This window comes from Halosimplex yunnanense (genome assembly GCF_054504345.1).
This window is the reverse complement of the sequence record NZ_JBTJEL010000035.1, coordinates 1-112,028: the sequence shown is the minus strand read 5'-3', so window position 1 is coordinate 112,028 and position 112,028 is coordinate 1. Positions and strand designations below refer to the sequence as shown.

Below are 112,028 nucleotides of genomic sequence, written 5' to 3'. Positions count from 1 at the left end.
CGTGGTGACGGAAGACGTAGTAGGCGCCGATCCCCGCCATCACGAGCGCCACCGAGAGCACGGCTGCGTTCTGCATGTGGACGAACATGTAGGGAAAGCGCGGGTTGAGATAGGCGGCGAGCGGGTCGGTGAGCCGGACGACCTCGCGGCCGCCGGACTCGACGAGTTCGAACCCGCGAGGGGTCTGCATCCAGGAGTTGGCGATCAGGATCCAGACGGCCGAGAGCCACGTCCCGAGACCGACGGCGACCGCGGAGACGAAGTACAGGGGGTCGCCGACGCGCTCGCGGCCGAAGACGAACACGCCGAGGAAGGTCGCCTCGAGCATGAACGCCATCATCCCCTCCAGCGCGAGCGGGCCGCCGAACAGTTCGCCGGCGATCGTCGAGAACGCGGCGAAGTTCGTCCCGAACTCGAACTCCAGGACGATCCCGGTCACCGTCCCCACGACGAACGAGAGGGCGAAGATCTTCGTCCAGAACCGCCGCAGCTGCTCGTAGATGGGATCGCCGTCGCGGATCTCCTTCCACGTGAAATAGACGAGAAACGGAGCGAGGCCCATACTCATCACGGGGAAGATGATGTGGACGATCGTCGTCAGTGCGAACTGGAACCGGCTGGCGATGACTGGGTCGATCATGACTGGGTAGGGCGGTCGTCGGAGCGGCCCAGCGCGGCCCGGAAGCCCACTCCGACCGGTCGCGGCGAGCTACGAACCCGGGGGTGGTATGCCGTGTCAGCATTCCCACCGACATGAAATCGCCGAACATGTTTTGTTCCTGGAGGTCGTAGATGCAGGGTTACCGACGGAAATTCGACGATGGGAGACAGCGGATCGCGGGTGCTCATCGAGTGCCGCAGCGAACGAGCCGCGGGCTATCCGGGGTCGGAACGGCGTGAAATCATTTTGAGAGTAGAGTGAACGGTCCTCGGGTGTCTCCGAGGCGCGAGCGCCGGCCTCGTCAGTCGGCGGCTTCGCCCTCTCGACGGGGGGAGCGGCGGCCGCCGAGGGTGTAGACCCACAGGAGCGCGAGGCCGACCATGTACGCGAGCGCCGTGGGGATGGAGAACACGAGCATGGTGAGCAGGCTGGAGGGGGTGAGGAACGCGGCCGTCACGATGATGGCCATGACGACCGTCCGCCAGCGGTCGAACATGGTCTGGAAGGTGATCAGGCGGCCGCGGTGGAACAGGAACATGGTCACGGGCACCTCGACGAGCAGGCCGACGCCGACGGTAGTGGCGACGACCAGCCAGCCGAAGTTGTTGATCCGGTAGTAGATGACCATGCTCGACTGGATGGCGTCGGCCGCGAGCCACGAGATGATCGCCGGTGCGATGTACAGGAACCCGAGCAGGCTCCCGCCGACGATGCCGACGAGCAGGGAGACGGCCCACGCGCCGAGGACGCGCCGGTCGCCGCCGACGAGCCCGCGCTCTTTGAGCCGCGGCCAGATGTAGTAGAGGATGAGCGGAAGCGTCGCCACGAGCCCGAGCAACGTCGCGAACTTGATCTCGAAGATGAGCGCCTCGGCGGGGTGGAGCGTCACGATGTTGGCCTGCACTTCCTGGCTCTCGGGCATCCGGCTGAAGAAGATCCGCTGGAGCCGCCCGATCCCGCCCTGGTAGAGGAAGACGAACGTCGCGGCCATCACGATGCCGAACAGGCCGACGATACGGAACGCCCGCGAGGTGAGGCTCTCGAGGATGAACGCGATGTCGTAGTAGTAGCCGCCGATGTCGTCCTCGGTCGTCTCCTCCTCGGTGAACGAGTCGACCACGCCCGCGGTCGTCGAGGTGAAGATGCCGCCCTCGTCTTCGTCGTCGGTGTCCGTGCCAGTCGCCCCGTCGCCGCCTTCGGCTTCGGCGCGCTGTTCCTGGGCCTCCTGGATCTCGTCGAAGCGGTCGAGGATGGCCTGTGCCTTGTCGGGGTCTTCCTGCTCCTGCAGCGCCTCGCGAGCGAGTTCGGTCGCTTCGCCCTCGTCCATCTCCTCGAAGCGCTCCGGGGGCGTCGCGGGGATCGCCGCCGCGTCGAGGGCGAGCAGGTCGATATCGGCGGGCGACCCCGTCGGCTCCGTGGGGTCGCGGGCCGCGTCGAGTTCGCGGATCGCGAAGACGAACAGCGCGGCGACGAGCGCGACGGCCATCACGCCGAGGCCGACGAGCGCGGCGACCAGCTGGGGGTCCAGCCCGGTTAGCTCTGCGAGGCTGGGGTAAGGGCCGCGCTGGTACTTCTCGGGGAGGCTGGCGAGCAGGTCGTTGATCGCGGCGACGCCGTAGCGGGTGACGAAGAGGTAGCCCGCGGCGAAGGTCAGGAGGGCAATGCCGGCCAGCTGGTTCCAGTAGCTGCGGATGACCTGCCCGGTCGAGACCTCGTCGGCCGACCGGCGGAGGAGTTCGGCGAAGCGTGCGAGCGCGAGGCTGAAGGCGTAGAGGCCGACCAGCGGGAGCGCCCACATGATCTGGGTGAGCGGGTCGGGCGGCGAGAAGAACGCGCCGAAGACGAAAATCGCCATGACCGCGTACCGCCAGCGGTCGCGCATCGCCTGGTAGCTGAGGATGCGCAGGTACGACAGCGAACTCATCGCCAGCGGCAGTTGCGCCGCGAGGCCGAACGACAGGCCGAGGAAGGCGATGAACTGGGTCCACTTGACGATGGACCAGGAGGGCTGGAAGCCGGCGGTCGCGGCGTTGCCGGCGAGGAATCCGAGCATGAGCGGGAAGAACAGGTAGTAGGCGTACGCGAGGCCCGCGAGGAAGAGGACGACGGACAGTATCACCGGGAAGGCGAGTTTCCACTTCGGGACGTCCTCGGCCGGCCACCAGCCCCGGGCGCGCAGGGCGTCGCGGCCGTAGTAAATGACGACGGGGATCGCCATCAGGACGCCGACTGCCATCCCGATCTTCGCCTGCAACAGGATCACGTCGAACGGCGTCGTGGCGACGATCTTGACCACTTTATCCGAATTCGCGAGCTCCTGGGGGTTCAGGTCGGCCTTGAGCTGGTCCCAGACGTAGAGCCGCAGGGCGTAGAACGTCCCCATGAACCCGATGACGAAGACCATGAACGCCTTCTGGAGGTCTTCGCGGGCGCTGCCGATCATGGACCCGAGGGTCGCGCGACCCTGTGCGACGGTCCGTTTGGTGTCCTCGTCGATCGCGGCAGCCATCTCGGGGAGTGGTAACCGAGTGACTGTTATCAATCTATTCATCACGAGACCGCGATCGCGGCTCGAACGGCCCTTCGATAGCCCGAGCGGCGCGCTCGAGGGTGGGCTAGCGTGTCCGCGAAAAGAAGGCTTACAATAGGGGAGCGCAAACCCGGCGACGAATGACTGACGAGCGGCCCGGCGACGCGGACGACGACGAGGAAGCCGCCGGTCCGCACGACGAGCGCGGTGACGACTCGTCGGACCGCTCCGATCCGCTGACCGACCGACGAACCGGCGGGCTCCCGGACGACAGTTCCGCGGACGACGACTCCGACGATACGGACGATTCGTCCGACGACGCGGACGACACGACCGATGACCCCTCCGCGTCCGACGGCGACGACGATTCTCACGACGAGTCGCCCGACCCCGTCTGGACGGACGACCACCCGGACAATCGCCCGGACGACGCCGGCCCCGGCTCCGCCGCCGCCGAGACCGGCAGTCCGCCGGACTCGGGTGGCGACGCGGGCGCCGGCGAGCATAGTGCGGCCACAGTCGACGACGAGGAGAGCGACGCGGCGGCCGACGGCGGGTCCGGTGCGTCCACGGAGTTCGGCGGCGACATCAACCCCCACGCGAACCCCTCGACGGGCGGGCCGGCCGAGGGCGCACCGCCCGCGCCCGAGGACGTCGGTGCGCCGGACGACCAGGAGATGCCCCTGGCCCAGCACATCGAGGAGATGGTCCGCCGGCTGGGCGTCGTCGTCGTCGTGATGGCGCTGGTGTCCGGACTGGCGTTCCCCTTCGCCGACCGCATGATCAACTTCCTGTGGTACTCGTTTTTGCCCGGCTCGGCGTCGGCGTGTCCGACGACGGCCACCTCGGCCGACGCCGCCTGCCCGTACCTCTTCCACCCGCTCGCGCTGATGTTCGCCCGCCTGAAGGTCGCCTCGCTGGTCGGCTTCATCGTCGCGCTCCCGGTGACCGTCTACGAATCGTACCTGTTCATGCGCCCCGGTCTCTACCCCCGCGAACGACGCTATTACCTCGCCTCCGTCCCGACCAGCCTCGTCCTCGCGTTCGTCGGCGTGTTCTTCGCGTACCTGCTCGTGCTCCCGACGCTGTTCGCGTACTTCACCGGCTACACGGGCCAGGCCGCCGAGATCACCTTCAGCCTGACCGAGACGTTCAACCTCATCGTGATGATGCTCGGCTTCTTCGCGTTGGTCTTCCAGATCCCGCTGCTCATCATGCTCGCGGTGATGATGGGCGTCACCTCGCGGCGCTGGCTCGCGGCGCGGCGCATCTACTTCTGGGGCGGGTTCGCCACCGTCGCCTTCCTCTTCAGCCCGGACCCGACCGGCATGGCCCCCATCCTCGTCGCCGCGACGATGATCCTGCTGTTCGAGGGCACGCTCCTGCTGCTGTACTGGACGGGCGAGGCGACCGCGGTCGAGGCCGCAGACCTCGCGGCCCGCCGGCCGTTCGTCTGGCTGGCCGCCGTCGTCGCCGGCTACGCAGTCAGCACTGCCCCGCTCCCATCGGGCTACTACGACCAGCTCCCGGCGGAAGTCACGTCGGCGCTCGCGGAGTTCGGCGTGACCCAGATGACGCCGCTTTTGATCGGCCTCTCCCTCATCGCGCTCTACGAGGCCGCGCTGTATCTCGCCCGCCGCGCCCGCCGCACCGGCCGCGCCTACCGGACGTTCGCCCGGGCGCGAGTGGCCGTCTGGCCCCTCTCGCTGGCCATCGGCTACCTCGGGAGCCCCGACCCCGTGCTGCTCCAGCGCATCGACGCCGTCGACCTCTCGACGGCCGAGTCGGCTGGTGTGGTGGTCGGCCTGATCCTCGCCTTCGAGGCTACTGTGGCTGCGCTCGACTGGTACCAGCGTCGAGAGTGAGCAGTTGCTGGTTTTCCCGTAGTCCGGAGTGAGCGCTGATCACTCGCATGGCGTCCGCTAGGAGTTGTAGTGACCGCAACCGCATCGTGGGCTGAGAGATGAAAGCCCTCGGCGCGCTCGCGGTCGCTGCGGCGGGATATCCGCGCTCTCCGCACTGCCCGCGCGGATAGTGGCCCGCGCAGGCGACTACATGAACGCGAGCCCGCCTCGCCCTTTCAATCCACCAGGAAACAGCACCGCGACCGCACTGCACCGCAGACGGCCACACGCCTCCCCAACCGATTCGCTCAGTCGCTTCGCTCCATCGCTCATCCCTCGCACGATGTCGTCGCGAGACGAGACTCGCGACAGCGCGCGCCATCCCTCGAATTCCTCAGTCGAACTTTTCCAGGAGTTCCACGTAGAAGCCGTCGCGTTCGTCGGCCAGTTTCTCGACGATGAGTTCGGGGGTCGAGCGCGCGAGGACGTCCTTGACCGGCGAGCGGTCGACTTTGAGTTCGCCGTCGACCAACCCCTCGGCTTCGATGCCGTCGACGTCGAGGTCGGTGCGGGCGGACTCCTGGATCTCGCGGGCGAGGTGGGTGACGAAGACGGCGGTGGCCTCCCGTTCGTCGAACGCCTCGAGGATGCCGGCCATGATCTTCGCGCTCGCGCCGGGCTCGGTGATGCTCTCCAGTTCGTCGACGAGGACGAGTACGTCGCCCCCGTCGCCCGAGCGGATCTCGTCGACGAGCGCCCCGAACTCCCGGAGGGTGGACTCGAAGGCGCCGGCGTCGAGGGTCCCCTGGGTCTTGGCGTGGTAGTGCAGTTCCTCGACCTGCTCGACGCGGGCGGCGTCTGCGGGGACGGGCAGGCCCATGTGCGCGAGCGTGACCGTCAGCGCGACGAGATCGAGGACGGAGGTCTTCCCACCGCTGTTGACGCCGGTGAGGAGGGCGACGCCTTCGACCTCGTAGTCGACGGGGTCGACCTCGTCGAAGGGGACGTCGAGCAGGGGCGAGCGGCCGCCCTCGATGGCGATGCCGCTACCGCCGAACTCCGGCATGGTGCAGTCGTACTCGCGGGCGAAGCGGGCGATGGCGAGTTCGACGTCGAGTTCGAGCGCGGCCTCGGCGAGGGCGTCGGCGTCCTCGCGGGCGTCGGCGAGGTCGGTAGCGACCTCCCGTTTGAGGCGGGTCGCGCGGCGGTCGCGGGCGGTGGTGAGTTCCTCGCGCAGGCGGGAGACGACCTCCTCGTCGCGCTGGACGGGGAAGGTCGGCTGGTCGGGGAACGCCCGCCGGGCGACGTCGGCGTAGTCGTCGAGGCCGAGGGCGTCGATCAGGTGCTCGCGAGCGTCGGTCACGGCCGCGGCGTACTCGTCGGCGAGTTCGCGCTGGAGCAGCGAGTCGACGCCGGCGCCCTGCTCGACCAACGAGAGGAGGTCCGCGCCCTCGATGGTGACGTCGCGCTCCTCGATGGCCTCCCGCAGGCGGTCGTTGGCGACGCTCTCGGCGGTCGAGACGGCGGCGTCGAGGTCGTCGACGGCGTTCTGGAGGCGCTTCAGTTCCTCGTCGTCGGCGACGTTGCCCTCGGTGTCGATGCGGGAGAGAGCGTCTTCGAGCTTGTCGAGGTCGCAGGGCGGCTCCAGGTCGGCGGCGCGGTGGACCTCGACGGCGGCCCGCAGGCGGTTGCGGTTGTGCGCGAAGAAAGCGAGCGTGCGCTCGGGGACGACGGTCGCGGGGTCGTCGAGGGCGTCGGGTTCGACGCGGACGTCGCCGTCGACCTCGACGCCGGTGAAGGCATCGTCGAGCGCGACGACGGTGGCGTAGCCCCGTGCGAGGTCCGCGAGGCCGCGGGCGTCGTCGACGATCTCGACGCTTACCTCGGGGAGGGCCTCTTGGGCGCGAGCGTAGGTCTCGGCGTCGGTGGTGGCGAGACAGCGGTCGCGGACGCGGACGTTCGGCGGCGATTCGAGGGGCTCGACGCCGGCGAGGGCGCCGCGGACCTCCGGATCGGGGTCGCGCTCGACGGCGCGGGCGGCGAACTCCCGGGCCTCTTCGACGCGGGATGGGGAGGGCGAGGGGTAGAACGTCTCCAGTCGGCGTTCGGCGTAGCGGGTGACGGCGTGGTCGGCGACCAGATCGAGGGCGTCACGGTAGATCTCCTGGGCGCGCGAGGTCGCGGCGAACCCGCCGGGGTCGCCGTGGCGCTTCCGGATGGCCGCGCGAGCGATGCGGGCCGCCCGACCGTCGCTGATGCCCGGTGCGCGCGACAGCGTGGCCACGTCCCCGTCGCTGAGCGCACGCTCGGGATCGTCGAGCGCCGAGAGCGCTTCGGCCGTCTTCTCGCCGACCCCGGGGATCGTCTCGATGTCCATCTACCGCCTGTATTCGCACCGGTGGAGAAAAATCCCCCGCCGCGTCGCCGGCGTGTCGATCCGCGCCCGTCCGTCGATCAGCGCGCATCGATCCGTCCGCTCGCTGCCCCTCACTCGTTCCACGGCCAGTCGTCCGGGGGCGCGAACGGCGCGACCGACACCGTGTAACGCATCACCGTCGACACCCGCAGCAGTCGCACCACCAGCAGGACGAGCGGTACGAGCACGACCGCGACTGCGCCGCTGAGGAGCCACGGGAGCAGCGACCGGGGGACGGTCACGGCGTTCGAGCGATAGAGCATGGGAACGTACAGGGCGACCAGCAGGCAGGGGACGCTGACGTACATGATCTGTCGGGAGAGCTTCGCGAGCTCCTGATGGAGCGCGAACGTCTTGTACAACTGACGGAACACCGAGAGGTGTCCGATCAGCTCGACGATCGCATCGAGGTCGTCGTCGACCTGGTTCGGCAGTTCGTTCGCCGTCGCGACGGCGCGGACCTCGCTGCGGAGTCGCGCGTAGTCCGACCCGGCGGTCGCCGAGACGACGTCGATCGGTTCCATGTCCGCGGACACGCCGCTGATACCGTCGGCGAAGGTGGACACGCCGCGAGCGAGCGAGGCGAGGTCGTCGTCGCTCACGTCCGTCCGGTTCCGGGCGGACTCTCGGAGCGATTCCGCCCGGTCGTCGAGCGCGGAACCGATCGCGGCGGCGAAATCGGCGCTCTCGACGGGCACGGTGGTTCGACCGGCGAGGTCCGCGACGGAGTCGCGTAACTCCTCGCCTTTCTCGTAGCGGCTCTGCAACGAGGCGGGACCGCCGAACACCTGCGAGGAGATGAGTTGGTTGACCGTCAGTATGAGCGTGATGAGCGTGAACACGCCGGCGGTGACCCCGCTGCCGAACGTCGTTGGGACGCTGCTTTTGGGCCCGATCGCGAGCAGATCCACCGCGACGAGCGCCCGCGTCAGCGCGAAGATGCCGACGCTCACCAGGCCGGTGATCAGCAGGCGGTTCCCGTCCAGAAACACCCAGTGCCGTACTCGGCTCGCGCCGTCCGACGCGTCGGTCGCGCTCGCGCTATCGGCCATCGGTCGGTCGGTTCCTGTGTTCCGTCTCTCTCGCCACCGACGCTGCGACACCGGGGCAACGGGCGCGCTCGCCGCTGCGGGTCCGCCGCGCCCGGATTCGGCCGCGAGAACGGTCGATCATACCGACGGGTTAGCGTCCGGCGGGAAAGACTCGTGGCAGGCACCTGCCGGGGAACCGGACGACGGCGTATCCGGTCGTTTCCCGAACGGGTTCGCCCCGCCGTGAGCAGTCGAACAACGGGCTTTTGCCGACTCGCGCCGAATCGCCGTCGATGAGCACTTCGGTCGCCGACAAACTCGACGCCGCGCGCGCCGACCTGGCCGACCGCGACGGCGTTCTCGTCGCCTTCTCCGGCGGGGTGGACTCCAGCGCCGTCGCCGCGATCGCCCACGAGGCGCTCGGCGACGACGCCGTCGCCTGCACGGCGAAAAGCGAGACGCTCCCCGACGCGGAACTCGAAGACGCCCGCCGCGTGGCCGACGAGATCGGTATCCGCCACGAGATCGCCGAGTTCTCCGAACTCGACAGCCAGGCGTTCGTCGAGAACGACGAGGACCGCTGTTATCACTGTCGCACCATGCGCCTCGGTGCGATGTTCGACCGCGCCAAGGAGCTGGACATCGACGTCGTCTGCGACGGCACCAACGCCTCGGACCCCAGCGAGGGTCACCGCCCCGGCCTGCGCGCCGTCGACGAACTCGACGCCTACTCCCCGCTGCTGGAGCACGGCATCGTCAAGTCGGAAGTCCGGGAGATCGCCGACGAGTACGGCCTCTCGGTCGCGGACAAGCCGTCGATGGCGTGTCTCTCCTCGCGCATCCCCACGGGGCTAGAGGTCACCGAGGAGCGCCTCTCGCGCATCGAACAGGCCGAGACCGTCCTGCGGACGTGGGGTTTCGAGCAGTTCCGCGTGCGCGACCACGACGGCATCGCCCGCATCGAGGTCGGCGAGGAGGAACTCGAAGCCGCGCTCGACCCCGAGTTCGTCCGCACCGCCCGACAGTACATCGGCGACCTCGGCTTCGACCACGTCACCCTCGATCTGGACGGCTACCGCACCGGCAGCGTCAGCCCCGAGGACGAGACGGACGCGGCTGCGGAGTCCGAACCGGCCGACGCCGAGGACGACGAACCCCTCGTCGAGGACGTGTTCGCGGCCGATTACCCGACCGCCGACGAGATCTGAGGCTGAATTCTCGGCGTAGCGGCGCGGCACTGCTCGAACTCGTTCTATCGACGGTCGTTTTCGTTCGCTGTTTTGACACCGTCGGCTGCTGACCGACGAGATGCGTCGCTGGTCGCGGGGCACATCGCGGACGACCGACTGGTCGACCGCACGCATCGGTCGGGCTCCGACCCTCCCCAGGGCCAAAGGGACGAGTTCGCGCGCCCGTTAGTCCGCGGTTCCGTCCGGCGATCCCAGACGGGTGTACTGTAACACGAGTTGCCCGTTCTCGTCGGTCGCGGCGTCGATAGCGAACTCGTCGCCGATCTCGATATCGTGCTCCCGAGCGATTCCAGCAGGGATCGAGATGTCCATCGTCGACGTCCCGTCGCGGCCTCGCACGGCGACCTTCTTCTTCGGCATTAAACCTTCTTCCTAATTATCTTAAGATAACCTCTTTGGTCCGGCGCTCGGCCATGTACATATTTAGTCAGATTTATGAACAGTGCCGGAGACTGGTCACGTCGAACCCACCCGGAGGATACGACACCGTGACAGCAAAGGACAGCGACACCCCGCCAACGCCCCCAGACGAACCGTACACTCGCCAGATACGCCCGGACGAATCCCCCAGCATCGGTCTCATCCGCACGATCGCCGCGCTGAAGAACACCCCCAGTCACGAGATCGAACCGCTCAAGAACGCGATCGACCCCGACGCGCTGGACCGCCTCGTCAGCCACGGCGACGGCGCGTCCGTCGAATTCGAATACGAAGGGATGCGCGTCACCGTCGACGGCCGGACGGTGACCGTTCGCGACCCCGGCGAGGAGTAGCACCGGCGACGGCAACACGGAAGCGGCGACTTGCTCGCGACCTGCCGAACTTTTCCGAGCGACAGCGTGGTCTCTCGACACTGCCGCCGCGAACCGCCGTCGGCGGAGTCCCTCGAGACGAACTGGCAGTGCAGCGCCGTCAGTGTCGGGCCTGCTGTGCCCTCTAACGACCCGGCTTTTAAGCCGGGCCGTAGCCGCGCTCGCGCGCCACCGAGTAGCCGACGAGGGCGACCGCCCAGACCGCCACGCCCGCCATGAAGAGGTCGAAAGGGACGTCGTGTCCGAGGTTCCAGGCCAGCACCAGCCCCTGTACGGCCGCCAGCAGCCCAGCGGTGGCGACTTTCACCACCTCTATAACCTGTGGGTCCTCCGGTGGATCGAGGCGCGCGGCTCCGTCGAGAACGAGCGGCAGCGCGATCATCAGCGCCGGGAGCGCGGCGACTGCGATCGCCTTCGGCACGAAGTTGTCGGGCGTTCCCGACGCGGAGAAGTGGATCGCCATCTCCGCGGGCAGTCGCCCCCAGAGCACCAGCCCGGCGCCCAGCGTCGCGACGGCGACCGCTATCGACAGCCAGTCCGCGCGGGTGAATCCCAGCGGCATGCCTATCGATGTGCGTCGCTCCCTCAAGTAAGTACGCAGCCAGCGCCTGCGGCGCCGGACAGAGTCAGTCGCCGGCCGCAGACTGCCCGCCGTCGCTCGTACTGCTACTCCCGCTCGACAGCGGTGTCTACGCCCATCTTTTTCCCGACGGGGTTTCCTCGCGCTCTTCGAGCGCTGCGGGAACCCCGACGGCAAAACCATGGGTGAAAAAGGCGCATCTCGCTCCGCTCGATGCGATGAACCGGCGCCTGCGGCGCCGGACAGAGTCAGTCGCCGGCCGCAGACTGCCCGCCGTCGCTCGCACCGCTACTCCCGCTCGACAGCGGCGTCCGCTCGACGACGGTCCCGTCGTAGGTCGGGTACTGCTCGACGATTTCGCCCTCTTCGAGGTCGCCCTCCTCGACCATCTCTTCGAGGAGCCACCACGCGATCTCGACGTGCTCGGACTTGACCGTGTAGTATTCCTCGGGGACGCCCAGCGCGTCGAGGCGCTCGGGCTCGGCCCACGCCTTCCCGTAGACGAGGGTGCCGTCGTCGGTGATCTCGTCGAACGGCCGCCGGAGCGTGCGGGCCATCCGCTTGAGGCGCCGGCGGTGCTGGGCGGCGTCCTTGAAGACGCTCGTGCAGAAGTACACCTTCTCGTGGTCGCCCATCTGGTCGAGGATCTCCTCGCGCGGGCTGTCGACGGCGCTCATGTGCTCGTCACGGAGTTCGAACCCTTCCTCCTGCATCCGACGGTAGTTCCCGTCGGACATCTCGAACTCGTTGATGTTACAGAAGTCGGCGGCGCCCTCATCGAGGAAGTCGATGAACTCCTGTTCCGGGCGGATGCCGGGGATCTCGAAGGCGGGCGTGAGGCCTTCTTCGCGAGCAATGTACAGGATGTCCTCCCACTCGGTGCCGTGCAGGTCGCCCCACTGCTCGTAGGGCGGGTGGAAACGGATCTCGTCGAGACCGGCCTCGCTCAGGCGCCGCATGTTCTCGCGCCCGCCCGTGATGCCGGTGTAGAGGTGTGTGTGGAAGTCTTCGCCGTACTCGTCTTTCAGCAGGGAGAGATAGCGCGTCGTGCGGCCCATCGCCTCCTGCGGTTCGCCGCCGGTGATCGAGGCGCCCAGCGCGTCCATGCGCTCGGCCTCTTCGAGGACGTCCTCGTCGGACTCGACCGGCCGCTCGTTGGCGTAGACCTGATTGACGTTCTTCCGGTTCTCGCCGAGGGGGCAGTAGAAGCAGTCGCGCTGGTCGCAGTAGCCGTAGACAAAGAGTACCATCTTGCCGCCTTTGGCGCACTGCTCGCAGCCCTCGGATATCATCGATACCTGCTATCCGTCCGAGCGGGAAAAGTCGTGCGCTCCGGATCGGGAATGCGAGCCGATGACACCCGTGCCGCTCTCAGTGCGGGGTCGCGGCCCGCCGCGCCCCGCTGCGAAGGAGTAGATTCAGGCACCCGCCGGGCTAACCACGGGGCATGAGCGACCTCCTCGTGACAGGCGGTCAGGTACTGCGACCCGATCTCTCCGTCGAGCGGGCGGACGTGCTCGTCGACCGGGAGGCCGGCGACGTCGTCGAAGTGGCCGACCCCGGAACGGTCTCCGGCGATTCGGAACTCGACGCGAGCGGCGGGCTCGTCGTCCCGGGGCTGGTCAACGCCCACACCCACGTCGCGATGACGCTCCTGCGGGGCTACGCCGACGACAAGGAACTCGACGCGTGGCTGCAGGAGGACGTCTGGCCGGTCGAGGCCGAACTCACCGGCGACGACATCGAAGTCGGCGCCGAACTCGGCCTGGTCGAGATGATCAAGTCCGGGACCACGGCGCTCTCGGACATGTACTTCCACGTCGACCGGATCGCCGACGCGGTCGACCGGGCGGGCGTCCGCGCCGTCCTCGGCCACACGGCCGTCACCGTCGGCAAGGACGACGAGGACGCGCGCGCGGACCTCCAGCAGAGCCTCGACGTGGCAAAGGAACTCGACGGCGCGGCCGACGGCCGGATCACGACGACGTTCCAGCCGCACTCGCTGACTACCGTCGGCGAGGAGTACCTTCGGGAGTTCGTCCGGAAGGCCCGCGACGCCGACCTGGCGATCCACTTCCACGCCAACGAGACCGAGAACGAGGTCGGCCCGATCGTCGAGGAACACGGCGTGCGCCCGCTGGAATACGCCGACGACCTCGGCCTCCTCGGGGAGGACACCTACGTCGCCCACGGGGTCCACGTCGACGAGACAGAGATCGAACTGCTCGCCGAGACCGAGACGGGCGTCGCCCACTGCCCGGCCTCGAACATGAAACTCGCGAGCGGGATGGCGCCGGTCCAGCGCATGCGCGACGCCGGCGTCACGGTCGGTATCGGCACCGACGGCGCCGCGTCGAACAACGACCTCGACGCCTTCGACGAGGTGCGCGACGCGGCCATGATCGGCAAGCTCGCGGCCGCGGACGCCAGCGCCGTCCCCGCCGAGGCGGTCGTCGAGATGGTCACGCGGGGGAGCGCGGACCTGCTGGGCTTCGACAGCGGCCGGATCGAGGCCGGTTCGAACGCCGATCTGGCCGTGATCGACCTGAAAGCGTCGCACCTCACGCCCGCCCACGACCTCGTCAGCCACCTCGCCTACGCCGTCCGCGGCAGCGACGTGCGCCACACCGTCTGTGACGGCGAGGTGCTCATGCGCGACCGCGAGGTCCTGACGCTCGACGAGGCAGCGGTGCGAAAGCGCGCGGCCCAGCACGCCGAGGCGCTGATCGACCGGGTCGAGAGCGACGACTAAAGACGAACGCGGGGGATTCTGCTCGGGCCCCGCTCAGGGCGTCAGCACGACCTTGACGCAGCCGTCGTCCTTGTCGTTGAACGTCCGGTACATCTCCGGGCCTTTCTCCAGGGGCTCCTGGTGAGTGACGACGAACGAGGGGTCGATCTCGCCGTCCTCGATCTTCCCCAGCAGGGGGTCGAGGTAGCGCTGGACGTGCGTCTGGCCGGACTTGACGGTCAGCGCCTTGTTCATCAGCGATCCGAACGGGATGCCGTCGACATCGCCGGTGTAGACGCCGGGGACCGACAGCGTCCCGCCCTTCCGGCAGCAGGTGATCGCCTCGCGGAGGACGTGCGGGCGGTCGCTCTCCAGCCCCACCCCCTGTTTCGCGCGGTCTGTCACGCCCGCGAGGCCGGTGCCGTGGGCTTCCGTCCCGACGGCGTCGATGCAGGCGTCCGGCCCCCGGTCCCCGGTCATCGCCATCAGCGTGTCGTAGACGTCCTCTTCCTCGAAGTGGATGGTCTCGGCGTCGCCGTGTTCGCGCGCCATCTCCAGTCGCTCGGGGACGCGGTCGATGGCGATCACCTCCTCGGCGCCGAGCATCTTCGCGCTCTGGATCGTGAACTGGCCGACCGGGCCGCAGCCCCAGACGGCGACGGTGTCGCCGTCCTCGATGTCGGCGTTCTCCGCGGCCATGTACCCCGTCGGGAAGATGTCCGAGAGGAACAGCACCTGCTCGTCAGAGAGGTCAGATTCGATCTTGATCGGGCCGACGTCGGCGTAGGGCACCCGCAGGTACTCGGCTTGTCCGCCCGCGTACCCGCCGAGGAGGTGCGAGTACCCGTACAGCCCGGCGGGCGACTGGCCCATCACCTTCCGGGCCATCTCGGCGTTGGGGTTGGAGTTGTCGCAGAGCGAGTACAGCTCGCGCTGGCAGAACCAGCACTCCCCGCAGCTGATCGTGAACGGGACGACCACCCGGTCGCCGGCTTCGAGCGTCTCGACGTCCTCGCCGACCTCGACCACTTCGCCCATCGGCTCGTGGCCCAGAATGTCGCCTTCCTGCATCCCGGGGATGTTGTCGTTGTAGGGGTGCAGATCCGAACCGCAGATGGCGGTCGCGGTGATCTCGATTATCGCGTCGTTCGGGTTGACGAGCTTCGGTCGGGGGACGTCCTCGACGCGGACGTCCTGCTCCCCGTGCCACGTGAGCGCTCTCATCGCTCGCCCCCGGCGCTGTCGGTTCGACTCGGTCCGTGAGAATCGGCCACTCGAGCGTCGGTCATCGTGTGGGGTCTGTTATCGCGGTACTCCCACGAACCGGCTAAAAGTGGCCCCTGCGCCTGCAAGAGGCATCTGAACGGCTCCGGTCCGCCTTCGCAAGCGAGGGTCAGCCCTGCACCGAGTGGACCGAGAGCGACGGCACCCTCCGTTCACCGACTCACGGCCCACAGGACTGCCGTGTCGCCGTACGGAGTGGCTGTTCTCACGGGAGATAATATCGGGGTAGATAGTTTACGGACGGAAAATCCGGCTTAATTCGGTGCAAATGGACCGAATAGTAGCCGGCAATTAAGTGGGATCCAGCTGTGAAGATGTGGTGTATGGGTCAACACACACGGGCGATGGTACTGGCGGCACTGATGGTCGTCTCCGTGGCGGCACCAGCGATGGGTGCGACGCCGATCGACTCGCTGGACGTCGGCGTAACGCAGAGTGACGACGTCACGGTGACCGTCACAGGCGGCAACGGCACGGCAGTCGAGAACGCGTCGGTGAACGTGACGACGCTGACCGAGGACGTCACGTACGCGGACGCGGGGCACTACACGACCGGTCCGAACGGGACGGTCGCCCTCTCGGCGCCGAACGAGACGGTGACCGTGTCGGTCACGGCGTCGTTCGACAACCTCACAGCGTCCACCGAGGCGGAGCTGACCGCCGGCGGGAACGAGACCGGCAACGAGACGGCGACGCCGTTCGGGACGCAAGTCACGAGCTTCATCTCCGGGATGAACGAGACCGAGGGGCCGCGGGGCCTCTCGATCGCGACCTGGGTCACCGCCAACAACCCCGGCAACGGCAGCGGCCCGCCGGCCCACGCCGGCCCGGGGAACAAGACGCGCGGTCCGCCGGACCACGCCGGAAACGAGAGCGGCAACGAGACGCGTGGCCCGCCGGAGGACGCCGGACCGGGTAACGAGACGCGCGGCCCGCCGGACCACGCCGACGGCGACGACGGCAACGAGACGAGCGACGACGAGAACGGCACGCAGGGCCCGCCGGGCCATGCGGGCGGTCCCGATAAGAACGACAACGACGCTGACACCGACGACGCCGACAGCGACGACGAAGGGGGCAACAACGGGAACGGTAACGGAAACGGCGCCGGCAAGGCAAAAAAGCGGTAGTCACACCGTCACGCGGCTCGGACCGGCACACCTTCTTCCGGTAGAGCGGTCTCGGACGAGCCGTTTTTGACGATTGCTACGGGCCGAGTCAGTGACATCGCAATCGAACGTGGCCGGGCTTACCGGCCGCGTCGCCGGCGAGACGGCACCGATGCCATCAGAACTCGTCGATGACGGGGATGCCGACCGTCTCGAAGTCGGTCATGTCGTCGAGGACCGCGGAGACGTCGTCCAGCGCGATGCGGTCGGTGATGATCGCGGCGGGGTCGAGCTTCCCGGTCGCGACCATCCGGAAGATCTCGTCGTAGCGCTCGGGGGGCATCCCCAGCGCGCCGTAGAAGTCGATCTCTGAAGTGATCATCTCGTCGGTCGGCAGCGGGAGCGTCCCGCCCGCTTCCTTCGTCGTGAGCCCGACCTGGACGTGCTGGCCGGTCTTGCCGAGGCTCTCGATGGCGTTGCGGCAGGTCGTCTCGATGCCCAGCGCGTCCATCGAGACGTGCGCGCCGCCGTCGGTGATCGCCCGCACCTCCGCGGCGGGGTCCTCGACCTCGCTGGCGTTGACGGTCGCGACGGCGCCCTGCTCCTCGGCGAACTCGAGTTTCTCGTCCATCAGGTCGACGCCGACGACGTTGGCGCCGAGCGCGTCGGCGATCTGGACCGCCGAGAGGCCGACGCCGCCGCACCCGTGGACGACGAACCAGTCGCCCGCGCCCACGTCGGCACGGTGGGCCAGCCCGTGGAAGGCGGTCATGAACCGACAGCCCAGCCCCGCCATGTCGACCGAGGAGACGCCCTCGGGGAGTCCGACGAGGTTGTGGTCGGCGTGGGGGACCGGCACCTGCTCGGCGAACGCGCCGGGCGCTTCGGGCTGGAGCCCCAGCGCCTGACGGTTCTCGCAGATGTTCGAGTGACCGGTCTGGCAGAGGTGACAGGACCCGTCGCCGAGGTTGAACGGGACGGCGACGTGGTCGCCCTCCGAGACGCTCTCGACTTCCTCGCCGACGGCGACGACGTGGCCGGCGGGTTCGTGCCCGAGGACGTGTCCCGGGACCGGGTCGAGGCCGCGCCACTCCCAGTCGCCCTGCCAGGCGTGCCAGTCGCTGCGGCAGACCCCGCAGGCTTCCACCTCGACGACCGCACCGTGGGGCTCGGGCTCCGGGTCCTCGACCTCCCGCACGTCCAGCGGCTCCCCGTAGTCCGTGAAGACTGCTGCGCGCATACCTCGGGTATCGGTAGCGCCCGTGATATACCCTCGCCTCGGAGTTGGCTGGTGTATGGGTGGTGTTTCGGGTGAGTTGGTCTTGGGACTAGCCGCGGTCGCGGGGACGAACTGGACCGCGAACAGCGTGAAAGCCCCGACGCGTTAAACTCGGGGGCCTCGCTGCGCGCTTCCCTCGCTTCGCTCGGTCCAGTGCTTACTTCGTCCGCCTTCGTTTAACGCGTCGCCCCTTTCAGTCCCACCCGCACAGACTGATCGGCCAAGCTACGCGGGTGGGACTGAAAGGGGCCGTCCGCTCCGGGAAGACGAGCGCCGCAAGCACTACAGCGAGTGAAACGAGCGAAGCGCACAGCAAGCTCCTCGACCGGAGCGGACGGGGGCTTTCACGCTGTTTGCGGTAGTGCTCGCGAGCCCAGCCGCTACCGAAGTAGCACCGAAACCGAGAGAGGCAGGAAAAGAACCGAAGACTCCTAGCCGGTGAACTTGTGGTAGTCCAGGCCCTTCTGTTTCATCTCGTTGTGCCTCTCTTCGAGGAACGAGTAGACGGTGCCGTGGGGGGCGCCCTCGATGATCATCTCCGCGGCTTCGCGGACCACGTCGACCTGTTCGGGGCCGCCGATGATGCCCAGCGTGGAGCCGTAGATGACGACCGAGGCGCCGCTGAGTTCCTCCATGAGTTCGCGGGTGCGACCGCCCTCGCCGATGAGTCGGCCCTTGTGTCGCTGGAGGTCGTTCTGGTTGCGCGCGGCGGCGTCGATGTCGATGATGTCGAACATCATCATCTCGTCGTCGAGGAGTCGCATGGCCTCGTCCGGGGCGAACCCGCGGCCGATGGCCTTGACGATGTCGGGGCCTTTGAGCGCGGTGATGGGGTCGCCGGTCTGCTCGACCTTGACCTGCCCCGTCTCGCTGTCGACGTCGAGCCGGACCTCCGCGCGGTCCTCGATGGTCCGCAGCGTCTCACCCCCCTCGCCGATGAGAGCGCCGATCCGGTCCTGCGGAATCTTCACGTGTTGCATGCCTGACCGTACGTGTCTCCGCCGTTTTAAGGCTTTGTTGACCGGGCCACTCCGTGACAGGGACCCACGCGGCGCCGTCGCTGGGACAGCGTGGCAGACCAGCATCGTCTTGTTGGACCGCCGAAACGATCCGCTGTGACCCAGTCGCTCACGGCGAGACAGCAGGGAGCGCTCTACGTCGTCGTCGGGTTCGCCCTCCTGTTGAACCCGTTGGTCGTCGGGGCCCTCGACCTCGGTGACCCGGACAGTTACACCTACGAGCCGAAGGAGATCACCTTCTACGACAACGGGACGTACGACGCGGCCGACGGCGCGGACGCGGCTGACCCGAGGGTCGCGTGTCTGGACGACTCCCTCCCGACTCGGTCGTGTACGCTCGAACGAGCGGTTCACGCGAACGGCGGAGTCATGTACGACGGGCTCCCCCAGCGGATCCTCAGCACTGACTACTGGTACGTCTACGTCTGGGACGAGGGCTTTTTCGAACCGACCAGCGCGGACTGGGGGAACGACACCTACGAGTACGGGCTCGAACCGGTCGCCCGGTCGCAAGCGCTCGACTACGTCGCGGTGTCGAGCGACGAGGCGTCGACCGGCGTCCGTCGAGCGCTGGAGACCGGCCAGTACCGGACGAGCGACCCGCTGGACGGCGCCGACGAACTCGTGGCCCACGACGGGGACTACTACGTCGTCACGGCGACGAGCTACAGCACCACCGACGAAGAGCGGCGCAACGTCGTGATCTTCCTCCAGTGGATCGCGGGCATCGCCGGCGCGTGGCTCGTCCTCCGCGGCCAGCGGTTGCGTGTCGTCGGGACGGGATAGGACAGCGATGCCGATCGCCGCCCCTCACTCGTACCGGAGCGCGTCGATCGGGTCGACGCGAGCGGCCCGCCACGCGGGGTAGAGGCCGGCGACGACGCCGGTGAGGACGCCGACGGCGACCGCGGCGGCGAACCATCCGGGCGCGAGGGTCAGGGGAATCTCCGCGTACCGTGTCGCCGCCCATCCGCCGGCGATCCCGAGAGGCACGCCGATAATCGCGCCGAGCGCGCCAAGCAGGACCGCCTCGGCGAGAAACAGGCCCATCACGTCGCGGCGGCGCGCGCCGACGGCCTTCATGATCCCGATCTCGCGGGTCCGCTCGGTGACGCTGACGAGCATGATGTTGGCGATGCCGACGGCGCCGACGATCAGCGCGATGACGGCGATGCCGGTGACGAAGCGGGTGAGTCGCGTGACGATGCGCTCGATGCTGTCGACCAGGTCGGCGTTGGTCCGCGCGGTCACCTCGTACCCGTCGGGGACCAACTGCGCGGCGTCGGAGTCGCCGCCCTGGAAGTACTCGCGGACGCGCTCTTTCGTCGCCGAGGTCTGGGACGGATCGGTGACGACGGTCACCTGCGGGTAGACGCGCTGGCTGGCCACCGCGTTGGGGCTCTCGACGACCGACTGGTAGAACGGGTCGGCCGGCAGGAACACGCGGGGCTGTTCGCTGAACGAACTGAAGGGGAGCTGGCCGCCGGTGCCGTTGACGACGCCGACGACGGTGACGTTCTCGCGGCCGCCGGAGGCGAGCGAGACGGTCAGCCGGTCGCCGGGCGAGAGCGGGTCGTCGAACAGCGCGGCGGCCTGCCGGTTGACCACCGCTTCGTCCGCGCCGCTGCGGAACGCCCGGCCCGACTCGAACGTCGCCGTCGCGAACGCCGAGGCGTTCGTCGCGGTCACCTGCCGTCGGGCGACGGTCTGGTTCCCGTCGCCGATGGCGTTCACCGGCACGATCCCGCGGGGGACCACCCGCTGGACGCCCTCGACGGCGCGCAGCTGTTCGAGGTCGTACTCGGTGAACACCGGCTGTCCCGCGCCGCCGAAGCCGCCCTCGTCGCCCTCGCTGGCGAGGAGATACACCTCGTTGGCGCCAGACCCTTCGACCTCGGAGACCACGTCGGCCTTCAGGCTCGCGCCGAAGGTGGCGAAGGTGACGACCGCGGCGATGCCGATGACGATGCCGACGACGGTCAGCGCCGCCCGGAGCCGGTGGGCGCGCAGCGACCGGACGCTGATCCGGAGCGTCTCGACGAGGTCCATCTATTCGGACTCCGCGACGGTCTCGATACCCTCTATCTCGCCGTCGCGGACGTGGACGATCCGATCGGCGTGCTCGGCGATGTGGCGTTCGTGCGTGACGAGGAGGATCGTGTTCCCCGCCTCGTGCAACTCCGCGAAGAGGTCCATGATCCGCTCGCCGGTCTCCGTGTCCACGTTGCCCGTCGGCTCGTCGGCCAGCAGGAGGGCGGGGTCGGCCGCCAGCGCGCGGGCGATGGCGACCCGCTGGCGCTGGCCGCCGGAGAGTTCGGTCGGCCGGTGGTCCAGCCGGTCGCCCAGCCCCACGTCGGCGAGCAGTTCCTCGGCGCGCTCGCGTCGGTCCGTGCGGCTCCATCCCTGGAAGACCAGCGGGAGCGCCACGTTCTCGACGGCGGTGAGCCGCGGCATCAGGTTGAACGTCTGGAAGACGAATCCGACCGTCCGGCCACGCACCTGCGCCCGCTCGTCGTCCGACAGCGCGGCGAGGTCCCGCCCGTCGAGCCGGACCGTCCCCGATGTCGGGGTGTCCAGCCCGCCGACGAGGTTGAGCAGCGTGCTCTTGCCCGAGCCGCTCGGTCCCATGACCGCGGTGTAGGAACCCTCGGCCAGCGAGAGCGAGACGCCCGATAGGGCCTCGACGGTGGCGCCGGCCTCGTACGCTCGCGTCACGTCCACGAGTTCGACCACCGGCTCGGCGTCGGGGGACGCGGCCGCGGCGCCCGGTGGCGCGTCGTTCCCGGCGTCGGCCGTCTCGGTGGTGTCGGTCACACCTGATCCAGGTGCCCCGCTCAAATCAATCGTCGGTCGAACGGAGGGTCGCGGCGACCGCGCCGGCGACGAGACAGAGAGCGATCCCACCGTAGAGGCCCAGATGGACGGGGCTCTCGGGTGCGATCACGACCGCGATGGCAGCCATCCCGAGGACGTACGCGAGCGCCGCGCCGGCGGCGAACTCGCGGGGTCGAACGTCGGATACGATCGCGAACGCGCCGCCGAGAGCGATCGCCGCAGCGATCACGACTGCTAACGTCGGTACGTCGCCGATCCGCTCGGCCACGGCGGTCCAGTAGACCGCCCGCGGCGGCCACAGCGCGATACCTGCCGCGGCGGTGAAGGCGGCGCTGGCTGCAACTCCGCGTGCGTCGTTCATGGAAGGGGGTTCGATACCCGTTGGAAAATCAGTTGCCACGTTCGCCGAGACGGCGCCTTCGACCCGATGCAGATGGCGTCCTTCGCTACTCGGCCGTGGACACCCAGGCGTCCGGCCCGAGCGCCTTGATGGTCGAGAGGTCTTCCTGTGCCTCGACGCGGCTCGGGAAGGTCTCGATGCTCTCGGCGAGTTCCTCGCCGTGGTCGTCGACGAGCCGCCACGTCCACCCCTCGTCGGTCCGGTGGAACTCGAAGGCGGCCGAATCGATCTCGAGGACGCTCGCGTCCCCGAACGCGTCGCGGGCGTCCTCGATGTCCCGCTCGGCGGCCTCCCGGGTCTCGTGGTAGCCGGCCGCGGCGCCGACGACCCGCTGTTCCTCGTCGACGAGCCGCCACGTCCAGCCCTCCTCCTCTTCCTGCAGTTCGAAGGCAACGTCGTCGTAATCGAGGAGCTCGGCGTCCTCGGCGAGCGTGCTCACGCGGCCGATCGCGGACTCGACGGCCTCGCGGTCGTCGTACGTCGTCGCCGCGCGGGCGATCGGTTCGTGGTCGGCGTCGAGAAGCTGCCACGTCCAGCCCTCCTCGGCGTGGTAGCAGTCGAAGACGGTGTCGCGGATCTCGTAGACGGTCGCGTCCGCGGCGGACGCCTGCAGGTCCGAGACCGCCGCCGAGACCGACTCCCGGTCGTCGTAGGACACGCGGCCGGTCGCCACGGCTTCGCGGTCGGCGTCGACGAGTTCCCAGCGCCAGTCGTCGGGGTCGAGGCGGACGGCGAGGTCGCCGAGGGTCGCCACCTCCGCGCCGGTCGCGTCGTCGGTCAGCGACTCGACGGCCGCCTCGGCCTCGTGGCGCGTGCCGAACGGCGCCGGCGACTCGGCGACGATCCCCCCGTCGGGACGGACGAACCGCCACCACCAGTCGTCGCCGTCGGCGTAGACCTGGAAGATGCCGTCGCGCATCCGGCGCTCGTCGACCTCGCTGACCGAGCCGACGAGGCTGTCCATCGCCTGCCGGGCGGCCTCCTCGGAGTCGTAGCGCGTCGCGCTGTCGGCGATGGTGTCGCCGATGTCGGTGACGAGCCGCCAGCCCCAGCCGCCGTCGTCCTGGAACAGCTCGAAGGCCGCGTTCTCGATCTCCAGGTGTTCGGCGTCGGGCGCGTTCTCCTGCAGGGTCATCATCGCGCTCATCGCGTCGTCCTTCGACTCGTACTCGCCCTGGCCGGAGTCGGCCAGGACCGTTCCGTCCTCGTCGATGAGCCGCCAGCGCCACGCGCCGCCCTCGGCCTCGTACACCTGGAAGGCGGCCGTGTCGAACTCGATGAGGTCCGCCTCGGGCGCCTCGCTGCGGACGCGCTCGACGACCGCGGCGGCCTCGTCTTCGGACTCGTAGTCGTCCGTGCTCCGCGCGTGGACCGCGCGGTTCGAGTCGACGAGCCGCCAGTGCCACGACCCGTCGCGCCGGTACGTCTCGAACTCCAGGTCCTCGATCTCGACGACGTCGGCCGCTCCGGCGTGGGACTTCAGTTCCCGGGCGCCGGCGGCGGCCGTCTCCGCGTCGCCGACGGATTTGACGCCGCGGGCCACCGCCGATCCGGTCTCGTCGACGAGCCGCCACGCCCAGTCACTGCCGGTCCGGTAGACGTCGTAGGTCGGTTCGCCGGCGACGACGGTTGTCGCGCCCCCGACCGTTTCGAGGAGGTCGTAGACGGCCTCCTCGGCGACGCCCTTCGACTCGTAGGCGGCCGTGCTCGACGCGAGGTGGCGGTGGCCCTCGTCGCGGAGGTGCCAGCGCCAGCCGTCGTCGACCGACCGCAGTTCGACGCCGTAGGAGTCGACGACGAGTTCGGTCGCCTCGCCGACCCGCTCGCGGAACGACTCGACGTCGGCCTGCGCCCCCGCGCTGTCGGCCCACGTATCGACGCTCTCGGCGAGCGGCCCCCGGTCGTCGTCGACGAGTCGCCAGCTAAACGCCGACCCGCGCTGCTGGAGGTCGAAGGCCGCCTCGTCGCGGACGAAGACCTCGGCGTCCGGGCCGTGGTCCTTGATGACGTTGATGGCCGACTCAGCGGTGTCCCGCGACTCGAAGTCGTGTCCGCCCTCGGCGACGGCGCCCCCGTCGCCGCGCAGGAGGTGCCACTGCCAGTTCCCGTCGCCGCTCTCGTACAGCCGGAAGGCGGCGTGTTTGATCTCCAGCAGGCTCGCGTCGGCGACCTGCTCTTTGACCGCGTCGACGCGGTCTTCGGCTTCGAGTCGCGAGAGGAACGAGCTCGTGCTCCCCGCGACGGCGCTCTGGTCGATGAACCGCCAGCTCCACTCCGTGCCCTGCTTGAACACCGCGAACAGCCCGCCGCGGTCGGTCTTCCCGAGCGTGATGTCCGGGTGTTCGTACTCCGGACCGATCGTCGTCTCCGAGAAGTAACTCCGCTCGCCGGTGAGGACCGGGATCATGATCACCACGCCGGCCACGACGGCGACCCCCGCCGTGTAGGTCGCGATGATCTCCTCGCTGTAGCTCGGCGTCCCGAAGTGCCAGTTCTGTGGGTAATGCACCCCGAACATCGCGACCGCCGCGAGCCCGACGACCGTTCCGGTGACGGCCGCGTAGAGGCTCCAGTTCGTCACCGGCAACAGCGAGACGATCCCCAGCAGCGAGAGCAACAGCCCCGGTGCGGCCAGCAGCACCGCGATCTTCCGCACCAGGTACACGGTGTCGGTTGACGCCCCCGACCCGCTCGGTCCGAGCAGGTAGACGCCCATCCCCCCGATCGCCAGCAGGTATCCCATCACCAGCAGGGTGTACCCGTAGACGTCGATCTTCGAATCCGGTTCCCGTACGTACTTCGTGTACAGTTCGAACAGCTGCCCGTCGTAGGGCGCCCCCCGACTGTTCGTTTCTGTCGACATGGCCCACCGCACAGAGGTGGTACTAATAAGTCTTCAGACGGTTCATCGGGTTCTGGCGCCGATTGTAACTGGTATCTATCACGCACCTAACCTATCAAGGCTTGCAATACTCGTGACTACCCTCGAATCTTGCCGGTACAGTGGTGAGCGCGCGAAGTTTGCCGGCCCGCTTCACGTGCGGGAGCGACCGATCTCGGCCGCCTACCCCCGCGATGTCGGGGTATCGACGACGGGCAACTGGTCCGGCCGTGTGGTTAAGCCGCTCCGGCCCGAACTCGCACGCATGACAGACGAACGGGGGTCACTCGGCTCACGCGTCGCGCCGCTGGCGGTCGGCGCGGTCGCCGTCGCCCTCCTCGCGGTTGTCGCCGCCGGGGCGCTCCCGACCGGCGACACCGCGCCCGACGCCGAGGAGGTTCTCGACCGGGCGGAACAGCGCTACGACAGCGCGGAATCGGTGGCCGGCGACGCGACCGTCACGGCCGAGAACGCGACCGTCGAGCGCTCGCTGAACCTCTCGTTCGTCGTCCAGCAGCCCGACAGCAGCCGCGTCTCGGTCACGCGCGACGGCAGCGAACGCGTCTTCGGGACGAACGGGACGGTCGCGTGGGTCTACGACCCCGCGAACGACACGGTCCGCGTCCGCGAACTCCCCGACAACGAGAGCGCGTGGAACCGATCTGACGCAGCCGGCGACGGATCGTGGGACGGGAACCACACGTGGAACGGGTCCCAGGTCTGGACGGGCGATGACGAGCCTGAGAAACTGGCGAACGGCTCCGTCGACCGGTTCCTCGACGGAAACGTGAGTGCCGAGGTGCGCCGGACGGCGACGCTCGACGGGGCGGAGACGTACGTCGTCGGCCTCGAACCGACGAACCGGTCCCACCGCGGGAACGCGACGCTGTGGGTCGACACCGACGACTACCGCGTCCACAGAGTCCGTGCGAGCGACGGCGAGAACCGAACGACTGTCGACTTCGCGGGCGTCAAGTTCAACGTCAGCGCCCACGAGAGCACGTTCCAGCCGCCGAACGCTTCCTCCGTGAACACCGTCTCGCAGGAGCGCTACGGGAGTTTCGCGGCCGCACAGGACGCCACCAGTATCGCGCTCCAGCGGCTCGACGCCGAGGGGTACGACTTCGAGGAGGCGACCGTCGTCACCCGGAACGGACAGACGGTCGTCGCCCAGCAGTACACCGGCGAGGCGAACGTGACCGTCGTCGCGACCGGCGACGACCCCCCCTACGAGGTGAACGCGAGCGACGGCGAACCAGTCGAGGTGAACGGAGTCGACGCCACCTACGTCGAGCGCGACGACCGGTCGGCGGTCGTCTGGGAGGACGGCGCGGTGACGAGGACGGTCGTCGGTGACCTGCCGCGGGACGAACTGGTCGCGCTCGCCGGGCGGATGGCGGGTTAACTGTCCCGCCGTCGCGGAGTCTGGACACGGCGAGTGCCGAAGACTTATTCTCTCCCCGACAGTTTCGGCGCACGTGTCACCACCGAACAGGCGTGCGGTACTCGCCGCCCTCGGCGCCGGCGCCGCCGGCGTCGGCGGATACGCCGCGATGCGGGGTGTGATGCGGGAGAACGGCGACCCAGGAGACTGTTCTGTCGGCGGGCGCGAGCGAACGGTGGACGCCCCGCTCGAGGTGCGGACCGAGGATCCGCCCGTCGAAGGGTCGTTCCCGCACCCGCGCGCCGACGTGCGGCTGTCCGGCCACGCTTCGGGGAGTTCGGATTCGGGGGACGGCGCCGAGTACTGGTGGACCGACGTGGGCGCCGAGCCCAGCCACTCTGGGGTCGGGAAACTCGTCGCGCCCGTCGTCGTGGGGGACTACTGCTACGTCTCCGGATGGCGGCTGTACGCGCTCGACCGGACGGACGGGACGCTCGTCTGGTGTGCCGACCCCGGGCCGGGGGAACTCACCTCGCCGGCGGTTTCGGACGGTACCGTCGTCGTGGGGTCGCGATCCGACGGCGGCCGCTCGTGGCGCGGGGTGGCGGCGTTCGACGCCGAGACGGGGGAACGGCTGTGGCGGGCGTCGAGCCGGCAGCGCTCCGGCCCCGCCGTCGGACTGCCCGAGACCGCGCCCACGGTCGACGGCGGCACCGTCTACGTCGCTGGCGGGACAGAACCGAGGACCGTCACCGCACTCGACCTCGAAACCGGTGGGGTCGAGTGGCAGACCGACGGGATGGGCGCGGGCTCGCGACTCACCTCCGTAGCGGTCGACGGCGACGGCGTGTTCGCCCTCCTCGGGAACCAGCTCGTCCAGTTGAAGGGGGCAAGCGGCGATCCGATCTGGGCCGTCGACGCCGGCGATAGCGTCTGTCCGCCGGTCGTCGCGGACGGGGCCGTCTACGCGCCGTCGCCTCGCGGCGGGATCGGGAAGTGGGACGCCGCCGACGGCACCCGGCGGTGGACGGACGACCGGTTCGACGGGGAACTGGCCGCACTCGCGGTCGCCGGCGGTACGCTCTACGCCGTGAGTCGCGGGACCGTTCTCGCGCTCGACGCGCGCGAGCGGACGATCGCGTGGAAGCGAGACACCGTGGAGTTCGACCGCGACGTCGACGACGGGGGGCCGGGATACGTCATCTTCCGAGCGTGCACCGTCACCGACGACCGCGTCTACCTCAGCGCCGGCGAGGGGCTGGCGGCGCTCGACGCGGACGACGGCTCGATCGACTGGTACGTCCGCCTCCCGGACGAGAGCAGGGCGGACGCGCTGGCGCCGGGCGCTCCCGGAGTCCCGGCCGTCGCGGGCGGCGTCGCCTACTGCTACACGCTCACGGGGACCGTCCACGCGCTCGCCGCGTGACCGCTCACTCGAACACCGTCGGTCGCAGCCGCTCGCGCTCTTCGTCGGTGAGCCGGTACGGGTCGAGTTCCGTCTCCAGGTCACCCAGCGCTTCCCGCCGCTCCCGATGCTCGGCGAGGAACTCGCCGATCCGCTCGGCCGCGATCTCCTTCAGCTCGCCCGTCAGTAGCTCGCCGGAGCGGTACTGGGCGGCCAGTTCCTCGACGCGCCGGTCGTCGGGCTCGAAGAACGTGTGGAGGTACTGGTAGGCCACGTCGACCGACGGATCGCCGCCGTGCTCGCGGTGCTCGTCGATGTCCACCCGCCCGCCGGAGTGGGCGTACTGCATGATCTTCTCGCGGACGGTCTCGCGGTCGTCGGTCAACTCGATGGCGGGCGCGTCCGACGAGGAAGACATCTTCCCGGGCCCGTCGAGCGCGGGCAGGAACTTCCCGAGCAGGGCGCCGGGCTTGTCCACGTCGAAGCGCTCCTTGGCGGCCACGTCCCGGCAGACCCGGACGTGGGGGTCCTGGTCGACGGCGATGGGGACCAGCGTCGGGTGGCGCCCGTGGACCAGCTGCGGCAGGAGCAGGTGCGTCGCCTGCATCGCGGGGTAAAACGAGAGGCCGACGTTCTCGGGGTCGCCGTAGGTCGCGTCGACGGTGGACTGGGTGATGTCCGCGGCGACGCGGGCGGCCTGCGGGTAGAGGACGTCGGCGTCGAGTCGGTCGACGACGATCCGGGTGCGTTCGGGGTCGAAGCCGACGGCGAGCAGGTCCCGGAGATTCGACCGGGTGGCGGCCTCGATCTCCTCGAACGAGAGGTCCTTCGCGTAGAACTTCTCGTCGTCGGAGAGCGGGACGTAGACGTAGGCGCCCGTCTCCTCCTGCAGACGCTTGGCGAGGTAGAAGACGAGGACGTGGCCGAGGTGCATCGGTCCCGAGGGACCGATCCCGGTGACGATGGAGTGAGTCTCGCCGGCCTCGGCGGCGTCGAGATAGCGGTCGACGTCGCGGCCGGCGTAGAAGACCCGGCGGCGGACCATTGGATGGTCGGGGAACCGGCGGACCTGCTCGTCGGTGAGCCGGTCGGCGCCGAACTGCTCCAGCAGGCGGTCGTAGTCGACCGTCCCCTCCACGTCGTATGGCGTGACGGTGAAGTCGTCCGAATCGTCGGAGTCGGTTGTCTGGTTCGCTGGCTGTGCGTCGGTCGCTGTGTCGTCGTGCATGGGTTGCTGTGTAGGCTGCGGTGGCTGGCGGGCGAAGCGGTCGGGAGAACGAGTGAGCGCCGCGCCCCGAGCGGCCGAGTTAGGCCCGGACGTCCGCAGCCGCGACACTGTCCGCTCTCGAAGGGGGCGTGCGCCAGCGCCACGCGAGAGCGGACTCCATGCTCGTCTGAGAGTATTCCGCTCGCCTACAAATCGGTTTCGGAGCTACGATGTCGAAGCGGAATCGAGGTGACGGGAATCATATCGACCACAGACAACGACTCGACGGTGTCCGCGAACAGCGTGAAAGCCCCCGGTTTCTCGACTCCCGGGACTCGCTGCGCTCCTCGCTCGCTCCGCTCGCTGTGGTGCTTATTCCGAGAGAGCAAGCTCTCTCGGCGTTCGCCTCACTCCGTTCGGCTCACCGTCGCCCGGGTTCGTCGAGAAACCGGCCCCTTTCAGTCCCACCCGCGTCGCTTGGCCGATCAGTCTGTGTGGGTGGGACTGAAAGGGGCGGCGCGTTCGACCCGGCTCGGACGACACAAGCACTGGACCGAGCGCAGCGAGGGAAGCGCGCAGCGAGACCCGGGCGGTCGAACGCGCCGGGGCTTTCACGCAGTTTGCGGTCCCGTTCGCACCTGCGGTCGTGCGCTCTCTCCTCGACCGATTCTCATAGCTCGAATGTTCTCACAACTCGAAACACTCGCCATCCACTGCGAGCGGGTCGTCGAAGGCCTCGTCGGCGTCGAGGAAGTGCGAGACGTGGACCACCCTCGTTTCGTCTGCGTCCAGGTCCTCGCCCAGCGCTCGCGCGCCCTCGACGGTCATGTGCTTCGTGCCGAAGGTCCGCGGGACGCCGTCGTCGTCGAAGTGGGTACCACCGGCGGGGTGGTGTTCGCAGTAGTCGGCGGGCACGATGCCGTCGGCGAGCAACAGGTCGGGATCGTCGAGGACGGCGCGGGAGGCCTCGCCGATGCCGTACGTCGAGTCGCCGGAGATGGAGAGCTTCGCGCCGGTGTCGGGGTCCTCGATAGCGAGGCCGTAGCAGACCAGTGGCGGGTGGTCGACGGGGACGAGCGTCACCTCGAACCCACAGGTCTCGATGGGTTCGAACGGCGTACGAGCGAGGACTTCGACCTGTTCGAGGTAGTCGTAGCGGCGGCGGACGGTTTCGGCGACGCTCTCGTCGGTCTGGGGGTCGGTCTCGTCGGCGGCGTAGACCGGGAGGTGATCGAGCAGGCGGTAGGCGTGGCCGAGGCCGTCGAGGTGGTCGAAGTGGATGTGCGTGATCACGGCGGCGTCGGGCAGGGGGACGTCGCGGCCGAGGAACTGCTGGCGGAAGTCGGGACTGGCGTCGACGAGCAGCGACTCGCCGGTGCGCTCGTTGCGGACGTGGACCGAGAACCGCGAGCGCTCGACGCCGCGCTCGACGGCCCGCTCGCAAGTGTCGCAGTCGCAACCGGGGGTCGGCGTCCCCGTTGTGTCGCCGGTGCCGAGGAGGGTGACTTCCATCGCCCGAGCCAAAGCGAGGGACGGGCCTAAAGGGTGCGATCGACGCTGTCGCAGCACCCGGTCGAGCGAGCCGGCAAGCGCGCCGAATGCCCGACCGACGGCGGGTCAAGAGTTTAGGCGTGCGAACTCTTGGCACACGGTATGGACAGTCGCGAGTACGCGTTCGAGGGGACCGAGCCGGACGTCCACGGGTACGCCCACGTCAGTCGCGAGGCGACGGTAGTGGGCGACGTGACGATCGAGGCCAACGCCAACGTCTGGCCGGGGGCGGTCCTCCGCGGCGACGTCGGACCGGTCCGCGTCGGCCGGCAATCGGCCGTCGGCGACAACGCCACCGTCCACGTCTCGGAGATCGGCGAGAAGGTGATGGTCGGCCACGGCGCCGTCCTCAACGACGCCACCGTCGCCGACGGCGCCCTCGTCGGCTTCAACTCCACCGTCAGCGACGCCGCGATCGGCTCGGGCAGCATCGTCGCGATGGGCACCGTCGTCCCGCCGGGCTACGAGGTCCCGCCAGAGTCGTTCGTCCGCGGGATGCCCGCTTCGGTCACCCCGCTCTCGGAGACGGCCATCGACCCCGAGGCCGTCTTCGAGGCGTTCAACTCCGGCGACTACGCCAACCTCGCCGACCGTCACGAAGACCTGTTCGCCGGCCCGGAGGGCGGAGAGTGAGGATTACTCCCGTTCGACCGACGGCTCCCGATTCGCGCGCTCCACGCTCCCGCTAACTTCCACGTCTTCGATCTCGACCAGCCGCTCCATCCGCCGCTCGAACTCGGCGTCTCCGATCTCGCCGCGGGCGTATCGCGCCTTCAGTTCTCCCAGCGGATCGTCGGCGTCAGCGTCGGCAGCTTCCCCTTCTGAACTGCTTCCCCGGCCGCGGATCGCGGGCCAGACCTCGTTGGCGACGATGGGGATCAGCGGCGTGAGGAGGAACCACCCGACGATGAACACCACGGCCGCGACCTCGAACCCCACGAACAGTCCGGCGAGCAGTCCGACCGGGAGCGTGAGGATCGCCACGACTGCGGTGATGCCACCCACCAACCGATGGTCCATACGTGACAGTTCCCACGACGACCTGAAAACGATTGTTGTCAGGTACCAATGCACGCGGTCGGTCCCGGGACGGCGGACCGCCGGTGAGGGCCCGGTAAGGACCGGCTAGCTTTGCGGGTGGCGGCCGAACGCGACGGCACAGATGGCCGACGAGGGTTCGGACACAGCGGCGGACGACGATACCGCATCGGGATCGATAGACCAGGAGGAGGCGTTCGCCAACCTGACGGGCGACTTCTACCGCGGCGAAGTCGAGCGGACGGCCTCTTGGCGGGGCCGGCTGGATCAGACGACCAACTGGGCCGTCGTCGTCGTCGGCGCCATCCTGACGTGGGCGTTCTCCAGCGGCGACAACCCCCACTACGTGATCCTGATCGGCGTGTTCGGCGTCACGGCGTTTCTCGTCATGGAAGCCACGCGCTATCAGGAGTACGACGTCTGGCGCAACCGCGTCCGAATGCTCCAGACCGACCTCTACGCCGAGATGTACGCGCCGTCGAGTTCCGGCGACCACGACTGGCAGACGCCCCTCGGCGAGGACCTGCGCTCCCCCGAGTTCAACCTGACCATGCGCGAGGCGCTGACCCACAGGCTGCGCCGGTCGTACCTCGCGCTGCTTTTGATCCTCCTCGCCGCGTGGGTCGCCCGGGTCACCGTCTACGAATCCTCCCAGTCGTGGACGGAGACGGCGTCGATCCTCGGCGTCTCCGGCGCCGTCGTCGCGACCATCGTGGGCCTGTTCTACGCCGTTGTCGTGCTGGTCGCGGCGGTGTCCGTCCGCGGCGAGACCGTCATGGAGTTCCAGGAGTGACGCCGGTGGCCGCTCCCGCTGTCGAGTTCGCGGAGAAATCAGTTCGATCGAGAAACGCGTCGACGCCCTCGATCCCGTCGGTCGGCCGTCACAGCCCGCTCGTGTTCATCACGCGGGTGACGTCGCGCCAGTTGCGGACGGCCCAGTAGCCCAGTCCGGAGGCGATCATCGCCGCCGACAGCAGGTACGCCGACAGGTGCGACGCGACGACGGCGTCGGGGTTGGTCAGCCCGTAGACGACCCCTTCCGTGCCGAGCCCGATCGTTACGAACCCGACGATGCCGACGACTGTCGCCCCGACGAGCGCCTCGCGGCCGTAGTACTCGGAGTGTTCCGCCGCGAGCAAGGCGGCGACGAAGCCGACCGACCCCGCGAGTACGTAGACGGGGAGGCGCCCAACGAGCCCCCCGGCGTTGCCCGACGCGATTCCGACGATGCCCAGAAAGGCCGCCGTCAGCACGAGCGTCGTCGCGCAGATAAGCGGCCCTGCCTGTACCAGTACCTCCCGATCCAGATACCCGTTCGCCGACGTAGCCATCGGCATAACTACTGCTGTTTCCCCACAAAAAGCCCCGTCAGTCGTGCGTCATCCACCTGTGAACGGAGCGACCGGTCGCCGTCGCCCGGCGGGTTTTTTGCCCGCGCTCGCCCACGCTCACTCCAATGACCGATCACGTGTCGCTCGTCCGCCGCTCGCTCGCCGGCACGGACGAGTTCGACCGGCGCGTCCGCGAGCAGGCCGACCGCCTCGCCTCCGCCGTCGCCGACGGCGAGTTCGACAACGACGGCGCGACGCTCGGCCTCGAACTCGAAGTGTATGCGCTCGACGCGGACGGCGAGCGGTCGACGCTCGCACCTATCCCCGAGGGCGTCTACGAGGGACCGGCCGACAAGGAACTGGGCCTGCACAACGCCGAACTCAACGCCGACCCGAGCCGGTTCGACGGCGACGGGATCGCCGCGCAAGCCGAGGAGGTCGCCGCCGACCTCGCGGCGACGCGCGAGCGCGCACGCGAACACGGCCTGGAAATCGTCCTCGACGCGATGCCCGCGGTCGCGCCCGAACCCGGCACGCACGCGTACCTCGACGACGTGGAGGTCCGCGGCACGTCTCCCGATGCGGACGGCGACCGTCCCGTGGTCGTCCCCGGCGGGGATTCCGACGACCCGGTGCTCGTCGCGCGGAACATGCGCAAAGATCCGCGATACGGCGCGCTCGACAACGAGGCCGTTCGACGCGCTGACGGCGAGATCGAGTTCGCCGTGCCCGGTGCGACCGCGGGGTATCGCACTATCCTCTTCGAATCGCTGGCGACCTCGATCCAGCCGCACGTACAGGTGCCCGACCCGAGCGAGTTCCCGCGCTATCACAACCTCGCGATCCGGACGCTCGGGCCGCTGGTGGCGCTGTCGAGCAACTCCCCGTTCTTGCCCGGCGACTGCTACGGCGACGACGTCGACCCCGAAGCGCTCGTCGACGAGACCCACCACGAACTCCGGATCGCCGCCTTCGAGCAGTCGATGAACCAGCACTGTCGGAAGGTGCGCGTGCCCGACGACCTCGATTCGGCCGCCGACGCAGTCGACCACGTTGTCGCCGACGAGACGTTCGCGCCGTTCCTGCGCGAGTGGATCGAGGACGAGGACGACGTGACGGAGGAAGGACAGAAGGGCGGCGACCCGACCAGCGCCGCGTGGGAGTTCGATTACAAGCGCGGCACCTTCTGGCGGTGGGTCCGCGGCGTCGCCGGCGGCGACCCGGTCGACGGCGCCTGCGACGAGCGCTCGCTCCGCATCGAGTACCGCCCGCTCCCGACCCAGCCCACCATCCGCGACATCGTGGGGCTACAGGCGCTCACCGCCGGCCTCCTCCGCGGGCTCGTCGCCGCCGACCACCCGCTCGAATCGCTGTCCCACGAGGCCGCCGAGCGATCCTTCTACGCGGCCGTCGAGGACGGCCTCGACGCGGATCTCGAGTGGGTCACCGCCGACGGCGAGCGCACCGACGACGCCGAGACCGTCTTCGCCGAGGTCTTCGAGGTCGCCCGCCGCGGCCTCGCCGAGCAGGGCGTCGACGAGGAGACGCGTGACCGCTATCTCGCCCCCATCGAAGCGCGCTGGGAGGCGGGCGTCACGCCGAGCGAGTGGAAGAAGGGGCGTGTTCGCACGCACCTCGGCGACGGCCTCGACCTGGAGGAGGCCCTCGCCGAGATGCAGAAGGAGTACGTCGAGCGGAGCCGCGAGCGCGAGCATTTCGCCGAGTGGATCTAACGGGATCGCTCGAGGACGAGGGATCTGACTACTCGCTCGTTCGCTCGACCGCACCGGTCCCGGGTCGATCGAGTGCCGCGAGATCGATTTCGCCCCCGGGCATCGGGACGCCGTCGAAGGGGTCGGAATCGAGCAGCAGCGAGCCGTCCAGATCGACGTAGTCGAACAGGGGCGCGAGGTGGCAGCCTGCGGCGATGGAGGCGTTCGACGCCACCATGCAGCCGAGCATCGCCTCGCAGCCGTGGGCCTGGGCGACTTCCGCTACTCGTCGCGTCTCGCGGAGACTCCCACACTTCTGGACCTTCGCCACGACGACGTCGACCGCATCGGCGACTCGTGCCGCGTCCGCCGCCGTCTCGACGGATTCGTCGGCCGCGACCGGGACCGCACCGTGCTCGCGGACGCGGCGCAATCCCTCGACGTCGTCGCCGGGGACCGGCTGTTCGCAGAACTCGACGCCGTGGTCGGCCAGCAGGTCGGTCTTCTCGATGGCCTCGGCAGGGGTCCACGCGCCGTTGGCGTCGACCCGGATCGTCGCCTCGGGCGCGCCCTCCCGGACCGCTGCCAGTCGCTCGGCGTCGTCGCCTGTCCCCAGTTTCACCTTCAGGACGGAGAATCCCTCCGCGACGGCGCGCTCTGCCTTCCTCCGCATCTCGTCGGGTTCGGCCGACCCGACGGAGAACGACGAGACGGGAGCCTCCGCGGGGTCGAGCCCCCACTGACGATACAGGGGCACGTCGAGGCGCTTGGCAGCCAGGTCCGCGAGCGCGATATCGACGGCGACCTGCGCGGCGGGGTTCCGGTAGACCACCTCCCGCAGCTCGCGTTCGATCCGCTGGCGGGCGTGCGGGTCGCCGACCCGTTCGACGACGCCCAGTAGGTCGGGCAGGACGGCCTCGACGGTGGCCGGCGTCTCGCCGTAGTACGAGGATGGGGCGGCTGCGCCAACCCCCTCGTGCGTCCCGTCGGAGATCCGGACGAGGACGTTCTCGGCGGTCTCGGTCGTCCCGCGGGCGATGGTGAACGGGTCCGCGAGCGGGAGTGAGAGGCGTTCGAACTCGATATCGAGGCCCGAGGACACGGCGATTCACTCCTCGCCGAGCGCCGCGGGCAGGATCTCCGCCGCGTCGAACCGGACGGGGTCGGTCGCGGGCCCGCCGATGGCCTCGGCGTACTCCTCGACGGCCGCGCTGGCCGCGTCGTCGTCGAGCCCCTGGGTGTTCAGCGAACCGGCCACGACTTCCGCAGGCGCGACCGGTTCGGCCATCGACTCGTAGAGCGCGGCGTACTCGCCGGGCGGCGGGATCGAGACGTGTTCGTACCCGTGGACGGCGTCGCGGCCGGCGACGTGACAGAGGACGAGCCGATCGGGCATCGCCCCGTGCAAGATGGCCGTCGTCACGCCCGAGTAGGCGGGGTGGCCGAGCGCGCCCTGTCCCTCGACGAACAGCACGTCGTACTCCCTCGCCCGCTCTTCTACCATCCGCTCGACGGCGCCGGCGGCGAAGTCGGAGACGACCCGGTCGACCGCGATGCCGTAGTTCTCGATGGCGATACCGGTCTGGCCCGTCGGGACGACCCCGGCGTCGACGCCCCGCTCGCGGGCCGCCTCGGCGAGTTCGAACGTCGTCGTCATCTTCCCCGACGAACAGTCCGTCCCAGCGGTGAGGATCACCTCGGCGTCGACCTCGCTCGCCTTCCCTTCGCTGACGGTCAGGTCGTCGGGCGGCCGGCGGAGGTCCCGGAGTTCGCAGCCGCGTTCGTCGGCCAGTCGGACGAACTCCTCGTCGTCGGCGAGGTAGTAATGTAGCCCGGCGATCACGTCACAGCCCCGCTTCAGCGCACCGCGCACGTCGGCCCGCCAGGTCTCGTCGAAGCCGCCGCCGATGGGCGCGATGCCGACGAGGAGGGCGTCGATCGGCCCGTCCACGTCGTCGATGCTCCCCACGATCGGCACGTCCTGTAGGTCCGGCACGTGGTCGTTGACGCGTTCGCCTACCCGGGCCCGGTCGAGGACCGCCGCCACCTCGTCGTCGCTGTACCGCAGGACGCCGACGGCCGTCTTCGCGCGATCCGGGAACTGCTCGTGGGCGAGGATGACGACGCGCATGTCCGTGTGTTAGTTCCCGTGCGATTTAATCGCATGGTCGCGAGGACGAGTCTCTGGGATCACCGCGGCCGCAGACTCGATCACAATTGCGAACAGCGTGAAACCCCCGCCGAGACGGCGGCCTCTTTCATTCCTACCCGCACAGACTGACCGGCCAAGTTACGTGGGTGGGAATGAAAGGGGCCGTGCGCTGCGGGAACCCGGCCGACGGAAGCACTGCAACGAGCGAAGCGAGTGAAGCGCGCAGCGAGGTCGTCGGGCGGCACAGCCGCCCGACTGCCCGAGGGACCTTCGGTCCCTCGCTGCCCGGGACTGCAGAGCACGGGGGCTTTCACGCTGTCTGCGGTTGCGTTTGATCCAGTAGCCTTGCCCTCCCTTCGCCCAGATCCAGCTACAGCGCGCGCAACTGGACGCGCCAGAACTCGCGGAAGGCCTTGTCCAGCGCGGGCTCGGGATCCCCTGACGCGCTCACGGTAGAGACGGCGTCGGCCACGTCGTCGAACCCGTCGAGGACCGTCCGTTCGCCGACCACGTACAACCGGTCGGTCTCGGCGTCTTCGAGCGCCACGCGGCACCGCTCGAGGTGATTGTCGATCTGCTCGTCACGCAGGCGCTCGAAGCGGGCCTGCGAGTAGCCGCCCTTGGAGTGTTTGCTCTTCAGGTCGGAGTCGAACCCCTGGAAGGCGACGCGCTCGCGGCCGTCGTACTCGCCCATGGCGAAGAGATCCGAGCGGACGAGCGCGAAGGTGAACGACCCCGTCGGCTCGAACCACGCGCGCTCGAAGGCGAACTCGTCGTCCCAGGTGGCGAAGGGGTCGGGCGGGTTCGGGACCGAGAGACAGGCGTCGACGAGCGCGGCGTCGTCGGTCACCGCGAGACAGGGGGCGGCCCGCCCCACGAGCGCCGCGCGGTCGCCGAACGCCTCGCGCACGTCCTCCGAGAGGTCGTGGCCGTCGGGGACGCAGGCGGTGAACGCCCCCTCGGGGTCGGTCGCGACCGACTCCAGCCGGTCGAGGACTGCCCCCAGTCGGCCGTCCTGCAGGGTCTCGCTGCGGGTGAACGAGCGGTCGACGCCGGCCTCGTCCGACCGGCGGCGCTCGACCTCGCCTTCGAGTTCGGCGATGCGGTCTTCGAGGCGGTTGACCCGCTGTTCGGCCTCCTGGCGGTCGCTGACAGCGTCCGCGCGGCGCTCCTGCTCGGCGTCGAGTTGCTGCTCGCGACGGTCGAGTTCCTCTTCGAGCTCCGCGATGCGCGCTTTCAACTCCGCGCGGCCGAGCAACCGGTCCAGCATCACCGGATGGGGGCGCGGCGAGCGGTTAAAACTACAGGTCTGTGGCGGGGTCGCTCCGCCCTCGCCGTCACTTCGCTTCCGTCCCGCTCCCGCCGCCGCTCAGATCCCGGTCGGGCCGTCGAAGCTCTCGCCGTCGAACTGCCCGCCGTCGGACGCGCCACCGAACGCATCGCCGACGGGGTCGTCGGGGACGAACTCCTCGATGGCCTCGTCGCTGGTGGGCGTGCCCGCCGCGACCGAGAGCAGCTGTCTGGCGCGCTCGGCCTTGGCGAGGAACACCTCCCGGAGCGACGGCGGGTTGCGGATGCGCGTCTCCGCGACGAGTTCCTCGGGGACGGCGATGGTGTCCGCGGGGACGCTGTCGTCGCCGTAGACGGTGAAGTGTGTGTTCTCCAGTTTCATCACGAGCGGGAGGTCCGTCCGCTGGATCCCCTCGTCCGCGTAGAGCTGTCGGTTGACCCGCTCGTGCTGCGTTCGCGAAATCACCGCTGCGTCGTCGTCGCTGGGCTCGACGTAGAGCCGACCCAGGTAGTACCCGCTGGAGAACTGTTCGAACATTTCTATGCGGTGTGTTATCACACCTCTGCGTAGATAAGTGTTTGCCGGTAGACTTATTCAGGCGCGCAATCAGACCGCACGACCTCGCGGCGACGCAGCGGCCGTCGGGCCGGCGGCTTCTCGGGTTCGGTACGGCTTTGTGTCCGGCACTCGCCCCGTCGGGTATGGAGTGGCCGCTGGCCGGCGATGGGCGGAGCGAGGCGATCCCGCGGCGGTGGGCGCGGTACTACCTGGAGAACGCGCCCAGTCTCGTCTGGCTGATCTTCGCCAACGTCGCCGGCATCTTCGTCGGCGTCTACTTCTATCTCGAAACGCTCCCGGAGGTGGAGACGCTGGCCTGGCCGCTGTACATGGACTCGCCGGTCGCGACGCTGCTGATGGCGCTCGCGCTGGCGACGCTGCTCCCCAACCTCGGCCGCCGGCTCGACGCCGCGCCGACCAACCTCGTCCTCGCGTACCTCCAGACCATCGCGTTCGTCTGGCTGGTCGAGACGGGGCTGTGGACCGCGCTGGCGCTCAACCTCCACGTGACGCTGTACTTCCCCGACACGTGGCGCTACTTCGGCGTCCTGATCACCCATCTCCTGTTCATCCCGGAAGCGTACTTGCTGCCCCACTTCGGCCGAACGACACCCGGCGCGCTGGGCCTCGCACTGGCGCTGGCGCTCGTCAACGACGTCCTCGACTACGGCTTCGGACTCCACCCGCCGCTGCGCTACGAAGCCGGCGTCGTGCTGATCGCCGGAAGCGTCGCGACCTCTCTGCTCGCCGTGGGGCTCGCTGCACACGCCTTCGAACGGTTGCCCGCGGATCGCGGTCCGGCGGCTGACGGTCGATCCGCAGCTGATCCGTGATCGCGACCCGCGCGCGCTCGTCGAGTCCGAGACGGCAGCCGATCCGCGGCCGAGAGACGACGCTAGCGGTGAGTTACGCTTATCAGTCTCGACCGCGAACCTCAGGTGAATGGACTCCGCCGAACTGCTCGACCTGCTCGGCAACGCCAACCGTCGGCGGATCCTCCGGCTGCTCGCGCACAAGCCCTGTTACGTCACCGAGATCAGCGAGTACATCGGCGTCAGCCCGAAAGCCGTCATCGACCACCTCGAACGGCTGGACGACGCGGGCCTCGTCGAGAGCCACGTCGACGACCAGCGCCGGAAGTACTTCCGCATCGCCCGGAACCTCCGCCTCGAAGTAACTGTCTCTCCCTACCAGTTCGGTACCAAGAGCGCCTATCCCGGGAGTTCCATCGACGTCGCGTCCTGCCGGCACGTCTCCATCGACGCCGAGGTCGAGGAGGGCCGCGACGCCCGCGAACTCGCGACCGAACTCGACCGTCTGCAGGACCTCGACCGGGAGCTCTCGCTCGCCCAGCGGTGGGTCCACGGTCGCCTCTCGGAGGTCATGGAGGAACTCACCGACCAGTTCGAGGGCGAGGACGCCCGGCTGCTGGGCGACGTGGTCTCCGCCCTCGCGACTCGATCAGGGTCCGTCGAGGAGGTCAGCCGCCGCGTCGAGGCGCCCCCGGAAGTCGTCGAGGAAGCGCTCGAACGGCTCGCCGAGGAGGACGTCGCCGAGCGCGAGGACGGCGAGTGGCGCCTGCCGGAGTGACGTCGCGACCCGCAACGAAGCGCCCGCTCACTCGTTCTCGATGTCGTACTCCCGCTCGGCGTCGTGTGGATAGATATTCTGCTCGACGAGCTGGGGGACCATCTCGTCCTCACCGGTTCTCCCGACGATCGTCGCGACGATCACCGCCGCAGCGCCGAGCGCGCCGAGTAGCAGCGACTCCGTGAACATACCGTAGCCGGCGATCGCGAGGGCGAGGACTCCCGCGACGAGGTGCTGGGAGAGCCGCCGCTTGCGGAGCTCGCGCTGGTGGGCGTCGACGACGGCTTCGCCGCGGCCCGCCTCGACCGAGCGGTAGACGGGGCCGTCGTCGGTCTCGTAGCGCAGCACGTCGACGGGGCCGCCGTCGGCTGTCATGGATCGGTCCTGTTTCCGCCGCGGAATTAAACGTCCCGGGTCAGGCCGTCGCGCAGGTCCCGGCCGAAGTAGTGGCCGAGCACGGCGACGAGGATGCCCGTCGTCGCGCCGACGGCCGCGAACTGCGTCAGGCCGAGATCCGAGAGGAGCGCGAAGCGGACGAACGCGCCCGACATGATGGAGACGACGGCTGCTGCCGCGCCCGCGACGGCGACTGGCAGGTACCGGCGCTGGCCGCTCGCCAGTCCGAGGACGAACGCGCCGAGGAAGATACCGGCCACGCCGGCGATGGAGCCGACCAGCGGGACCGCGCTCCCCGCGAGCATGCCGCCGATCACGACGACCAGTGCCAGCAGGAACGAGCGTGCGGAGGGGACGTCCGGCGTGAGGTTCGGCAGCGAGAGCGACGGGCGACTCAGCGAGGGGGTCAGCCGCGAGAGGATGCCCGGTTTGGACGACGAATCGGCACCGGTCGCGGTCGAATCCGCGGTCGACGCGTCGCTCGCCCCGCCGACGTCGGTCGTCAGCGCGTCCATATCGACGCCGAGTTCCTCGTCGTCGAGGCCGACGTCCTCGCCGCCGCTGGCGTCCACGTCGCCGCCGAACTCGTCGTCGAGGAGGTCGTCGACGTCGTCACCGGACGTGCGTTCGTCCGTCCGCTCTGACATACCCGCCACTCCGCACCGAGGCCCCATGTGCCTTTTCCTCCCGTCGTCTCCGCGACGACACAACTGTTCGCCGGCAGCGCAGGCGTTTCCGGCGCCCGCACGTTTTTGCGGGCGATCCGCGTACGGGGTGACATGACAGTCGAGACGCGGCTGCCGGAGGAGTGGACCGAGGGCTTCGTCGAGGTGGACGGTGGGGTCAGGCTACACTACGCGCGGACCGGCGGCGATGGCCCGCCGCTGGTCGTCGCCCACGGCGTCTTCGACGACGGGCTCGCCCGGATCCCGCTCGCCCGCGACCTCGCCGACCAATATGACGTGATCCTCTACGACGCCCGCGGCCACGGTCAGTCCGACGCGCCAGAGTCGGGCTACGGTGCCGACGACCGCGCCGCCGACCTGATCGGCCTGCTCGACGGGCTCGACGTCGAGAACCCGCTGCTCCTCGGGCACTCGATGGGCGGGGACACGGTGCTCGCGACCGCCGCGAACTACCCCGACCGCCCGCGAGCGGTCGTCGCCGTCGACCCGGCGGGACTGATGGGGGACGACAGCGACGACGGCGACGACGGCCCCGACGAGGAGGAGATCGAGGGCGTCCGCGAGCAGGTACTGTGGTGGCACGACCACTCGAAGGCCGAGCTGCTGGAGGCCGACGACGAGCTCGCGGGCCACGCCGAGGCCGGTCAGGAGGAACTCGCGAGCCTGCTGGCCGACGCCCGCCTGCGAGTCAGCGCGAACATCACCGAGGTGTTCCGGAACGGCTGGGCCGACCCCGACCGCTACTACGCGGACGTCGACGCACCGACGCTCGTCCTGCGCGCCGACGTCGACGAACAGGCGCGGGAACAGGACCGCGAGAGCGTCGATCTGATTCCAGACAGCCGCCTCATCCACGTGGACGACGCCGGCCACTGCATCTTCCGCGACCAGCGGGAGGTCGCGACCGAGGAAGTGCGGTCGTTCCTCGCCGAGCACTGACGGCAGTCTGCTTTTGCGTCACCGGAGTTCGTCGGCTCGCCCGTCGCGGGGTCCCCGGTGCCTGCTGGTGCAGGGCGGAGACTGACGGACGAACCGGCCGAGGATCGGATCCGAGCGTCGTCGCCTGACCGGCGCGAACGGCGGCGACGCACCAGCGCGCGGCCGCGACGATCGCGAGCCGCGCGGGTGAATTTCCCATGAGCAGTCAACCCACACAGCCGGGCGAACGCGAATCGTCGGGCGCATCGAAATCGGGCGCTTCGAGCAGTGGCACCGAAACGGGACTCCGCCAGCGTGCCGCGGCGGGCCTCGCCGGCGGCGCGCTCGTCCTCTACGGCCTCACGAGACGATCTATCCGGGGTATCGCAGCAGTCGCAGCCGGCGGGTGGCTGCTGAACCGGGCGCTCCGCGGCTCGTCGGGTTCCTCGACCGGCGGGTCCGGCGGGTCGGGCAACTGGAGCCAGCGCGCGGACACCCCGACGGGGACGCCGATCGACGCGCCGGAGGTCCAGCGCTCCATCACGATCGAGCGCCCCGCCGAGGAGCTGTACGAGCGCTGGCGCGACCCGGACACCCACGAGCAGCTGTGGGCGCACTTCGCCGAGGTCGAGCAGACCGGCGAGGACCGCCAGCACTGGGCGCTGACCGGGCCGCGCGGCACGAGCGTCGAGTGGGACGCCGAGGTCGTCGCGGCCGAGCCGGGGGAGTACCTGCGCTGGAAGTCCCTGCCCGGCGCGCGGATCCCCAACGAGGGGTCGGTCCGCTTCGAGTCCAGCGCGGACGGCGAGTCGACCGAGGTGACGCTGCACATGCGCTTCGACCCGCCGGGCGGGCAGATCAGTAGCACGCTGATGGACCGGCTCGACCTCCTCCCGGACGCGGCCGCCGGGACGGCGCTCCGCCGGTTCAAGAGCCTCGTCGAGACGGGCGAGATCCCGACGCTCGAACGCAACCCGTCGGGCCGCGGCGAGGGCGATCTGCTGTGAGCGGCGTTCGCTGAACTGCCGTCACAGCGGCCGGGCAACGGCACGGGAGTCCGGTCACCGCGAACGAGTGGCTTCAAGTCGGCGGCGGCGGTACGACGGCACATGAACGCAGGAGACCGTGTCCGCGTCGAGCGCGCGGGCCAGACGCACGAGGGCGTGTTGATGCCCTCGACGACCAGCGACCACCTGGTGGTCAAGCTCGAAGGGGGGTACAACGTCGGCGTCGACCGCGACGAGGCCGACGTCGAAGTGCTGGAGTCCGACGTGTACGACGTCGAGGACGCCCAGGCCGACAGCGACCAGTCGACCATCGAGTTCGACGACGACCTCCCCACGATCTCGCTCATCTCGACCGGGGGGACCATCGCCTCGACCGTCGACTACCGCACGGGCGCGGTCACCGCGCAGTTCGACGCCGAGGACGTCCTGCGCGCCGTTCCGGATCTGGCGGGCATGGCCAACTACCGCGGCCGGGTCGTCGCCAACATCCTCTCGGAGAACATGACGCCCGACGTGTGGCAGGACCTCGCCGAGGCGATCTACGAGGAGATCGAGGCCGGCGCGGACGGCGTCGTCGTCATGCACGGCACCGACACGATGCAGTTCACCGCCAGCGCGATGGCGTTCATGCTGGACACGCCCGTCCCCATCGTCTTTACCGGGAGTCAGCGCTCGGCGGACCGCCCGTCCTCGGACAACGTGATGAACGCCGTCTGCGCAGTCGAGGCGGCCAAGTCCGACTGCGCGGAGGTCCTGATCTGCATGCACGCCTCCGAGTCCGACGACCGCTGCGCCCTGCACCGCGGCGTCCGCGCGCGCAAGAACCACACGTCTCGCCGCGACGCCTTCGAGACGGTCGGCGCGAAGCCCCTCGGGGAGGCCGACTACGGCGTCGACGGCGACCCCGAGATCACCTTCCGCCGCGAGCACCGCGAGCGCGGCGCGACCGAACTCGACGCCGACACCGACATCGAGACCGACGTCGAACTCCTGAAGTTCACGCCGAGCACCGACCTGGCATTCCTCGATACCCTCGAAGGCAAGTCCGGCGTCGTACTGGAAGGCACGGGGCTGGGCCACGTCCACACCGACTGGATCCCGCGCATCGAAGAACTCGTCGACGACGGGACGACCGTGGTGATGACCAGCCAGTGCCTCGAAGGGCGGGTCTGCGACCGGGTGTACGACACCGGCCGCGACCTGCTCGACGCGGGCATCGTCGAGGGCGAGGACACCCTGCCCGGCACGGCGAAGGTCAAACTGATGTGGGCGCTCGCGAACGTCGAGAGCGTCGAGGAGGCGATGTCGACCTCGCTGGCCGGCGAGATTCAGGACCGATCCGTCCCCTGGACCTGAGATGGAGATCCGACAGGCCCGCGCGGACGACCACGACGACGTCGCCGCGTTCACCAGCGACACCTGGAGCGACCGCCGCGAGCAGGGCGACTACCTCGCGGACGTGTTTCTGGAGTGGGTCGAGAACGACGGCCCCCGACAGCGGACCGTCGTCGCCGAGGACGACGGATCAGTCATCGGCGTCTGTCAGGGCGTCATGCTCTCCGACCACGAGGCGTGGGCGCAGGGGATGCGCGTGGCCGACGAGGCCCGCGGCCGCGGCGTCGCCGCGGCGCTGAACGGCGCCTGTTTCGACTGGGCGCGCGAGCGTGGCGCGGCCGTCTGCCGGAACATGGTCTTCTCGTGGAACGCCGCCGGCCTCGGCACCTCCCGCGGCGTCGGGTACGACCCCGCGACCGAGTTCCGGTGGGCACATCCCGAACCGGATCCAGACGCTGAGTCCGGCGACCACGCGGGAGATACCGACTTGGACGTCGTCACCGACCCCGACGCGGCGTGGAGCTACTGGCAGCGCAGCGACGCCGCGCGGGAACTCGTCGGGCTGGCGCTCGACCCGGCGGAGACGTGGGCGCTCTCGGAGGTCACCCGCGAGCGCTTCCGCGAAGCGGCGGACGAGACCGCCGTCTTCGCCGTGCAGGGCGACCGCGACACACGCGGCGCCGCCTACCGGACTCGCGAGTTCGAGCGCGAGAGCGGCGACGGCGAGTCCGCCGAGCGGTGGGTCGAGTACGGCGTCGGCGCGTGGGCCGACGTCCCCGCCGCGCGGGCACTGTTCGCGGCCATCGCGCGGGACGCCGCGGATCTGGGCGCCGACCGTGCGAGGGTCATGATCCCCGAGACGGCCCGGTACGTCTCCGACACCGCCTACGCCGGCGTCGCCGTCAGCGACGACCCCGACTTCGTGATGGCCGCCGACCTGACCGGTCGAGAACAGTAGGCCGCTCGCCGTTCGCGGCCACGAGAGTGTGCGCCCGCACGATTCCGCTCACTCGTCCAGTGGGGTCGGCGTCGCGGACGGGGTCCCGGTGGCCGTCTCGGGCGTCTCCGTTCGGGTCTCTCGGTCGTCCGCCGTCCGGGTTTTCTCGAGCGAATCCGTCGTGGGTTCCTGCGTTTCGGTACCGGCCGCCGTTTCTGTCCCCACGTCGACCGTCACTCCCTCCTCGCCGTCGCCGCGCCAGTACAGCCAGAACCGCAGTTCGCCGCCCGCCCCTCCGTATCCGGAATCGCCGGTCGTCACCTGCTGCTCCCACGTCGCCGTTTCGCCGGCCGCGACGGGCAGTCGGATCGAGGCCACGGGCGTGTAGGCCGGGAAGTTGCGGTTCACCGCGCCCACGAACGTCCCGTCCGTGTCGCCGGTGTTCTCGACGGTGAGCGAGAGCGTGATCGTCTCGCCCATCGACGCCGTCGCCGGTGCCTCGAAGGACTCGACCGCGAAATCGGTCGGCGGGCGGGCGAGGTCCGACAGGATCGCCTCGGCCAGCGCGTACTCGCCGTCCGGCCACGAGACGGTCGCGTCGTCGACCTCCAGCGGCTTGGGCATCTGGAAAACCACCCAGCCGTCGCCGCCGTCTTCGGGGGAGTACGCCGCGTGGTAGTCGAACAGGCCCCAGGCCCCGTAGCTCACGCTGTCCTGCGCGTCGTAGGACTCCCCGCCCGCGACGAGTTCGATTTCACCGACGGCCGGCCACGCGGCAGCGGCGCCGTTCAGCAGCGCGACCACGAACTGCTCGTCGCGCTCGCCGTAGACGCCGAACGAATCGGGCGAGTTCGGCGCGGCGAGTTCGGGGACCGCGAACGCTTCGGTGACGAACTCGCCGTCGGTGGCCGTTGGCGTCTCCCCATCGGTTCCGGGTGTCCCGGTCGGTGTCTCTTCGCCCCTCCTGTCGGGAACAGTTTCAGTCGGCGTCTGGGATGGCGTGGCAGTCGGCGAACCGTCACCCGTGCCGTCAGACTCACTCAGACAGCCCGGGACGGCGATCGACCCGGTAGCGAGGGCCGCGAGCAGTCGGCGTCGCTTCATACCTCCTCCGTCGCCGCCTCCCCGTAAGTGTCTTCAGAAGGATACGACGGACGTTTGAGCCACGCCGCAGGCCCGCCGCTACCGGGTTCGTGCCGACGAGACCGGGCTTACCGCTCGGTTGGCCGGCCGTACCGAAGATAACGCGCTGATAACAATCGGTCCGGGGCGTCTCGGGAGCCTATGGAGCGAAAACTCACAGCAGTCGCACTGACCGGAGTCGTCCTCCTGAGCATCGTCGGCGTCGGCGCGGCCGGGGCGCTCGCCGGTTCGCAGGCCGCCGGGAACGACGCCTCGACCGTTACCGTCTCGGCGTCGGGATCGGTGTCCGCGGAGCCCGATCGAGCCGTCGTCAACGTGGCGGCGACGGCCGAGGGCGAGACCGCCAGCGCGGCGACCGAGGCGCTCGCGACAAACGTCTCGACGCTGCGCGACGCGCTCAATAGCGAGAACCTCTCCGTCGAATCGGTCCGGACGACCGACTATGCGGTTTACCAGCAGGAAGACAACGGGACGACCACCTACGTCGCCCGGCAGTCGTTCGCCGCAACGACGACTGACACCAGCGAGGCGGGCGCCCTGATCGACGCGGCCGTCGCCAACGGCGCGACGGAGATCAACGGCGTCACATTCACCCTCTCGGACGACCGCCGCCAGGCCCTCCGGAGCGAGGCCATCGACGACGCCGTCACCGACGCCCGCGCCCAGGCCGAAGCGGTCGCCGACAGCACCGGTCTCTCGCTCGGCGGCGTCAGCGCCGTCTCGACCGGCGAGAGCGGCGGTGGCTTCGACACCGCGCGTATCGGCGCCGACGAAGGCACGACCATCGACGCCAGTCCCGTGACCGTCTCTGCCACCGTCGAGATCACCTACAACGCGACCGCAGCGTGAGGTGGGAGTCCGGGACGACTGCCGGACCTCCGGAACGGGCGCGCTGACGGCGGAGCCGCCGTCGTTCAGCTCTCCGCCTCCCTGCCGCTTAGTTCCGGATCCGCCGTGACGTATCCGATAGATCACGCCGAATACGCAACTCTCTACCCGGCGATTTCGCGGCCCCCGATCTCTACGGGCGGTAGACCCTTGCTTTGCCCCGACGTATCCCGCCGTGTGACCGCCGAACGGACCGTCGCGGGCGTGTTGCTTGCCGCGGGCGACAGCGACCGCTTCGGCGCTCGGAATAAACTGTTAGCGCCGCTCGACGGCGACCCGCTCGTCCGCCGGGCTGGACAGACGCTGGCGGAATCGATCGTTTCCCCAGTCGCCGCCGTCGTCGGCCCGGGCGAAACGGGTGTTCGCGACGCGCTCCGGGACCTCGGCGTGGAGATCATCGCGAACCGCGAGGCAAGTGCCGGACAGGCGACGTCAGTCCGCCGGGGCGTCGAGTGGACCCGTGAACGGGCCGACGCGGTCGTGTTCGCGCTGGGGGATATGCCGTGCGTCGACCCCGCGACGGTCGACCGGCTCGTCGCGGCCTATCGAGACGGCCGCGGATCGGCGCTCGCGGCCGGTCACGACGGTCAGCGCGGGAATCCGGTTCTCTTCGACGCGCGGCACTTCGGCGCACTCGCCGACGTCGACGGTGATACCGGCGGACGGCCCGTCTTCGTGCAGACGGACGACGCCACGGTCGTCGAGACGACCGACCCCGGCGTCCTGCTCGACGTCGACATGTCCGGGGATCTCGACCGCCTGCGGTGAAATCGATCGCTCAGAGCACGTCGGTGTCGACAAGCGAGACCGGCTCGCCCACGTCGTGTTCGTCGGCGTACTCGTAGACGACGTGGCTGGCGGCGACGTCCTGGATCGCCAGTCCGGTCGAGTCGAAGACGGTGACGCCCGTCTCGGCCGTGCGACCGGGTTTCTCGCCGATCACGATCTCGCCGAGTTCCGCGTGGAGGTCGTCGTCGCCCAGGACGCCCGCGCTCCACGGGACGTTGATCTCCCCGGAGTGGGTGCACTGCTCGTAGTCGTCGATGACGAGCGTCGCGTCGAGCAGGACCTCGTCGGCGATCTCGTGTTTGCCGGCGGCGTCGGCGCCGATGGCGTTGACGTGCGTGTGCTCGCCGACGCTGTGGACAATGGGCTCCTCGACCGGCGTCACCGTCGAGAGCACGTCGCACTGGGCGGCCTCCTCGATCGACCCGCCGCGGACGTCGAACCGGTCGTCGAACGCCTCGACGAACTCGGCGACCCGCTCGTCGTCGCGGTCGGCGACGACGACTTCCTCGATGGGCCGGACCGTCGAGATGGCTTCCAGTTGCGTGTACGACTGGACGCCGGCGCCGACGACGCCCATCGTCCGGGCGTCCTCGACGGCGAGGTAGTCGGTCGCCACGGCCGCGGCGGCGCCGGTCCGCTCGCGGGTGATCGTCGTCCCGTCGAGCAGGGCGAGCGGGAACGCCGTCTCGGGGTCGGAGTAGACGACGGTGCCCATCACCGTCGGGAGGTCGTGGTCGTCGGGGTTGTCGGGGTGGACGTTGACCCACTTGACCGCGGCGGCGTCCCAGTCGCCGGCGTCCATGTAGGCGGGCATCGACCGGAAGTCGCCGTTGTACTCCGGCAGGTCGATGTAGGACTTGGCCGGCATCTGTACGTCGCCGCGGGCGTCCGCGGCGAACGCCTCCTCGACGGCCTCGACGACCGCCTGCATCTCGGCGGCCTCCTCGACGGCGTCCGGGTCCAGTAGAAGCGTCTGCATACCGATCCTACCGTCGCCCGGCACTTAGAACTTCGACCGTCGCCGTCCGTTTGCGCCTCGTTCACTCGCGTTTCCGTCCGTCGCCGCCACTGGAGTCCGTCCCCACGGTGCGATCGCCTGGGCAACAGTTTTGCCGCTTCTTGCTGTATGATAACACGGGTGACGATCCCATGTACACAGTCCTGTTGCCGGTCGACACCGCGGAAACGCGGGCGGCGGCACAGGTAGAGACGGTGATCGAGCTACCGAACGCGACCAGGGAGGTCGAGGCGCTGCTCCTGCACGTCTTCGACGAGGCCGACCGCGCCGAGGAGGCGTCGCCGCTCCAGCTCAGATCCGGCGAGCGAGCCTACGATCGGCTGCAAGAGGAGGGCGTCGACGTCGAGCCGGTGACACGCCACGGCGATCCGGCGACGCAGATCCGCGAGGCGGCCGAGGAGTACGACGCCGACTTGATCCTGCTCGGCGGGCGCAAGCGCTCGCCGCTGGGGTCCGTGCTGTTCGGGAGCGTCAGCCAGCAGGTCACGCTCGACGCGAGCCGGCCGGTCGTCGTCACCGGCGACCGCCGCCAGCGGCGCGTCCCGAGTCACCGCTGTCAGAGTTGCGACGAGGAGTACTACACCGAGCCCCACGTGGAGATCACGTCGTGTCGGAACTGCGGCGGGACCAAGGTCGAACCCCTGCGCGAGCACGAGTCCGACGAACCGCCGAAGGCGACTTGATGCGACCGGGTGGTCTGACGACGGCCGGTCCCGCTTCGGCAGGTCCCGTCCCAGCCGGTCCATCGGCGTCGAGTTCTCTCGGGTCGAGACCGACTCGACCCGTCAGCCGACCAGAATATACACGGGCGTCCCGCACGGAGTGGTTAGTATGACCGCCACGGACGCGACGCTGCTCGACCTCCCTTCCGCTGAGTCGACCCGTCGGACCGTCAACGGCGTCGATTTGCACGTCGTCACGGCCGGCGACCCCGCGGACCCGCTGGTCGTCCTCCTGCACGGCTTCCCGGACTTCTGGTACGGCTGGCGCCACCAGATCCCCGCCCTCGTCGACGCGGGCTTCCGCGTCGCCGTCCCGGACCAGCGGGGGTACAACCGCAGCGAGAAACCCCGCGGCCTCGACGCCTACCGGATGCGGGAACTCTCGGGTGACATCGCCGAACTCGTGGCCGCCGAGGACAGCGACAGCGCGCACGTGGTCGGTCACGACTGGGGCGCGATGGTGGCCTGGGACCTCGCGCTCCGGTACCCCGCCGTCGTCGACCGCCTCGGGATCATCAACGTCCCGCACCCGTCGGCGATGCGGCGGACGCTGCGGTCGAACCCGCGGCAGTTACTCCGGAGCTGGTACGTGTTCGCCCTCCAGATCCCGAGTCTGCCCGAACTGTTCCTCGGACGCAACGACGCCCAGGGGATGCTCGACGTGCTCGAAGGGAGCGCCAACCCGGGCGCGTTCTCCGACGAGGACCTGGAACACTACCGCGACGCCTGGCGGCGACAGGGCGCGATCCGCGGCGCGGTGAACTGGTACCGGGCGTACGCCCGCCGGCCGGACGCACCGCCCCGCGAGACCGTCGAGGCGCCGACGCTCGTCGTCTGGGGCGACGAAGACGTGGCGCTGTTGCCCCAGTTGGCCCTGGAGAGCGTCAACTACTGCACTGACGGGCAACTCGAACGGATCCCGTGGGCGTCCCACTGGGTCCACGACGAGGAACCCGAGCGGGTCAACGACGCGCTGATCGGTCACCTGAAAACTGAAACCGGTCGCGACGACTGACGACCGCTCGGTCGCTGTTCTGTACCCTCGAAGACGTTCCTGGGTTGCTGGTCCAGGGATACCAGCGCCAACAGAAGACGGCCAATCTCTACTACCGGCAGGGCGAGGCCGCGAATCAGGAACTGTACGAGGACTTCCGGAAGGGGTACTACGCCGGTCTGCTCGTCTTCGAGGTCGCCCAGTCGGCGGCGACCGGGCAGGTCAAGAAGATCGACAGGGTGCAGGAACTGGCCGATAGGACCCGTGTGACGGCCGCAGTGGGGTACTACAAAGCAGCGAATACCCGCTTCGTCAGCGCCCCCGCGAGTCGCATCGGGACGAAGGTCACGCGGCGGGTCGTCTCGCGGGTCGACGTGGATGCTCCCGACAGGCTCCGAAAGACGCTCTCGGGTGCCGGGACCGTCGGCCGGTCGTGGTCGCTGTCGCGCCGGGTGGGGAACACACCGAGTGGCGTTCTGCGCGGGTTGAGCGAACGTGGGCGAACGCAACTCCGGGCGTACTACCGCCGGATCCGTGGCAGCGGTGGCAGTGGTGACGACACCGGACTCGAAGCGCTGACCGACGGCGGCCAGAAGGCTGCACTCCTGCAGCGCGAGTTAGGCGAGACGGACTTCGGTGCCGTGTTCAACGCGGAGTTGCCCGACGAGACGCGGGCGGCGCTGTTGCGGGCGTCCGACGACGGCGACCTGTCGGCTTCGGAGACGGCGACGGTCGCGCGCAAGCTGGACGAACCGGGCAACGCCGACGTGGTTTCGACGATTCGGGCCCTCGACGAGACCGAACAGCGGCGGGCGTTCGAGCTGATCGGCCAGACTGGCAACGACGGGGTCGAACTGATACGGGACTTGGACAGCACCGCAACAGAGAATCTATTAGAGATCTCGTCCGGAGAGGCGCTCCGAGAGAACGTTGCCCGCTTGTATCGAGATGGAGGGGTTGGTACGGGTGAAATCGAGGAATTTGCAGAGTATGGAACGAAGTTCCAAGACACGAGTGGGGTCGATGAAGTGTTCCGTGACGTTACCGAGGCGGATGCCGGTGGAAACTTCCGGGGGGCGAAAAACGAACTGAAACCCGCGGATCAACTGGAAGAAGCTGGACGGGATGTCGTCGAATTCGAACGAGATATCACCACTTCCGTCGGTTCGACCGACATCGATGTCATCACCCGAAACGACGATCTCGTCGAATCGAAGAGTGACTTCAGTTCAGTTTCCAGCGGTGACACGAAGTACAATCAGTTGGCACAGAAAATTACGGTACTGAAAAAGTATCAGGGTGAGAATGGACTGAGTGGTGATATCGAAGTCCACTTCGAAACGGTGCCAACCGACGATGTGAAAAACCTACTCGACCGCAAGGATATAGATTGTAGCGTGCGGACGGAGAATGGACTCTCGCCCTGCTAACTAATGATCGAAAATGTCCAGGTAGAGTTCGGGTTCGAAGCGCCGATCGGATCGAGCGAACTTCGCTCGATGCTTACCGAGTTACAGCAACGCACAGACCACGCTGCGGACGATGAACTCGATACTGTACTGTATATCGGCGCGGAATCGGAATATCTCCCCGAACAAATTCCGCCGTCTCGAGCCGTGGACTACGTCGTCGAACACGGCCAAGGCGCTGTTCAGTTCTAGTACGACGGGTTCCATTACCTGTTACACGTGAACCCCTCAGACGGTCTGAATACGGCTGGTGAACGCAGTTCGGCCGATACACTCGCCATCTCGGTCGACGGCGTCTATTTCGAGTCCGACGACGCTGTCGACGCTGCGGATATCGGTGATGTAGTGTGTCTGGTCGAAGCGCATACCGCTCCGGATATGGTAGTCGGGTTCGGCGTCGATACTGGACAGGGAGACCCCACACCACCCATCGAGTGGTTCGAGAACGATACCGACGAGGCCATTCCTGTCCACTGGCTAACGTACGTTCCAACTGGCGTCACAGGAGTCTCGGTGCCGAGCGAGATTCCCGACCGGCGTGATCTCGAAACCGGGACACTGTATTTCCTCGCCGATAATCCGACATCGTTCGAAGCTATCAAACGCCGTCAGCAGATACTGGCAGGCCCTTCTACAGAACGCTGATAGCGTGCTCTGACCGGAGGTGAGGGGCCGGGTCGATCGTTCGCCGCTCAGTTCAGCGCCCAGAACTGGTAGTTCAACACCGCGGCGAAGGTGACCCAGGCGAGATACGGCACGAGCAACAGCGCCGCGCGGCGGTCGACGCGGTCGAACGCCCATATCGTCGCGAGTACAGCGGGCCACAGCGCGACGATCACCACGAGTCCCGCCAGCAGGTTCTGCGCTGCGAAGAACGCGGGCGTCCAGGCGACGTTGAGGACCATCTGTCCTGCGAAGAGCACGAGCGCCACCTTCCGAGCGGTCCAGCCGTCGCGGCCGTCCGCGACCGCGCTCCCGTCGTCGGCCAGCCACACGAGCGCGAGGGCGACGCCCATCAGGGTGAACAGGAGCGTCCAGACGACGCCGAACAGCCACGGCGGGGGGTAGATATCGGGCTTGACCAGATTCTGGAACCACGTGGAGCCCGGCCCCGACAGGATCGCCGGTGCCGCGCCGACGAGGTTCACGAGGATGACCCCCGCAATCACCGTCAGCACGCGGTCGCGTCCCCAGCCCCCGGATCCGGCGGTTCGCGTCTCGTTCATACGCCCAGTTCGGCCCGGACGGGGAAATGTGCTACCCCGGCCCCGGCGGCGCTCGGGCTCGTCCGATCTCGCCCCGTTCCGACCGCGTTTCCGGCCACTACTGATACATAAATCGGCTTTGATACGTTTTCACATGCGACCGTCGGGCGTCCAGCGAAGTCTACGCCGCCCACCACCAGTAGATTTATATAGAATCGCAATCAACCTCTCTCTTGACTATGGCTCAGCAGATGGGTAACCAACCCCTCATCATCATGTCCGAGGACTCGCAGCGAACCTCGGGCAAGGACGCACAGTCGATGAACATCACGGCCGGGAAGGCCGTTGCCGAGTCCGTACGCACGACACTCGGTCCGAAGGGGATGGACAAGATGCTCGTCGACGACGCCGGGTCGGTCGTCGTCACGAACGACGGCGTCACCATCCTCGAGGAGATGGACATCGAGCACCCCGCCGCCAACATGATCGTCGAAGTCGCCCAGACCCAGGAGGACGAGGTCGGCGACGGCACGACGACGGCGGTCGTCATCTCCGGTGAACTGCTGGGCAAGGCCGAGGACCTCCTCGACCAGGACATCCACGCCACCATCCTCGCGCAGGGCTACCGCCAGGCCGCCGAGAAGGCCAAGGAGGCTCTCGAGGACATCGCCATCGAGGTCGACGCCGACGACACCGAGATCCTCGAATCCATCGCCGCCACGGCGATGACCGGCAAGGGCGCCGAGAACGCGAAGGACACCCTCTCGACGCTCGTCGTCAACGCCGTGCAGGCGGTCGCCGACGAGGACGGCGTCGACACCGACAACATCCAGCTCGAGACCGTCGTCGGCGGCTCCATCGACGAGTCCGAGCTCGTCGAGGGCGTCATCATCGACAAGGAGCGCGTCCACGAGAACATGCCCTACGCCGTCGAGGACGCCAACGTCGCGCTCCTCGACACGGCCATCGAGGTGCCCGAGACGGAACTGGACACCGAGGTCAACGTCACCGACCCCGACCAGCTCCAGCAGTTCCTCGATCAGGAAGAGCAGCAACTCGAGGAGTACGTCGACACGCTCGACGAGGCGGGCGCCGACGTCGTCATCGCCCAGAAGGGCATCGACGACATGGCCCAGCACTACCTCGCCCAGCGCGGCATCCTCGCGGTCCGCCGCGCGAAGAAGTCCACGATGAAGGCGCTCTCGCGAGCCACCGGCGGCCGCATCGCCTCCAACATCGACGACGTCTCCGAGGAGGACCTCGGCTACGCCGGCTCCGTCGCCCAGAAGGACGTCGCCGGCGACGAGCGCATCTTCGTCGAGGACGTCGACGACGCGAAGGCCGTCACCATGATCCTCCGCGGCGGCACCGAGCACGTCGCCGACGAGGTCGAGCGCGCCATCGAGGACTCCCTCGGTGTCGTCTCGGTGACCCTCGAGGACGGCGCCGTCCTGCCCGGCGGCGGCGCGCCCGAGGCCCACCTCGCGCTCGAACTCCGCGACTTCGCCGACTCCGTCGGCGGCCGCGAGCAGCTGGCCGTCGAGGCGTTCGCCGACGCCATCGACGTCGTCCCGCGCACGCTCGCCGAGAACGCGGGCCTCGACCCGATCGACTCGCTGGTCGACCTGCGCGCCCAGCACGACTCCGGCAACCACCAGGTCGGCCTCGACGCCTACACCGGCGACACCGTCGACATGGTCGAGGAGGGCGTCGTCGAGCCTCTCCGCGTGAAGACCCAGGCCGTCGAGAGCGCCACCGAGGCGTCCGTCATGATCCTCCGCATCGACGACGTCATCGCGGCCGGCGACCTCAAGGGCGGCGGCACCGATGACGACGACGAGGCCGGCGGACCCGGCGGCCCCGGCGGCGCGCCCGGCGGCATGGGCGGCATGGGCGGCATGGGTGGCGGCATGGGCGGCATGATGTAAACGTCGGCCGACATCACTGCCCACCGCAACCACCGACCCTCGTACCGCCGACGATTATTGGAGATCTCTCCACATCTGCGGCTTCTCTCGTTTTCGCCCGCTGAGCCCTGGATATCGGCACGTAGCGGCCGCTCTCGGTTCGACTGGTGGCGATAGAAGGGCAGTCGCCCACAGTGCCGCCGCTCCGTCGCGTCGCCCGGTCAGAAAGGGGCAGTTCGAATGCCCGCCGAGTGGGGGGTACTACTCGGTCTCGAGCTCGAACTGTTCGTGCTCGGTCGCGGCGTTGAGCACGACGCTAGTGTTGGACTCTTTGATCTCGGGGTCGACCAGCAGCTCCTTGATGTGCTTGTTCATACCGTCGGTGTCGGTGAACTTGCCGATGGCGATGATGTCGTAGTCGCCGGTGACCTCGTAGACGGAGACCATCTGTTCGTGGTCGCGCAGGCGCTCGGTGACGTCCGGCAGCGCGCTCCCCTCGACTTTCAGCTGGAGGACTGCCGTCACGTCGTAGCCGAGTTTGTCGTAGTCGACTTTCGGCGTGTACCCCTGAATGATGCCGTCTTCTTCCAGGTCCGAGAGGTGGTTCGAGACGGTCGTCACCGACACGTCAAGATCCTCGCCGAGGCTCCGGAGGCTCGCTCGCCCGTCGCCCAGCAGCGCGTTTACCAACTTGCGGTCGAGATTTTCGTACGTCATTACACCCAGTGAGTCTCCCCGGGCATTAGAATTTTACGAATATTCAATTCCGTTCGGCGAAGGGGAAGAATTGCGCAGATGGACAGGATTTTAATACTATGGGTCTACCGTTCGGGTGTCGATAAACATGACAAGCGAAAACGCGCAACCGGACGGGGGTCTCTCCGCGGAGGCACAGGACGTCCTCGACGAGATAGAGGAGAAGAACGTCGACTTCCTGCGCCTGCAGTTCACGGACATTCTGGGGACGGTCAAGAACGTCTCGGTACCGGCCGACCAGGCCGAGAAGGCGTTCACCGAGGGTATCTACTTCGACGGGTCGTCGATCAACGGCTTCGTCCGCATCCAGGAGTCGGACATGCGGCTCGACCCGGACCCGTCGACGTTCGCCGTGCTCCCGTGGCGCAACGACGACGACAGCGCGGCCGGCCGCCTCATCTGCGACGTGATCGACACGTCCAGCGGCCAGCCGTTCTCCGGTGACCCGCGCGGTGTCCTCAAGCGCGCCATCCAGCGCGCCGAGGACATGGGCTACACCGTCAACGCCGCGCCCGAGCCCGAGTTCTTCCTCTTCGAGGAGGACGAGGAGGGTCGCGCGACGACCAAGACTAACGACGCCGGCGGCTACTTCGACCTCGCCCCGAAGGACCTCGCCCAGGACGTGCGCCGCGACATCATCTTCGGTCTCGAGGACATGGGCTTCGACATCGAGGCCTCCCATCACGAGGTCGCCCAGGGCCAACACGAGATCAACTTCACCTACGACGACGCGCTGTCGACGGCCGACAACGTCGCCACCTTCCGCTCGGTCGTCCGCGCTATCGCCGCCGAGCACGACCTGCACGCGACGTTCATGCCCAAGCCCATTCCGCGCATCAACGGCTCGGGTATGCACACGCACTTCTCGCTGTTCGAGGACGGCGAGAACGCCTTCCACGACGGCGACGACGAGTTCGACCTGAGCGAGACGGCCAAGCAGTTCATCGCCGGCATCCTCGACCACGCACCGGCCATCGCCGCCGTCTCCAACCCGACGGTCAACTCCTACAAGCGCCTGGTGCCCGGCTACGAGGCGCCGGTCTACGTCGCCTGGTCCGACCGGAACCGCTCGGCGCTCATCCGCAAGCCCGCCGCGCGCGTCCCGACCGCCTCCCGCATCGAGGCGCGCTTCCCGGACCCGTCGTGTAACCCGTATCTCGCCTTCGCCGCGCTCATCCACGCCGGTCTCGACGGCATCGAGCGCGAGCTCGACTGCGACGACCCGGTCCGCGAGAACATCTACGAGTTCGACGAGGCCAAACGCGAGGAGTACGGCATCACCACGCTGCCGACCAACCTCGGCGAGGCGCTCGACGCGCTCGAATCGGACGAGGTCGTCCAGGACGCCCTCGGCGAGCACGTCTACGAGAACTTCGTCGAGGCGAAGACCCAGGAGTACGACGACTACCGCGTCGACGTCTCCGACTGGGAGCTCGACCGCTACCTCGAGACGTTCTAAGTCGCCACCGACGCTCTCGGCTGCGGGTTGCCGGATCTGACGCCCTCGGGGCGGTCGCCCCGGACTCTCTTTCGCTGGCCGATCGCCGCGGAGCCGCCGCTGTGACCCTGCTCTGCTGACACGTCACCGTCGGCTTTATAGGTCCTTACCGGCTCTGTGCCGTCAACGACGGCCAGTCGCCTCCACGGGCGACGGAGAACGTGTGAAGATACTCTCGTGTAACGCCGGCTACCTGCTCGATTACGACGGATCGCTCCGCGAATACGCGCTGAAACCCCACCGGGGGTTGCTCGGCAGCGACGCCGCCGAGGAGCGCGCCACCGAGCGCCTCGCGGACGTCATCGCCGAGGAGCGCCCCGACGTGGTCTGCCTCCTCGAAGTCGATCAGGGGTCGGTGCGGACGATGACCGAGGGGCAGGTCACCCGCCTCGCCGAGATGCTCACCGAGCGCGGCCTCGCCTACCACGCCCGCGCCGACGCGAAGTACGGCGACGGTAACGTCCTCGGCCAGCTCCCCGTGCTCTCGCACCTCTCGAACGGCCTGCTCGTCCGCGACGACCTCGGCGCGGCCATCGAAGCCCACTACCTCGAAACCGGCCCGAAGCGCCTCGTCACCGAAGTGCGAGTGGACGGGCTCTCGATCTTCGGCGTCCACCTCGCGATGAGCGGCCGCGGCCGGCGCAAGCAACTCGACGAGATCGCCGCGATCGTCGCCGAGCGGGACCGCGTCGTCGTCTGCGGCGACTTCAACGCCTACGACGGCCTCGACGAGGTCGAGCAGGCCCTCGAAGAGACCGGGCTGGTCCTGCACAACCCCGGCGAGACCGTCCCGAAGCGGCCGTTCGACACGCTCGTCTCCGAGACGCGGACGCTCGATTTCTTCCTCGCCTCCCCCGGCATCCAGCCGACCCGCTGTGACGTCATCGACGTCCAGATCTCGGACCACCGGCCCGTGGTCTTCGAGTTCGACGACCAACCGCCGGTGTGACCGACCACTCGTCTTCTGCCGTGGCGCGCGCTGTCGCGGCGTTCATGCCGCGACGGAGCCGTGCGAGGGACGAGCATCGCAGGCCGCAGGCCGAGAAGCGCAATCGGCTGGGGAGGGTGTGGCCGTCTGCGGTGCTGTGGCGGTGCGGGTGCTGTCCCTGGCGGACTGAAAGGGCGAGGCGGGCTCGCGTTTGTGTAGTCGCCTGAGCGGGCCACTATCCGCGCGGGCGGTGCGGGGAGCGCGGATATCCCGTCTCAGCGACCGCGAGCGCGCCGAGGGCTTTCAACTCTTAGCACACCCTGCGGTGACGTCTTCAGCTAGCGAGCGCGCCGTGGCCCCACACTGCTCACGGCGAACTCCTGCGATAGTCGCGACGACGGGGCCAATCACTCGCAACACAGATCGGTGGACACATGCACGACCGAGGAGCAACTCAGCACCATGAGTATCGAGTGGCGGGAACGGGCGGGCGAGATATGGACCGTCCCGAACCTGATCTCGCTGTCCCGGCTGCCGCTGGTCGCGGGGATCGCGTTCACGCTCGATTCGCCGCTGCGGTACGTTCTCTTCGCGCTGATCGTCTTCTCGGATGGCGTCGACGGCTGGGTCGCCCGCAAACTCGACCAGACGACGGAACTCGGCGCGATGCTGGACCCGGCGCTGGACAAGTTCACGGCGCTGGTCGTCGTCGCGATCCTGTTCCCGCGGCTCGACCTGCCGCTCGCCTACCTCGTCCTCTTCTTCGCCCGCGACATCTTCGTCGTCTCGCTGGTGCCGCTGGTGCCGCTGTACGGCTTCGACACGAGCAAGGTGCAGGCGCGCCTGCCCGGCAAGGTCGTCACGAACCTGCAGTTCCTCGCGATGATCGCGATGCTGGTCCCGTCGGTCGCGGCGACGGAGACGCTGCTGTGGGCGACTGGACTCGCCTCGGCGCTGGCGATCACCGATTACGTGGTGTTCGTCGCCCGCGAGCTGTCCGAGCGCCCGTGGGTTCACGACCGGCGCGGAGCCGTCGCGGCGACAATCGGGGTCGTCGCGGCGTACGCGCTCGTCGTCAGGCTCCTGCTGTACGAGGAACTCGTGGACTGGCTGGCGACGCTGAGCTGAGGCCGTCGCCTACAGGATGCCGCCGTCTTCACCGTAGGCGTTCATGTCGGCGAAGCGGTCGGGGTAGTCGCCGGCGGGGTGGGTGGGCTCATCGCCTTCCAGCACGACGCGCTTGAACTTGTCGTAGGAGTTCTCCCAGCCGAGGTGGGCGAACTCGACGCGGCGTTTGAGGACGTGCGTGAGGCCGTGGCGGTGGTACATCCGCCGCGGTGCGTCCGAGCGCAGGGCTTCGACCAGGTCGTCGGCGGAGTCGATCTCGCGCTCGAACTCGACCCAGGCCTCGCCGATGGTCGGAGTAAGGTGGGCGTACGACGAGATGTAGGTCTGGAGGCCGGACTCGCGGGCGATCTCGCGGGCACGGCGGTCGTCCCACGGCCAGTGTTTCGGGTTGTACACCTCGACGGCATCGACGCGGTCGGCGTAGGTCGCGATGTCCGACTCGGTCATGCTGAGAGTGAGAAACTCGGGGTGGGGGACGAGGACGCCGGCGTCGTGGTCGGCGATCTCGGCCATCGTGTCTTCGAGGGTGAGGAAGTCGGGGACCGGCTCGTCGGGGTCGACCGCGAGGACGTGCCTGCGGTTGGACCACTTGCCGGTGAAGAACTCCCGGCCGGGGACGACGAGCAGCTCGTCGTCGGAGAAGCGGGCGGCCCGTTCGCGGATCGTCGACAGGTGCTCGAAGTGGGGGGCGTAGACGATGGCGTCGAGGCCGACGGCCTTGGCCCGGCGGATGACACCTTCGTCGAGGATCTTGACGTGGAGGTCCACGCGCGACTCGCCGTCGGTCGATCCGCCGCCCCGAACCATGCTGATGAGTACGTAAGCCGAGCTTTATGTGTTACGAAGGAACGAAGCCGCCCGCTGGCGGTCGAGGAGTCCGCCGACGGGCGACGGCCGCGGGAACTCAGCGGAACTTGCCGACGAGGTCGCGGAGGCCGGCGGCCTTGCGGCCGACGGCGATGAACGACCCCATGACGACCATGAACACGTAGAGGCCGAGCGTGGAGAGCCAGACGACGAGCATGGCGGCGACGGCGACCCAGTTGCTCAGGTAGTAGAAGGCACCGATGGTCATCGCCGTGCCGTAGAGGAGGACCAGATACGGGCCCCAGCCGGTGGCGTGACCGCGGCGCTGGCGCTTGCGGACGTAGCGGCGCAGCTCCGAGCGGATGTCGTCGCGGTGGACGGTCTTCTCGTCGATGCGCGTGCGCAGCGCCTCCAGTTCCTCGCGTAACTCCGCCACTTCGTCGTCCGGTGCTCCAGGGTTCGGACTCGTGCGCGCACCCGGATCGCCACGCGCTCCTGACTCGTCGCTCCCGCCCGCGCCCCCGCCATCGGTCCCGGTCGCGCGGTCGGCGGCCGGGCCGGGGTCGGGGGGCGCGGTCGATTCGTCCTCCCCGGCGGACACGTCGTCGTCGGCACCAGTATCGGTCATATGCGCGTGTCCGGTGTGTCGCCTGGCTCCCTCTTGGTGTTGGTGGTCGTTCGCGCCCGTTCGGCCAGGACCGCGTTGAGCGTCGCCCCCAGGAGGACGACCACGCTCCCCACGTAGTACCAGGTTACCAGCAGTAAGACGGCCCCGAAGGCCCCGTAGACGTCGAACTGCCCCGCCGCACCCGCGTAGACCCGGAAACCGGTCCCGAGGAGCGTCCAGCCGACGGCGGCGAAGACCGTCCCCGGCGCCGCCTCACGAACGGGCCCGCCGGTGTCGGGGAAGATGTAGAACAGCGGGTAGAAGACGACGGTCAGCACGACGACGAGGCCGACGGTCCCGACGAGGCCGACGAAGGCGATGCCGGAGTAGCTGACGAGCGTGCCGACCACGACGAGCGCTGCCAGACCGATGCCGACCGCCCCGAGCGCGACCGCCGCGTCGCGGACGCGGCCGACCAGCGACGCGGCCGCCTGCGTCCCGTAGATCCGTGAGAACGCGACGTCGAGCCCGCGGAACACCTTGAGCGTACTCCACGCGAGCAGCGGGAGGCTGACGATGGTCGCCGGCGCGCGCCCGGAGGCGTCGACCAGCGTCGTCCGCACGAGGTCGCGTCCGACCGGCGAGAGCGCGTCGCCGGTGACCGCGACGATCTGCGCGGCCAGCTCCTCGCCGCCGACCGCCGACGCGACGACCAACAACAGCATGAGCGCCGGCAGCAGGGAGACGAACGCGTAGTAGGCGATTCCGGCCGCCAGGAAGGTTACCTCCCGCTCTCGGACGAGCGCGACGACCTCCCGAACGACGGCGACGGCGTCGCGGCCGGTCGCGATCGCGCGATCGCCGGTCGAATCGCCCTGCACACCTCCAACTGCGGCCCTGTGACACAAATAGCCCCGGCCGCGAGCGACCGTCGCCGGGGCGGAGATAGGGGACCGATCCGTTACTGCCGACCGCCGATTCGCACCCGACAACAGGCGGTCCACGTGACGGTTCGTCGATCAGTGTGGCGAAAGGACCAAGGCTCGGCCGCCGCGACGGATGAGTATGGACCGTTCGCTGGACGGGGTCGTGATGCGCTCGACCGTCGTCCTGCTCGCTGCCGGCCTCTGTCTCGTCACCGCCGGAACGGCAGGCGTCGGCGGCTCGATCCCGCTCGCGCTCGCCCTCGCTATCGTCGGAGGCGGCCTGTACTTCGTCGCCACGAACGTCGACGGCTCGCCCGGTGGCGGCCTCGACGCCCGGGAAGTCGCGACCGACCTCTGGGTCGGCCCGCTGGTGGCCGCCGTGGTCGTCGTCCTCTGGTTCGGCACGTCGCCGGGGGAGATACAGGCGCTGGGCGGCCTCGTCGGCCTCGTCGGCATGCTGAACTACTTCCTCCGTCCGTTCTACCACCTCGTCTACGGCGTCGTCGACCGTCTCGCGAACGTGTGAGACGCCGGCGGATCCACGGCTCTCTCGGTGGCTGTTCACCTCTTCGAACGCTGGAGCGCCCGTTCAGTCCTCGTCGAGCGCCGCCGCGCGGATCTCGGTCACGTCGGCGTCGGTCTTGAACGTCGTTCCGCCGTAGTGCGTCCGCGAGGCCGCGTGGCCGGCTTCGCGCAACTGCTCGAGGAACTCGTCCATCGCGCCGGCGCCGACGCCCCAGCGCTTGCACAGCCGGTGCTGGTCGTAGTGGGTCGGCTCCGCCAGTTCCGCCGCGACCGTCTCACAGAGGTCGCGCGCTTCCTCCGCTGTGCCCATCCCGTCGTCGACGGCGTCGCGGACGGCGCGGGCGAACTCGGGATCGCAGGTCCGCCCCAGCCAGATCGGTCCCGCCGTCTGGATGGCCTCGTCGCACTCGGGGCACCAGTCGAGGGGGTCGGCGATCAGCCCGCGGGTCGCCTCGCGGTAGAGGCAGTGCTCGCAGTGGTCGACGTAGCCGAGTTCGTCGATCAGCGCGTCGGCGGCCTGCGCGCCGGAGTCCAGCCGGAGGTAGGTGCGGGCGTAGTGTTTCGTGGCGTGGCTGAAGACGGGTTCGGCGGCCAGATCGTAGCGCGCCGCGGTGCGGACCAGCGCCGAGATCAGCACTCGCAGCCCCATCTCGGCGTGGTACTCGGTGTTCCGCGGTACCGCCGAGTAGTGGCGGACGCCGCTCTCGAAGTGGGCGCCACAGAGGGGGGCGGTGTCGGTCGCGGTGATACAGACCAGTCGGCTCGCCCCGCGGAAGGCCGCGTCGGCGAAGGGGATCGGCGTCCCGAAGGGGTCCACGTCGACCACGTCGAACGTCTCCTCGTGCATGAGCGCGTTCGCGTCACGGTGGATGACCCGCCCGTCGAGGTCGTTGCGCGCGAGGTTCTCCCGGCACAGTTCGATCGCGTCGGGGTCGACGTCACAGAGCGTCGCATCGTACCCCTCCGCGGCGGCGCGGACCCCGCGAACGCCGGAGGCGGCGTTGGCGTCGAGATAGCTCGGGACCCGGTCGTCGCCACCGTCGCGCTCGGCTTCGAGGGCGCGCAGAACGGCGACGGTCAGGTCGCGATTTAGCTCCTGGACGGGGTTGAAGAAGACGTCCTCACCGACCCCGGCGTCGGCCTGCTCGGGCACCTCGACCTCGACCGCTCCCTCGGTGACGCGCATACGTCGGTGTCTGGCCGGCGACCGCGAAAAGGGATGCGTTCTCGACCGGTGCCGACTCGACCCGCCGCCCGTTCACGTCGGCGTACCCGCCGCCGGCCGGCGGTATGCCCGCATTTCCGGTGCCCGCACCGAACCTGTTTAGTCGGGGTGTCCCAAAGGAGTCGTATCGTGAACGCGGTCGACCGCTGGGAGACCGCGCTCGCCGAGTCGGGGGAACTCACCCCCGACGCCGTCGATCGCATCCTCGACGCCCACGGCGAGCGCGGCGCCCGCGCGATCGAAGCCGTCTCCGAGCGACGCGTCAAGCAGTACCGCGATTTCACCGTCGTCGTCGGCCACGACGACGAGTACGTCGTCGAAGACGACTCCTGTGACTGCAAGGACGCCACCTACAACCTCGACGACGAGGACCCCGAGGAACTGTGCTGGCACGCCGTCGCCGTCCGCATCGCCCGCGCCATCGACGCCCTCGACCACCACGACATGTGGTACTCCGAAGTCCGGGAGTTCCTGTAGAACCATCTTTTTCCGGCCGGGGTTTCCTCGCGCGCCGAAGGCGCGCTGCGGGGAACCCCGACCGCAAAAACATGGGTGAAAAAAGCCGGACGACTCGCTTACTGCGTTCGCTCGCGTCCGGTGAACCGGCGCCGCAGGCGCCGGATGCTTGACCGCACCGCCACCGCCCCGTTCTGCTACCACTCCGCTACTGCCCCGCACCGCCACCGCCCCACACCGCCACCGCTCTGCAACCACTCCGCCACCGCCACTGCCCCGCTACCACCCCGCCGTCGCACCGAACCCCTCCGTTTCCGGTCGAACCGCCCCCGAAACTCTTGGATCGGCGGGCCTTTGGGGCCGCTATGCAAACGCCGGTCGGGTTTCTGGTCGACCTCGCCGCCGAGACGATAACCGAACTCGCGGCCGCGCTGCGGGCGGCCATCCCGCGGCTCGTCATGGCCGTCATCTTCGTCTCGATCGCGTACGTGTCGATCAAGCTCATCCTGCTGGTGCTCCGCCGGTTCCTCCGTGGTATCTACCCGGAGGAACAGGACCTCATCGCCCAGCTGTGGGTGACGGTCGTCGGGATCTTCCTCTGGTTCGGCGCCGGGCTCGTCCTCCTGAAGATCCTCGGGATGGGCGACGTGGCGGCGAGCCTCGGGACCGCGACCGGGTTCATCGCGCTCGGCGTCTCTTACGCCCTCTCGGAGATGATCGAGGACGCCGTCGCCGGCGTGTACCTCCTCCGCGACCCCGACTTCAACCCCGGCGACCGCGTCACCACCCAGTCGATGACCGGCACGGTCAGCGCTATCGAACTCCGGAAGAGCCGATTCGAACTCGACGAGGGGGACACGGTGGTGCTGGCCAACCGCGAGGTGGAGAAACGCTGGACGAAAGAAGCCGAGTGACGGCGGCGATCACCGTCGCTCCGCTCAGTCGCGGACCGCCGCCCGCTGGTCGGGGATCAGGTCGAACGCCGCGTTCGTGTCACCGAGCACCAACAGTGCGTAGTACCGCAGGTAGGTGATCACCGGCACCTGCACGAACGCTGCGACGGCGATCACCGCGAGGGCGAACAGGATGCCGACGACGACGAACGCCGCGATCCCCACGGGCTCGGCGAGGACGAACAGCCCGAACGCCACCGCGGCGAGGACGCCGAAGGGGATCAACAGCAGGACGGCGAGGATCGCCGTGACGACGCCGACCAGCGCGCTCCCGACCAGTCCGAGGACGAACGCGAGGACGGCGTACGCGAGGTACTCGGTCCACTGACCCGTGAGCGTCGGCCAGAAGCGCCGCCAGCCCGCGAGCACGCCGCAGTCCTCGACCATCATCACCGGGACGACGAACGCGGTCGTGAAGGCGCCGACCACTGCGGCGACGAACACGATCGCGAGAAACGCGGGGATCAACAGTATCGCGAGCAGCGCCGTCGACGCGACGGCGTCGCCGAGTGCCAGCGGGACGAATACGAGCGCCGCGAGCAACGCCAGGGCGGCCAGCACCGCCAGCCCGAGGACCAGTCGAAATCCGAACAAACTGAGGCCGCGGCGGAAGTACCGTCGCCAGTAGGCGCGGATCTGGACGTCCTCCTCCCGGAGCGACTCGACGAGGACGAACTCCATCACCGAGCCGACGAGCGCGAGCGCCAGGGCGAGCGCGACGGCGACGACCACCGCGACGGCGACCGCGATCCACGCTTCGACGGGGATCTCGACCGGCCCGCCGTCCACCGGCATTCCGCCCGGGCCGCCGTTCGTCGGCGCCTCGCCGCCCGCCCCGCCGAACTGTGCGCCGCCGGCGTTCGCCGCCGGGAGCCCGACGAACAGCCCGATCAGCGCGAGTTTCGTCCACCGGGTCCGGTCGACCGGCCGGAGGAAGCCGCTGGTAGCCCGGTAGGCGTCGTCGACGGCGTCGAGTGCGGACAGCGACATGTCTCACCGTCCGAGCGATGTCGAGAAAAGTATACGTCGAGTAGCGACCGCGTAGCGCGCCCGTATCGAGCCGTAATCGCGGACTATTCCGATCCCGGGTCGAGCCGATAGCGGACCGTCGGCTCCCCCTCGAACGCGGGGCCGGACCCGGCGTGTTCGAACCCCGCGTCCTCGGCGGACTCGCGAGTCTCGCTCTCGGCCTCGGGGACGAGCAGTTCGACGGACATCCCCTCGGACTTCGCGAACCGGATCGGCTCTTCGAGCAGCCGCCCACGTACGCCGTCCGTCCCTTCGAGCTGTGTGATATGGACGGTGTCCTCGCGCGCGTCGTAGCTCACGAACCCCTCGATCGCCTCGTCTCCCTCGGTTTCCGCGTCGGCCGTCGCGACGCGGACCGTCCGGTCGTGGACCAGGTTCCGCATTACGTCCTGCGGAGACGCCGTGAGTTCCGCCAGCCGCTCCGCGTCCGCCTCGACTGCGTCCCGGATGTCCATACCGCTACCATGCCCCCTGCGCCATTAAATCCCCGCCTAGGTGGGTCTAGAATCCGTGGACCCGTGGGTGCTGATAGACTGCGTGGAACCGCTGTGATTCCCGCGACTGCACTCGTGATCGAGCCCGCTAACAGCGTGAAAGCCCCCGCCGTCTCGACTCCCGCGGGTCGCTGCGCTCCTCGGTCGTTACACTCCCTGCGGTGCTTTCGTCCCCGGGGCTCGTCGAGACGGCAGCCCCTTTCGTTCCCACCCGCACAGACTGACCAACCAGCCGACATGGGTGGGAATGAAAGGGGCCGCTCGCTCCGGGAAGCACGACGACGTAAGCACTGGAGCGAACGCAGTGAGCGAAGCGCGCAGCGAGGCGCGCGACCGGAGCGAGCGGGGGCTTTCACGCTGTTCTCGCCGGTGTTGTCTCCTGCAGTCGCTGTACTCTCCGCTCCAACTACTCGGAGCACCCAAACCGTTTACTCCGCACCGGTCGAAGCGCGCCCGTGAGCGAGGACGACCACGCCTGCTGTAGCCCGGGACGCGAGACGAGCGACGCCGCGACCGGTACCCACGATGCCACGGCCGAGCCCTGCGCGTCGACCGAGGACTGGCGGACCGAACCCGTCACCGACGACGACGAGCGCATCGACCGCATGGTCCGCATCGACGGGGGCACCTTCCGGATGGGCACCGACGAGGACGTGGGATTCACCGAGGACGGCGAGGGGCCTGCCCGCGAGGTTACGACGCGGCCCTACTACATCGACCGCTACGCCGTCACGAACGCCGAGTTTCTGGAGTTCGTCCGCGACACCGACTACACCACCGACGCCGAGCGCTTCGGCTGGTCGTTCGTCTTCGAGGACTTCGTGGCCGAGGCGGACCGCGAGCACGCCCGGGACCGGGTCCCCGGTGCGGACTGGTGGCTCGCCGTCACGGGCGCAGACTGGTTCCACCCCTACGGCCCGAGTTCGAGCGTCGTCGACGACGGCCTGCTGAAACACCCGGTCACCCACGTTTCGTGGGCCGACGCGGCGGCCTACGCCGACTGGGCGGGCAAGCGCCTCCCCACCGAGGCCGAGTGGGAACGGGCCGCTCGCGGCGGCCGCGAGGGCACTCGCTTCCCGTGGGGTGACGACCTCGAACCCGACGGCGAACACCGCTGTAACGTCTGGCAGGGGGAGTTTCCCGACCGCAACACCGCCGCCGACGGCTACCGCGCCACCGCGCCGGTGGACGCCTACGAGGCCAACGAGTTCGGGATCTACAACGTCTGCGGCAACGTCTGGGAGTGGTGTCGCGACTGGTTCAGCGCCGACCACCACACCACCGCCGCCTACGATCCGGTGGACCCCACCGGCCCGGACGCGGGAACTGAACGGGTGATGCGCGGCGGGTCGCACCTCTGTCACGAGTCGTGGTGCAACCGCTACCGGCTGGCCGCCCGGTCGAAGAACGACCCCGAGAGTTCCACCGGCAACCTCGGCTTCCGCTGCGTCGTCGACGCCCAATAGCTGTCGAGTTCTGAATAGAAATCGCGTTCGCCACACGCTGAAGTGCCCGCCGCCGTTCGGTCGATCTGATGACGGAGTCAGACCCAAAGCAACCCTCCCCCGCGGACACCCGGTCGCGCAGAACGCTCCTCCGAGCGGTCGCTGGGATCGCGCTGACCGGCGGGCTCGCGGGCTGTAACGACACGTCCGGTGCCGGTACGGACCCGCCGGCGTCGGGTCGAACCGGGACCGAAACCTCCGGGTCCACCCCGGAACCGACGCCCACGCCGACGGTGACCGCGCCGCCCAGCGGGACACCGACGGCCACGACCACCCCGACGTCGTCGCCGGCAACTGGAACGGCGACTGCGACTGAGACGACGACCGCGTCCACGCCCGCGAGTCGGGAGACCGCCCGCGAGTTCGTCGCGCACCTCCGCTCGGGCGAGTTCGACGCCGCGCACTCCCTGTTCGCGGCCGACCTCGCGTCGCAGATGCCGCGGTCGACGCTCGAACGCTACTGGCTCGGCCTCACCGCCCAGCACGGTGCCGTCGAGTCCGTCGGGAGCGTGGAGTCGGACACTCGCGACGGCAGGGAGACGCTCGTCGTCCCCGTCGACTGCGCCGAGCGGCGCCAGCCGATCGAACTCGTCGTCGACGATGCGGGACAGGTCGCCGGACTCTGGTTCCCCGGGGAGTACTCCGCGCCCGAATACGTCGACGAGTCGGCGTTCACCGAACGAACGCTGGCGCTCGAACCCGAGGGGTGCTCGCTCCCGGCGACGCTGACGGTTCCAGGCGGCGACGGCAGTGGATCGACGGCCACGGCGACCGACGGGACGGCGACGGCAACTGCCGGACCGAAGACGGCGACCGCTACGGACAGTGGAGACACCGTCCCCGGCGTGGTCCTCGTCCACGGAAGCGGGCCACACGACCGCGACGGGACCATCGGCCCGAACCAGCCCTACCGCGACCTCGCGCAGGGGCTCGCCAGCCGCGGCGTCGCCGTCCTGCGCTACGAGAAGCGGACGCACGCCTGTGACGTGGCGCGCGCGGAGTGGGCCATCGACGACATCATCGTCGACGACGCGGTCCACGCGCTGGGCGTCCTGCGCGACCAGCCCGAGGTCGACCCCGATCGGACGGTCGTGGCGGGCCACAGCGTCGGTGCGGCCTGTGCCCCGCGCATCGCCGAACGCGACGGGTCGGTTGCGGGCGCGGCGGTCCTCGCCGGCAACGCTCGCCCGTTCACCGAGGTCTATCCCGGACAGGTCGAACACATCTTCGAAGTCCAGGGCGGCCTCTCCGCGCGGGAGCAGCGCCAGCTCTCGGCGGTGAAGCGACTGATGTCCGCCGTCGAGGACGGCTCCGTCGCCGACGACCGCGAGATCGGTCCGCTGCCAGGAATCTGGTGGAAGTCGTTCTACGAGTACGACCAGATCGCGACGGCGAATCGCGTCGACGCGCCGCTGTTCGTCGCCCACGGCGGGCGGGACTTCCAGATCCCCATCGACCCAGCGCTGTCGGGCTGGCGCGAGGGGCTGGACGACCCCGACGCCCACCGCTTCGAACGCTATCCCGACTGTTCGCACCTGTTCCACACTGGAACGGAGCCCTCGCTGACGAACGAGTACTTCTTCCCCGACAACGTCGAGGGGGCCCTCGTGACGGATCTGGCCGACTGGGTGACCGGGTTGTAGCTTCCACTGGCATCTAACTCGGTCACGTCCGGCCGATGGACTTGTGAGCGTCGGCCGCGAACCGTCGAGTATGCGACGGGAACTCTCCCGTGTGTCGCGGCCGTGAGCCCATCCGACGGCGAGTCCGCCGGGCGCGGCGACGAGGGGTCCGGGACGCACGACTCGCGCGTCGAGCCCGCGGAGGCGTTCGCGGCGCTGTCGGATCCGCTCCGGGTGGACATCCTCCGGGCGCTGGCCGGGTTCCACCGCGAGTCGGCCGCGGAATCGGTCGGCTTCGCGGACCTGCGCAAGCGCGTCGACGTGCGCGACTCGGGGCGCTTTCGCTACCACCTGAACGAACTCCGCGACCACTTCGTCCGCAAGGCCGACGGCGGCTACCGACTGACGCACGCTGGTCTCGAGATCGTCGCCGCCATCCTCGCCGGCACCTACACCGACCGCGGGTCGAGGGGGCCGGAACCGCTCGACAGCGACTGTTCGCTCTGCGACGCCCGGGCCGTGGCGGTCTACGAGGACGGGTACTGCGCGGTCTCCTGTGAGAACGACCACGCCCTGTTCAACTGGAGCGTCCCGCCCGCCGCGGCCGCCGGTGCGTCGCTCCCCGAGATCGTCTCCCGCGCCGAACTGTTCGCCCGGCAGGCCATCGAGCGCACGCTGGCGGGCATCTGCCCGGAGTGCTCCGCGTCGGTCGATCCGGCCGTCGTCGATCCCGACGAAACTCCGACGCCGCGACTCCGCGTTCGTTGTGACACCTGCGGCGCACCCCTCGCCGGACCGGTCGGCTTCTGCCTGCTCGTCGACCCCGCCGTGGAAGCGTTCTACCGCCGCCACGACCGCCCGCTTGCGGACCTGTTCGTCTGGGAACCCGCGTTCGTCGCCGACGAGTCGACGGTCTCAGTCGCCGAGACCGACCCGCTTCAGGTCGAGATCTCGGTCACACTCGACGACGAGACGCTCGAAGTCTCGGTCGACGACGGCGGGCGCGTTACCGTCCGCGAGGAGAATTGACAGCCGGCGAATAGAAATCTCGTTCGCCGAGCGCTGAAGTGGGCGGCGGCGGTAGCCGCTCGTATGGCATCGAACGGTACTGCGACCGACGGCCTCCGCGGCCTGGTCGCCGAGGCGAAGCGGATGGCGGCCTCGCCGCTGCTGTACATCGGCGCGATCACCGTCGTCGCCGCAAACGAGATCGCGGCGCTGCTGCCGCTCTCGAATTTCCACACGGCGCTGTCGCTGTTCCCCATCGCGCTCGTCCTGCTGTACGGCCAGCTGACACTGCTGGCGTTGTTGCGCCGCCGCGGCTACGCCGGGGTATGTGGGTGACTATGTACGCCGACCCGGATCCCGACCCCGAGTGCGACGAGGACGCGTGGGGGACGGCGCGCACGGCGGCGGTCCCACTCGCCGTCGCTGCCGCGTTCGCTGGCGCCTATCTGGCCGCTTACGGACTCGACCGGTACCTCGACTACACGGCGGCGCTCGGCCCTCGCGGTGACCTGCTCCAGTTCGTCGTGATGGCCGGCGTGGTCGCGCTCCACGGTGCCGTCCACGCCCTCGCCTACGCGCTGCTGGGCGCGGGGTCGTGGCGCGACGTGACCGTCGAGGCGTCGCTGTTCCCGGGCGGCATCGATCCCATCCGCGTCTCCGTCCACCCGGACGGCCCGATCCGCTGGTCGGCGTATCTCGTCGGCGTCGCGGCGCCCGGCGTCCTGCTCGGTGTCGCGCCCGCCGCGTGGGCGCTGGCGACCGGCACACCGCTCGCGCTGTTCGTCGGCCTCGTCGGAATCCTGCTCACCGGTCCCGACGTGCGCGAACTGATCGATACGGTGCGGGCGCCGGACACCGCGGCCGATCCGGCGTTCGCTACTCCGTGAGGGATCTCTGCGGTTCTACTCCTCGAACGTCGCCGAGAGGAACCCGTCGTCGACGGTGACGATCTCTCCCGTCGTGTAGCTCGCCGCGTCGCTCGTCAGGTAGATCGCCGCGCCCGCGATCTCCTCGGGGCGACCCAGCCGCTCCTGGGTCGTCCGGTCTGTGATCGTCTCGAAGCGCGGTTCGCCCTCGGTGTAGGTCCCCTGGGTCTGCTCGCTGGTGATGAAGCCCGGCCGGACGGCGTTGACCCGGATCTCCGGGCCGAGCTCCTCCGCGGCGACGCGGACGAGCGTGTCGAGTCCGCCTTTGGCGACGGAGTAGGCTGCGAGGTTCGGGATCGCGCTCTCGGCCGACGCCGACGCGATGTGGAGGATGGATCCCTCGTCCATCGTCTCGGCGAAGACCTGCGTCGCCCGGTAGGCTCCCTTTAGTTGTACGTCGAAGACGTCGTCCCACTGGTCTTCTGTGACCTCGTCGATTGGTTCGCGGGCGATGTAGCTGGGCGCGTAGACGAGGATGTCGATTGTCTCGAACTCGTCGAGGACTGCGTCGCGGAGCGCGGTGACGTCCTCGCGGTCGGTGGCGTCGCAGGTCACTTCGAGTGTTTCAGCGCCTCTGTTCCGGATCTCCTCGGCGGTGTCGGCGACTCGTTTTTCGTCGCGGGAGGTTGCGACCACGTCGGCGCCTTCTTCGGCGAAACCGAGCGCGATCGCCCGACCGATCCCGCTCGTCGCCCCGATCAGGACCGCCGTCTTGTCCTCGACCGTGACCGGCGCGTGGGAGTAATCGAGTGGCATACGTCCCAGTCGGCGCGGTGGGACTTGGGGGTTCGTTTCGCGGCCGATTTCGGAATCCGCGGAATCGCGGAGGAGTCCCGTCCGGCGCGGTTACCGTTCGCTGGTCGCCTGGTCGACGGGGACTCCGCGCTGTTCGAGCGCCGCCAGGAGGTAAGGGAGGTCACAGTCACCGATCACGTCGGCGACGGTGAGCCGTGAGTCGAACGGGACCTCCCGGCGCGTCGCCATCTCGTAGAAACTCGGTCCGAGGTCCGAGAGGTCGACGCGGGCGACGTTCTCCGCGGCGGCCGCCGCGTACAGGGCGTGATAGCTCCCGACCCCCTCGCCGACGAACGAGACCTGCGCGGCGCCGGTCTCCGAACGGAGAACGGCCGCGGCCCGGAGCACGTCGAAGACGCGCATCGCGAGGAGCGACGTATCGAGCAGCAGCGCGTCGTTCGCGAGTTTGAACTCGGTGCCGAAGACGCCGAAGTAGTCGTCCGCCCAGACCGGAACCGGGATCGTTCGGTTGCGAACGGCGCCGACGCCGCGCGGGTCGAACACCAGCACCGTTCCGTACTCGGTCGCGAGGGAAGTGACTCTCTCCCTCCGTTCCGGAAGCTCCGCGGTCCCGCGGTCGAACAGAACGACCGCTGGCGACTCTGCCTCGGTTTCGGGATCCGATACGAGGACGCCCGCGACGACGGCGTCAGGGTCGCGTTCGGTCCTGAACCAGACGCGTTCGACGTCCAGCCCGTCTTCCGTCGTTCGGTGAACCACCCGCGGATACAGGTCGCACGCCTCCCGATCGAGGCCGAAGCGTTCCGCGACGGTCGCCCGCAGTTGCTCGCCGTAATCGCAACGGTCGTCGACCGGCGGGCTCGCCCCCGCGTCGGGATACCTCGCAGCGACGTCGGCCGCTATCACGTCGTCGATCGTCCGCTCGTCGGCGTATTCGTCGAGTACGTTCCCCGCCTCGGTGCAGCGTACTGCGGACTCGTCCAGCGGTGCCGGGTCGTCGACGGGCCGGTACCCGCCGGCGTCGAGCCGGTCGCAAAGCCACTCGAATACGTCGTCGCGAAATTCCCACACGGCGCAGTGGGGGGCGTCGGCGACGGTCAGGTCGACCTCGTCTTCGGCGCCGTAGCAGGCGTAGACGTCCCGGACGCGGTCGAGTGCGTCGTGGGTGCCTTCGATGGGGAAGTATCGGTCGTGAGCCGCCGCACCGACGAAGAGGGGGAGCGGCGCCAGGGCGGCGAGGAGGTCGTCGTAGTCGATCCCGCGGTCGGCGCTGCCGACGAGCGCCTGCTCGGCGTGGGTCCGGTTCCCGGTCTTCAGCTGCTCGTACCGCGCCGAGACCGAACAGCAGGGCGCGGCGGCGTCGACGCGGTCATCGAGCAGGGAGAGATAGATCGTCTGCAGGCCACCGCCGGAGGTCCCCGTGACGCCGATCCTGCCCTCGTCGACGTCGGGGCGCCCGCAGAGGTATTCGAGCGCGCACTGATCGTCGTGGATCACGTACCGGGCGAGATTCGTTCCGGCGTAGAAGCACTTCTGCCCGGCGTAGCTGTGCGGGAAGACCCCACCGCCACCGCGGACTTCCGCGTCGTCGTGGTCCAGGTCTCGATACTGCCGTCGCTCCCCCTGTCCGAGCGGATCGACGACGAGCACGACGAACCCGTTTCTCGCGAGGGCGACGCACGCTCGCTGGTTCCACTCGTCTTCTCTGGCCGGCCCGGCGTGCCCGCAGAGGAAGAGGATCCCCGGATGCGGCTCGTCGTCGTCGGGCACGTAGCAGTTCGCGGTCACGTGGTAGTTTGGGCGACTTTCGAACGTCACGCACTCGACGGCGTACCCCTCGCTCTCGCGGCGGCCGGTGGTCTCGACGGCCAGATCGGCCGGGCGGTCGGGGAGCCCGCCGATACTCGCCGTCAGGAACGAGCGGATCCGCTCTCGGTGGGACTCGGCGTCGGCCCGCGACTCGACGTCGTCCAGCGTCCCGCTCCCGCTGCTCCCGAGTTTCGCTTCCGCTCGTCGGAGGAGATAGCGCGACAGCTGATCCTCGACGTCGAAGTACCCGTCGACGGCGGCGTCGAACCCGTCCATACACCCCGTGCGGTCGCTCGACGCGGACATAAGGATTGTTCAGGGGCGTCACAGCGTGGCACGGGGAGACGGCCTTGCCCTCGCGCTACAGCGACAGCGTGCGCCGTGACCGACGAATCGCGACAGAAACGGCCGTCAGGGCGGTCCGGAGGTCACCGATTCAGCGTGTGGACGGCTTCACCGAGCGCGTTGGCGCAGGCCTCGCGGACGGCCTCGGAGAGGGTGGGGTGGGTGTGGACCGTTGCGGCGACGTCTTCGAGCTGGGCGCCCATCTCGACGGCGAGGGCGAGTTCCGCGATGAGTTCCGAGGCTTCGGGGGCGACGACCTGCGCGCCGAGGACGAACTCGCTGTCGGCGTCGGCGACGACGCGGACGAACCCCTCGTCCTCACCGTGGGTGAGCGCGCGGCCGTTCGCCCGCAGCGGGAACTCGCCGACGAGCGGGTCGAAGCCGGCCTCCTCGGCCTCGGCTTCGGTCATCCCGACGGTGCCGATTTCGGGGTCGGTGAACACGGCCGCGGGGATGGCCTGGTGGTCGAGCGCGGAGGGCTCGCCGGCGATGACCTCGGCGGCGACCTCGCCCTCGGCGCTGGCCTTGTGCGCGAGCATGGGCTCGCCGGCAACGTCGCCGACGGCGAAGACGTGCTCGACGTCCGTCCGGGCCTCGTGGTCGGTCTCCAGGAACCCGTTCTCCGTCGGCTCGAGCCCGACGGCGTCGAGGTTCAGGGTGTCCGTGACTGGTCGGCGGCCGACGGCGACGAGGCACTTCTCGGCGCCGAACTCCTCGACGTCCCCGTCCTCGTTCTCGGTGCGGACCGTGATGCCGTCGCCGGCTTCCTCCCACTCCTGGGCGGCTTGGCCGAAGTAGAAGTCGACGCCCAGATCCTCGGCGCGCTCGCGGACGACGCGCGCGACGTCGTCCTCGTAGCCCGGGAGCACGTCGTCGAGCATCTCCACGACGGTCACGTCGCAGCCGAGCTTCTGGTAGACCGTCGAGAGCTCCATCCCGATGTAGCCGGCGCCGACGACGACTATGCTCTGGGGCACAGCGTCGAGCGCGAGCGCCTGTCGCGAGGAGAGGACGTGCTCGCCGTCGAACTCGAAGCCCGGCACCTCGATGGGCGTCGAGCCCGTCGAGACGATGGCGTGTTCGAACTCGATGGTTTCGGAGCCCTGGCCCTCGCCGCCGTGGACGATGCGGGCCTTGTGCTCGCCGGCGAACTCCGCGCGGCCCTCGACGAGGTTCACGCCGTTGGCCTTGCAGAGCTTCTCGACGCCGCCGGTGAGCTGGTCGACGACGCCGTCCTTCCACTCGACCATGCCTTGTAGATCGACGGCGGGGTCGGCGTAGATCCCCATCTCCTCGGCGTGACCCGCGTCGTGGGCCACGTCCGTCGCCGAGATCATCGCCTTCGACGGGATGCAGCCGTAGTTGAGGCAGGTCCCCCCGTAGGCGTCTTTCTCGACGAGCGTCACGTCCAGGTCGAGTTGCCCGGCGCGGATGGCGGCGACGTAGCCGCCCGGCCCCGCGCCGATGACCAGTACGTCGGTTCCAGTAGTGACGTCTCCGACGACCATTGTCGGGGGAGAGGAGTGCCCGCGTAAAAAGAGGCAGGTGTGGCGACGCGGCCGCGAGACGTCCGCCGCCTACTCCAGCAACAGCAGCGTCGGGTCTTCGAGGTACTCCTTCAGCGTGTTGACGAACCGCGCGGCGTCGGCGCCGTCGACGACCCGGTGGTCGATGGACAGCGAGAGCGTCAGCACGTCCCTGGCCACGACCTCGCCGTCGACCGCCATCGGGCGCTCCTCGATAGCGCCGAGGCCGAGGATGGCCGTCTCGGGGTAGTTGATGATCGGCGTCGCGTACTCGCCGCCGATGGCGCCGAAGTTGGTGATCGTGAACGTGCCGCCCTGCATCTCGTCGCGGGCGATCGAGCGCTCGCGGGCCTTCGAGACGAGTTCGTTCGTCTCCGAGGCCAACTGCAGGAGCCCCTTGCCGTCGACGTCCTTCACGACCGGGACCATCAGCCCGGCGTCGGTCGCGGTCGCGACGCCGACGTTGTGGTCTGCCTTGTAGACGATCTCCCCGTTCTCCTCGTCGAGTTGCGTGTTGAGGACGGGGTGCTCGTCCAGCGCCGCGGCGACGGCCTTCATGACGAACGGCACGTAGGTCAGCTTCACGCCGCGCTCCTCGGCGCGGGGTTTGAGTTTCTCGCGGACCTCGACCAGCGCCGTCGCGTCGACCTTGTCGTGGTGCGTGACGTGCGGCGCGGTGAACTTCGAGCGCTCCATCGCCTCGCCGATGGTCTTGCGGACGCCCTTGTAGGGCTCGCGCCGGTCGCCCTCGACGGCCTCGACGGCGTCGGGTCCGGCACCGCTCTCTGCTGTCGTCGTCGGCGGCCCCGCTTCGCCGGCGCTCTCCGCGCCCGCGAGGGCTTCGGCGTCGGCGGCCTGGGCCTGCTGCTGAGCCTCGGCGTACTCGCGGACGGCTGCCTCGTCGACGTACGGCTCGCCGTCGCGCATCTCGTCGGTCGGCACGTCGTCGATGTCGACGCCGAGTTCGTCCGCGAGGCTCCGCGTGGCCGGTGCCGCAAGCGTCCGCTCGCGACCGGCCGCTTCGAGGGACTGCGCCGCACTCGCCTCTGTCGTCGTGCTCGAACTGCCGCTCTCACCGTCGTCGATCCGTGAGACGGCGGATTTGAGGCCGCCGCTCGTGCTCGACGTTCCGTCGCCGTCGTCGCCGATACGGCTGACGGCGGATTTCAGCTGCTTGCCGCCGTCGTCGCGTTCTGATTCGCCGGTCTCACCGGCCTCGTCACCGCTTTTCGCCGCAGCGCGGACGTCGGCCTCGCTGACCCGGCCGCCCGGTCCGGAGCCGTCGATCGCGGCGATGTCGACGCCGAGTTCGCGCGCCAGTCGCCGGGCGCTCGGCGCGGCGAAGATGCGGCCGCCCTGTCCGTTGACGGATGACCCAGCAGTTTCGGACCCGCCGCTCGACTCCTCGGCGACGGCTTTCTCGGAGTCGCCGACCGTCGCGGACTCCTCGGAGACCGCGCTCGTTTCGGTGTCGGCGGTTGCGTCCTGTTCGCTCTCCGCGACCTCGCCCTCCACGTCGAAGGTGATGATCACCTCGCCGACGGGGACGACGTCGCCGGGTTCGGCGAGCAACTCGCGGACGGTGCCGTTGACGGGGGAGGGCACGTCGACGACGGCCTTGTCCGTCTCGACCTCGGCGACGACCTGGTCCTCCGTGACCGCGTCGCCGGGCTCGACGTGCCACTCCAGCAGCTCGCCCTCGGCGACGCCCTCGCCCACGTCCGGCAGCTTGAACTCGCGGACCATGCGTCAGAACTCGAAGGCGTCCCTGATGCCGTCTTCGATGCGCTCCGGCTCCGGCAGGTAGTAGTCCTCCAGCGCGTACAGCGGGTACGGCACGTCGAAGCCGGTGATGCGCTCGATGGGCGCCTCCTGGTACAGCAGCGCCTCTTCCTGGATGGTCGCGGTGATCTCGCCGGCGAGCCCGCCGGTCTTCGGCGCTTCGTGGACGACCGCGGCGCGGCCGGTCTTCTTGAACGACTCGACGATGGCCTCCTCGTCCAGCGGCGAGAGCGTCCGCAGGTCGACGACCTCGACGTCGATCTCGCCGGCGAGGTTCTCCGCGGCCTCCATCGTCGGACGGGTCATCGCGCCCCAGGTGAACACGGAGACGTCCGACCCTTCCCGGCGGACCGCCGCCTCGCCGAGCGGCACGGTGTACTCGTCGGCCGGGACGTCCTCGCGGAACGCCCGGTAGATCAGCTTCGGTTCGAGGAAGATCACCGGATCGGGGTCCCTGATCGCGGAGGCGAGCAGCCCCTTCGCATCGTAGGGCGTGCTCGGGATGACGACCTTGAGCCCCGGCTCGTGGACGAAGAAGGCCTCCTTGGACTCGGAGTGGTGCTCCGGGGCGCGGATGCCGCCGCCGTAGGGCGCCCGGATCACGAGCGGACAGGTGAACTCGCCGCGCGAGCGCGTCCGCAGGCGCGCCGCATGCGAGACGATCTGGTCGAAGGCCGGGTAGATGAACCCCATGAACTGGATCTCCGGGACCGGGCGCAGGCCGTAGGCGGCCATGCCGATGGCGGTGCCGACGATGCCCGATTCGGCGAGCGGGGTGTCGACCACGCGGTCCTCGCCGAACTCGTCGAGCAGGCCCTCGGTGGCGCGGAAGACGCCGCCGTTCTGTCCCACGTCCTCGCCCATCACGACGACGCGGTCGTCGCGGGCCATCTCGGTCGCCAGCCCGTCGCGGACGGCCTGGACCAGCGTCAGACTCTCCGTTTCGCCGCTCGATACCTCGGCGTCGCTCTCGGTGTCGGTAGTTCGACTCATGGTTACTCCAGAAGCGCCTCGTCGCCGTGTCGGTCGCGCAGTCGTCGCAGGTACGCGAGCTGTTCGTCCAGTCGCTTCGGCATTCCCTCGTAGACGTGTTCGAACATCTCCGCCGGGTCGGGGCGCTTGACGCCCTCGGCACCCGAGATCGCGTCGGCAACCCGCTCCTCGACGTCGTTCTCGATCGCCTCGACCCGTTCGTCGTCGAGGACGCCCCGCTCGCGGAGGAACGTCTCCATCCGGGGGATCGGGTCTTTCGCGCGCCACGCCTCGACCTCCTCCTCGTCGCGGTACACCGAGGGGTCGTCGGCGGTCGTGTGGGCGCCGTAGCGGTACTGTACGGCCTCGATCAGCGTCGGCCGTAGCTCGTCGGGATTGGGGTGTTTGGCCTTCTCGACGGCGGCCTTCGTCACCTGGTACACCGCGAGGGGGTCCATCCCGTCGACCTGCACGCCCTCGAAGCCGTAGGCGTCGGCCTTCTGAGCCAGCGTCTTGCTCCGGGTCTGGCGCTCGCGCGGCACGGAGATGGCCCACTGGTTGTTGTTACAGAAGAACACTGCGGGCACGTCGAACACGCCCGCGAAGTTCAGCCCCTCGTGGAAGTCCCCTTCCGAGGTCGCGCCGTCGCCGAAGTAACAGAGGAAGGCCTTGCTCTCGCCCTTGAGCTTCGAGGCCCACGCGGCCCCCGTGGCGTGGGGGATCTGCGTCGCGATGGGCACCGCGGTCGAGAAGATGTTCTCGTCGGTGCGGACGTTGCCCTCCTCGTGGCCCATCCAGTACAGCAGCGTCTGCTGCAGCGACAGACCCTTGTGGAGCATCGACGCGTGTTCGCGATAACTGGGGAACAGCCAGTCGTCGTCGGCCAGCGCGTGGACGCTCCCGATCTGGGCCCCTTCCTGTCCCGACAGCGGCGGATACGTTCCCATCCGCCCCTGTCGCTGGAGGCTCACTGCCCGCTGGTCGAAGCGCCGGGCCAGCGTCATCTCCCGGTACATCTCGACGAACGTCTCGTCGGACAGGTCCGGGACGGTCGCACCGTCCAGTACCCGCCCGTCCTCGTCGAGGACCTGTATCCGGTCCCCCGGATCGCGCTGTAAAGTGCTCATAGAACCCTCCGAAGCATACCCGAACCAAGCGGGGCTGTCGGCTTAAGGATTTCCGTAAATAGCTTTCGCTGTGGCCCAATCTTGCCGGTCGAGGTGGGGAACCGACCAGTCGACGGCTGAAACGTTTCGTGTTCTGCTCCGAAGTTCGGGTTGCTTCTGGACGAACGTCCGGTTCCCTTCCATCCTGCCTTCGTCGGTAACTGGGCCCGTCGATCCGGAACTCGGCGCGCGATCGCGGTGACAGCCTCGCCGGCCGTGTCGTCTCCGCGCTCGCCCGCTTTCGGGAAAGTGACCCCCACTCAATAGAGGGGGGATCGGCTACTGTGACCACATTCCGGTATCGATCCGACAGGTCGGCGATATAGGGCTCATACCAGCGGTTAAGGAGCGAGTCGGTGGATCGCCGGCCGTATGGCGACGACCGCATCCACGAAATCGGGTGGGACGTTTAGCTTCGACCACAGGGACATGATGGTGTTCATCCTCGTCATGTCGCTGCACGGTCTGCAGAGCATGATCACGGAACTGCTGCCGGAGTTCTCGGTTGGCGGCCTCGGCGTCTCGATCGGACCGTTCTGGTTCGTCGCGATGTCGGTCGTCCTCCTCTTCCGGTCGTTCTGGGCGTGTCTCGCCATCCCCGTCGGCGGGATCGTCTTCGGCGAGATCCTGATCGGTGACTTCAGCGCGCTGGGCGCCGTCGAGGGGCTCATCGTCGTCACGGCGTCGTGGTTCTTCGCGATGTCGCTCGTCACCGACCCCTCGGACGTCAAGCAGATCGCCGGCGTCGGACTCCTCGCGAAGGCGATGGAAGAGATCGCCGCCTGGGTCATCGACGTCGGGAAGTTCTACGTCGGCGTCGAGGAACTGGAGGCCATCTCGTGGCTCCCCGAGACCGTGTGGGCGACCGAAGGCATGGGCGCGCTGCTACAGATACTCGTCGCCGGCGTCGTCTTCGGCGCCGTCCCGACGCTGTTCCTCTACCCCCGACTGCGCGGGAAGATCGAACCGCTCCTCGGGATGCGCCCCCTCGAGGGCCGCGACGGCCCGATGTTCACCCGGTCGTCGCTGAAGCGGCTCGTCGTGTGGGTCGCGCTCCTCCCGCTGGCGTTCGCCGCCGAGACGCTCAGCGAGACCAGCGGCGGGATCGTCACGTTCACGCCGGAGTTCGTCGAGACCTACGGTGAGACGTTCCTGTTCGTCCCCATCGCCGCCGCGGCGCTGATCGCGTTCGGGCTCGTCGCCTACCGACAGCGCAAGGTCGAGGGCGGGGTCTGAGGGCGGCCGCTTTCGATGAGTCCATCAGACATCCTCGTCGAGGACCTGACGTTCCAGTACCCCGGCGGCGACGAGCCGGTGTTGCGCGACGCGAACCTCCGGATCGAACCCGGGGAGTTCACCGCCGTCGTCGGCGGCAACGGCAGCGGCAAGACGACGCTGTGCAAGACGTTCAACGGCCTGATCCCGCACTTCTTCGAGGGGCGGTTCGACGGCCGCGTCTCGGTCGCCGGCACGGACACCCGCGAGTCGTCGGTCGCGGAACTCTCGAAGACCGTCGGCTACGTCTTCCAGGACTTCGAGAACCAGCTCGTCCAGGAGACCGTCCGCGACGACGTGGAGTTCGCCCCGCTGAACTACGGCCTCGACGACTACGCCGAGCGGGCGACCCGCGCGCTCGAACTCGTGGGGCTCGCACACCTGGAGGACCGCTTCGTCTGGGAGCTGTCTGGCGGCCAGCAACACCTCGTCGCGCTCGCGGGCGTGCTCGCGATGGACCCCGAGTTCGTCTTCGTCGACGAGCCAGCCGCGCAACTGGACCCGCAGAACGCCCGCGAGGCCTACGAACAGCTCCGCCGCCTCCACGAAGAGTTCGACAAAACGGTGATCGTCATCGAGCACCACTCGGAGTTCATCGCCGACTACTGCGACGAGATGGTGCTGGTCTCCGACGGCGGCGTCGCCTGGAAGGAGCCCGTCGAGGTCGGGCTCAACAGGCTCGACGACCTCGAATCCCACGACATCCACCCGCCGCAGGTCACCCAGATCGCCGCCGACCTGCCGGAGGAGACCGGCCGACTGGCCGACGGGCGTTACCCCGTCACCGTCGACGAGGCGGCGACGGCGTTCCCCGCAGTCGGGGACGAAGACCGACGGCGGGCCGCCGACGGAGGATCCGACAGGGGATCGTTCCCGAGCGGCAGCGGTGACACGCTCATCACGCTCGACGGCGTCGGCCACGGCTACCCGACGCTGCGGGAGGGGTACAACCGGGTGCTGGATGGAGTGGATCTGGACCTGTACGCGGGCGACCGCGTGGCGCTCGTCGGCGCCAACGGCGCCGGGAAGTCGACGCTGCTCCGCCTGCTCACCGGCCTCGAATCCCCCGACGAGGGGGATGTCACGGTCCTGGGGAAGGACACGAGCGAGACGCTGCCGGAGACGCTCGCCGACGACACCGTCTACATCCACCAGAACCCCGAGGAGATGTTCGTCGAGGACACCGTCCGCAAGGACGTGGGGTACTACCTGCAGAGCCGCGGGGCCGACGACGTCGACGAGCGCGTCGACGAGATCCTCGACTACCTCGACCTGGGGTCGCTCGCCGACCGCGACGGGCGATTGCTCAGCCTCGGCCAGCAACGCCGCGCGTCGCTGGGGATCGGGCTGGCGACCGACCCGACGGTCGTCCTGCTGGACGAGCCGACGGGCAGCCTCGACCTGCAGAGCCGCCGCGAGGTGACCGGGATGCTCCGGAAGGCCGAGAGCCGTGTCGAGACGGTCGTCATCGCCTCCCACGACCTGCAACTGGTCGCCGGCTGGGCCGACCGGGTGATCGTCATGGGCGACGGCGACGTACTCGCCGACGCCCCGCCCGGCGCCGTCTTCGACGACCCCGACCTCCTGGCAAGTACGGGGCTACGCAGGCCACAGGTCGCCGAGCTGAGCGACCGCCTCGGCGTCGATCCGCCGGCGCTCACCGCCGACGACCTGGTCGGGACGCTGTCGGAGGCCGCAACCGCGCCGAACGGTGCTCTCACGGACGGTGGGGCGGATCGCGGCTCGGCTGGTGGCGCGAGCGACCGTCCCGGCACCGATGCGAGCAGTCACCCCAACGCCGGAGGTGACCGCCGGTGAAGTACGTCGACGCGATCACCGACATCTCGATCGCGGACGTCAAGGTCGACCTGATGCGGACGGCCTACGACAACGACAGCGCGCTGTTGAACACGTTCGACCCGCGGGTGGTCCTGCTGTGGACGGTCCTGTTCATGGTCGTCCCGTGGCTGTTCTACGACCCGCTCCCGCTCGCGATCTTGCTGGCGGCGGCGTTCGCCCTCGCCGCGATCTCGCAGGTCAGCAAGTACCTGCTCGCGCTGCTGCTGTTCGGGCAGGTGACCAACGTCGGCTTCTTCGTCGTGCTGGTTCCGGCGATGGGCGGGACGATGGAGGCGCTCGGGTACCTCGGCGACAACGTGGGCCGCGTCACGACGGCGCTCGTCTCGCTCGACCCCGCCGTCTTCGGCGAGGCCTGGTCGGTCGTCGCCACGTCGGCCTCGCGGGGCGTCCACACCGCGATGACCAGCCAGGAAGTCGGCATCGACGCCGTCGGCGCCGTCGTCCCCTTCTTCCTGAAACTCACCATCATCTCGGTGATCAGCCTCGCCGTCTTCTCGGCGATGGGCCCCCAGAAACTCGCCAAGGGGATGCTCCGCCTCGGCGTCCCGCGGCAACTCACCTTCGCCATCGCCTACGGCTACCGGATGATGCCGCTGCTCGTCGAGGAGTATCACGCGCTGGTCAACTCATTCCGACTCCGCAGCGAGGTGCCCGAGAAGCGGGGGATCCTGCAGTGGCGCTACTACGTCTATCTGCTGAAACTCTCCGTGAAGGCCTTCTACCCGCTCATCTTCAACGTCGCGAAGCGCTCGCGGGTCACCGTCGAGGCCATGGAGACGAAGGGGTTCTCCCGCTCGCTCGGCGACGAGCGGAGTCGCACTCTTCGGACGGAAGGGATGATGGTCCGGACCCGGGACGTCTCGTTCGTCTTCGGGTCCCTGTTTTTCGTCGCGGCCGTCTGGGCGTTCACCTGACGGTCGCTCGCGCCCCGAGTTCGGTCGCTTCGACGCCGTGGCGGTCGACGACCGTCCGGAGCACGGGGACGCGGCGCGCGAGTTCGGCGGGCGAGTGGCTGTCGGTGCCCAGCACGAACGCCACGTCTCGCTCCTGAAACGCGTCGAGCATCTCGGGATCCGGGTGGACGCGACCCAGCGACCCGTGGACGCGCCCGGCGTTGATCTCGGGGACCGTGTCGGCGTCGGCCAGCGCCGCGGCGACGCGCTCGTAATCCGCCCGTCGCGAGAACCCGCGGAGCGCGTCCATTCGTTCGGGCAGGTCGAGGTGGCCGAGCACGTCGAACAGCCCCGACTCGACGGCTGCGACGACGGCGTCGAAGTAGCGCTCGACGGCCGCCCGGCGCGTTTCGTCGGACGCGCCGACGTACTGGGCGCCCGAGGTGTAGTCGTACGGGCCGGCGAAGTGGACGCTCCCGATGGTGTAGTCGAACGCCGCCTCCTCGAGGAGGGCGGCAGTTTCGGCTTCGGCGTCGGCGACGTAGCTGACCTCGGCGGCGTCCCAGACGGTGAGGTCCGTCCGCGGACGGAACCGCTCGATGGCCTCCCGCCGGCGCTCGTAGGTCTCGACGAGGTCGTAGCGCTCGCGGCGGCCGAACGCGTCGTCGACGGCGATGCAGTGGTCGGTGAACCCGACGGCGTCGAGGCCCGCTCGCTCCGCGGCGCGGCACATCGCGGGCAGGGCCGACCCGTCGGAGTAGGTGGTGTGGGCGTGGAGGTCGGCGCGCATCACTCGCCGCCCACGTCGTAGAGCTTCTGGCCGTCGAGTTTCGGGACGACGGCGCTCTCGCTGAACCGCAGGTCGTACTCGAGCAGGTCGTTCAGCCGGATGTCGGCCTTCTGCTCGTACTTGGGCGCCTTCCCGAGCTTCGCGATCTGTCGGTACAGGTCGCGTTCGGCGTCGCTCGGGGTCTCGCCGTAGACGTGGCGCCCGATGACCAGCGCGCCGACGGTGTCCTCCGGCGAGGGCTTGCCCTTCGACCCCGCGGCGACCATGTACGTCGGCTTATCCGCATCGTCGAGGCAGTCCGCAACCGCCCGCGCGTTGGCGAGGGTACCGACGTAGACGTCCACGTCGTCGTCACCGCCTAACCGGAGGTCCGTCACCGCGGCGCCACCGTTCGTCGAGGTCAGCGCCGTGGGGCGGCCGGCCACGTCGGTGTCCTGCACCCACGTCGGCGAGTTGAAGAAGTCGTAGCCCTCGGTGGGGGTGTACTCCTCGCTTGATCCGCCGCCGATCTTCGCCCGCGGGTGCTCCTCGGCGAAGGCGTGCTCGTCCCCGCGCTCCTCGGTCACGTGGACGTACTCGGCGCCGTTCTCGAACAGTTCGACCACCGTCGTCGAGAAGTGCGTGACGTCGATGACGACGTAGTTGCCGGCCGGCGGATCCTCGGGGATGCGAGCGCGCGACGGCAGGATCCGGTCGGTGAGCGTCTCCTCTAGGTCTGGGTCCGCGATCGAACGCATACCCGGTTCCGCACGGAGCGGACTGAAGCCCCTTGCTAAGAGTGCTATTGTCGGCTCCCGTCCGGTACGTAGTGATATTGACGGCGTCCGCGGTCAGTCGCCACCGGCCCGCGCTTCCGTGCGCGCCCGCTCGACGCTCTTGCCGTCCCGCAGGACGGCGTCGACGAACAGCTCGCCCGCGCGGTACGACGAGCGGACCATCGGCCCGGACGCACAGTAGAGAAAGTCCAGTTCCTCCTCGGCGACCCGCCGCCAGGTGTCGAAGGCGTCGGGGTGGACGTACTCGGCGACTTCGAGGTGCGACCGCGAGGGCTGGAGGTACTGGCCGAGCGTCACCACGTCGACGCCGACGCTCCGCAGATCCGACAGCGTCTGGTAGACCTCGTGGTCGTACTCGCCGACGCCGAGCATCAGGCTCGTCTTGACGTACGAGTCGGACTCGCGGGCGGCCTGCCGGAGCACGGAGAGGGACTGCTCGTAGCCCGCGCGGCGGTCCCGGACCGGCCACTGGAGCCGTTCGACCGTCTCCACGTTGTGCGCGAACACGTCCGGTTCCGCGTCGAGGACTTTCCGGACCAGGCGCTCCTCACCCTGGAAGTCGGGCACCAGCGCCTCGACGAGGATGCCCGGGTGGCGCTCCTTGATGGCCTCGATCGTCCGGGCGAAGTGGCCGGCGCCCTGATCGGGCAGGTCGTCGCGGTCGACCGACGTGAGGACGACGTAGTCGAGACCGATCTCCGCGACGGCGTCCGCCACCTGCTCGGGTTCCTCGTCGTCCAGCGGGTCCATTCCGCCGGTCTGGACGTCGCAGAAGTTACACCCGCGCGAGCAGCGGTCGCCCATCAGCATGAACGTCGCCGTGCCTGGGCCGTCGCGGCCCGACCAGCACTCTCCGAGGTTGGGACAGTTGGCTTCCTCGCAGACCGTGTTGAGGTCCCGATCCCGGAGCGTCTCCTTGATCTCCGCGAAGCGCTCGCCCGACGGCGGCCGCATCTTCAGCCACTCGGGCTTGCGGGCGCGACTCATTGGCGAGAGTTAGGTTCGGCCGCTGAAAAGCGTGCGGGAGTCCGATTCCCGCCCGGTTCGGTGGCAGTGAACGCCAGAGCTGTGGCCTCTCGGACAGACTACCGATGGGCTGACGGTACGTCCGTACGCGATAGAGGCGCATCCTCTCCGCTCGCCCCCTGTGACCCGGCCACTGGACCGGGCAGCAGACACGACGTTCCGCGACCGGCTTTCGCGCCGTCGTTTGCCGATGGGGTCTGCTAGACGAACTCCGCCTGGAATCGGTTGATGCTCTCGTCGGTCCCGACCACCACGAGTTCGTCGCCGGGTTCGATCACGAACGATGCGCCGGGATTGGTGACGACGCGCCCGTCCCGTTCGGCTGCGACGACGGTACAGCCGGTCAGGTTGCGGATGTCCGCGTCGGCGAGCGACTCGCCGGCAGCACCCGGGACCGTCGTCCGGACGAGTTTGAGTTGCGTTCCCGACGAGAGGATATCCTCGCCGAGGACGATCGACGCGAGCATCCGTCCGCTGACCGCCGAGAGCGAGAGCACGTAGTCCGCGCCGGCGCGGTACAGCTTCGACACGTTCTCGTGCTCGTTCGCCTGGGCGACGATCTCGATGCGAGGGTTCAACTCGCGGATGGCGAACGTCGCGAAGACCGTCGCCGTATCGTCCGGCAGCGCGAGGACGACGGTGTCGGCGTCGGCGATACCCGCCTCCCGGAGCACCCGCCGATCGGTCGCGTCGCCGACCACGTCGACGGTCGGGCCTTCTGCGAGGTCGATAGTCCTGTACCGGACCCCGACGTCCGAGAGCGCGGTCGTGACGGCCCGCCCGACGACGCCCGTCCCGGCGACGACGACGTCTCCCCGCCGGCGACGTCCTTCGGAGAGCGTCATCTCCTTTAGCCGGTCGAGTTCCGCGTCGCCGCCGGTCGCGACGAGGACGCTCCGCGCGTCGAGTCTGGCATCGAGCGGTGGCGGACTCCGGAACTCTCCCCGGAACCACACCCCGATGATGGACGCTCCCGTTCGCTCCGCGACGTCGCTCTCGCCGATGGTCTGGCCGATCAGTTCGCTCCCGCTCTGGAGCGGGAACTCCGCGATGTCGAAGTCCTCCTCGATCTCGACGGCTTCGATGGCCTCCGGATCGAACGTCCCGACCGCTTTGGCCGCGAGCTGTTCGCCCAGTATCTGCTTGGGCGAGAGCACGTGGTCGGCCCCCGCGTATCGGTGGTAATCCGCGGCGTCCGGGTCCTCGGCCAGGCTGACCGTCCGGACGTCGGGACTGACGGCTCGGGCCGAGAGGAGGACGCTCGGATTGGCCTCGTCGTCGACGTTGGCGATCAGCGCGTCGGCGTCTGCCAGCCGGGCTCGTCGGAGTGCGGCGTCCGACTCGGGGTCCCCGAACATCACCGTATACCCCGCCGCGTACAGGTCGTCGGCGCTCTCCCGGTCGGCGTCGACCACGACGTACTCGACGCCGCGTTCGGTGAGTTCGTCGATGAGGACCTCCTCGCGGGGCCCGTAGTCACACAGGACGACGTGCTCGTCGACGCCGCGGACCGACGAGGGGGCGCTGGACGTGAACGCGTCTTCGAAGAGGGGCACGACGAGCACCGGGAGCGCCGCGAAAATGAGCACGAGCCCCGAGAGGGCCATGAGGGAGACGAGGTAGTTCATCTGCGGGCTCGACCACGGGGCGTCCCCGCCGTACCCCACGGTGGTGACCGTCTGGACGACGGCCTCGACCGACCGATACAGCGGCTGCGGCCGGTCCTCCCAGGTGGTCATCCCGTAGTTGTACAGGACCACGAACCCGGAGAGCACGCCGACGACGAGGACGAGGTAGTAGACGGTGAGCCGCGTTCGCCTGTCCATGTCATCTAGTATCACGGAGTGCGGCCAGTAATAGCCACTCCTCGGCAGCGGTCTCCCGGGCAACGGCGACCACCGACGCTATACGACGGCCGCCGAGCCGGACAGCGCTCACTCACACGCGACAGACGGCGAGCATGTGGGCGGACATGTCCGCGACGGTGCGGTCGTCGCGGAGTTCGTCGACGAGCGCGCGGATACCGGCCAGTTGGCACTCGGAGAGGTCATCGGTCTCCTCGCGCAGCGGCCCGGCCGAGAGGACCGACGCCAGCCCTTCGAGCCCGACCAGTCGCCGACGGTCAGCCGGTCCCACTCGGCCTCGTCGTGCTCGTCGTAGTAGGTCTCGGGGTCGTCCATCGGCACGCCCGAGCAGTGTCGGCCGTCCGAAATATACTTTGGGCGGCTGCGAGACTCGTCCGCACGTCCCGCGACGGTATCGACTTACTGCACGCGGCCGCCGACCCGCTCGCTCCTCGTCCGCAACTGGTCGATCCGTTCGTTCACCGGCGGGTGATGTGCGAGCAGGCGGGACGACCCGGTCGCCTCTACGACGTATCGAGTCTCGGAAAGCGTCTCCAGCGCGCTGGCGAGCGCCGCGCCGCCCGCAGCCTCGGCGGCGTAGGCGTCCGCCTGTTCCTCGGTCCGACGGACGACCCACGCCAGGGCGACGGCGGCCGGCGCGGTACCGACTACCAGCGCCGCCAGCGCGATCCCGGGCGCGACCGAGGCGACGCCGAGCGCGACGCCTGCGAGGACGGCGACCATCGAGTATCGCAGGAGCACGTGCTCGTGAGCGTGGTGGCCGACCTCGTGGGCGACGACGGCCCGCAGCTCCGCGTCGTCGAGGACGGCGAACAGTGATTCGGCGCAGAAGACGTACTCGGCGCCGGGGACGACTCCGGCGGCGAAGGCGCTGCCGATGCGCGTCCGGTCGTCGACGACCCGCAGACGGACGCCCGGCGGGAGTACGTCGGCCACCGCTGCGCGCTCGTCGTCGGTCGGCCAGCGCGTCCGCAGGGCGACCACGACGGCGAACGGCGTCAGCGCCGTCGCGACCAGTCCCAGTCCCACCGCCGCGAGGACGCGCGGCCAGCCCGCTGGGACCGTCGCGATGACGCCAGCGGTCAGCAGGATGCCGACGAGTCCCACCCCGTCGCGCTCCAGTTCCCACGCCGCGGCGTCGCGGTAGCGTACCCGGAACCCGCGGACCGCGCGGCGGTAGGGGACCGTCGCCAGCCGGACGACGAGTGCGAGGATGACGACCGGGAGCGCGTAGACCGCGACGGCGACGACGACGCCGGCGACTGCTCCGGCCAGCGCCAGCCCCGTCGCCTCCGTGATGGCGCTGGCGCCTCCGGCCTGTGCCGCCCGCGCAAGTCCGGACAGGTAGGTGACGACCGCGGTCAGCGTGCCGCCGGCGACCACGCCTCGCTGGCGGAGACGCCGGAGTTCGACCGCCGTCTCGGCGTCGTTCGCGGGGCTCTCGTAGGCGGTCCGAGCGCGCCAGCGAACCGCTGCGCCGACGAGGAGGACGACAACCGCGTGGGCGACGACTGCATAGGCGGCCGGGGCCGCCGCGGAGGGGAGCGGGGGATTCACTCCCGGAGCGTCGCCCGGGGGGCACAAAATGTCACCGAACGACTCTGTCATTCCAATCAGAACATAGATACAAATATTTAACATGTATGGCCGACAGACGATACGGCATGTTCGACGTATCGCGCGAGGACATCGTCGGCGGGTCGCTGGCTCGGGCGCTCGTGATACTGGCCGGACCGCTCGTCGCGCAGAACTTCGCGCTGGTCGCGCAGTCGGTCGTCGACCTGTTCTGGGTGGGTCGCCTCGGCGGCGAGGCGGTTGCAGCTGTAGGTCTGGCGACGGTCGTCGTCGCGCTGCTGACGGTCCCGCTCCAGGCGTTTTTCACCGGGAGCCAGGTGGTCACCTCCCAGCGGGTGGGTGCGGACGAAGCGGCCTCGGCCCGACGGGTCCCCGTCACGGCGGCGTACTGCGCGATCGCGGTCGCGGCAGTGCTCGGTGCCGGACTCGTCTTCGCGGCCGACCCCATCGCGGCGGCGTTCCTCGACGGCCGGACGGTCCAGTCGTACGCGGTCAGCTACCTCACGGCCTACGCGCTCGCGCTCGTCGCCGTCGCCGCCAGCGACACGCTGGAGAGCGGCTTCACCGGGTGGGGTGACACCCGCGCTGCGCTGTACGTCAACCTCACCGCCATCGTCGTCAACGTGGTCGTCGACCCGCTGCTCATCCTCGGCTGGGGCCCGTTCCCCCGGCTCGAACTGTTCGGCGCGGCGCTCGCGACCGCCATCGGCTACGGCTGTGGCGCCCTGTTCGCGCTCGCGCTCGCCGCCCGCGGCCGGCAGGGATTCGTCCTCTCCCGTGAGGCGCTCCGCCCACACCTCGACACCGCTCGGGAGGTCGTCGATGTCGGGCTCCCCATCGCAGGGCAGAACGGCGGGCGGCAGGTCGCCCGCCTCGGGATGATCGGCATCGTCTCGGCGGTCGGCGGTTCGGCCGCGCTCGCGGCCTACCACATCGGGTCGCAGGTCGCGACCGTCGCGTTCGTCCCGGCCACCGGCGTCGCACAGGCGTCGACGAGCGTCGTCGGCCAGAACCTCGGCGCCGAGCAACCGTCCAGAGCCCGCAGAGCGACCTGGATCGGCGTCGCCATCGCGGCCGTCGGGCTCTCGGTGTTTGCCGTGATCCAGTGGTTCTTCCCCGCGCCCATCGCGCAGGTGTTCGTCCCCGATCTCTCCGGGCAGGCGCTGGAGTACAGCGTCCTCTACCTGCAGATCCTCGCCTACGGGTACTGGGCGCTGGGTGTCATCTACACAGTCGAGGCGGGGTTCAACGGCGCCGGCAACACCGACGTGAGCATGTACTCGACGCTCGCGCAGTACTGGGCGGTCCGCCTGCCGATCGCCGTCGTCGGCGCCTACGTCCTCGATCTTGGCGTCGCCGCCGTCTTCTGGGGCGTCACGCTCTCCAATATCGCCGCGGCGCTGTGGCTCGCAGGGTACTTCTACCGCTCGACAGATAGGGGGATGCTCCGTCAGGCGGCCGACGAGGCCGCCCCCTCGGACTGACTCTGGACCACTTTCACTCCGGCATAGAAACGCCTATGGCGACGGGGCCCCCGCCTCCTGTCGTGTCATCGTACGCCGACGGCGAGACGGAGCTGGCGGTGTCGGAGGTGCTGCCCGAGTACGCCGACGCGTTTCCCTTCGAGCGGTTCAACGCGATGCAGTGCGAGGTCCTCCCCGCCCTGCTCGACTCGACCGAGAACGTCGTCGTCAGCGCACCGACCGCCAGCGGCAAGACCGCGCTCGCCGAAGTCGCCATCTGCGAAGCCATCGAAGCCGATGGGACCGCCCTCTTTCTGGCGCCCCTGCGCGCGCTGACCAACGAGAAGGAGAGCGAGTGGGAGCGCTTCGAGGAGATGGGCTACTCCGTGTACGTCGTCACCGGCGAGCGGGACCTCAACCCCCGCCGCGCCGAGCGGGCGGACATCCTCGTGATGACCCCCGAGAAGGCCGACTCCGCCACCCGGAAACACGACTCGCCGCGCTACTCCTTTATCACCGACGTGGACTGCTGCGTCATCGACGAGGTCCACCTCCTCGACTCGGAGAAGCGCGGGTCCGTGCTGGAAGTGACGGTGTCGCGCCTGCGACGGCTCTGTGACCCACGAGTGGTCGCGCTCTCGGCGACGATGCCGAACGTCGACGACGTGGCCGGGTGGCTCGACGCCCCCGCCGACAACACCTTCGAGTTCGGCGACAAGTACCGGCCAGTCCCGCTGCACGCCGACGTGCGGACCTACACCCACGGCGACAACGCCTTCGCGGACAAGTATCGACGGCTCTACCGCGCGCTCGACATCGCCGAACCGCACATCCGCGACGAGGGGCAGGCGCTGGTGTTCGTCTCCTCGCGGCAAGACACCGTCCAGGCCGCCAAGAAGGCCCGCGACGAGATCGTCGAACGCGACATCCCGATGGGCGCTCGCGGTGACTACGACTTCCACACCGACGCTTCCGAACTCTCGAACGACACGCTCCGCCAGTCGGTCCTCGACGGCGTGGGCTTTCACCACGCCGGCCTCTCGAAGGAGGACAAGAATCTCGTCGAGCAGTGGTTCAAGGAAGGCAAACTGCAACTGCTCTTTTCTACCTCTACGCTCGCGTGGGGCGTGAACCTGCCCGCCCGCTGCGTCGTCATCCGCGACACGAAGCTCCACGACCCACTGGAGGGCGAAGTAGACATGAGCCCGCTCGACGTGCTCCAGATGCTCGGCCGCGCCGGGCGACCGGGCTACGATGACAAGGGGTACGCCTGGGTCGTCTGCGACTCCTCGGACGCCGACAAGTACCGGACGCTCCTGCGCGACGGCAAGGAGATCGAGTCGCGGCTGGCCGAGGATCTCGACGCCCACCTCAACGCGGAGATCGCACTCGGGACGATCGGCGACATCGACGACGTGATGGACTGGCTGGAGACGACGTTCTACTACGTCCGCGCCCAGAGCGCCCCCGACGAGTACGCCTCCGAGAGCGCCCTGCGCGAGCGAGTCAGCGACACGCTCCGCCTGCTCGTCGCCCGCGGGTTCGTCGAGCGCGAGAACATGCGCCTCGAACCGACGCCGCTGGGTCGCCTCGCCTCGAAGTTCTACCTGCGGCTCGACACCGCGCGGGAGTTCGCTGATCTCGCCGAACTGGCGGAAGAGGAGGGCGAGCTCGACCAGGACGCGATCCTCGAAGCGATCGCGACGGCCGCCGAGTTCGACAGCGTCAGCGCTCGCTCGGACGAGCGCGACGCCGTCGCCGCGGTCCTCGGGCAGACCGACGACCTCGACCCGGGCGCCCGGAAGGTGCTCGCCATCCTCGAATCGCGGATGCGCGGGACGACGCCCGGCGAACTCCAGAGCGACGCGTGGGTGATCACCCAGAACGTCCTGCGCCTGCTCGCCGCCCTCCGCGCGTTCCTCGACCGCCTCGCGGGCGCTACGGCGGCCAACCTCGCCCGCCGTATCGAGGCGCGCATCGAGAACGGCATCAGCGACGATGCGGTCGGCCTGACCGCCATCGACGGCGTCGCCTCCGGCCGCGCGAGCAAGCTCGCCGCCGAGGGGATCACCACGCCGGCCGCGGTCCGCGAGGCGGGCGTCTCGGGGCTCCGCTCGGCCGGTCTCTCCGAGGGCGTCGCCGATCGCGTCCTCGACAGCGCGGGCGAACTTCCCAACGTCGTCGTCGAGTGGGGCGAGTTCCCCGACAGCGTGGCCGCCGGCGAGAACGACATGCGGGAGGTCACCGTCCGGAACGTCGGCGGCGACGCCCGCGCGGGCCTGCGCGTCACCGTCAACGGGGTCGAGATGGCGACGAAGAACCGCTATCTCGGCGAAGTGAACCTGCCCGTGGGCGTCTTCGGCGGCGACGCCGCCGAGCTGGAGTACGCCATCGAGGTCGCGTTCCCCGAACTGCCGCTCCACCCCGTCGTCGAGACCCGTTCGGTCCGCGTCGAGTGACCGAGCGACGGCCCCTCCCGCGCGCCACCGTCGCCTCCACACGCGGGGGGCTCACCGGGCCGGAATCGGCTTCCAACACGGGGTTCGCCGCAACCGTATCTCACGCCGTCCATGAAAATACGAAACTGGTTTAGATTCTGTTTTAAACGCTCTAAGCGGTTTTCAAACGGTTGTAAAAGATTAGAAAATCAACTAAAAGGTCCGGTCGACGGGGGATAAATCGTCAAACGGCGCGAAATCACCCTAGCGGTCTGTCCTTTATATGGGGTAGCGGATGCATGTGGGTAGTAGGTGACAACAGATGTCCAGTGCCTCCCCGTTCCGTCGCTCCGTCCCCGAACTCCCCGCCTCCCGCGGCGCACAGCGCCTCCAGTCGCTGGTCGTCGGCTCGTTCCAGTTCGCCGGCTTCTGGTCGGCCGTCGCGCTGCCGTTCGCGATGCTGGCGCTCGTCGTCACGGGCTCGGCTTCCGAACAGGTTCCGCTGTTCGTCGCGCTGCTGATCGCGAACGTCGTCGCTCTCCGACTCGGCCACGGCTACAATCAGGACTGACTCGCGCTCCCCTCCACCGCGCGAACGACTGACTGCCCTCCACTCACGCGGTCCGTTCCTCCCCGCGGCCCGCCTTTCTCCTCGATCCGTCCCGACCTTTAAATCCGAGAGCGCGGCCACGCCGTCCCATGCACGACGAGGTGCGCGTCGTCGCGGGCGACTGCACGGCGACGTTCGACGGACGAAACGAGCGTGAACACCGCGGGGACGTGGTCACGGTGGTCAAGCCGGACAACACGGTGCTGGTCCACGACGCCGACGGCTACCAGCCCGTAGCGTGGCTTACCAGAGCCGACAGCGTCCAGTTCGTCGACGGCGTGCTCGACGCCCGCGAGGGCGACCAGCGATTGCGCGTCGAGATCCACGACGAACACGGCACGGCCCGCCACCCCGTCTCGCGGGCCGGCGTCCCCGTCGGTGACTGCCCGCGTTGCGACGGCCGGCTGGTGCTCGCCGGCGGCGCGGTGCGCTGTGGTGACTGTGAGGGGGAGTACTCGGTCCCGCGGGACGCGGCCGTCCTGGACGAGACATGTCCGGTCTGTGGGCTCCCCCTGTTGCGGGTGGAGCGCGGCGACGAGTTCGAGGTCTGCGTGGATCGGGACTGCGAATCCATCGACGACTGCGTGACCGAGCGCTTCGACCGCGAGTGGGACTGCCCGAACTGCGACGGCGAGTTGCGGGTGCTCCGCCGGGGCGGCCTCATCGCCGGCTGCGAGCGCTACCCCGACTGCGACACCGGATTCGGCATCCCGACCGGCGTGATCGACGGTACCTGTGAGTGCGGGCTGCCGGTCTTCGAGACGCCCTCGGGCCGGCGGTGTCTCGATACGGGTTGCGAGAAGACCTGACTACTCCGTGCGGGCGAGCAGGTGCTCGCGCAGGTCTGCGGGCGAGTCGGCGACGTAGTCCGCGACGCTCCGGTCGGTCTGGTCCGCGGCGCCGTGGCGGAAACCGACGACGTACATTCCGGCGCGACTCGCGGACTCGATGCCGTGGACGGAGTCCTCGACGGCGACAGTATCGGCGGGATCGACGCCGATTTCGCTGGCGGCGTGTTCGTAGACCCTCGGTTCGGGCTTGCCCGGCCCGTCCAGCGCGTCGGCGCTGATCACCGCGTCGAATTCGAGGTCGAACCGGTCGAGCACCACGTCGATCCAGTCGTGGGGCGACGAAGAGACGAGCGCGACGGCGACGCCTCGATCCCTGAGCGTCGCCAGCAGGTCGTCGGCGCCGTCGAGCAGGCGCACCTCCTCGCCGTAGATGGTGGTCGCGGCCTCCTCGTACCACTCGAGGAACTCAGCCCGTGCCATCTCGATCTCGTAGGTCTCGACCAGGTAGTCGTAGATCTCCCGGTAGTTCATCCCCGTAATCTCGTCGAGGTCGAGGTCGTCGAGACCGACCTGCGGGAGGAGGTCGTCCCGCTCGTAGGGATGCCAGTAGTCTTCGGAGTCGACCAACACGCCGTCCATGTCGAAACAGACCGCGTCCATGCCCGGTCGTCTCGCGGCCCCGTGGAGTGCTTTTTGGACGGTCCGTTCGGAGCCTCGTGATCGCAGGGGCTTTCAGCGCCGGGTGGCACCGATACTCCATGCAAGCGACGCTCTCGGGTGACGTTGTGCGCGCGGGAGGGCAGGCCCGCGAGCGCTACTACGACTCCAGCGGGTACGGCCACCCAGTCGACGCCGGCGCGCTCGAACTCGCGCCCGTCGAAGCGGCCCACCTCCTCTACCGCGGCGACCTCGACGCCGTCGAAGGGCCGGACGGCGAGCCGATGGACTTCCGGGCGTTCCTCGCCTCCGCGGCCGTCTCGGAGACCGCCTTCCTCGTCTACAAGGACCTGCGCGACCGCGGATTCTACCTCTCGCCCGCCCGAGCGGGGTGGAGCGACTCCCCGGCCGCCCGGAACGCCATCGACGACCCCGCGGTGGACTTCCTCGTCTACCCCCGCGGCTCGGGGCCGTGGGGCGACGAGGTGGCCTACCGGGTCGCCGCCGTCAGCGAGCGCGAGGACGTGCCGGCCGCGAACCTCGGCGACCTCGTGCTCGCCGTCGTCGACGAGGAGAGCGAACTCACCTACCTGGAGACCGAACGCCCGGAGATCACGGGGACGAGCGGAGCCGACCTCCCCAGCGGCGTCTCGGGCGAACTGCTCTCCGACCGCGTCCTGCTGTGGGACCCGCCGGCGATCCTCTACGAACAGGGCTTCTACGGCCAGCCGCTGGACGACCAGCGCGGCGACGTCATCCAGCTATCCCTGCTCGAAGCGGCCTATCTCGCCCGCGAGGGCGTGCTGGACGTCGACGGCGGCACCGAGGCCGTGGTCGAGCGCGGCCGCGAGGTCGAGGGCGAGCGCTTCGACCGCCGCCTGCGCGTCTACGAGTCGCTACGCGACCGCGGCGTCGTGCCCAAGACCGGGTACAAGTTCGGCGCGGACTTCCGGACCTACGCCGACGTGGAGTCGGTGGAGGATCTCGGCCACTCTGAGTTGCTCGTCCGGGTGTTCGACGCCGGCCACACCTTCTCGCCGCGCGATCTGGCGCTCGACGTGCGACTGGCCCACGGCGTGCGGAAGACGATGGTCGTCGCGCTCGTCGACAGTGACGAGGAGGGCGACGCCGGCATCGAGTGGCTGTCGGTGACCCGGCTGACGCCCTGAACGCGCCGAGCCGCGAATCAGCAGTGGCGGGCCGGGATCGACCTATTCGCGTCGCGATTCTCGCCACTCCTCGCGGAGTAGTCCGTATCGGTAGTAATCCTCCCACGCGCCGTCGACGTACGCTTCGTCGCGGAAGGTCCCCTCGCGGGTGAATCCCAGTTTCTCGATGACACGCTGTGATCCCTCGTTCGACTCGAACGAGCGTGCGACGACCTTGTGCAGGCCGAGGCCGTCGAAACAGTGGTCGAGGAGGACGCGGCTCGCTTCGGTCGCGTACCCGTTCCCCCACCCGTCCGGCGTGATCCAGTAGGCGAGTTCGCCGCGGTCGTACTCCGAATCTCCCATCCGTTCGCGGTTGATCAGGACCCAGCCGACGGGGCGCTCGTCGACGCAGACCAGCAGACCGACCGACTCGTCGTTTCGCCCCATCGTCCCGCCGAGAAACGGTTCGACATCGTCGGGGCCGCTCGGGTATTGCGCGGTCCGTCCGGCGCGCACCGCCGGGTCGTTCCGGTTTTCGAGGAGGAAGTCGGCGTCTTCGCTCCGCGCGGGACGGAGCGTTACTCGCTCGCCGGCAAGGAAGACTGGTCCTGGCATGCAGCTGATCGGATCGCCGTGACCGTCAGTGTTTCCGCTGCCATTCTCACTCCGTCTCGGAGGTCCTCGAACCGTTGTTCTGGCTGTTGCGAGCCGGCAGTTGTAACACGCCCCACCGGAGACGGTGGACTTCGACGACCTACTTCGGCACGTACACCAGCGGGTGGTGTCGCCACGCCCACCGGGCGTCGGGCCTGTCGACCACCGACCAGACGCTCTGGGGCCAGGTTCCGAGCGCGTCGCGGATCCGCTCGTACGAGAGCAGGTTCTCGCCGTTGAGCAGGAGTCGGAAGCGGTCCGCGAAGCGGTCGGCGTCGAACTGCGAGTCCTCGCCGAGGTACTCCTCGGGCTCCTCGGCCATCCGCCGCCAGTGTGCGCGAGCGAGGCGGTTCTGGTAGTTGAAGACGAGGTAGCCGCCCGGCGCGACCGCGTCGTACATCGCCCGGAGCGCCTCCTCGACGTCCGCGACGTAACAGAGCGTGAAGTACGAGAACACGACGTCGAACGCCTGCTCGGGTTCGAAGTCGGGGAGGACCGCGCGCTCGAAGCCGACGCCGGCGTCGCGGTCGCGGGCGCGCTCGCGGTTCTCCGCGAGGACCGGCTCGGCGGCGTCGTAGCCGACGACCTCGGCCTCCGGGAACTCGTCATCGACCGCGAAGGCGACGTGGCCGGGGCCACAGCCCACGTCGGCGAACGGGTCGGGCACGCCCGTCTCCGCCAGGAAGTCCGTGACGGCGTCGGTCGCGTGGTGGGCGCTCGGTGCGGCGTCTTCGCGATCGCTGTCGTCCGCGTCGGTCCAGAAGCGGTGCCAGTCGATGGTGTCGTGGTGGGTTGCGTCGCTCATGCGTTGGGTAGAAAAATCGGTCGTCGGGTCCGGTACGTCGGATCGTCGTCCGATGCCGGCCTGGCAGTAGTCCGGTGATGAAACCGGCTGGCGGCGCCGACCGGCCCGGTCGGTCAGGTCGCGCCGGTCGACGCGTCTGCGCCGTCCGTCTCCTCGTCTTCGCCGTCGTTCTCGCCGTCGTCTGTCCCCGCTCCGCTACTGGTCGGGAATCCGTATGGTGCGTGCACTGTCATGCTAGGTCGGTCGCTGCTGGTCGTCGAGCAGTGCGTCGGGCCGAACGACCGAGATGCTCGCTGATCTCGGGATACTGGGATAGATGACTCTCCCGGAAAAGATTTACTATTTAGATTAAGTTTACCGTCTACTTACAACTTCGAACGCCTGGTATTTATAATTTGTGTCGCCATCGCCGGCTCACGGTTGTCGATCCAGTCGCTGGGCGGCCCGCGGCGGTCACCGGGGTGGGCAAAGCGAACGGTATTAGTGCGTGTCGGCGCGAGTACATCGCAATCGATGACATCCGATTCGCCCGATTCCGAGACGGCCGAGCGAGGCCCCGACTCGGACGCACTCCGCGCTGACGGTGGGGAGCCGAGCAACGTGAGGCCACCCTCGCCAGAGCTCCGCGCTGACGGTGGGGTCGACGCCGAGGGGGCCGACGACGTGGCGCTTGACCCGTGGGGGTCGGCCACCGTCTCGGACTACCGGAAACTGTTCGCGGAGTTCGGTATCGAGGAGTTCGACGAGACCCTCCCCGAGGTGCCCGACCCGCACTACCTGATGCGTCGCGGGGTCATCTTCGGCCACCGCGACTACCGCCCCATCGCCCGCGCCATGCGCGAGGGCGAAGACTTCGCCGCGCTCTCGGGGTTCATGCCCACCGGCGACCCGCACATCGGCCACAAGCTCGTCTTCGACGAGATCATCTGGCACCAGCAGCAGGGCGGCGACGCCTACGGTCTCATCGCCGATCTGGAAGCCCACAGCGCCCGCGGGCTGACGTGGTCGGAGATCGACACTCACGCGCGCGACTACATCCTCTCGCTGCTCGCGCTCGGGTTCGACCCCGAAGAGGGCGAACTCTACCGCCAGTCGACCAACCGCGACGTGCAGGATCTCGCCTTCGAACTCGGCGTCGAGGCGAACTTCTCCGAGTTGCAGGCGATCTACGACTTCGACGGCGAGACGGACGTCTCGCACATGCAGAGCGTCGTCACACAGATGGCCGACATCCTCTACCCCCAGACCGACGAGCCGCGGCCCACCGTCATCCCCGTCGGCCCGGACCAGGACCCGCACATGCGCTTCGCCCGCGACCTGGCCGCGCGGATGCGCTACTTCCGCGTCACCGAGGCGTACGCTGGCTTCGAGGTCGACGACGAGCGCGAGCGCGCGCTCCTCTCAGAACTCTACGTCGACCTGACCGTGGTGGGCGACGAGGCCGGCGACGACGACCCGCTCCGCTGTGAGGACGCCGCCGAGGCCCTGCGCGCCGAGCGCGAGGACTACGAGAATCCGGAATACGACGTCGAGACCGTCGAGAGCGTCCTGACGAAGCTGGAGAACGCCGGGATGGAGCCGATCCGTCGACGGACCCGCTTCCTCGGGCGCAACGCCACCGACGATGCCTTCGACGCGCTGATCGAGGCCATCGACGGCGAGAAGCGCGTCTACGACGAGCACATCGACGCGTTCGACCTCTCGCGCGAGGAGGCCGAGGACCTCGCCCGCGAGGTCGAGGTCGAACACGGCGGCTACGGCTTCCGCGCCCCCTCGTCGATCTACCACCGCTTCATGACCGGCCTCACCGGCGGGAAAATGTCATCCTCCGTTCCCGCCTCGCACATCTCCCTGCTCGACGACCCCGAAGACGGGTACGACAAGGTGAAAGCGGCGACGACCGGGGGCCGCCAGTCCGCCGAGGAACAGCGCGAACTCGGCGGCGAGGCCGACGAGTGCCCCGTCTACGAGCTGTACGCTTACCTGCTCGCGGGCGACGACGACGAGTTCGCGGCGGAGGTCTACGAGGAGTGCGTCGGCGGCGAGCGCCTCTGCGGCGGGTGCAAGGAGCAGGCCGCCGAGCTGATGGCCGAGTTCCTCGAGGACCACCAGGAGAAACGCGCCGAGTGGGAGGCGAAGCTCGACGAACTCGACATCGATCTGGACGTGGCTGCCGACCGTCGCGGGTAAGGCGAACGGACCGACGGAAAACGGCTTTTACTCGTCGATCTCGATCTCTATCGGTTCGGACGTGGGTTCGACGGTGTCCGAGTCGAATCGCCCGGTCAGCCGCCAGCTGGCGACGGCGCCGAGGCTCCCGAGAGCCATCCCGGCGCGGACGCCGGCGTCCTTGCCTTTGAGGAGTCGGCCGAGGACGTAGCCGACGACGAAGTTGGTCGCAAACGTGAACAGAGCGCTGCGAATGCGGTGCATACCCGCCTTTTGTGACCGGTGCCCATAGACGTTGCCACGACGGCCGCGTCCACGGATGGTCTGGCGACCCGAGCGACCGCCGAGTCCGGAACGCTTTTCGGCGGCGGCGCGGATCGGTGACGTATGGCACCCGAACCCGCCAGGGGCGGCATCGCCCGCAGACTGCCAGCGGCGCGGTCCGGGTTCGGGTTTTTCTCCGGCGCCTGACGGACGGCGGACGCCCGGGCCGAACGGTTCGTGCCGAAACGAACCCCGGCGGTCCCGGCGGAAACCGTCCGCGCCGACCGGCGCCGAGCGCTCCCGGCCAGCCACCGGCGAGAGCGCCCGGCGCAACAAGAATCGTTAACTGACGACCGCGAAGATACAGCGACAACGAATGAAACTCCCGGAAACACAGGTCGCCGTGCTCGAGGCCGCGAGCGCGGACGACCCCACGCCAGTCGAACAGATCGCCGCGGAGACCGGCGAAAAGGAGGAGGCGGTGACGCGCGCCGCCTTCGAACTCGAAGACGAGGGGCTGCTCACCGTCACCGAACGGACCGAGGTCGAGTACGGCCTCACCGAAGAGGGCGAGGAGTACGCCTACCAGGGGCTGCCCGAGCACACCCTCTGGGTCGGCGCCCTCTCGAAGGACGCCGCCGAGGAGCCGATCGAACTCGGGCAGGCCATCGGCCCCTCCGGGCTGGAGGGCGAGCAGGTCGACATCGCCCTCTCGAACCTCGCGCGGAAGGGGATGGGCACCATCGACAGCGGGATGATCGAGGTCGACGACGACTTCGACCTCGAAGCCGACCCCGAGCGCGCGCTCCTCGAGGACCTCCGCGAGGAGGACGACGCGACCGTCGAGGCCGGCGAGGCCGACGAGGAGACCGTCGCGGCGCTCGAACGCCGCGGGCTCCTCGAAGAACACGAGCGCACGGTCCGTGAGATCTCGCTCACTGACGAAGGCGTTACCGCCCTGATGGAGGGGCTGGAGGTCGCCGAGACCGTCGGCCAGATCACGCCGGAACTGCTCACCTCCGGCGAGTGGGAGTCGGTCGAGTTCGCCGAGTACAACGTCGAGGCCGACGCCGAGACGGTCCACGGCGGCAAGCCCCACGCGCTCCGGGAAATGTCCGAGCGCGTCAAGGACGTCCTCGTCGGCATGGGCTTCGAGGAGATGCAGGGCCCCCACGTCGACGCCGACTTCTACATCAACGACTGCCTGTTCATGCCCCAGGACCACCCGGCGCGCAACCACTGGGACCGCTTCGCTCTCGAAGAGCCGGCGGAGATGGACCGCGAGGACCTGCCCGAGGACCTCGTCGAGGCCGTCGAGGCGGCCCACCGCAACGGCGTCGGCCCCGATAGCGAGGGGTATCACTCCCCGTGGGACGAGGACTTCGCCCGTGCGCTCGCCCTGCGCGGCCACACGACGAACCTCTCGGTGCGCCACCTCGCCGGCGTCGCCGAGGGCGACATCGAGCCGCCACAGCGCCACTTCTCCATCGAGAAGGCCTACCGCAACGACACGCTCGATTCGACCCACCTGCTGGAGTTCTTCCAGATCGAGGGCTGGGTGATGGCCGAGGACCTGTCCGTGCGCGACCTGATGGGCACCTTCACCGAGTTCTACGAGCAGTTCGGCATCACCGACATCGAGTTCAAGCCCCACTACAACCCCTACACGGAGCCGAGCTTCGAGCTGTTCGGCCGCCATCCTGAAACTGGGGAACTCATCGAGATCGGGAACTCGGGCATCTTCCGGCCGGAGATGCTGGAACCGCTAGGCGTCGAAGCCGACGTGATGGCCTGGGGGCTGGCGCTGGAGCGCCTGTTCATGCTCGCGACCGGCGCCGAGGACATCCGCGACGTCCACGGGACGCTGGTCGACCTTGAGTTCCTGCGGAACGAGGAGGTGGTGTACTGATGCCCACCGTCGAGATCGACCCCGACGAGCTGCGCGAGCTGACCGGGCACGACGAGAAAGACGACGACGAACTCCGCGAGGATCTCTTCGCGCTCGGCCTCGAGTACGAGGGCGAGACCGACGACGGCGAGTTCGAACTGGAGTTCGCCCCCGACCGGCTGGACCGCCTGTCGGTCGAGGGCGTCGCCCGCTCGCTGCGCTACCAGTACGGCGACGACCGCGGCGTCTACATCCCGGATACGAACGACGCCGAGTGGACCATCCGCGTCGATTCGGACGTCCCCGACGAGCGCCCCTACGTCACCGGCGCCGTCGTCCGCGGGCTCGACATGGACGAGGCGGCTCTGGAGTCGCTCATCCAGCTGCAGGAGAAACTCCACGCGACGATGGGTCGCCAGCGCGCCAAGGGCGCCATCGGCGTCCACGACCTGACCATGCTCAAGGGGCAGGTCGCCGCCAGCGGCGGCGAGGACACTCCAGAAGAGGAGGAGGACCCGCGCACCGAGACCGCCAGTCCGGGCGGCAAATCGGTCAGGTACACCGGTATCGGCAAGCACGAGGACACGTTCGTCCCGCTGGAGGAGAACCACGAGATGAGCCCCCAGGAGGTACTGATGGGCCACCACACCGCCCACAAGTTCTCCGACCTCGTCGAGGGCTACGAGCGGATGCCAGCCATCTACGACGACATCGGCCTGTTCTCGTTCCCGCCGGTCATCAACGGCAAGCGGACCGAGGTGACCACCGACTCCCGGGATCTGTTCATCGAGATGACCGGCACCGACCAGTGGACGATCGACCACATGCTGAACATCGTCACCTACGCGCTCGACGCCCGCGGGGGCCGCGTCGAGGAGGTCGACGTCGAGTACGCCGACGACGCCTCCGGCGACTACGCCGGGAACACGCTCACCCGCCCGCTCTACGAGACCAAGCGCAAGACCGTCGCCCACAGCGACGTCGAGTCCATGCTCGGCATCGGCCTCGACGGCGAGGAGGTCGTCGACCTCATGGAGCGCGCTGGCCTCGACGCGATCGCCGACGACACCGCCGAGGACGACGTCCACTACGGGGTCACGGTCCCGCCCTATCGCGTCGACGTGCTCCACCCCGTCGACGTCATCGACGACGTGGGCCGCGCCTACGGCTTCAACGAACTCGAACCGCGCTACCCCGACGTGTCCACCGTCGGCGGCCGCCACGAGCGCTCCCGGCTGGAGCGGGCGGCCCGGACCGCCCTCGTCGGCATGGGCTTCGAGGACCTCCTCAATTTCCACCTCATCAGCGAGGAGGCCAACTACGAGCGCCTCGACGTCGAGCGCGGCAGCGACGTGCTCGGCGGCGGCGACCCCGCGGTCATCCAGGAGCCCTACAGCGAGGACTACGAGATCGTCCGGACGTGGGCGCTCCCCTCGGTGATGCTCGTCCTCGAGAACAACACGCACCGGTCGTACCCGCAGGACCTCGCCGAGATCGGCGTCGTGATGGACCAGGACGACGGCGAGCCGACCAAGATGGCCGAGCGCCACACCGTCGCCGCCGCGCTCGCCCGCAACGACGCCTCCTACGAGGACGCCAAGAGCCGCCTGCAGGCGCTCTGCCGTGCGTTCGACGTCGAACTGGCGACGCCGCCGACGGAGCACCCGTCGTTCGTCTCCGGCCGCACCGCGGACGTCGTCATCGACGGCGAGAAGGCCGGCGTCATCGGTGAAATCCACCCGAAGGTGCTCGTCGAATACGATCTTGAGGTTCCGGTCGCAGCCTTCGAGTTCGACCTCGACGCGCTCCGAGAGTAAACCGACCCACTCCGGGGCTAACTCGACGCGCTGCGGAAGTACCGGGGTCGGATCGCTCTCTTCAATTCTGTTCACTCGCCGACGTACTCGATCCGGCCATCGGGCTCGACAGACAACTCGTCCACTTCGCGGGCGTATTCGACGAACGCGCGGTATTGCAGCCCGTGTAACTCGCGAGCGTCTGCGCGACCGACCGTCTCGAACTCGTCGGTGTAGACGACGTAGCCGTTGACCGCGAGCCGCAACTCCCGGCCGGCTTCCAGCGGGCCGCCGTCGAAGAACACCCCCGTTTCGTCTGCACCGCGCTCTCGCCGGATCTCGACGCCGGAGAACTGTCCGGTCCAGACCTCTCCGTCGCGGCCGTCGACGCCGTCTGGATGGACGGATTCGTCGACGAGCGACCGCAACTCACTCCCCGAGACGGTGGCGACGAAGACGCCCGCTTCGAAGGGAGCGATCCCTCTGAGGTCGGCGACGGTCACGTCGGGGCCGATGGGCGGCCCGTCGCGAAGCCCACGGGTGTCGACGTGGGCCACGTCGGCGTCGGCGACCCAGCGGAGCGCGTCCGTGGCGAGTTCCGCGAGCACGCACTCTCCGCGGAGACACCGGGCGCGATCCCGGGGGATGGGCTCGTCGACGGTCGCAACCACTTCGGCCAGCCCCGCGTCGGCGAGGCGCTCGCGGAGGGCGTCGGCCGTCGCCTCGTCGAGTGGGCCGTCGGGCACGTCGCAGCGAGTCGCGGTTGCTCCGTCACCGTTCAGTTCCACCTCCCATATCACGCGGCCGTTGGCGCCGGGGCGGACGAGGAGCGTGCCGTCGACGCGGTCGCGTGTCACGTCGTGGACGTGCCCGGCGAGCACGGCGTCGGCGGCCGTTTCGCGGGCGATCTCACGGGCTACTGCGTCGCCGGTGTGTGCGAGGACGACCAACAATTCCGCGTCGAGCCCATCGGTAGCCTCTCGGACGGCGGCTACCGGGTCGGTCACGTCGACCGACCGGGGTAAGGCGAGCGTCGGGCCGCTCACCCCGACGAGGGCGACCCGTTCGCCGTCACACTCGACGGTCTTCGTCGTATCGACGCCGGCGAACGACTGCCCGTCAACGCGGACGTTCGCGCTCAGCCAGTCGGCGGGCGCTTCCGCGACGACCGCCCGAGCGTCGTCGAGCGAGTGGTCGAAGTCGTGGTTCCCGAACGTCTCGGCGTCTGGCCGTACGTGCTCGAAGAACGGGAGCGTCTGCCGACCGCGTTCCTCGATGGCGAGCGCGCCGGGTGCGAAGTGATCGCCGGTGCCGACGACCAGCGCGTCCGGGTCACGACGGGATTCGATCGCCCCGACGAGTCGACCGACGCGTTCCGGGCGGTCGAAGGCGTTCTCCAGGTCGGAGTAGTGGAGGAGTCGCGGGGACATCGGCTCGGTCACTCCCCGGAGCCCGCTTCGCCCGTCTCCGTCAGTCGGCGTTCGTACTTCGCGAGCGATTCGTCCAGCGCGGCCTCGGCGTCGACGTCCAGCGCCTCGGCGGTCGCCAGCAGCGAGAACAGGGCGTCGCCGATCTCGTCCTCGCTGACGGTCAACTCCTCGGGAGCGTCGCCGTACTCGCTCGACTTCGCGGCGTCGGCGGCGATCTCTCCGACCTCGGCGGCCAGATCGAGGACTCGGTAGGCGGGGTCGGCGTCCATGTCGTGCTCGTCGACGAACGCGGCGACGCGGTCCTGTGCGTCCATGGCCCGCCGTTCGATCCGACTCCGGTTAACGGTTGTCGGCGGTCCGCCGTTCCGCCTCGTTCGGGTGGCTGGGTTCGACCTATTCGATCAGTAACTGTTAATGTCCGCTCGCTATACCCGGTGGCTGTGACCGGGGCGACGCTGGACGATCTGGCGCGTGCGTCCGAGCGACGGAGTCGTGTTCCGTCGCTCTTGCTGGGCGCCGTGGGGGTGGTCGTCGCGCTCTCGATCGACCTGCTCGCGGCGGCCGGGATCTGCGCCGGTCTCTACGTAGTCTCGCTCGTCCCGCTGTGCGGTGCTCGCGACGAGACGCGACTCGCGACCGACCGATCTCCCGAGGCAGTTCGCTCGGAGTTCACTGGGCCCGAGTGCCCGCTGTTTGCCATCGAGCGTCAATGGGTCGACGCGGCGAGCGACCACGAGTCGGGCTTCGAGTTCGTCGCGGAGGGACTCAGTGGGACATGGAAGACGGTCTTCGACGTCCGCGAACCGGTCGAGGGGAGCGCGGATTTCGTCCTCGAAATGTCACAGTACGACCGCGTTCAGTCGACGCACGCCGTCCGGATCGAAGCCGGTGACGACCGCGAACGGACGGTTGTCGTCGTGACGAGCGAGACGAGAAAGGTGACCGCTGAGAAGTGGCTCCGCGCGTTCCTCCAGGGGCCGATCTCCGACCGCGCGCTGGAGCGGCAGGGGTACGACGTCCTCGAGTCGAACAGCTCGCTTTTCATCTGATTCGGTACTGAGGAAGACTCGGGTTCTCGCGGGTTTCGACTGCTGCCCGTAGCTATATCCCGCGACCGTCCGATACGGGGTCATGGCTGCGCTCGAAGTCGAGGGACTCACCAAGGACTACGGCGAGGTCCTCGCGAACGACGACGTCACCTTCTCCGTCGCGGACGGCGAGGTGTTCGGCTACCTCGGCCCCAACGGCGCCGGGAAGACGACGACAATCCGGACGCTGATGGGGTTCCAGTCGCCGACGGCCGGGCGCGCGACCGTCCTCGGTCACGATGTCACCGACGAGGAGGACCTGATCGCCGCCAAACGGCGGATCGGGTATCTGCCGGCCAACCCCGCGTTCGACGAGGACGTGACCGGTCGGGAGGTACTCGACCTCCACGGTGCGATCAAGGGCGAGCAGCGCCGCGCGGAGCTTCTGGAGACCTTCGACCCGCCGATCGACCGGGAGGTCCGCGACTACTCGACGGGGAACGTCCAGAAGCTCGGCCTCGTCCAGGCGTTCATGCACGACCCCGACCTCGTCGTGATGGACGAGCCCACGAGCGGCCTCGACCCGCTCATGCAGCGGGCGTTCAACGAGTTCGTCGACGCCGAGAAAGAACGGGGGCTGACGGTCTTCCTCTCCTCGCACGTACTCAGCGAGGTGCGCCGGGTCTGCGACCGGGTCGGCGTCCTCCGCGAGGGGCGGCTCGTCACCACCGAGCGCATCGAGGACCTGCTCCACCGGACGGGCAAGTTCGTCCGAGTGCGCGTCGCGGGCGACGTGAGCGCGAGCGTGTTCGACCTCGACGGCGTCCACGACGTGTCCTGCAGCGGGACCGACGGCGGGGTGGCCGGATCGAACTCCGCCGGGGCGTCGAACCCCGTCGGCGAATCGAGTCCCGGCGGGAAATCGGGGGAGGCGTCCCGCCGGAGCGACCCGGTCACCGAGTGTACGTTCACCTTCACCGGCGACGTGAACGCACTGCTCGACCGCCTCGGCGAGTTGACGCTCGTCGACCTCGATATCGAGGAGGCGCCGCTCGAAGAAGTGTTCATGCGCTTCTACGGGGGCGACGATGCTTGAGATCGCCCGTTACGAGGGGCGCCACCGCGCCCGGGGCGCCGCCGTCGCGACTGCCGCGCTCAGCGGGTTCGCCCTCCTCTACATCTTCGTCTACCCCACGTTCGCCGAGAGCCTCGGCACCGACATCGACCAGCTGCTCGAAGCCTACCCCGAGGCGCTCTCGAAGGCCTTCGGTGTCCAGTCGCTTGCGAGCATGGAGGGGTATCTCGCTTCCGAGCTGTACACCTTCGGCTGGCTGCTGATCGTGGGTCTCTACTTCGCCTACGCCGCGGCGTCGCTGATCGCCGCCGACGTGGAGCGCGAGCGGATGGACATGCTCCTCTCGCTGCCCGTCTCGCGCGCCCGCGTGGTCCTCGAACAGTTCGCCTCCCTCGCCGTGCCGCTCGTCGCCCTGTCGGCGGTCGTCCCCGTCGTGGTCGTCCTCGGGACCGCCGCGGTCGACTATCCGGTCCCCGCCGCCGACGTCGTGGCGCTGCACCTCCTCTCGATCCCCTACCTGACGACATGCGCCGGCATCGGACTGATCGCGTCCGTGGTCTTCGACCGCGCGAGTCTCGCCCAGCGCGCGGCGGTGGGCGTCCTCGTCGCGCTCTTCTTCGGCGAGTCGCTGCTGACCGGCACCGACTACGAGGCCCTCGGCGCCGTCTCGCCGACGCGGTACGTCGACCCCAACGCCGTCCTCCGGGAGAGCGAGTACGCGGTCGGTGACGCGCTCGTGCTCGCCGTCGCGACGCTCGCGCTCGTCGCGCTCGCGGCCGTCTACTTTCGGCGGAAGGACATCGAGTGAACGGGCACTGACGGGGCGTTAGTCGAGGTCCGCGCCGATCGCGTCTTCGATCGAGTCGAAGCCGTCCCGTTCCAGCAGGTCGAGCAGGCCGCGATTGATCTCGCGGGCGATCGACGGCCCGCGGTAGAGGAAGGCGGTGTACAGCTGGACGACGCTGGCGCCCGCGCGGATCTTCCGGTAGGCGTCCTCGGCGGTGGCGACCCCGCCGACGCCGACCACGGGCACGTCGACGCGCTCGGCGACGAACCGGGTCGTCTCCGTCGCGCGCGCCTCGATGGGCGCGCCCGACAGTCCGCCGGTCTCGACGCGGTTCTTGCTCTGTAGGGTCTCCGGGCGCTCCGTGGACGTGTTCGTCGCGACGACGCCGTCCAGCCCGAGTTCGGTGACGAGATCGAGCGTGTCCGCGATCGCCGGCTCCGGGAGGTCGGGCGAGAGCTTGACGAGCAGCGGCTCGGCGCCGGCGTCCTGGAGTTCGGTCAGGATGGCCGTCATCGCCTCGCGGTTCTGGAGCTCCTCGAACCCCTGGGAGTTCGGGCAGGAAACGTTGACGACGAAGAAGTCGCCACCGTCGGCGACCTCCTCGTAGGTCCTGCGGTAGTCGGCGGGCGCGCCCTCGGTCCCGACGTGTTCCGACTTGGCGATGTTGACGCCGACGGGGACGGGCGCGTCGAGGGCGGCAAGTCGCTCGCCGACGACGTCAGCGCCGTCGTTGTTGAGGCCCATGCGGTTGATGACCGCGCGGTCCTCTCGCAGGCGGAACATCCGGGGGCGGGGATTGCCCGACTGCGGGACGGCGGTGACGCCCCCGACTTCGACGAACCCGAAGCCCAGCGCGGCCAGCCCGCGGGCGGCCTCGGCGTTCTTGTCGAAGCCGGCGGCTACCCCGACGGGGTTGGAAAACGACTGGCCGAACGCGTCGACGCCGAGTCGGTCGTCGTCGACGGCGTAGTGGCGCGCGATACGGGTCTCGAACGGGCGCGTCCCGGCGAGCCTGACGGCGCCGTGGCCGAGGGTGTGGGCGGTTTCGGCCGGCAGTGAGAACAACAGCGGTCGAGCGATGTCGTATCCGTTCATGTGTAGACGCCCCGACGACGGGGCTGGGCCGGCCCGGGCGTCAAAACTCGTGTTCCACGTCGTCGGGGTCGGCTTTCTGAATGATGATCTTGTTGTCGCGGACCCGGACGAACACCTCGTCGCCGATCTCCATCCCGGCGACGGCCAGCTCGTCCTCGTGGATGTTGATGTGGACGTTGTGGTACTCGCCGTCCTCGTCTTTGGCGCCACTCGGGCTGAGCTTCTTCTTTCGCACCATCGCGCTATCCTATTCGGCCCTTCGCCGCAGGATACACTTAAGTCTACCGTGCGCGCCCGGATCCCACACCGATCGGCGGCTTTGAGGTGCATGATTCGGCGCGCGCGAGATAAATTCTCGTCGGCTAACCCGGAAATCTGGGGCGGTTCGACCGGCGATCGCGGTCGTTTCGAGCACCGCATATAAACGAATCGCTAGCACGCGGTGCGATCCGGGGGTATTTTTATAATGAATCATGTGCTGAGTTCGCATGGAGCGGTCGAATCAATGGCACCCGACAGCGACAAGCGCAACTTCGCGCTCAGGACGGAGAACGGCGAGGAAGACAGCGTCTTTTCGGGGAGCACACCTCGACAGGCGGCACTGAAGGCTGCGCGACGGCTCGACCCGGCCAGCAGCGAGGAGGCGGCCGACCGGCAGTCTATCCGGCTCCGAGAGAAAGGCACCCACAAGGTCCACATCTACGAGGGGTGGTCCTGGAAGGAGTCCCCGCCGGAAGTCGACATGAACGAGTGGGACGCCGAGGACCCCTCGGACGTGTGGATGAACGAGGTCGACGAGATCACGAAGGCAAACGTCTCGAAACAGGGCGTCGAACACCTCGACGAGATTTGAGCCGGTCCGGCAGGACCACCCTTCGTGGCCCTCCCTGATTCGCCCGCAACCAGCAGCGGGTGCCTCAGCCCCTCGTCCGCGTGCGTGAACTACATATGAATCGCCCACCGAGCGGTACGTGCGTGGCTCCCACTCGGCCGGACCGAGCGCGCAACGCGCGGGATGACCGGCCGCTCTCCTTCCACGCGACATTCCGAACCCGATAGCGGCGTCGCCGGCGCCGACTTCTGTGATCCCGTCCCATGAAACCGCGTGACGAGGCGGGTACCGATCCGACGGCCTTAAGTAAAACACCCCCATCGTATCGGGTACGAAGCGGCGTGGGGCGACGCCCCGCTGGGATGCCGGTCGACGGCACCTCGGCGGTCTCACCTCGTGCCAGTCGGACCGAGTGGGTCGAAGGGGTTATATAACCCCGTCGGCCTACATTACGGTCCGAAGGAGATGAGGATTCCACCCCTGCGGTCCGCCGTACAGATGGGATCTGATGTTAGCCCTGGTAGTTCGGTGATACCCGGTCTGTGACCGTGTGTCGCCGGATGCTAGATACGATAGCGATCGAGATCACACTCATACAGAGTGTGTTCCCGCCTAACCCCCCTGCTCTGCAGGGGAACATTCCGGTTGATCCTGCCGGAGGCCATTGCTATCGGAGTCCGACTTAGCCATGCTAGTCGCACGGGTTCAGACCCGTGGCAAATAGCTCAGTAACACGTGGCCAAACTACCCTCTGGACGGGAATAACCTCGGGAAACTGAGGCTAATTCCTGATACGGCTCGCATCCTGGAGTGGAGCGAGCCGGAAACGTTCCGGCGCCAGAGGATGTGGCTGCGGCCGATTAGGTAGACGGTGGGGTAACGGCCCACCGTGCCGATAATCGGTACAGGTTGTGAGAGCAAGAGCCTGGAGACGGAATCTGAGACAAGATTCCGGGCCCTACGGGGCGCAGCAGGCGCGAAACCTTTACAC

General features: G+C 68.8%; 104 protein-coding genes and 1 rRNA gene (1 of these 105 running past the window's edge). 51 read left to right on the top strand and 54 right to left on the bottom strand.

The genetic code is table 11. From position 1 onward, the window contains the following. Positions 1-640 carry the start of a cytochrome ubiquinol oxidase subunit I gene (locus tag AB2U09_RS14185; RefSeq protein ID WP_459193381.1) on the bottom strand. 791 nt of this gene lie to the left of the window's left edge, so 640 of the gene's 1,431 nt are visible here — the first part of the coding sequence; its start codon is at positions 638-640; its stop codon lies off the left edge, out of view. A gap of 322 nt (positions 641-962) precedes the next feature. After that, entirely contained in the window at positions 963-3,170 is a 2,208-nt protein-coding gene (locus AB2U09_RS14180; protein WP_459193380.1) for a twin-arginine translocase subunit TatC, read from the bottom strand. Positions 3,171-3,331: 161 nt separating this feature from the next. Between AB2U09_RS14180 and tatC the strand changes: the two genes are divergently transcribed. Further along, positions 3,332-5,056, top strand: coding sequence for a twin-arginine translocase subunit TatC (gene tatC, locus AB2U09_RS14175; RefSeq protein ID WP_459193379.1), 1,725 nt, complete (start codon positions 3,332-3,334; stop codon positions 5,054-5,056). A 373-nt stretch (positions 5,057-5,429) separates the two neighbouring features. Here tatC and AB2U09_RS14170 read toward each other — a convergent pair whose 3' ends face one another. Both AB2U09_RS14170 and AB2U09_RS14165 read right to left on the bottom strand, forming a co-directional pair. Next, the gene (locus tag AB2U09_RS14170) at positions 5,430-7,412 is read right to left on the bottom strand and encodes a MutS-related protein (protein ID WP_459193378.1); all 1,983 of its coding nucleotides are present in this window, start codon (positions 7,410-7,412) and stop codon (positions 5,430-5,432) included. A 110-nt stretch (positions 7,413-7,522) separates the two neighbouring features. After that, complete coding sequence (locus tag AB2U09_RS14165; RefSeq protein ID WP_459193377.1) at positions 7,523-8,503, bottom strand: DUF7972 family membrane protein; 981 nt, start codon at positions 8,501-8,503, stop codon at positions 7,523-7,525. 272 nt (positions 8,504-8,775) lie between these two features. Between AB2U09_RS14165 and larE the strand changes: the two genes are divergently transcribed. Further along, positions 8,776-9,690 carry an ATP-dependent sacrificial sulfur transferase LarE gene (larE, locus tag AB2U09_RS14160; protein ID WP_459193376.1) on the top strand — a complete coding sequence of 305 codons (915 nt, stop codon included), beginning with the start codon at positions 8,776-8,778 and terminating at the stop codon, positions 9,688-9,690. A 207-nt stretch (positions 9,691-9,897) separates the two neighbouring features. Here larE and AB2U09_RS14155 read toward each other — a convergent pair whose 3' ends face one another. After that, complete coding sequence (locus AB2U09_RS14155; protein WP_459193375.1) at positions 9,898-10,092, bottom strand: hypothetical protein; 195 nt, start codon at positions 10,090-10,092, stop codon at positions 9,898-9,900. A 128-nt stretch (positions 10,093-10,220) separates the two neighbouring features. Here AB2U09_RS14155 and AB2U09_RS14150 point away from each other — a divergent pair, with 128 nt between their 5' ends. Next, complete coding sequence (locus AB2U09_RS14150; protein ID WP_459193374.1) at positions 10,221-10,505, top strand: HalOD1 output domain-containing protein; 285 nt, start codon at positions 10,221-10,223, stop codon at positions 10,503-10,505. A 178-nt stretch (positions 10,506-10,683) separates the two neighbouring features. Here AB2U09_RS14150 and AB2U09_RS14145 read toward each other — a convergent pair whose 3' ends face one another. Both AB2U09_RS14145 and AB2U09_RS14140 read right to left on the bottom strand, forming a co-directional pair. Next, positions 10,684-11,106: a DUF1648 domain-containing protein gene (locus AB2U09_RS14145; RefSeq protein ID WP_459193373.1), complete on the bottom strand. Its 423-nt coding sequence runs from the start codon at positions 11,104-11,106 to the stop codon at positions 10,684-10,686. Positions 11,107-11,372: 266 nt separating this feature from the next. After that, positions 11,373-12,416: a radical SAM protein gene (locus AB2U09_RS14140; RefSeq protein ID WP_459193372.1), complete on the bottom strand. Its 1,044-nt coding sequence runs from the start codon at positions 12,414-12,416 to the stop codon at positions 11,373-11,375. A gap of 155 nt (positions 12,417-12,571) precedes the next feature. Here AB2U09_RS14140 and AB2U09_RS14135 point away from each other — a divergent pair, with 155 nt between their 5' ends. Further along, positions 12,572-13,876, top strand: coding sequence for an amidohydrolase (locus AB2U09_RS14135; protein ID WP_459193371.1), 1,305 nt, complete (start codon positions 12,572-12,574; stop codon positions 13,874-13,876). A gap of 33 nt (positions 13,877-13,909) precedes the next feature. Here the strand turns inward: AB2U09_RS14135 and AB2U09_RS14130 are convergent, their stop codons facing one another. After that, the gene (locus AB2U09_RS14130) at positions 13,910-15,079 is read right to left on the bottom strand and encodes a zinc-dependent alcohol dehydrogenase (protein WP_459193370.1); all 1,170 of its coding nucleotides are present in this window, start codon (positions 15,077-15,079) and stop codon (positions 13,910-13,912) included. A 383-nt stretch (positions 15,080-15,462) separates the two neighbouring features. Here AB2U09_RS14130 and AB2U09_RS14125 point away from each other — a divergent pair, with 383 nt between their 5' ends. Further along, positions 15,463-16,269 (top strand): hypothetical protein, encoded by an 807-nt coding sequence (locus AB2U09_RS14125; protein ID WP_459193369.1) that lies wholly within the window; start codon positions 15,463-15,465, stop codon positions 16,267-16,269. Positions 16,270-16,426: 157 nt separating this feature from the next. Here AB2U09_RS14125 and AB2U09_RS14120 read toward each other — a convergent pair whose 3' ends face one another. Both AB2U09_RS14120 and AB2U09_RS14115 read right to left on the bottom strand, forming a co-directional pair. Then, positions 16,427-17,488: a zinc-dependent alcohol dehydrogenase family protein gene (locus tag AB2U09_RS14120; protein ID WP_459193368.1), complete on the bottom strand. Its 1,062-nt coding sequence runs from the start codon at positions 17,486-17,488 to the stop codon at positions 16,427-16,429. A 470-nt stretch (positions 17,489-17,958) separates the two neighbouring features. Then, complete coding sequence (locus AB2U09_RS14115) at positions 17,959-18,507, bottom strand: 16S rRNA 3'-interacting factor aDim2p (protein ID WP_459193367.1); 549 nt, start codon at positions 18,505-18,507, stop codon at positions 17,959-17,961. Positions 18,508-18,642: 135 nt separating this feature from the next. On the opposite strand from AB2U09_RS14115, the gene AB2U09_RS14110 reads away from it, so the two are divergent. Beyond that, positions 18,643-19,332, top strand: a complete 690-nt coding sequence (locus AB2U09_RS14110) for a DUF8127 domain-containing protein (RefSeq protein WP_459193366.1) — start codon at positions 18,643-18,645, stop codon at positions 19,330-19,332. Between the two features lie 24 nt (positions 19,333-19,356). Here AB2U09_RS14110 and AB2U09_RS14105 read toward each other — a convergent pair whose 3' ends face one another. From AB2U09_RS14105 to AB2U09_RS14090, 4 genes are all read right to left on the bottom strand, one after another. Further along, positions 19,357-20,595, bottom strand: coding sequence for an ABC transporter permease (locus AB2U09_RS14105; RefSeq protein WP_459193365.1), 1,239 nt, complete (start codon positions 20,593-20,595; stop codon positions 19,357-19,359). Further along, a complete protein-coding gene (locus AB2U09_RS14100) occupies positions 20,596-21,360 on the bottom strand; it encodes an ABC transporter ATP-binding protein (protein ID WP_459193364.1) in 765 nt (254 codons plus the stop codon). 25 nt (positions 21,361-21,385) lie between these two features. Then, positions 21,386-21,742, bottom strand: a complete 357-nt coding sequence (locus AB2U09_RS14095) for a hypothetical protein (RefSeq protein ID WP_459193363.1) — start codon at positions 21,740-21,742, stop codon at positions 21,386-21,388. Positions 21,743-21,827: 85 nt separating this feature from the next. Further along, entirely contained in the window at positions 21,828-24,644 is a 2,817-nt protein-coding gene (locus tag AB2U09_RS14090) for a YegP family protein (protein ID WP_459193362.1), read from the bottom strand. A 283-nt stretch (positions 24,645-24,927) separates the two neighbouring features. On the opposite strand from AB2U09_RS14090, the gene AB2U09_RS14085 reads away from it, so the two are divergent. Together AB2U09_RS14085 and AB2U09_RS14080 are read left to right on the top strand one after the other, a co-directional pair. Further along, the gene (locus tag AB2U09_RS14085; RefSeq protein WP_459193361.1) at positions 24,928-26,067 is read left to right on the top strand and encodes a DUF4367 domain-containing protein; all 1,140 of its coding nucleotides are present in this window, start codon (positions 24,928-24,930) and stop codon (positions 26,065-26,067) included. A 73-nt stretch (positions 26,068-26,140) separates the two neighbouring features. After that, positions 26,141-27,472, top strand: coding sequence for an outer membrane protein assembly factor BamB family protein (locus tag AB2U09_RS14080; protein ID WP_459193360.1), 1,332 nt, complete (start codon positions 26,141-26,143; stop codon positions 27,470-27,472). Positions 27,473-27,476: 4 nt separating this feature from the next. Here AB2U09_RS14080 and AB2U09_RS14075 read toward each other — a convergent pair whose 3' ends face one another. Both AB2U09_RS14075 and AB2U09_RS14070 read right to left on the bottom strand, forming a co-directional pair. Then, a complete protein-coding gene (locus tag AB2U09_RS14075; RefSeq protein WP_459193359.1) occupies positions 27,477-28,679 on the bottom strand; it encodes a tryptophan--tRNA ligase in 1,203 nt (400 codons plus the stop codon). A 666-nt stretch (positions 28,680-29,345) separates the two neighbouring features. After that, positions 29,346-30,170, bottom strand: a complete 825-nt coding sequence (locus tag AB2U09_RS14070) for an MBL fold metallo-hydrolase (protein ID WP_459193358.1) — start codon at positions 30,168-30,170, stop codon at positions 29,346-29,348. Positions 30,171-30,311: 141 nt separating this feature from the next. On the opposite strand from AB2U09_RS14070, the gene AB2U09_RS14065 reads away from it, so the two are divergent. Next, positions 30,312-30,842, top strand: a complete 531-nt coding sequence (locus AB2U09_RS14065) for a gamma carbonic anhydrase family protein (protein WP_459193357.1) — start codon at positions 30,312-30,314, stop codon at positions 30,840-30,842. Between the two features lie 3 nt (positions 30,843-30,845). On the opposite strand, the gene AB2U09_RS14060 is transcribed toward AB2U09_RS14065, so the two are convergent. Further along, positions 30,846-31,229, bottom strand: coding sequence for an SHOCT domain-containing protein (locus AB2U09_RS14060; RefSeq protein ID WP_459193356.1), 384 nt, complete (start codon positions 31,227-31,229; stop codon positions 30,846-30,848). A 142-nt stretch (positions 31,230-31,371) separates the two neighbouring features. Between AB2U09_RS14060 and AB2U09_RS14055 the strand changes: the two genes are divergently transcribed. Next, positions 31,372-32,040, top strand: coding sequence for a DUF2270 domain-containing protein (locus AB2U09_RS14055; RefSeq protein WP_459193355.1), 669 nt, complete (start codon positions 31,372-31,374; stop codon positions 32,038-32,040). 88 nt (positions 32,041-32,128) lie between these two features. Here the strand turns inward: AB2U09_RS14055 and AB2U09_RS14050 are convergent, their stop codons facing one another. Beyond that, entirely contained in the window at positions 32,129-32,578 is a 450-nt protein-coding gene (locus AB2U09_RS14050) for a hypothetical protein (protein WP_459193354.1), read from the bottom strand. A 125-nt stretch (positions 32,579-32,703) separates the two neighbouring features. Here AB2U09_RS14050 and AB2U09_RS14045 point away from each other — a divergent pair, with 125 nt between their 5' ends. Beyond that, positions 32,704-34,311 carry a glutamate-cysteine ligase family protein gene (locus tag AB2U09_RS14045; protein ID WP_459193353.1) on the top strand — a complete coding sequence of 536 codons (1,608 nt, stop codon included), beginning with the start codon at positions 32,704-32,706 and terminating at the stop codon, positions 34,309-34,311. A 28-nt stretch (positions 34,312-34,339) separates the two neighbouring features. On the opposite strand, the gene AB2U09_RS14040 is transcribed toward AB2U09_RS14045, so the two are convergent. The 4 genes from AB2U09_RS14040 to AB2U09_RS14025 form a co-directional block, all read right to left on the bottom strand. After that, complete coding sequence (locus AB2U09_RS14040) at positions 34,340-35,392, bottom strand: dipeptide epimerase (protein WP_459193352.1); 1,053 nt, start codon at positions 35,390-35,392, stop codon at positions 34,340-34,342. A 6-nt stretch (positions 35,393-35,398) separates the two neighbouring features. Next, positions 35,399-36,421, bottom strand: coding sequence for an N-acetyltransferase DgcN family protein (locus AB2U09_RS14035; RefSeq protein WP_459193351.1), 1,023 nt, complete (start codon positions 36,419-36,421; stop codon positions 35,399-35,401). A gap of 391 nt (positions 36,422-36,812) precedes the next feature. After that, positions 36,813-37,712: a Vms1/Ankzf1 family peptidyl-tRNA hydrolase gene (locus tag AB2U09_RS14030; protein ID WP_459193350.1), complete on the bottom strand. Its 900-nt coding sequence runs from the start codon at positions 37,710-37,712 to the stop codon at positions 36,813-36,815. Between the two features lie 99 nt (positions 37,713-37,811). After that, complete coding sequence (locus tag AB2U09_RS14025; protein ID WP_459193754.1) at positions 37,812-38,270, bottom strand: DUF5802 family protein; 459 nt, start codon at positions 38,268-38,270, stop codon at positions 37,812-37,814. A 164-nt stretch (positions 38,271-38,434) separates the two neighbouring features. On the opposite strand from AB2U09_RS14025, the gene AB2U09_RS14020 reads away from it, so the two are divergent. Together AB2U09_RS14020 and AB2U09_RS14015 are read left to right on the top strand one after the other, a co-directional pair. Continuing rightward, positions 38,435-39,124, top strand: a complete 690-nt coding sequence (locus tag AB2U09_RS14020; RefSeq protein ID WP_459193349.1) for a DUF1405 domain-containing protein — start codon at positions 38,435-38,437, stop codon at positions 39,122-39,124. Between the two features lie 109 nt (positions 39,125-39,233). Continuing rightward, complete coding sequence (locus tag AB2U09_RS14015) at positions 39,234-39,881, top strand: ArsR/SmtB family transcription factor (RefSeq protein WP_459193348.1); 648 nt, start codon at positions 39,234-39,236, stop codon at positions 39,879-39,881. A gap of 27 nt (positions 39,882-39,908) precedes the next feature. Here the strand turns inward: AB2U09_RS14015 and AB2U09_RS14010 are convergent, their stop codons facing one another. Both AB2U09_RS14010 and AB2U09_RS14005 read right to left on the bottom strand, forming a co-directional pair. Then, complete coding sequence (locus AB2U09_RS14010) at positions 39,909-40,256, bottom strand: hypothetical protein (RefSeq protein WP_459193347.1); 348 nt, start codon at positions 40,254-40,256, stop codon at positions 39,909-39,911. 26 nt (positions 40,257-40,282) lie between these two features. Then, positions 40,283-40,924: a DUF8526 domain-containing protein gene (locus AB2U09_RS14005; RefSeq protein WP_459193346.1), complete on the bottom strand. Its 642-nt coding sequence runs from the start codon at positions 40,922-40,924 to the stop codon at positions 40,283-40,285. Between the two features lie 132 nt (positions 40,925-41,056). Between AB2U09_RS14005 and AB2U09_RS14000 the strand changes: the two genes are divergently transcribed. From AB2U09_RS14000 to AB2U09_RS13985, 4 genes are all read left to right on the top strand, one after another. Then, positions 41,057-41,902, top strand: coding sequence for an alpha/beta fold hydrolase (locus AB2U09_RS14000; protein WP_459193345.1), 846 nt, complete (start codon positions 41,057-41,059; stop codon positions 41,900-41,902). 197 nt (positions 41,903-42,099) lie between these two features. Further along, positions 42,100-42,888, top strand: coding sequence for an SRPBCC family protein (locus tag AB2U09_RS13995; protein WP_459193344.1), 789 nt, complete (start codon positions 42,100-42,102; stop codon positions 42,886-42,888). Between the two features lie 102 nt (positions 42,889-42,990). Further along, positions 42,991-44,244: a Glu-tRNA(Gln) amidotransferase subunit GatD gene (gatD, locus tag AB2U09_RS13990; RefSeq protein WP_459193343.1), complete on the top strand. Its 1,254-nt coding sequence runs from the start codon at positions 42,991-42,993 to the stop codon at positions 44,242-44,244. Position 44,245: 1 nt separating this feature from the next. After that, a complete protein-coding gene (locus AB2U09_RS13985) occupies positions 44,246-45,181 on the top strand; it encodes a GNAT family N-acetyltransferase (protein WP_459193342.1) in 936 nt (311 codons plus the stop codon). Positions 45,182-45,229: 48 nt separating this feature from the next. On the opposite strand, the gene AB2U09_RS13980 is transcribed toward AB2U09_RS13985, so the two are convergent. Next, positions 45,230-46,264: a hypothetical protein gene (locus AB2U09_RS13980; protein WP_459193341.1), complete on the bottom strand. Its 1,035-nt coding sequence runs from the start codon at positions 46,262-46,264 to the stop codon at positions 45,230-45,232. A gap of 180 nt (positions 46,265-46,444) precedes the next feature. On the opposite strand from AB2U09_RS13980, the gene AB2U09_RS13975 reads away from it, so the two are divergent. After that, positions 46,445-47,152 carry an SIMPL domain-containing protein gene (locus tag AB2U09_RS13975; protein WP_459193340.1) on the top strand — a complete coding sequence of 236 codons (708 nt, stop codon included), beginning with the start codon at positions 46,445-46,447 and terminating at the stop codon, positions 47,150-47,152. Positions 47,153-47,368: 216 nt separating this feature from the next. Then, a complete protein-coding gene (locus AB2U09_RS13970) occupies positions 47,369-47,959 on the top strand; it encodes a nucleotidyltransferase family protein (RefSeq protein WP_459193339.1) in 591 nt (196 codons plus the stop codon). A 10-nt stretch (positions 47,960-47,969) separates the two neighbouring features. On the opposite strand, the gene AB2U09_RS13965 is transcribed toward AB2U09_RS13970, so the two are convergent. Further along, positions 47,970-48,959 carry an ornithine cyclodeaminase family protein gene (locus tag AB2U09_RS13965; protein ID WP_459193338.1) on the bottom strand — a complete coding sequence of 330 codons (990 nt, stop codon included), beginning with the start codon at positions 48,957-48,959 and terminating at the stop codon, positions 47,970-47,972. Positions 48,960-49,129: 170 nt separating this feature from the next. Between AB2U09_RS13965 and AB2U09_RS13960 the strand changes: the two genes are divergently transcribed. The 4 genes from AB2U09_RS13960 (at position 49,130) to AB2U09_RS13945 (ending at position 52,828) form a co-directional block, all read left to right on the top strand. After that, a complete protein-coding gene (locus AB2U09_RS13960; protein WP_459193337.1) occupies positions 49,130-49,681 on the top strand; it encodes a universal stress protein in 552 nt (183 codons plus the stop codon). A 148-nt stretch (positions 49,682-49,829) separates the two neighbouring features. After that, the gene (locus AB2U09_RS13955) at positions 49,830-50,735 is read left to right on the top strand and encodes an alpha/beta fold hydrolase (protein WP_459193336.1); all 906 of its coding nucleotides are present in this window, start codon (positions 49,830-49,832) and stop codon (positions 50,733-50,735) included. A 218-nt stretch (positions 50,736-50,953) separates the two neighbouring features. Next, the gene (locus AB2U09_RS13950; protein ID WP_459193335.1) at positions 50,954-52,144 is read left to right on the top strand and encodes a hypothetical protein; all 1,191 of its coding nucleotides are present in this window, start codon (positions 50,954-50,956) and stop codon (positions 52,142-52,144) included. A 258-nt stretch (positions 52,145-52,402) separates the two neighbouring features. Beyond that, on the top strand, positions 52,403-52,828 hold the full coding sequence (locus tag AB2U09_RS13945) for a hypothetical protein (RefSeq protein ID WP_459193334.1): 426 nt from the start codon (positions 52,403-52,405) through the stop codon (positions 52,826-52,828). Positions 52,829-52,875: 47 nt separating this feature from the next. Here AB2U09_RS13945 and AB2U09_RS13940 read toward each other — a convergent pair whose 3' ends face one another. Next, the gene (locus tag AB2U09_RS13940) at positions 52,876-53,409 is read right to left on the bottom strand and encodes a TspO/MBR family protein (protein WP_459193333.1); all 534 of its coding nucleotides are present in this window, start codon (positions 53,407-53,409) and stop codon (positions 52,876-52,878) included. 230 nt (positions 53,410-53,639) lie between these two features. Between AB2U09_RS13940 and thsA the strand changes: the two genes are divergently transcribed. After that, positions 53,640-55,316, top strand: coding sequence for a thermosome subunit alpha (gene thsA, locus AB2U09_RS13935; protein ID WP_459193753.1), 1,677 nt, complete (start codon positions 53,640-53,642; stop codon positions 55,314-55,316). Positions 55,317-55,556: 240 nt separating this feature from the next. Here the strand turns inward: thsA and lrp are convergent, their stop codons facing one another. Further along, positions 55,557-56,012 carry an HTH-type transcriptional regulator Lrp gene (gene lrp, locus AB2U09_RS13930; RefSeq protein WP_459193332.1) on the bottom strand — a complete coding sequence of 152 codons (456 nt, stop codon included), beginning with the start codon at positions 56,010-56,012 and terminating at the stop codon, positions 55,557-55,559. Between the two features lie 127 nt (positions 56,013-56,139). Between lrp and glnA the strand changes: the two genes are divergently transcribed. The 3 genes from glnA to AB2U09_RS13915 all read left to right on the top strand — a co-directional run bounded on the left by glnA (position 56,140) and on the right by AB2U09_RS13915 (position 59,605). Further along, positions 56,140-57,510, top strand: a complete 1,371-nt coding sequence (gene glnA, locus AB2U09_RS13925; protein ID WP_459193331.1) for a type I glutamate--ammonia ligase — start codon at positions 56,140-56,142, stop codon at positions 57,508-57,510. Positions 57,511-57,712: 202 nt separating this feature from the next. Further along, positions 57,713-58,498 (top strand): endonuclease/exonuclease/phosphatase family protein, encoded by a 786-nt coding sequence (locus AB2U09_RS13920; RefSeq protein WP_459193330.1) that lies wholly within the window; start codon positions 57,713-57,715, stop codon positions 58,496-58,498. 441 nt (positions 58,499-58,939) lie between these two features. Further along, positions 58,940-59,605, top strand: a complete 666-nt coding sequence (locus AB2U09_RS13915) for a CDP-alcohol phosphatidyltransferase family protein (RefSeq protein WP_459193329.1) — start codon at positions 58,940-58,942, stop codon at positions 59,603-59,605. Between the two features lie 9 nt (positions 59,606-59,614). Here the strand turns inward: AB2U09_RS13915 and AB2U09_RS13910 are convergent, their stop codons facing one another. From AB2U09_RS13910 to AB2U09_RS13900, 3 genes are all read right to left on the bottom strand, one after another. Beyond that, on the bottom strand, positions 59,615-60,412 hold the full coding sequence (locus AB2U09_RS13910) for a PHP-associated domain-containing protein (protein ID WP_459193328.1): 798 nt from the start codon (positions 60,410-60,412) through the stop codon (positions 59,615-59,617). Between the two features lie 97 nt (positions 60,413-60,509). Next, on the bottom strand, positions 60,510-61,040 hold the full coding sequence (locus tag AB2U09_RS13905) for a ribonuclease BN (protein WP_459193327.1): 531 nt from the start codon (positions 61,038-61,040) through the stop codon (positions 60,510-60,512). After that, positions 61,037-61,900, bottom strand: coding sequence for a YihY/virulence factor BrkB family protein (locus tag AB2U09_RS13900; protein ID WP_459193326.1), 864 nt, complete (start codon positions 61,898-61,900; stop codon positions 61,037-61,039). The genes AB2U09_RS13905 and AB2U09_RS13900 overlap by 4 nt, the downstream gene beginning before the upstream one ends. A 184-nt stretch (positions 61,901-62,084) precedes the next feature. Between AB2U09_RS13900 and AB2U09_RS13895 the strand changes: the two genes are divergently transcribed. Beyond that, a complete protein-coding gene (locus AB2U09_RS13895; RefSeq protein ID WP_459193325.1) occupies positions 62,085-62,471 on the top strand; it encodes a hypothetical protein in 387 nt (128 codons plus the stop codon). 63 nt (positions 62,472-62,534) lie between these two features. Here AB2U09_RS13895 and AB2U09_RS13890 read toward each other — a convergent pair whose 3' ends face one another. After that, positions 62,535-63,656 (bottom strand): tRNA (guanine(26)-N(2))-dimethyltransferase, encoded by a 1,122-nt coding sequence (locus AB2U09_RS13890; RefSeq protein WP_459193324.1) that lies wholly within the window; start codon positions 63,654-63,656, stop codon positions 62,535-62,537. Positions 63,657-63,824: 168 nt separating this feature from the next. Between AB2U09_RS13890 and AB2U09_RS13885 the strand changes: the two genes are divergently transcribed. Continuing rightward, on the top strand, positions 63,825-64,172 hold the full coding sequence (locus tag AB2U09_RS13885; protein ID WP_459193323.1) for a hypothetical protein: 348 nt from the start codon (positions 63,825-63,827) through the stop codon (positions 64,170-64,172). A 344-nt stretch (positions 64,173-64,516) separates the two neighbouring features. Then, the gene (locus AB2U09_RS13880) at positions 64,517-65,065 is read left to right on the top strand and encodes a mechanosensitive ion channel domain-containing protein (protein ID WP_459193322.1); all 549 of its coding nucleotides are present in this window, start codon (positions 64,517-64,519) and stop codon (positions 65,063-65,065) included. 24 nt (positions 65,066-65,089) lie between these two features. Here AB2U09_RS13880 and AB2U09_RS13875 read toward each other — a convergent pair whose 3' ends face one another. Together AB2U09_RS13875 and AB2U09_RS13870 are read right to left on the bottom strand one after the other, a co-directional pair. Then, the gene (locus AB2U09_RS13875) at positions 65,090-66,094 is read right to left on the bottom strand and encodes a DUF7544 domain-containing protein (RefSeq protein WP_459193321.1); all 1,005 of its coding nucleotides are present in this window, start codon (positions 66,092-66,094) and stop codon (positions 65,090-65,092) included. An 83-nt stretch (positions 66,095-66,177) separates the two neighbouring features. Then, entirely contained in the window at positions 66,178-66,588 is a 411-nt protein-coding gene (locus tag AB2U09_RS13870) for a hypothetical protein (RefSeq protein ID WP_459193320.1), read from the bottom strand. Between the two features lie 494 nt (positions 66,589-67,082). Here AB2U09_RS13870 and AB2U09_RS13865 point away from each other — a divergent pair, with 494 nt between their 5' ends. From AB2U09_RS13865 to AB2U09_RS13845, 5 genes are all read left to right on the top strand, one after another. Next, complete coding sequence (locus AB2U09_RS13865; protein ID WP_459193319.1) at positions 67,083-68,093, top strand: formylglycine-generating enzyme family protein; 1,011 nt, start codon at positions 67,083-67,085, stop codon at positions 68,091-68,093. A 68-nt stretch (positions 68,094-68,161) separates the two neighbouring features. Further along, on the top strand, positions 68,162-69,775 hold the full coding sequence (locus tag AB2U09_RS13860; RefSeq protein ID WP_459193318.1) for an alpha/beta hydrolase: 1,614 nt from the start codon (positions 68,162-68,164) through the stop codon (positions 69,773-69,775). A 102-nt stretch (positions 69,776-69,877) separates the two neighbouring features. Then, positions 69,878-70,783: a winged helix-turn-helix domain-containing protein gene (locus AB2U09_RS13855; protein WP_459193317.1), complete on the top strand. Its 906-nt coding sequence runs from the start codon at positions 69,878-69,880 to the stop codon at positions 70,781-70,783. 63 nt (positions 70,784-70,846) lie between these two features. Further along, positions 70,847-71,098 (top strand): hypothetical protein, encoded by a 252-nt coding sequence (locus AB2U09_RS13850; protein WP_459193316.1) that lies wholly within the window; start codon positions 70,847-70,849, stop codon positions 71,096-71,098. Further along, complete coding sequence (locus AB2U09_RS13845; protein ID WP_459193315.1) at positions 71,089-71,649, top strand: DUF3267 domain-containing protein; 561 nt, start codon at positions 71,089-71,091, stop codon at positions 71,647-71,649. The genes AB2U09_RS13850 and AB2U09_RS13845 overlap by 10 nt, the downstream gene beginning before the upstream one ends. A gap of 15 nt (positions 71,650-71,664) precedes the next feature. Here AB2U09_RS13845 and AB2U09_RS13840 read toward each other — a convergent pair whose 3' ends face one another. From AB2U09_RS13840 to pdhA, 6 genes are all read right to left on the bottom strand, one after another. Further along, the gene (locus tag AB2U09_RS13840; RefSeq protein ID WP_459193314.1) at positions 71,665-72,444 is read right to left on the bottom strand and encodes an SDR family NAD(P)-dependent oxidoreductase; all 780 of its coding nucleotides are present in this window, start codon (positions 72,442-72,444) and stop codon (positions 71,665-71,667) included. Between the two features lie 90 nt (positions 72,445-72,534). Then, positions 72,535-74,529, bottom strand: coding sequence for an alpha/beta hydrolase family protein (locus AB2U09_RS13835; protein ID WP_459193313.1), 1,995 nt, complete (start codon positions 74,527-74,529; stop codon positions 72,535-72,537). 152 nt (positions 74,530-74,681) lie between these two features. Beyond that, positions 74,682-76,106 carry a dihydrolipoyl dehydrogenase gene (lpdA, locus tag AB2U09_RS13830; protein WP_459193312.1) on the bottom strand — a complete coding sequence of 475 codons (1,425 nt, stop codon included), beginning with the start codon at positions 76,104-76,106 and terminating at the stop codon, positions 74,682-74,684. 69 nt (positions 76,107-76,175) lie between these two features. After that, a complete protein-coding gene (locus AB2U09_RS13825; RefSeq protein WP_459193311.1) occupies positions 76,176-77,870 on the bottom strand; it encodes a dihydrolipoamide acetyltransferase family protein in 1,695 nt (564 codons plus the stop codon). A 3-nt stretch (positions 77,871-77,873) separates the two neighbouring features. Continuing rightward, positions 77,874-78,899, bottom strand: coding sequence for an alpha-ketoacid dehydrogenase subunit beta (locus AB2U09_RS13820; protein WP_459193310.1), 1,026 nt, complete (start codon positions 78,897-78,899; stop codon positions 77,874-77,876). A 2-nt stretch (positions 78,900-78,901) separates the two neighbouring features. Then, positions 78,902-80,005, bottom strand: a complete 1,104-nt coding sequence (gene pdhA / locus AB2U09_RS13815) for a pyruvate dehydrogenase (acetyl-transferring) E1 component subunit alpha (RefSeq protein WP_459193309.1) — start codon at positions 80,003-80,005, stop codon at positions 78,902-78,904. Positions 80,006-80,416: 411 nt separating this feature from the next. On the opposite strand from pdhA, the gene AB2U09_RS13810 reads away from it, so the two are divergent. Genes AB2U09_RS13810 through AB2U09_RS13800 form a run of 3 tightly spaced genes read left to right on the top strand, consistent with a single transcriptional unit; the run spans position 80,417 to position 84,093 of the window. Next, complete coding sequence (locus AB2U09_RS13810; RefSeq protein WP_459193308.1) at positions 80,417-81,280, top strand: DUF8171 family membrane protein; 864 nt, start codon at positions 80,417-80,419, stop codon at positions 81,278-81,280. A gap of 15 nt (positions 81,281-81,295) precedes the next feature. After that, on the top strand, positions 81,296-83,137 hold the full coding sequence (locus tag AB2U09_RS13805) for an ABC transporter ATP-binding protein (protein ID WP_459193307.1): 1,842 nt from the start codon (positions 81,296-81,298) through the stop codon (positions 83,135-83,137). Further along, complete coding sequence (locus tag AB2U09_RS13800; RefSeq protein WP_459193306.1) at positions 83,134-84,093, top strand: energy-coupling factor transporter transmembrane component T; 960 nt, start codon at positions 83,134-83,136, stop codon at positions 84,091-84,093. The genes AB2U09_RS13805 and AB2U09_RS13800 overlap by 4 nt, the downstream gene beginning before the upstream one ends. Here AB2U09_RS13800 and AB2U09_RS13795 read toward each other — a convergent pair. The 6 genes from AB2U09_RS13795 to AB2U09_RS13770 form a co-directional block, all read right to left on the bottom strand. Next, positions 84,086-84,862, bottom strand: coding sequence for a PHP domain-containing protein (locus AB2U09_RS13795; RefSeq protein ID WP_459193305.1), 777 nt, complete (start codon positions 84,860-84,862; stop codon positions 84,086-84,088). The genes AB2U09_RS13800 and AB2U09_RS13795 overlap by 8 nt on opposite strands. Further along, complete coding sequence (locus AB2U09_RS13790; RefSeq protein ID WP_459193304.1) at positions 84,862-85,599, bottom strand: 2-phosphosulfolactate phosphatase; 738 nt, start codon at positions 85,597-85,599, stop codon at positions 84,862-84,864. Before AB2U09_RS13790 ends, AB2U09_RS13795 begins: the two co-directional genes overlap by 1 nt. Before the next feature lie 93 nt (positions 85,600-85,692). After that, complete coding sequence (gene lipA / locus AB2U09_RS13785) at positions 85,693-86,625, bottom strand: lipoyl synthase (RefSeq protein WP_459193303.1); 933 nt, start codon at positions 86,623-86,625, stop codon at positions 85,693-85,695. Positions 86,626-86,864: 239 nt separating this feature from the next. Continuing rightward, positions 86,865-88,490: a potassium channel family protein gene (locus AB2U09_RS13780; protein WP_459193302.1), complete on the bottom strand. Its 1,626-nt coding sequence runs from the start codon at positions 88,488-88,490 to the stop codon at positions 86,865-86,867. Between the two features lie 112 nt (positions 88,491-88,602). Further along, positions 88,603-88,800, bottom strand: coding sequence for a hypothetical protein (locus AB2U09_RS13775; RefSeq protein ID WP_459193301.1), 198 nt, complete (start codon positions 88,798-88,800; stop codon positions 88,603-88,605). A 128-nt stretch (positions 88,801-88,928) separates the two neighbouring features. After that, positions 88,929-90,086, bottom strand: a complete 1,158-nt coding sequence (locus tag AB2U09_RS13770) for a M48 family metalloprotease (RefSeq protein WP_459193300.1) — start codon at positions 90,084-90,086, stop codon at positions 88,929-88,931. Positions 90,087-90,193: 107 nt separating this feature from the next. On the opposite strand from AB2U09_RS13770, the gene AB2U09_RS13765 reads away from it, so the two are divergent. The 4 genes from AB2U09_RS13765 (at position 90,194) to AB2U09_RS13750 (ending at position 95,424) form a co-directional block, all read left to right on the top strand. Then, positions 90,194-91,588 carry an MATE family efflux transporter gene (locus tag AB2U09_RS13765; protein ID WP_459193299.1) on the top strand — a complete coding sequence of 465 codons (1,395 nt, stop codon included), beginning with the start codon at positions 90,194-90,196 and terminating at the stop codon, positions 91,586-91,588. A 92-nt stretch (positions 91,589-91,680) separates the two neighbouring features. Further along, complete coding sequence (locus tag AB2U09_RS13760; RefSeq protein WP_459193752.1) at positions 91,681-94,026, top strand: DEAD/DEAH box helicase; 2,346 nt, start codon at positions 91,681-91,683, stop codon at positions 94,024-94,026. Between the two features lie 301 nt (positions 94,027-94,327). Next, positions 94,328-94,576 (top strand): DUF8028 family protein, encoded by a 249-nt coding sequence (locus tag AB2U09_RS13755; protein ID WP_459193298.1) that lies wholly within the window; start codon positions 94,328-94,330, stop codon positions 94,574-94,576. Positions 94,577-94,704: 128 nt separating this feature from the next. Further along, complete coding sequence (locus tag AB2U09_RS13750) at positions 94,705-95,424, top strand: DUF91 domain-containing protein (RefSeq protein WP_459193297.1); 720 nt, start codon at positions 94,705-94,707, stop codon at positions 95,422-95,424. Here AB2U09_RS13750 and AB2U09_RS13745 read toward each other — a convergent pair whose 3' ends face one another. After that, entirely contained in the window at positions 95,425-96,066 is a 642-nt protein-coding gene (locus AB2U09_RS13745; protein WP_459193296.1) for an HAD family hydrolase, read from the bottom strand. 98 nt (positions 96,067-96,164) lie between these two features. On the opposite strand from AB2U09_RS13745, the gene endA reads away from it, so the two are divergent. Then, complete coding sequence (gene endA, locus AB2U09_RS13740) at positions 96,165-97,232, top strand: tRNA-intron lyase (protein WP_459193295.1); 1,068 nt, start codon at positions 96,165-96,167, stop codon at positions 97,230-97,232. Between the two features lie 42 nt (positions 97,233-97,274). On the opposite strand, the gene AB2U09_RS13735 is transcribed toward endA, so the two are convergent. Continuing rightward, on the bottom strand, positions 97,275-97,829 hold the full coding sequence (locus AB2U09_RS13735; RefSeq protein WP_459193294.1) for a GNAT family N-acetyltransferase: 555 nt from the start codon (positions 97,827-97,829) through the stop codon (positions 97,275-97,277). Positions 97,830-97,968: 139 nt separating this feature from the next. Continuing rightward, positions 97,969-98,673 (bottom strand): class I SAM-dependent methyltransferase, encoded by a 705-nt coding sequence (locus tag AB2U09_RS13730; RefSeq protein ID WP_459193293.1) that lies wholly within the window; start codon positions 98,671-98,673, stop codon positions 97,969-97,971. Positions 98,674-99,186: 513 nt separating this feature from the next. Here AB2U09_RS13730 and AB2U09_RS13725 point away from each other — a divergent pair. Continuing rightward, entirely contained in the window at positions 99,187-100,863 is a 1,677-nt protein-coding gene (locus tag AB2U09_RS13725; protein WP_459193292.1) for a tryptophan--tRNA ligase, read from the top strand. A 27-nt stretch (positions 100,864-100,890) separates the two neighbouring features. On the opposite strand, the gene AB2U09_RS13720 is transcribed toward AB2U09_RS13725, so the two are convergent. After that, a complete protein-coding gene (locus AB2U09_RS13720; RefSeq protein WP_459193291.1) occupies positions 100,891-101,106 on the bottom strand; it encodes a hypothetical protein in 216 nt (71 codons plus the stop codon). A gap of 376 nt (positions 101,107-101,482) precedes the next feature. On the opposite strand from AB2U09_RS13720, the gene pheS reads away from it, so the two are divergent. After that, positions 101,483-103,015 carry a phenylalanine--tRNA ligase subunit alpha gene (pheS, locus tag AB2U09_RS13715; RefSeq protein ID WP_459193290.1) on the top strand — a complete coding sequence of 511 codons (1,533 nt, stop codon included), beginning with the start codon at positions 101,483-101,485 and terminating at the stop codon, positions 103,013-103,015. Further along, positions 103,015-104,811 carry a phenylalanine--tRNA ligase subunit beta gene (gene pheT, locus AB2U09_RS13710; RefSeq protein ID WP_459193289.1) on the top strand — a complete coding sequence of 599 codons (1,797 nt, stop codon included), beginning with the start codon at positions 103,015-103,017 and terminating at the stop codon, positions 104,809-104,811. Before pheS ends, pheT begins: the two co-directional genes overlap by 1 nt. Positions 104,812-104,882: 71 nt before the next feature. Here pheT and AB2U09_RS13705 read toward each other — a convergent pair whose 3' ends face one another. Then, positions 104,883-106,220 carry a bifunctional metallophosphatase/5'-nucleotidase gene (locus tag AB2U09_RS13705; RefSeq protein WP_459193288.1) on the bottom strand — a complete coding sequence of 446 codons (1,338 nt, stop codon included), beginning with the start codon at positions 106,218-106,220 and terminating at the stop codon, positions 104,883-104,885. A gap of 8 nt (positions 106,221-106,228) precedes the next feature. Continuing rightward, positions 106,229-106,534: a MazG nucleotide pyrophosphohydrolase domain-containing protein gene (locus AB2U09_RS13700; RefSeq protein WP_459193287.1), complete on the bottom strand. Its 306-nt coding sequence runs from the start codon at positions 106,532-106,534 to the stop codon at positions 106,229-106,231. Between the two features lie 126 nt (positions 106,535-106,660). Between AB2U09_RS13700 and AB2U09_RS13695 the strand changes: the two genes are divergently transcribed. From AB2U09_RS13695 to AB2U09_RS13685, 3 genes are all read left to right on the top strand, one after another. Continuing rightward, positions 106,661-107,269, top strand: a complete 609-nt coding sequence (locus AB2U09_RS13695; RefSeq protein WP_459193286.1) for a hypothetical protein — start codon at positions 106,661-106,663, stop codon at positions 107,267-107,269. Between the two features lie 82 nt (positions 107,270-107,351). Then, positions 107,352-108,344, top strand: coding sequence for an ABC transporter ATP-binding protein (locus AB2U09_RS13690; protein WP_459193285.1), 993 nt, complete (start codon positions 107,352-107,354; stop codon positions 108,342-108,344). Next, positions 108,337-109,131, top strand: coding sequence for an ABC transporter permease subunit (locus AB2U09_RS13685; protein WP_459193284.1), 795 nt, complete (start codon positions 108,337-108,339; stop codon positions 109,129-109,131). Before AB2U09_RS13690 ends, AB2U09_RS13685 begins: the two co-directional genes overlap by 8 nt. A gap of 18 nt (positions 109,132-109,149) precedes the next feature. Here AB2U09_RS13685 and AB2U09_RS13680 read toward each other — a convergent pair whose 3' ends face one another. Together AB2U09_RS13680 and AB2U09_RS13675 are read right to left on the bottom strand one after the other, a co-directional pair. Further along, the gene (locus tag AB2U09_RS13680; RefSeq protein WP_459193283.1) at positions 109,150-110,205 is read right to left on the bottom strand and encodes a quinone-dependent dihydroorotate dehydrogenase; all 1,056 of its coding nucleotides are present in this window, start codon (positions 110,203-110,205) and stop codon (positions 109,150-109,152) included. Positions 110,206-110,245: 40 nt separating this feature from the next. Next, on the bottom strand, positions 110,246-110,443 hold the full coding sequence (locus tag AB2U09_RS13675; protein ID WP_006882158.1) for a hypothetical protein: 198 nt from the start codon (positions 110,441-110,443) through the stop codon (positions 110,246-110,248). A gap of 267 nt (positions 110,444-110,710) precedes the next feature. Between AB2U09_RS13675 and AB2U09_RS13670 the strand changes: the two genes are divergently transcribed. Beyond that, positions 110,711-111,058 (top strand): non-histone chromosomal MC1 family protein, encoded by a 348-nt coding sequence (locus AB2U09_RS13670; RefSeq protein WP_459193282.1) that lies wholly within the window; start codon positions 110,711-110,713, stop codon positions 111,056-111,058. A 617-nt stretch (positions 111,059-111,675) separates the two neighbouring features. Beyond that, positions 111,676-112,028, top strand: a 16S ribosomal RNA gene (locus tag AB2U09_RS13665); the annotation flags it as partial.

Coding starts and splice junctions, on each gene's coding strand:
- AB2U09_RS14180 (WP_459193380.1), bottom strand. CDS start 3,170: ATGGCTGCCGCGATCGACGAGGACACCAAACGGACCGTCGCACAGGGT.
- tatC (WP_459193379.1), top strand. CDS start 3,332: ATGACTGACGAGCGGCCCGGCGACGCGGACGACGACGAGGAAGCCGCC.
- AB2U09_RS14170 (WP_459193378.1), bottom strand. CDS start 7,412: ATGGACATCGAGACGATCCCCGGGGTCGGCGAGAAGACGGCCGAAGCG.
- AB2U09_RS14165 (WP_459193377.1), bottom strand. CDS start 8,503: ATGGCCGATAGCGCGAGCGCGACCGACGCGTCGGACGGCGCGAGCCGA.
- larE (WP_459193376.1), top strand. CDS start 8,776: ATGAGCACTTCGGTCGCCGACAAACTCGACGCCGCGCGCGCCGACCTG.
- AB2U09_RS14155 (WP_459193375.1), bottom strand. CDS start 10,092: ATGCCGAAGAAGAAGGTCGCCGTGCGAGGCCGCGACGGGACGTCGACG.
- AB2U09_RS14145 (WP_459193373.1), bottom strand. CDS start 11,106: ATGCCGCTGGGATTCACCCGCGCGGACTGGCTGTCGATAGCGGTCGCC.
- AB2U09_RS14140 (WP_459193372.1), bottom strand. CDS start 12,416: ATGATATCCGAGGGCTGCGAGCAGTGCGCCAAAGGCGGCAAGATGGTA.
- AB2U09_RS14135 (WP_459193371.1), top strand. CDS start 12,572: ATGAGCGACCTCCTCGTGACAGGCGGTCAGGTACTGCGACCCGATCTC.
- AB2U09_RS14130 (WP_459193370.1), bottom strand. CDS start 15,079: ATGAGAGCGCTCACGTGGCACGGGGAGCAGGACGTCCGCGTCGAGGAC.
- AB2U09_RS14125 (WP_459193369.1), top strand. CDS start 15,463: ATGGGTCAACACACACGGGCGATGGTACTGGCGGCACTGATGGTCGTC.
- AB2U09_RS14120 (WP_459193368.1), bottom strand. CDS start 17,488: ATGCGCGCAGCAGTCTTCACGGACTACGGGGAGCCGCTGGACGTGCGG.
- AB2U09_RS14115 (WP_459193367.1), bottom strand. CDS start 18,507: ATGCAACACGTGAAGATTCCGCAGGACCGGATCGGCGCTCTCATCGGC.
- AB2U09_RS14105 (WP_459193365.1), bottom strand. CDS start 20,595: ATGGACCTCGTCGAGACGCTCCGGATCAGCGTCCGGTCGCTGCGCGCC.
- AB2U09_RS14095 (WP_459193363.1), bottom strand. CDS start 21,742: ATGAACGACGCACGCGGAGTTGCAGCCAGCGCCGCCTTCACCGCCGCG.
- AB2U09_RS14090 (WP_459193362.1), bottom strand. CDS start 24,644: ATGTCGACAGAAACGAACAGTCGGGGGGCGCCCTACGACGGGCAGCTG.
- AB2U09_RS14085 (WP_459193361.1), top strand. CDS start 24,928: ATGACAGACGAACGGGGGTCACTCGGCTCACGCGTCGCGCCGCTGGCG.
- AB2U09_RS14075 (WP_459193359.1), bottom strand. CDS start 28,679: ATGCACGACGACACAGCGACCGACGCACAGCCAGCGAACCAGACAACC.
- AB2U09_RS14070 (WP_459193358.1), bottom strand. CDS start 30,170: ATGGAAGTCACCCTCCTCGGCACCGGCGACACAACGGGGACGCCGACC.
- AB2U09_RS14065 (WP_459193357.1), top strand. CDS start 30,312: ATGGACAGTCGCGAGTACGCGTTCGAGGGGACCGAGCCGGACGTCCAC.
- AB2U09_RS14060 (WP_459193356.1), bottom strand. CDS start 31,229: ATGGACCATCGGTTGGTGGGTGGCATCACCGCAGTCGTGGCGATCCTC.
- AB2U09_RS14055 (WP_459193355.1), top strand. CDS start 31,372: ATGGCCGACGAGGGTTCGGACACAGCGGCGGACGACGATACCGCATCG.
- AB2U09_RS14050 (WP_459193354.1), bottom strand. CDS start 32,578: ATGGCTACGTCGGCGAACGGGTATCTGGATCGGGAGGTACTGGTACAG.
- AB2U09_RS14045 (WP_459193353.1), top strand. CDS start 32,704: ATGACCGATCACGTGTCGCTCGTCCGCCGCTCGCTCGCCGGCACGGAC.
- AB2U09_RS14035 (WP_459193351.1), bottom strand. CDS start 36,421: ATGCGCGTCGTCATCCTCGCCCACGAGCAGTTCCCGGATCGCGCGAAG.
- AB2U09_RS14030 (WP_459193350.1), bottom strand. CDS start 37,712: ATGCTGGACCGGTTGCTCGGCCGCGCGGAGTTGAAAGCGCGCATCGCG.
- AB2U09_RS14025 (WP_459193754.1), bottom strand. CDS start 38,270: ATGTTCGAACAGTTCTCCAGCGGGTACTACCTGGGTCGGCTCTACGTC.
- AB2U09_RS14020 (WP_459193349.1), top strand. CDS start 38,435: ATGGAGTGGCCGCTGGCCGGCGATGGGCGGAGCGAGGCGATCCCGCGG.
- AB2U09_RS14015 (WP_459193348.1), top strand. CDS start 39,234: ATGGACTCCGCCGAACTGCTCGACCTGCTCGGCAACGCCAACCGTCGG.
- AB2U09_RS14010 (WP_459193347.1), bottom strand. CDS start 40,256: ATGACAGCCGACGGCGGCCCCGTCGACGTGCTGCGCTACGAGACCGAC.
- AB2U09_RS14005 (WP_459193346.1), bottom strand. CDS start 40,924: ATGTCAGAGCGGACGGACGAACGCACGTCCGGTGACGACGTCGACGAC.
- AB2U09_RS14000 (WP_459193345.1), top strand. CDS start 41,057: ATGACAGTCGAGACGCGGCTGCCGGAGGAGTGGACCGAGGGCTTCGTC.
- AB2U09_RS13995 (WP_459193344.1), top strand. CDS start 42,100: ATGAGCAGTCAACCCACACAGCCGGGCGAACGCGAATCGTCGGGCGCA.
- gatD (WP_459193343.1), top strand. CDS start 42,991: ATGAACGCAGGAGACCGTGTCCGCGTCGAGCGCGCGGGCCAGACGCAC.
- AB2U09_RS13985 (WP_459193342.1), top strand. CDS start 44,246: ATGGAGATCCGACAGGCCCGCGCGGACGACCACGACGACGTCGCCGCG.
- AB2U09_RS13980 (WP_459193341.1), bottom strand. CDS start 46,264: ATGAAGCGACGCCGACTGCTCGCGGCCCTCGCTACCGGGTCGATCGCC.
- AB2U09_RS13975 (WP_459193340.1), top strand. CDS start 46,445: ATGGAGCGAAAACTCACAGCAGTCGCACTGACCGGAGTCGTCCTCCTG.
- AB2U09_RS13965 (WP_459193338.1), bottom strand. CDS start 48,959: ATGCAGACGCTTCTACTGGACCCGGACGCCGTCGAGGAGGCCGCCGAG.
- AB2U09_RS13960 (WP_459193337.1), top strand. CDS start 49,130: ATGTACACAGTCCTGTTGCCGGTCGACACCGCGGAAACGCGGGCGGCG.
- AB2U09_RS13955 (WP_459193336.1), top strand. CDS start 49,830: ATGACCGCCACGGACGCGACGCTGCTCGACCTCCCTTCCGCTGAGTCG.
- AB2U09_RS13940 (WP_459193333.1), bottom strand. CDS start 53,409: ATGAACGAGACGCGAACCGCCGGATCCGGGGGCTGGGGACGCGACCGC.
- thsA (WP_459193753.1), top strand. CDS start 53,640: ATGGGTAACCAACCCCTCATCATCATGTCCGAGGACTCGCAGCGAACC.
- lrp (WP_459193332.1), bottom strand. CDS start 56,012: ATGACGTACGAAAATCTCGACCGCAAGTTGGTAAACGCGCTGCTGGGC.
- glnA (WP_459193331.1), top strand. CDS start 56,140: ATGACAAGCGAAAACGCGCAACCGGACGGGGGTCTCTCCGCGGAGGCA.
- AB2U09_RS13915 (WP_459193329.1), top strand. CDS start 58,940: ATGAGTATCGAGTGGCGGGAACGGGCGGGCGAGATATGGACCGTCCCG.
- AB2U09_RS13910 (WP_459193328.1), bottom strand. CDS start 60,412: ATGGTTCGGGGCGGCGGATCGACCGACGGCGAGTCGCGCGTGGACCTC.
- AB2U09_RS13905 (WP_459193327.1), bottom strand. CDS start 61,040: ATGACCGATACTGGTGCCGACGACGACGTGTCCGCCGGGGAGGACGAA.
- AB2U09_RS13895 (WP_459193325.1), top strand. CDS start 62,085: ATGGACCGTTCGCTGGACGGGGTCGTGATGCGCTCGACCGTCGTCCTG.
- AB2U09_RS13890 (WP_459193324.1), bottom strand. CDS start 63,656: ATGCGCGTCACCGAGGGAGCGGTCGAGGTCGAGGTGCCCGAGCAGGCC.
- AB2U09_RS13880 (WP_459193322.1), top strand. CDS start 64,517: ATGCAAACGCCGGTCGGGTTTCTGGTCGACCTCGCCGCCGAGACGATA.
- AB2U09_RS13875 (WP_459193321.1), bottom strand. CDS start 66,094: ATGTCGCTGTCCGCACTCGACGCCGTCGACGACGCCTACCGGGCTACC.
- AB2U09_RS13870 (WP_459193320.1), bottom strand. CDS start 66,588: ATGGACATCCGGGACGCAGTCGAGGCGGACGCGGAGCGGCTGGCGGAA.
- AB2U09_RS13860 (WP_459193318.1), top strand. CDS start 68,162: ATGACGGAGTCAGACCCAAAGCAACCCTCCCCCGCGGACACCCGGTCG.
- AB2U09_RS13850 (WP_459193316.1), top strand. CDS start 70,847: ATGGCATCGAACGGTACTGCGACCGACGGCCTCCGCGGCCTGGTCGCC.
- AB2U09_RS13845 (WP_459193315.1), top strand. CDS start 71,089: ATGTGGGTGACTATGTACGCCGACCCGGATCCCGACCCCGAGTGCGAC.
- AB2U09_RS13840 (WP_459193314.1), bottom strand. CDS start 72,444: ATGCCACTCGATTACTCCCACGCGCCGGTCACGGTCGAGGACAAGACG.
- AB2U09_RS13835 (WP_459193313.1), bottom strand. CDS start 74,529: ATGGACGGGTTCGACGCCGCCGTCGACGGGTACTTCGACGTCGAGGAT.
- lpdA (WP_459193312.1), bottom strand. CDS start 76,106: ATGGTCGTCGGAGACGTCACTACTGGAACCGACGTACTGGTCATCGGC.
- AB2U09_RS13825 (WP_459193311.1), bottom strand. CDS start 77,870: ATGGTCCGCGAGTTCAAGCTGCCGGACGTGGGCGAGGGCGTCGCCGAG.
- AB2U09_RS13820 (WP_459193310.1), bottom strand. CDS start 78,899: ATGAGTCGAACTACCGACACCGAGAGCGACGCCGAGGTATCGAGCGGC.
- pdhA (WP_459193309.1), bottom strand. CDS start 80,005: ATGAGCACTTTACAGCGCGATCCGGGGGACCGGATACAGGTCCTCGAC.
- AB2U09_RS13810 (WP_459193308.1), top strand. CDS start 80,417: ATGGCGACGACCGCATCCACGAAATCGGGTGGGACGTTTAGCTTCGAC.
- AB2U09_RS13805 (WP_459193307.1), top strand. CDS start 81,296: ATGAGTCCATCAGACATCCTCGTCGAGGACCTGACGTTCCAGTACCCC.
- AB2U09_RS13795 (WP_459193305.1), bottom strand. CDS start 84,862: ATGCGCGCCGACCTCCACGCCCACACCACCTACTCCGACGGGTCGGCC.
- AB2U09_RS13790 (WP_459193304.1), bottom strand. CDS start 85,599: ATGCGTTCGATCGCGGACCCAGACCTAGAGGAGACGCTCACCGACCGG.
- lipA (WP_459193303.1), bottom strand. CDS start 86,625: ATGAGTCGCGCCCGCAAGCCCGAGTGGCTGAAGATGCGGCCGCCGTCG.
- AB2U09_RS13780 (WP_459193302.1), bottom strand. CDS start 88,490: ATGGACAGGCGAACGCGGCTCACCGTCTACTACCTCGTCCTCGTCGTC.
- AB2U09_RS13765 (WP_459193299.1), top strand. CDS start 90,194: ATGTTCGACGTATCGCGCGAGGACATCGTCGGCGGGTCGCTGGCTCGG.
- AB2U09_RS13755 (WP_459193298.1), top strand. CDS start 94,328: ATGTCCAGTGCCTCCCCGTTCCGTCGCTCCGTCCCCGAACTCCCCGCC.
- AB2U09_RS13750 (WP_459193297.1), top strand. CDS start 94,705: ATGCACGACGAGGTGCGCGTCGTCGCGGGCGACTGCACGGCGACGTTC.
- AB2U09_RS13745 (WP_459193296.1), bottom strand. CDS start 96,066: ATGGACGCGGTCTGTTTCGACATGGACGGCGTGTTGGTCGACTCCGAA.
- endA (WP_459193295.1), top strand. CDS start 96,165: ATGCAAGCGACGCTCTCGGGTGACGTTGTGCGCGCGGGAGGGCAGGCC.
- AB2U09_RS13735 (WP_459193294.1), bottom strand. CDS start 97,829: ATGCCAGGACCAGTCTTCCTTGCCGGCGAGCGAGTAACGCTCCGTCCC.
- AB2U09_RS13730 (WP_459193293.1), bottom strand. CDS start 98,673: ATGAGCGACGCAACCCACCACGACACCATCGACTGGCACCGCTTCTGG.
- AB2U09_RS13725 (WP_459193292.1), top strand. CDS start 99,187: ATGACATCCGATTCGCCCGATTCCGAGACGGCCGAGCGAGGCCCCGAC.
- AB2U09_RS13720 (WP_459193291.1), bottom strand. CDS start 101,106: ATGCACCGCATTCGCAGCGCTCTGTTCACGTTTGCGACCAACTTCGTC.
- pheS (WP_459193290.1), top strand. CDS start 101,483: ATGAAACTCCCGGAAACACAGGTCGCCGTGCTCGAGGCCGCGAGCGCG.
- pheT (WP_459193289.1), top strand. CDS start 103,015: ATGCCCACCGTCGAGATCGACCCCGACGAGCTGCGCGAGCTGACCGGG.
- AB2U09_RS13705 (WP_459193288.1), bottom strand. CDS start 106,220: ATGTCCCCGCGACTCCTCCACTACTCCGACCTGGAGAACGCCTTCGAC.
- AB2U09_RS13700 (WP_459193287.1), bottom strand. CDS start 106,534: ATGGACGCACAGGACCGCGTCGCCGCGTTCGTCGACGAGCACGACATG.
- AB2U09_RS13690 (WP_459193285.1), top strand. CDS start 107,352: ATGGCTGCGCTCGAAGTCGAGGGACTCACCAAGGACTACGGCGAGGTC.
- AB2U09_RS13685 (WP_459193284.1), top strand. CDS start 108,337: ATGCTTGAGATCGCCCGTTACGAGGGGCGCCACCGCGCCCGGGGCGCC.
- AB2U09_RS13680 (WP_459193283.1), bottom strand. CDS start 110,205: ATGAACGGATACGACATCGCTCGACCGCTGTTGTTCTCACTGCCGGCC.
- AB2U09_RS13675 (WP_006882158.1), bottom strand. CDS start 110,443: ATGGTGCGAAAGAAGAAGCTCAGCCCGAGTGGCGCCAAAGACGAGGAC.
- AB2U09_RS13670 (WP_459193282.1), top strand. CDS start 110,711: ATGGCACCCGACAGCGACAAGCGCAACTTCGCGCTCAGGACGGAGAAC.